A 95,678-nucleotide genomic window follows, 5' to 3' on the forward strand; every position below is an offset into this window, starting at 1 on the left:
TGTAGTGGCAGAATAAACCCGTACACCTTTTTAAGTGGTAGCATTACACTTATAGAAGAGGTGTTCAATGGAAAAGAGAAAGCGCCGGTCATTCAGCCCGGAATTTAAAAACGATGCAGCTTGCTTGGTTTTAGATCAAGATTACTCATTTGCTGAAGCAAGTCGAGCGATAGAAGTTCACGAAAACACGCTGCGGATTTGGGTGAAACAACTTGAATCAGAGCGTATTGGTGTAACACCTAAATCGAAAGCCTTGTCAGTTGAACAACAGCGGATTCAAGAGCTAGAAGCTAAGGTTAATCGCTTAGAACGAGAGAAGTCGATATTAAAAAAGGCTACAGCTCTCTTAATGTCAGACGATCTGAACTCCACGCGCTAGTCGATCGATTGAGGGAGCATGAATCGACAGAGCTAGTGTGCTCGGCGTTAGGCTTGGGTGTGACGAGCTACTACGAGCGTAAAAAGCGCCGAAGATTGATAGATGCAAAGCGCCGTATTTTAAGAGCAAGAGTAAAGCGCTTGTTTGATAAAAGTCGCCAGTCAGCCGGTACGCGAACGATTGTTGGTATGCTGAGAGATGAAGGCATTGAGATGGGTCGCTACAAGGCCGCACGCTTGATGCAGGAGCAAGGGCTAACAAGTAAGCAGCCTGGTAAGCATGCTTATAAGCGAGTTAAAGTTGAGAGACCGGATATTCCGAACTTATTGAATCGACAGTTTGTACCAGAGCAGCCCAATCAAGCGTGGTGTGGTGATATTACTTATTTATGGACGGGCGATGCTTGGCATTATGCAGCGGTTGTCATCGACCTTTATGCACGTCGAGTAATTGGTTGGAGTCTATCAAAACGGCCGGATGCTGAACTGGCGGTAAGAGCGCTAGATATGGCCTATGAGCAGCGAGGCAAGCCACAGAGCGTGCTGTTTCACAGCGACCAAGGCTCACAATATGGTGCTCGTAAATTTAGACAGCGCTTGTGGCGATATCGCATGACACAAAGTATGAGTCGACGCGGTAACTGTTGGGATAATAGCCCAATGGAGCGAGTATTTAGAAGCCTAAAATCTGAATGGATGCCAACTATCGGCTATCAATCAGCAAATGAGGCAAAACGAGATGTGGGTTATTACCTGATGAACTATTATAACTGGGAGCGACCGCATCAATTTAACGATGGTCTACCGCCAGCGAAAGCTGAGAAATTAGCTAAATCGGTGTACGGATTTTGTTGACCACTACATTTACCCTAAATCTAGCAAATATCTTTTTTTCTTTGACGAAGAAATGAGCTGATATATTTCGTGTAGAAAATAGGTAGTCAGGGCAAAATAATGAAAAAAATCGCAGTGATCACTGGTGCAGGGTCTGGAATTGGTTTGGCGTTAACTAATGAATTGCTATTTGAATACTCACAATTATTGGTCATCGCATTTTGCAGAAACAAAGACAATCTACTACCCCTTAAAAACAGGTATAAAGACAGGTTGCTCATTAGACAAGTCGACTTTAATCACAATGCAGCATTTGCTTCTGTTAAGCGTTTTCTTGAAAACTATCAGCAAGTCGATTATTTGGTGCATTGCGCTGGATTAGTTTCACCCATTGTTAAACTATCTTCATTAAATTTAGATGATTGGCGAAAAAATCATAAGGTCAACCTTGAAATGCCCTTGCTAATTACTCAATTGTGTATTATTAAATTTAATCGTAGCCGAGTACTTTTTTTAACAAGCGACCACCCTATCACTCCAGTGACTGGGGCATCCGCATATTGCATTAGTAAAGCTGGCATCAATACGCTAACAGACTGCTTCCGACAAGAAGTCACTGCAAATATCGCAGTATTTACAAGCGTTGCTCCTGGAAACGTAGATACTCCCATGCAGGCTGAAATACGCCAAGCATCAAGTGATGTGTTACCTTTATCGGACGTTTTGCGCGAAATGCACGGTGAAAATAAGCTTCTCACAACTGCACTCGTGGCTAAATATTTAAAAGAACTGTTAATGTCCGTCAGCCGAACATCATTTGGAACAAGATCATGGAATTTGTTGAAAGACATCAATGAACCATATCATTTCACTCACATAAGTGAAACTAGAGAGCCTATAGTGCAAACTGACAGCGCACTTTTGTTACAACGAAAAATGAGTGGCGAAGTCAGTACCTTCGGCAGTGTGCAATATGAAAAACGCAGGCAAGTTTTCAATAAGGCTGTTTCTAAATACCCAATTATGATTGTTACACCGAAGTCAGTACATGACATTATAGAAGTGATCAAATTTGCTAATAAAGTTTCTTTGCCTATATCAATAAAGGGTGGCGGACACGGAATAAAAGGAGCCGCTATAGTCGATGGTGGCGTCGTTCTTGATATGGCAAACTTCCAAGATATATCACTCAGCGCCGATGGGCGGCATGTGAGTGTTGGTGCGGGTGTTAAGAATAAACATTTAGACCACTTTTTATCTCGCATAAACAAAGTAGTACCGTTAGGTACTTGCCCTGATGTAGGTGTCATTGGTGCAACACTAGGCGGCGGAATTGGCTTCCTCTCGCGCAAGCACGGACTAAGTTGCGACAATGTCACACGATTCGATATCATCATGGCTGATGGAAAGTTATTAAAAGTGACGCCTCATAAACATCCAGATCTTTATTGGGCACTGCGTGGCTGTGGCGGCGGTCAATTTGGTGTCGTTGTCACTATAGAATTTGCACTGCACCCTGCTCCTGAGTTTGTTGAGGGAGGAACCATAGCGTGGCCAATTAGTGAGGCGAAAAATATCTTAAAAGCCTATAGTCATGCAGTTTTAGAGGGACCAAAGTCACAGTTTTTATATGCCTATATTGCCCATTCTGTGCCTCACAAAGCTAATATTTCTATTATGGGGTTTAGTGAATCGAGGTCACATGGTTTAAAGACAGTATCTTCATGGCGGGAAGGTGCGACAGTATCAATTGACCGGAAACAGTATATCGAATGTCAATCAAACAACTACGAAAGTGGTTTGGGTTTATATTGGCAACATGGAATTATTCAGGGTGAATTAACGGATAAGTTTATTGACATACTATTAGCGTGTTATAAGGAATGCCCTGATGATTCTGGTGGTATAATGCTAGATCCTCTTTGCGGTGCGATACAAGACAAAGGTACTAATGAAACAGCATTTATTCACAGAAATGCGTCCTTCATCTGCAGCATTACCGGACTTACTAAGCAAAATCAAGGTAAGGAACTTGTAGCTGCCTGGGTACAAGATACCTACAAGCGACTTACCCCCTTCTTTAATGGTTACGCGTACCAAAACTATGATATGGGGGAAGAGTCTGCCGTAATCGAATATTTTGGTCAGCACACCGAAAAATTGATAGCAATGAAGAAACGCTATGACCCGAATCTTCGTTTTGTTGGATCACTTCAAGCACATATATCCCCAGTACTTTGAAAAGCTAACAGCACCACTACCTCTTTTTTTCAATAATGCGAAAGGCCTCTGAACGTTCAAAAATCGATAAACGAACAAGTTTATCTTTACTTCCGACTCCCTGGCGGCAGTTTGTGACAACTCCAAGGTTTGTGTTTTGCATTGTCTCGGATATTTTCATCCACAAATTGGTAGTACCCTTCTTTAAAGTTTGACCACCAATCATGCGATATATCTGCGCCATGGGTTTTAATAATATTTTCAATCCCATCGAGCTCGCAATGAGTAGCATCGTAGCCAACGTGTAGTGTCTGCTTTTTCGATTCGAAACTGACTGCGTCAACACCAAACGTCGCATCGATGTCACTGATGATGGCTACTATTTTAGCATCATCAGTATTCGTTAACTTTAAGTGACGAAGCACTAAGTTAACTTCGCTTACGCCTACTCTGTGTTCTAAATCACTCATAATTTAAACCTCCTAAGGTATTTTTATGCTAAAAATATTACTGTAAGACTAAATTCATTAGTTTGTGCCAGCCTGACTGCTTGTAAATAAGTTAATCGCAAAAGTAAATATACATTATGGTAGCGTCCACTGCAGATGGCTAAGCATTAAGTTCACTTCTACCACCCTACTCTTTGCTCTAAGTCATCCAAAAAATATTTTCTTCTTTATTGAGGCTACCTAAAACAAACGGCTACATTTGGGTTTGCTTAACAAAAGACTTCCATTGCACTATGCGCGGAATAAACATTGGCACTTGTGCTTTGTAGGCCAAATATTCCTCCTCAAATTCAGCAATCACTTTTTTCTCTTCACGTAAAGACAAACCATAGTAAATAAAGATAATCACTGGAAAAAGACCGACTGAAAATACAGTAGGCCAATGCACAATCCCCTCGCCAAATAGCGCAATAAACAAACCGGTGTATTGAGGATGCCTCGCCAATGCATATAAGCCATCTGTCACTAATCTGTTCTCTTGTCGCGCTTTATATACTTGTCGCCAACCTTGAAAAAAAAGTCCAATACCCAAGAATAATAAAATGTATCCCAAGACCATTGCTATCATCATGCCCGTCTCTCCTATCCCCAAAAGAGACGACCATAAATTTGCATTAAGCTCGGTTCTATCTAGGCCTCCAAAGCGTGCCAATAGATATATTGTTAAAGGAAAGCCATACATTTCGGCATACAAGGCGATAATAAACGCTTGCACAACTCCCGCACCAGCCCACTCGTGCCACGATGTAGGAGCCATATATTTATAAAGATACCAAGACGCCACTACTATCATAATAAGCGCTAGGATCCATACACCTGAGTGTGCTACCGGTTCGTTCATAAACTCATCTCTATATAGTAAACAACCAAGTCACGAAAAGCCGCTATTTCGCTTGGCTTCCAAAAAAATTATAAAGTGGTACCCAAATTAGCGCGATAAACCAGCCATACATATAGCTTTCAAGGAGTCCCAAGAAAAAACTCTGCCAACTTATCCATTCAAACCCCGGTAATAACTTTAACCACACTTCGTACATAGCGTGCTCTGGAAAAATTAGGTCGAATACAACACATAGTGTGAAACTGATACTTATGAATAAGCTAGTTGCGTGCCCAAATGCGCTTAATGATAGTTTGTGGGTCATTTTAGCGCTCCAGTGGCGTCCGTTTTCGTCACGTATTTAACTGGGTCTACATCAAACTTATCTAGACATTCTTTTGAACAAAAGCGATATAACTCACCGTCGTGCAGTTTCCCGTAACCTTCATCTACTTCCACTACCTTGTTGCACACAGGATCAATGATGGCTTTAGGTTGTTCAGATGTTTGTTCTTTGCGGTGGCCGTGGGCCACATGCGCGCCGCAACCATATCTCATCATGAGATAAAAAAGCCCCGCGAATATTACGAATGAAAAAACCCCATCCATAAAATGCCTCCTTTTAGTTTCTGTTTAATATGTATCTGCTCTGCAATGTGCTTGTATATTGAAGAACGGATACAGCATCAAAAATCAGTCTATGATCAGTTCACCCGTGTACATTTTCATCTGACAATGAAATGCATGTCGACCTGGTTGCATCGCTGGGATTGATATATCTACTTTTTTATTCAACCTCAGTGTTGCGGCAATCTCTAAATCAGGTATATGCAATGATTCAGAGCATGGTGAAGAATCAGCTCTAAAAAATGTAATCGTTGATTCTTGATTGGCGGGTACTTTGATAACTGCCGGTTGATACACCCCATCCTTCACCAATACTTCTATCACTCCATCACTCATGTCAACCGATGATGATTTGTAAAGCCAAAACCACCATATAATCAAACCGATAACTCCCATGCCTGCAATATTTACCCACAACATAATTTTCTCCTTTTAATGATTTTTAGCTTTAAACAGGCGTAGACGGTTTGCATTGGTAACCACGGTCAATGATGAAAAGGCCATAGCCGCACCTGCAATAACGGGATTTAATAGCAAACCAAAAAATGGAAACAATACGCCTGCGGCAATGGGCACTCCTGCGACGTTGTAGATGAAAGCCCCGAATAGGTTCTGTTTTATATTCGCTAGCGTAGCTTTGCTTACTGCGATAGCATCTGCCAAACCATGTAGCGAGCCGCGCATGAGCGTTATGTCGGCACTTTCTATTGCCACATCGGTACCAGTGCCAATTGCGAAACCAACATTGGCGTGGGCTAAGGCCGGCGCATCATTAATACCGTCGCCAGTCATACCCACAATTTCACCTTCTTCTTGCAGCTCTGCTACTTTATTCGCTTTATCTTCTGGCATAACTTCAGCCACGAATTCCTTGATACCTACCTTTTGTGCAATCGCTTGAGCCGTTAATCGATTATCTCCAGTGAGCATGACAATACGAATGCCATTTTTCTGAAGTCGCGCAATCGCAGCAATGGAATCGCTCTTTATTGGATCGGCAACCGATATGATCGCGGCCAAAGTATTGTTTATGGCAAAGTACATTGGTGTTTTGGCTTCTTGTGCAAACTCTTGCGCTTTTTCTATATATTGCTCAATGACAATACCTTTATCTTTCATCAGCTTTTCATTGCCAAATAATAGGGCTTTCCCTTCACATGATGCCTGCACACCTTTACCTGCAATTGAACGAAAGCCATCTACTTTCTTGGTATCAATTCCTTGCGCTTTGGCACTGTCGACAATCGCCATCGCCAAAGGGTGTTCAGAGCCAGCCTCAAGACTCGCGGCTAGCATCAAGACTTCTTTACGCGAGTAATTTTTTGTTAGTAACACGTCGGTAACCTTTGGCTCTCCCTCTGTGATGGTACCCGTTTTATCTAAAATCATCGTCGTGATCTTCGAGGCTGTTTGCAGCGCCTCGCCATTTCTAATTAATACACCGGCTTCGGCAGCTTTTCCCACGCCTACCATTACCGACATTGGCGTCGCTAGACCCAGAGCACAAGGACAAGCGATTATCAAAACCGTAGTCGCCGATACGATGGCAAAAACCAGAGCCGGTGATGGACCGAAATTCAGCCACGCCAGTGCACTAAGCACCGCAATAATCATAATAACGGGAACAAAATAGGCAGAAATAGCATCCGCTAAACGACCTATCGGGGGTTTAGAGTTTTGTGCTTTTTTTACCATATTGATAATTTGCGCTAAGGCAGTGTCTTTGCCTACACGAGTGGCTTGAAATACGATTGAACCTGATTTATTAATGGTGCCCGCTACAACCTTATCCCCTGCTTGTTTTTCTACAGGCATAGGCTCACCAGTTAACATAGACTCATCTATTGCAGTGTGACCTTCGACCACTTCACCGTCGACAGAAATTTTTTCGCCTGGTCTAACCCGGATAAAATCTTTTAGCATTACATTTTCTATCGGTATATCGACATCATTTCCTCCTCGAACGACACGCGCTGTTTTGGCTTGAAGACCAATCAACCGTTTAATTGCCTCAGATGTTTTGCCTCTCGCCTTTATTTCTAGCGCTAAGCCAAGGTTGATTAACCCTATTATCATTGCAGTTGCTTCAAAGTAAACATGACGCGCCATTGTTGGCAATAACTCCGGAACGGCCACTACCACCATAGAATATAGCCACGCTGTGCCGGTACCTAAAGCGATGAGAGTATCCATATTCGCTGAATGATTCTTTAGCGAGTTGTAAGCCCCCACATAAAAGTGTTTACCAGAAAAATACATGACGGCTAACGTTGCCAGACCAATAGTAAACCAAACTAGGCGTTCACTATTTGTGTTGACCGTCATTTCTCCTATTACCAGCCCATAGATCATAAGCGGTACACCTAATAAAAGCGCGATTGTCATATCTCGCATGAGCTTTTTGTAATAGGCCCAATCAGCCTTATCCTTTTCATCAAGGGCTTCTTGCTCTGAGTCGCTGGTATCCACTTTTGCTCGATAACCCGCTATTTCAATCGCCGTAATAAGCGCAGCGCCCTGTACACTTCCTGTAACACTGACCGTTCGTTGTGCAAAATTCATTTCTGCTTTTGTCACGCCATTAACCGCGCGCAACGCCTTTTCAATTTTACTAACACAACTGGCGCAACTCGCTCCTTCAATCATTAGATGATGTATGGTTGTCTCTTGAGCTGTATAGATGTCGCTTGACGAATGTATGTTTTTATTTATTTTTGGCTCATTGGGTGTATTGTTTCGATTATGACAACACGACTTCGTGACTTCGTTTTCTCTATTTATTTGTTCATCACTCATAGCGTTTCCCCATTAAAAAGTCATTTTCTGCTTGTTCGTTATCGATATTTGATAACTCGACATCTTCAATTAAATGGCAAATCACGTTATTACATGGCACCTTGTCTGGTTTTTGATCCCATGTATCTATCGCTTTTCGCATCTTGTCTCGTAACTTAGCCATTTCTATAAACCGTTGTTCAGTTTCTGCTAGTCTTTTCTCAATCAACACCCTGACTGTTGGGCAGGGCGTTTTACCTTTATCGGATTCGGAAAATATCTGTTTGATATCCTCGATAGAAAAACCTAAATCGCGAGCACTTAGTATGAATCTAAGACGATTTTGTTGCTCTAGAGGGTAAAACCTGTAGCCATTTTCACTTGACCTAGATGGTCGCAACAGGTTAATTCGGGTGTAATACATGACCGTATTCTTGTTAACCCCAAATGCGTCGGCTAATTGTTTTACTTGCATAGTCATTGTTCAAACACTCCAGTTCTCCAGTTGGCAATAAAGGTATTCGTAACTCGGTAATAAAGCATAGACCTATGAGTCGCTCACAGGTCAAGTGATATTTTAGCTATGAGGTGCCGGCATAGACCAAACAATGACCAACGCCAATAGCACAGACAATATAATTGTCCCCGCTAACGTTAACCAATCACGCCGTGTTTTATGCTTTCGTCCTGACAACAGACAGGTCGCAAGCACCGTTTGCGATAAGTAATAGAGCGCAAAGCCTTTGCTTGCTAAGTTGATAATTTCAAACACATTGCTGGTCCAAACAAGTACAATAGCGATGCCAATAATTAACATGTAATACACGTTTGTTGTAAGACGGGCTTTTATAAGCTCTTTAAGTAAGCCACCGCCGCCAATTGTGTCTGCTAAAGCCGCACTAATTTGACTGGTGGTTGCTGCAATAAGAAGTAAAAACGGTAGGATCCATATCGCTTGTCCGAGCGTCTGACTAATGGTCGTTTCACTTAATTCAACGATGGGGTATACATTGAATAAGGGGCAAGTTAATCCAATAAACACTAGGTAAATGACGGTCGCAATGCCTTGAGCATATTTTACTGCCATTATGCGCTGGTAAGCCGAATATTCAGCGCCCATAAATCTTGCCGTTTCAAAACCTTGAGTGACCATCAACATACCCGCCAAGATACTTAAGGTTTCAACAGGACCGATAGCATTGAGCGCTTCATGCTGAAACCATGTCGCGCCACTTGACATGTCAAATGTCAGCAATGCAACAAGTACTCCCACTATAATCGCTAACTTGATTGTGACCGCATAGAGCTCTATTACTTCAAGCCCTTTAGCTCCTCTTAGCCACGCAATAAACATTATAAATAGTAAGGCTAGACTGGTGGCTACCTTTATCACGGTATCATCAGTAACGCTTATTCTTTCAAACACAAATGATGCGAATAGACTAATATAAAAGGCGACTGAAATCGCATACGCCGCCCCTAAAAACCACTGTCCAATATATTCTAATTTAGCAATGCCTCCATTAGGATAGTCTTCCAAATGCGGCTCAGCGTGAGCGATGTTAAACCGAATGACACCACCTAAACAATATGCAAGAGCAGATAACAACACGATCCCCAGTAATGCCCACTTCCCCATAACAGAATGAAGCAGCGGTGCAACAATTAAAAAGCCACTGCCAATGATGGAGGCAAGAGGTGTCACAGTTGCTCGCCACTGTGGCGACAACCTGACGCGGTTGTTAAATAAGCCCCAACCAACAATCAACGTCGATATGATCGCAACACTGTTTAAGAGCATGCCGTTTTCCACTAGATATACTGCCTCTGCGTGCTTATTTAGCGTTGAACTCTACAATGTCATTTGGCATGACTTGACCGCTCACAATCGTTGCATTGGCAAAATGTTCATCCTTCGTATTCCCCAAACGCACTTTACCCACATATTCTCTGGAATAGCCTGATTCACCTTCGGTGATCACATTGTCATCGTATACCGCTCGGTACACGTCATATACTTTGTTTTGCTCTAGATTGCTGGTATCTGCGACACACACAACAAGTTCGCTTCCTTTGGCTGTGACGACTTGTCCACTCATGATGTAATCGTGATACAACTGGCTAGCACACCCGCCTAGCAAAAATAAAGATACGGTTAATACCGTGAGTAGCTTAGTGATGTTTTTCATAGTTTTTTCCTTGTTAATATGCTGACAACTAACGTTGCGATTGAATTGTAAACAGGCTTACAATTCGTATGGTAATCTTACGATTGCATTGACATCTCAACATGATCTTGATCAATAAAAAACGGCTAATGCATTACCGCTTGATTACAATTTTGTAATAGAAACAATGCCATATAAATCTGATTGCGTTAAAAAGGGGGCGTATTGCACACTTAATTAGACCAATGAATGTGTGAAATTTTCCATTGACTATCTCGATTAATAAGCGTGATTGTTTCATTACTCGTTCTATCAATGCTTTTCCCCTTGTACATGCCAGTCATTTGGCTTCTTGAAAAAGACGTTGCTATCCCATCGTACTGAAGAACATGATGTTCAATCCGGTCAATTTTCATGGCTTGTAAGTACTTCATGTCTGACAACATATGATGACTTGCATATTCTTTCGCGCTTCGTTCCACACCTTGCCCCTCAAAAATCAGCACATTATCAGCCAGTAGACTTCGTGCAGTCTCAACATCACCGGTTTCGAGGGCTTTGTGAAAGGCAAGCACAGTTTTTGCAGCTGTTGTTTCAGTCCCAGTGAACATAGACGCTTTAGCTTCTTTATGCGGATCACCGTCATGCGAAAAAGCGAACGAACTTAACGCAGCAATGGCGACAAATGCCAAAAGGCCCTTATGTATCGTGTTTGTCATTTTTGTTTCCTCTTCGATAAATATTGTTTTATTAAATAAGTTGACTCGCTAACAGCGGCGGGCCCATCACTGTTGTGACCACGCTAGTAACGAATAAAATAAGAAATCCCACAAACGTTTCAACCATGATGGAACGGCGTAATGCGACGGCGCCATCTTCTCGACTCAATATGCGTGGCACCAATACGAACTTATGAGTCACAGCAAACAGGAGAAGCAATAACACCAAAGCTATTTTTAATATGAAAACTTGTCCATAGCGGCTTGTGTATAGGCTTTCTAATGTAGGTACAAACTGAATGAGCATAGATACGGCGGCAATCACTAAAATAGCAACACCCCAACCCGCAAATCGGCCAAAACGTTCCATGACAAAATGCAATGTTTCCCCTTCAAATATATAAGTCGCGCGCACTAATGGTATTAGCGCACCTAACCATGCAAACGACATAGCTACATGGAAAGTGATAAGCGAGACGCTGCCAAATACGAGTGCATTAGTGTGTCCAGATAACGTAAATGAGGTGCTCAATCCAATAATGACGAGCAATGTTAGTGTGCCAAATATCCATTGGTTTAACCTGCTCGTCAGAAATAATGGACGAATTAATATCAGAGTCAAAAGTGCAAAAGAAAGACCGAACGCGATTGCTCTAGTCATCGTCAATGTACCAACAGAACTAGCCCACATCATGTTGAGAATGATGGGTTCGAACATGCCTTTTACACCATTTTCTGCAAAGTTGCCTGTTTGTACAAAAAAATCGACAACATTAGCAATGAAACCAATAATGACCAATACCATTGCGACTTTGCATATAGTATGTCGCCAACGCATTGCAACTTTGTCGACATTCTCAAGCGAAGCCGCCGGGATATACAGATATACACAAATAATGCTAAATGCTGCGCTTACCCCCAAGTACACCAGAAACTTGTTGAGTACTAGCAGTCCTATCCAAATTCCTGATGTCATGAAAGTTCCTATTTAATGATCGCTATGATCCATCTTTTTATGTTTCATCTCTTTCATATTACCAGCAGCATGAACCATAAATGAAAAGTCTCCTTTCATCTTATGACCGTCTACTCCCATGATTGTCCATGAGGCTTTATAAGTGCTAGGCATTAACTGGGGTAAGTCGAAGCTAAACGTATTACTCGCCTCCATTGAGGGGGTGAATTCAAAGTCAACCTTCTCGTTTTTGCTATTTAAAATAGATAAGTTAACCAAACGAACTTCGTCACCAAATGTGACTGCAATGGTTTCTGGGCTCTTCATCAACATAGCATTGTCTTTGGGTATTGTTGACGTGATCCCAGTATGCGCGAACACTGACAGGCTGGTCATTGTAATAAGAAGCGTTATGATAAATTTTTTCATGAATTAATCTCTCTTTTATAAAGTTACGGGTTAAATGTTATTAGCTAATTGGTGTATCTGCCTTTTTTTCCACAATAGATAAATGGCGGGTAAAACAAGCAACGTGAGTAGCACGGCACTCATCATTCCGCCTACCATTGGCGCGGCAATTCGACTCATGACCTCAGCCCCAGTGCCTGTTCCATATAAAATAGGTAGTAATCCAAGAATGATGGCTAAAGCCGTCATCATGACAGGCCTAACGCGCAGTCCTGCGCCGTGCAATATAGCTTCTGTTAATTGCTCATCGCTCGGTATGACATTTTGTTCTTTGCAGCGTGTGATTAGCGCGTTGTATTCTTGGTTCAGGTAGACCAACATGATCACACCTATTTCAACTGCAACGCCAGCGAGTGCAATAAAACCGACTCCTACTGCTACCGAAAAGTTGAATCCCTCTAGATACATTAACCAGATGCTACCAACCATCGCCAAAGGCAAAGTGCCCATGATAATGGCTACTTCAGTAATGTTTCTAAAGTTGAGGTACAACAGAATAATAATAATGGACAGTGTCAGTGGCACAACGTAGGTGAGTTTTTCTTTGGCGCGTTGCATATACTCATATTGACCAGACCAGGTAATGGAGTAGCCAGCAGGCAATACTAACTGTTCACTCACGGCTTGCTGAGCTGACACCACATAACTACCAATATCCACGCCATCAATATCCACAAATACCCAGCCATTTAGGCGTGCATTTTCACTTTTGATCCCCGGAGGGCCATCCTCTATGTACACATCTGCTACATCTGCAAGCGCAATACGCTTTCCTTTCGGTGTCACAATCGGCAATAAAGATAACGCTTGTGGGGATGAGCGATATGATTGAGGATAACGCACGTTGACCGGATATCTCTCGAGCCCTTCAACACTTTGTGTGACATTCATACCGCCAATGGCACTGGATACAACTGACTGAATATCCGCTATGTTAAGGCCATAACGCGCGGCTTTATCTCGCTGTATGTCAACCTTTACGTAGCGCCCGCCTGCCACTCGTTCCGAATAAACAGAGGCCGTCCCATCTACTTGTGCAAGAATTGTTTCGATTTGTTGGCCAATGCTCTGTATTTCGCCAAGCTCTGGTCCTCCTATCTTGATACCTACCGGTGTTTTGATCCCGGTAGCCAACATATCAATCCTGGTTTTAATGGGCATGACCCAAGCATTTGTGAGCCCTGGGAAGTCAATCAGGTTATCAAGCTCTTTTATCAAATCTTCAGTCGTTAAACCCTCACGCCATTCATTGTGGGGTTTTAACTGAATGAATGTTTCAATCATTGTTAAGGGCGCGGGATCGGTGGCAGTTTCTGCACGCCCCACTTTACCAAATACCGTTTCTACTTCGGGCACCGTATATATTAGCTTATTAGTTTGTTGAAGCAATTCTCTTGCTTTACCGATGGATATGCCAGCATATGTCGTGGGCATATACATTAAATCACCTTCGTCAAGTGGAGGAATAAACTCGCTGCCAATTTTATTGACCGGCCAAAAACCAATGACTAGGACAACTAATGCGCCAACAAGTGTCAGCTTTGGAAAGCGCAGCACGGTTTTTAACGATGGTATGTACAACCAAGACAAGCCCTTATTGACGGGGTTTTTATGCTCTGGCAGCACTTTTCCTCTAATAAAATACCCCATTAATACTGGTACTAGTGTTATGGCAAGTGCTGCGGATGCAGCCATTGCATAGGTTTTTGTGTACGCTAAGGGGGAAAACATCCGGCCTTCTTGCGCTTCCAGCGTAAACACTGGGACAAAGCTGACTGTAATAATAAGAAGGCTAAAAAATAACGCTGGGCCAACCTCCACAGCCGAGTCAACGACAATTTGCCATCGGTTTTCTTTAGTAAGTGGCGTTCGCTCCATGTGTTTGTGCATGTTTTCAATCATAACTATGGCACCGTCAATCATCGCGCCAATAGCAATGGCAATCCCCCCTAGCGACATGATGTTGGCATTGATCCCTTGAAAATACATGACGATGAATGCCACGAGAATACCAACCGGTAGACTCACAATTGCTACTAGCGATGAACGAACATGAAACAAGAAGGCGATACACACGACGGCAACCACGCCAAACTCTTCCAATAACTTGAAACCAAGATTATTAACTGCACGTTCAATCAAAGCAGATCTGTCATAAACTGTCACTACTTCAACACCGTCTGGTAAACCTTTTTTAAGTTCCTCGAGCTTAGCTTTCACCCCGTCAATTGTTTTTTGCGCATTTTCGCCGTAGCGCATCACAACTATTCCACCAACCGTTTCACCTTCTCCATTTAACTCAGCAATGCCGCGGCGCATTTGTGGCCCTAATTGGACGTCAGCAATATCTTTAATCAACAATGGCGTACCATTATTATTTACGCCCAAGGGAATAAGTTCTATGTCTCGTTTATTTTCAATATAGCCCGTAGCTCGAACCATATATTCGGCTTCAGCCATCTCAATAACCGATGCGCCAACCTCTTGATTACCGCGCTTAATAGCCATTTGAATATGAGAAAGGGGTATGCCATAGGCTCTGAGCTTCTCTGGATCCACTCTAACCTGATACTGCTTAACCATCCCGCCTATCGACGATACTTCTGATACCCCAGAAACTGTCTGTAACTCGAATTTTAAAAACCAGTCTTGTAAACTGCGCAACTGACTAATATCGTGTTGGCCCGTTCTATCGACTAAGGCATAAAGATACACCCAACCCACACCCGTTGCGTCTGGTCCTAATTGAGGCCTAGCATTTTCAGGTAAATTGGGAGCAACTTGGGATAAGTATTCGAGTACGCGGCTTCTCGCCCAATACAAATCCGTATCGTCATCAAAAATGATGTAGACATAAGAGTCACCAAAAAATGAGTAACCTCTCACGGTTCTGGCACCAGGCACCGATAGCATCGCGGTAGTAAGAGGATAAGTTACTTGATCCTCAACAACTTGAGGTGCCTGCCCAGGGTAACTTGTTTTAATAATCACTTGCACATCTGACAAATCAGGTAGTGCATCTACTGGTGTGTTTTTTACAGCGACCAAGCCTCCACCAACAATGATTATGGTGATAAGCAATACAAAAAATCGATTGGTGACAGACCACCTAATAATGGCTGCAATCATTAGTACTGTCCTCCGTGACCTGAATGATCCATCTCTTTATCTGCATTGTCTGTGCCCATCGAGTGACCAGAATGATCCATACTCTCCATATTTTCCATAGACTCTGTATCATCCATATCATCCATATCGTCCATACCTTCCATGTGCATCATGTTGCCGTCTTCATCCACAATATGGATTTGTGTAATTAAGTAATCACCTGAATCTGTCTTTGTAATTTGTAAATGCAATGACATGCCAGGCATTAACTTGGTAATGTCCAAATCTTGGTCAACAAAAAAATCCATTGTCATTTCAGGCCAATCCCATTCGTCAATTGCCGCATGATCAAGATTCACCATATTATGCTCTGCCATCACACTGTTGACAGTTGCGGTAGTCCATACCTTAGATGGCATGGATTCGGCCTCTTCCATTCGTTTAAAATCAGACGAAATGCTGCTTTCAGAATCTAATAAGAATTGAGCAGAAGTGACGACTACATCATCGTCTCTTAGACCGCTTAAAATCTCCGTGTATTCATTGACGATATTGCCAACCTTGACTTCGATAGATTTAAAGCGCCCCTCACCTAAAGCAAGTACCACTCGGTCTTGCTTTCCAGTGCGAATAACCGCTTCAGTGGGCACCAAAAGGTTTTCATCATCCAGATCGGAATGGATGGTGACTTGTGCAAACATGTTGGGTTTCAAGAAATACTCGGGATTGTCAAAACGTAATCTCGCTTTTAGCGTTCTTGTGTCTTTGTCTAATGATGGGTAAACATAATCAACTTCGCCCTCCCACACTTTTTCTGGCAAATACTCAAGCGTCATGGTGACCGCTAAGCCTTTCTCAATCTGGTTCGACTGACGTTCAAATACCTCCGCATCCACCCATACTTCATCTAACGCGCCAATAGATAATATCGTCACACCAGGTTTAACATAAAAGCCTTGTCTGATATTCAGATTATCGACAAAGCCTGTTTGAGGGGCGGTAAACGTGATGGTTTGTTGAACTTTACCGGTTTGCTTGAGTTGCTTAACCGCTTGAGCTGGCATTTGAAGGGCTTCAAGCCGAGAGGTAGCAGCCTGCAGTAGATTGGCGTTATTGCGGTTTCGAGCAAGCAGAAATTCCTCCTGCGCATTTACTAACTCGGGTGAATAGAGCGCGTATAAAGGCTCACCTTTTTTAACGTATTCACCAGCTGCTTTTACATATAATTCGTCTATCCAACCTTCAACACGTGGGTGAATATGCACAAGTGTGTCTTCATTGTATTGCACATAACCCACCGTTTTAATTGGCACATGTAAGCTTTTTCTCTCCACAGACGCCGTTCGTACACCTAAGTTATTCTCTACATTTGGATGTATTGTGACAGTGCCGGGACTCTCATCCGTGCCCCCATCATCATATACCGGCACAAGATCCATCCCCATTGGCGATTTACCAGGTGCGTCTCTTCTATAGTTCGGATCCATAGGGGCGACCCAATATAAGGGTGCATTGCTATCGGCATTGTCGGCATTTGATGCGCTATCGACGGAATGGGGCATGATAAACGTATAAGTCAATGCTGTTAGCACCGCTCCAGCGATGAGTCCAATGGCCAGTGTGCTTGTATTTTTCATTAATTTTCTCCAATGCGATGAGTAACGTCTTGACCATCGCTAAAAAAGTAGTTGAGTTGTGATCGCGACTTGAGTAAGTCAATTTCAATGTTCAATGCGTCAATTCTGGCATTCAGATCGGCTATTCTTGCTCTTACTACTTCAGCAAAATCACCATCATCATTGGTATATGCCGTTAAAGAAGCCTCAGCTTGCTCGCTCATTTGAACCAAAATATCAGTTTGATAAAGTGTTTCGCGCTGCAAAAGCCTTAGGTGAGAAGCATATGCAGATTGCAGTTGAGATAGTAGCGATCTAATGGCTAGTCTTTTTTCTGTCTTTATCGCCTCGGTTTGACTAATCGCTGCGGATACGTCTTGATCTTGTTTGTTGCTGGTAAATACGGGCACGTCAAATGAGACACCCACCGAGATAAAATCAGCTCGGCTACGATCTAACTGATCGTCGGCTCTATACGCATAACTTGCGTTCACCCCCCATTGTGGCTTGTATTGCTGCTTGGCTAATTCAATACCTGTTTTACTGGCTCTTATTTTTTGCTCAATTGCCAAAACATACGGGTGCGAAACCAAAACATGGGCTAAGCGTTGCGTGTCGCGACTGTTTAGCGCTTGTTCAGCATCTGCATATAAAGGTTTAATTGATGGCGTTGCAGCAGGTAGGGAAACCATTTGTTTATATCGCATTTGATTAGATGTCCAAGTCGTATCATCTGATAACCATTCAAGCAATTCAGCAAGCGCTTGCTCTTTTTGGGAATGCAGTTTAGTCAAACGATCATCAAGCCTTGTTAGCTCGAGCTGAGCGCGAACGATATCTTGTTGCCTTACTTTGCCAACCGCTGACGAGTAACTCGCTTGCGCGACGTCGCCGAGCTGTTCAAATAAAGCACGGTCTTGTTCAATGAGTGATATTGTCTGTTGGGCCCGAAAAATCTCAAGCCACTTAACAGAAACCGCTAATGTTGTTTTCGCGACTCGATCTTTGCGCATGATTGGATGTTGCTTAGCGAGTTCTTCAAGTTGTTTGCGTTTTATATCCAAACTATCACCGCGCGGAAACATCTGCGACACGCCTGCTTTCAGTTGTGTCATTGGTTCTTGATCAAATGCAAAACCATCGGTTGGTAGGTTCGCCAGTCCAATCGATACCACAGGATCAGGAAGCGAAGATGCGGACACACTACTCGCGAGTAACGCGTCTTCTCGGTATTGACTTCCCGTCAACCATGGATCTTGTTTAATTGCTGCTGCAATTGCGTCTTCTAGTGTGAGAAAGTCAGCTTTATTGGCAATGGCGTTGTGACTTAGCATCAGCATGATTAATATTGATAAAAAGGCGATACGATATCTCATTAAAACTGCTCCTCATAACTAGCGATTTCCGCATATACCGATGAGCTTCCGTCTTCTTTTAATAGCAATATTTGGTATGGCATAAAGCGGTCGTCGACCTCCATGCCGGGCGTACCGATGGGCATGGCTGGGACAGATAGTCCTATGCTATCTTTTGGCACATCGGCCAAGAACTGTTTGATGTACTTTGCCGGCACATGCCCTTCAAACACAAAACCATTACTCGACTCTGCCGTGTGACAAGACCGATAATTTGGTGCTATGCCTCTGTCCTCTTTAATGTCCGACATAAACGTAACGTTTCTCGCATTCACATCAAACCCATGGTCTTCGGCATGATTAATCCATTTTTGGCAACAGTTGCAGGTTCTGCTTTTGTATACGGTTAGCTCGATGACGGCAGGTTTGGAAATCTTTTCACCTTGTTCAGTCGCCTTGTTGTTAGCTGCATCTGAACAGGCCGTTGTTAGCAAAACAGCTGCGATTAATAATACCTTCACGGGCAACATTGTTGAAAATTTCATATATCTTTCCTCTCAAAAAAGAAAAAGTGTGTTTAATAATTTGAATTTAGCTATTTATCTTCACGATAAGCGAATGCAATTCACTATATTTGTCGCGACTGCAAGTTATGATATGTAGAGAGGTGTTTTTGGAGGACGCTGTATCGGATGGAGAAACGCTTTTTCAATTGATGGCTCAATTGATTTAAACGGTATCGTGGTTAAGTCAGGCAATCCGTCTAATCTGCTGTCTACTAACACGGCGACAGTAAGAACGCCCATTGGGCAACAACAGTCTTCCGGACAGCAACTTTCACTATTTTCATCCATTGCCATGCTGTCAGAATGAGTGCCACTCATAGAGATTTCTGACATCATATTATGTTCCTGCATACATGGCATTTCAGAAGACACAGCCAATGCTTCTAACCCTTGCGATAGTAGCAATATGATAACTACACTAATGTGGACGAAACGAATAAACAATTTACACCTTTATTATAGCGTAAGGACACATAATACAAATACACACTTTTTAACAAAAAAAAGTGTTATTCAAACGACTACCAGATAATATCAACTCAACCTGACAAGATGATTACACATAGATTACATTTCTGTCATCTGATGTTTATTCAACAAATTAGTCCTTTATACTATCGGTATGAGCCGCTTTTAAGATAAGTTGTGCATTCGCTCGACATTTTCCAAAGAGTTGCAAAAAATAACGGATACAAATGGAGCGAGAATGAAAATACTAGTGGTAGAAGACGAAGTGAAAACCGGCGACTATATCAAACAAGGCTTGTCAGAGGGGGGGTTTGTTGTTGAGTTAGTAAGAAATGGACTTGATGGTCATCACAAAGCAGTGACGGGAAACTTTGAGCTCGTGATACTGGACGTAATGTTACCTGATATAGATGGTTGGAAGATAATGAGTTCATTGAGGGAGGCCGGTAACCATACGCCAGTACTGTTTTTAACCGCTAGAGACAGTGTTAAGGATAAAGTAAAGGGATTAGAATTAGGCGCAGACGACTATTTGGTCAAACCCTTTGCATTTGCTGAACTGCTTGCAAGGGTGCGCTCTTTAGTGAGGCGCACGATAGCAGCCCCTACAAATATACTCGCAATTGCTGACTTACAGCTAGATATTCCTTCTCGTATTGCCACGCGAGCGGGCAGAACCATCAACCTAACCACTAAAGAATTTACATTGTTAGAGCTTATGGTGAGACGACAAGGTGAAGTATTACCCCGTTCTCTCATTGCTTCACAAGTCTGGGATATCAATTTTGATAGTGATACAAATGTTATTGATGTTGCAATTCGACGCTTGCGCGCCAAAATCGATGATGACTTTTCAGTGAAGCTTATACAAACCATCCGTGGTATGGGCTATAAAATTTCAGCGGCTGACAATGAATAAGATGTTTCGCATTCCCAATTCACTCGCATTTCGCTCAACTATACTTGTAGGTTTTGCTGTAATAGTCTGTTTATCAATCATGCATGAGATTGTTGTACATTCGATAGAACAACATTTTACTGAGCAAGATGCCGGTGAACTGAACGAAGTATTTGTTGCTGTTAATAAGCAACTCGCGGAATCAGGCTTACAAAAATTATCTCCAGTGGACACACTGAAAGATGCAGTATCAGGACATCATGGAGTTTATTATCATGTTGAGAGCGCAGCGGGAGAAGTGCTTTATACCAGCACAAAAGTGGATTTTAGTTTCTACCCAGAACATGCGCCGATATATAAGTCTGTGCAACCAGAGCATCTACTTCTATTTAAAGATGCTCAGCATATGTTCAGAGGGACAAAGCTAAATACAAACGTTTTTATAGACAATGTCGAAACCAATTTTAGTGTAATAGTTGCGTCTAACATGGAATTCCATATGACGTATATGGATGAATTTAAGAAAACGCTGTGGTTAATTACCATATGTGCAGCCGTGATCACTATTTTAGCCGCTAGGTTCGCCATATACAGAGGTCACTCCCCCTTACGAAAGCTAACCCGGAAAATAGAAACTATATCAGCTGATCATCTAGATGAACGGGTCAGTTCAGAAGCTGTGCCAACCGAGCTACTCGCTTTAGTTAATTCGTTCAATGTTATGCTACAAAAACTCGAAGATGGTTTTGTACGCTTATCTTTTTTCTCAGCCGACATAGCCCATGAACTGCGCACGCCCATTACTAATTTGACTACACAAACTCAGGTGATGTTAAGCAGACCTAGAAGTAACGAACAATATACAGAAATGCTCTACTCTAATCTTGAAGAATTCGACCGTATGACGAAAATGGTCAGCGACATGTTACTACTTGCGCAAACTGAGCATGGCTTAATAAAACCAAACAAAGAAAACATTGATGTTAATAGTGAAATTAAAGACTTGCTAGAATACTTCGAACTCATTGCTGATGAAAAAAATATAAGCCTACAGTTAGTTGGCCCAACCGTTACAGTTAATTGTGATAGGACTATGCTTCGACAAGCGTTAAGTAACCTAATATCCAATGCTGTCAGATATTCGCCAGTTGATAACGACATTGTGATTGAAACCAAAAAAACAACAGAACGGATATTGATATCGGTTAGTAACCATGGTGAAACGATTTCTGAAAAACATTTAACTAGGTTATTTGACCGATTTTACAGAGCTGACCCTTCTCGCAAAAGAGATGAGGAAGGTGCTGGGCTAGGGTTAACAATTGCAAAAGCGGTAATTGAAATTAATGGCGGACAAATAGAGGCCGAATCTTCAAATGATCAAACAATTTTTAAGATAGTATTTGAAAACGCGTAAAAACTTATTTTACTCTTTAACATACTCCACTAAATCACCGACCTCGCATTCAAAATAAGCACACAACTTATCTATATTGTCAGTCACAGTGCTATATCCTCTTTTATTCGCGATTTTTGAAAGTGTCATACGGTTTATTCCCGTTGCCTTTGCTACATCAGTAATTGTTACGACTTGACCGTCATTGAATTCTTTTTCTGCTAAAAGTTGCTTAAATTTAAATTTCAACATGATTTTATGATTGTATTTATTATCACATGATAAATTTTATGTGATTTAGGGGTTGACTTTATGACTTTGTGATAATATATTTAATCACATGATAATATATTTAATCACATGATAATATATTTAATCACATGATAATATATTTAATCACTAAGAGGTTATATTATGAGTTTAACATACTTAACAACAGATCAACTAGCAAAGCGAATTCAATATCACCCCCGTACGATTCGCCACGAACTAATCGACAGTTGTTTATTTGAGGGAAAACACTATATTCGCGCATTTGGTCGCAAGAAATTTCTCTTTATTTGGGAAGAAGTGGAGAAAACAATGTACCTCCAAAGCGACATTGCGTTCCGAATGCCAACAGCGGGAGGAGCTTAGTATGAATCGCCACTAGTAACCTAGACACTTCTCAGTTGTTCTTGGTACTGGTTCTCGAAGTTTACTGGCGATAACAAATTATTGGAACCATGTTTTCGTTTTACGTTATAAAACATCTCAATATAATTGAATATGTCCGCTCTCGCTTGACCTCTTGTTGAGTAGATCCTTTTCTTGATGCGCTCACGTTTAAGGAGTTGGAAAAAGCTTTCTGCAACGGCATTATCATGGCAATTACCGCGACGGCTCATACTTCCTGCTAGTCCATGCTCTTTTAAAAACGACTGCCATTCGTAGCTTGTATATTGACTTCCCTGATCCGAGTGCACCATTACTTGGTTAGTTGGTTTTCGCCTCCAAACTGCCATCAGTAAGGCGTCTAACACAATCTGTTTAGTCATTAATGACTGCATTGACCATCCGACAATTTTCCTTGAGAACAAGTCCAGAACTACCGCTAGATAAAGCCACCCTTCATGTGTTTTGATGTAGGTAATATCTGTCACCCAAGCGTTATCAGGGGCATCAGGATTGAATTCACGCTGCAAGCGATTAGGCACCACAACATGCTGGTTGCCACCACGATGTCTGGGCTTTCGGTAACCGACCTGGGCTTTGATTCCTTCTTGCTTCATTAGCTTGTGAACACGGTTGATACCGCACTTTTCTCCGATATCTTGTAAATCAGAGTGAAGCTTACGATAGCCATACACATTGCCTGATTCGAGCCAGAACTGCTTGATTAAACCAGTTAGCTTAGTATCTCGACGTGAGCGCCTTGATGTAGGTTGTTTGCGCCACGCATAAAATCCACTTGGATGAACGTTAAGTATGCCGCACAGGCGTCTTGTTGGCGCTAAACCCAGATTGTCCTTAATAAAGGCATACCTCAGTTGGACTGACTCGCGAAGTATACCGCCGCTTTTTTTAAGATGTCGCGCTCTTCAGTGACTCGCTTCAACTCTTTCTCTAACGCCCTAACTCTTTCATTATCATCAGACTTAGCCTTATGCTCAGCTGCATTCGGGCCATATTTTCTCATCCAATTATAGATGCTGTGGCTTGTTACACCCAATCGTTCAGCAACATCTGCAACCGAGTGACCGCGATCAGTAACTTGCTTAACAGCTTCTATTTTAAATTCTTCAGGATAGCGTTGTCCGCTCATATACTTTCACCTTATTTTTAGTTAGTTTATCTAACTAAGAGGTGTCTAGTAAACTAGTGGCGATTCATTTGGATGTTTTGTATCACTCATTTAAATATAAAAAACCACAAAACTCAGCTTAACCTGCCATCTTTTGCAAGGTAAAGACCTTCGTAAATTCGCCAAAATAAGCTACGAAGGAGCAAATAGCCAAATGTTATTTGTCTCACTTTAACAACTTAACATTATCAGTTGAAAGGCCAGTACGCTAATATTCCCATGTTCACATGAATTTATATCTAATCTAAGCGTCAGAGAGTCTAACTTCATATTAATTCACTCGTACGATTGAAAAATCCTTTCCTTATAGCTATTGTATGGTATTTTAATGGATATTCATTTGTTCGTAGGAAATAATATGAGCTCAGATTTAATGTTGATTGGAACAAAAATCAGACAAGAGCGCAAAGCTCAATCTATGACACAAACCGAACTAGCAAACCTCAGCGGCGTTAGCTTAAATTTTTTAAGCCAACTTGAACAAGGTAAGCCAAGCGTACAAATGGACAAGGTATTAATGGTTTTAGATACCCTAGGTTTGCGCATAGAACTTGCGTACTCGAAATGATAAACAAAGCAGGTAAATCAAATTGCGCTTAGACGAAGCAAAAGATCTAGAACAGTTAGATGTTTATAAAGGCACAAAACTCGCCGGCAAACTCATGCGCACTCTCAAAGGAGTGGTGTTTTCTTTTGATGACGCGTTCTTAGCTGAAGAGAATAAAGGTATCTCTTTCCATCTAAGGACTGAAAACCCGACATATACATACTACGGCGACTCACTTCCACCATTTTTTGCCGGCCTCCTTCCAGAAGGATTGCGGCTTAAAGCACTCATCAGCAAGATTAAAACATCTGAGGACGATCTTTTTAGTATCTTAGCGACGGTAGGCTCGCAGTGCATTGGAGATATCAATGTGTTCGCCCCAGGACACACCTTCCAAGCAAGACCTAACAATCCCACAAGCTTTGACCAGCTCGATTTTTATAAGCTGTTCGAAGAAAGCCTAGAAGATGTAAACTACAACGAATATAACCAAGCGCTATCTGGGGTTCAGGAAAAAATATCTGCCTCCATGATCAGCTTTCCAATTAATCATGCACAAAAAGACAAATTCTATATCCTAAAGTTAAACCCCAAAGATAAGCCACATTTAGTTGAAAACAAACACCTATCCCTCAAGCTTGCGAAGAAGTGCGGGTTGAGCGTAAACGCAAGCAAAATAATTTATGATAAAAAAGGGCAACATGGCCTGCTGGTGGAGCGATTTGATCGCTTTATCGTTACACAAAGCGACAAAAAAAGTATGACCATCTGCATGCATCATCAAGAAGACGGTTGTCAGTTCTTAGACCGATACCCAGCAGATAAATACCGCATAAGCTTTAAGGATGTTTTACAGGGGATAGCGCAATATACAACAGCACCCAAAATAGAAATACTAAAAGCAATTCAGCTCTATGCATATTCTTATTTAATAGGAAATGGCGACCTCCATGCAAAAAATATCAGCATACAAACTTTGTCAGCATCTGGAAGAACAGTGCTCAGCCCATGTTATGACTTGATTACAACTTATATATACCAAGACCATAAAATGGCGTTAAAGGTAAATGGACGAGATGATAATATAACTAGACAAGACTTTATCACCTTAGGTGCATCTTTCTCTATTCCTGAAAAATCAATATCCTCTATGCTTGATAAGCTTATAACTTTGTGTGAAAAGCACCACCCGATGCTCTTTGCGGTCATGAATGCAAAGCAACAAACACTGTGGATAACGATGTTTAATAAAAGGCTTATTGATTTAAAAGCTTGACTCAATAAGAGTGATTCACGAATCCACTATCAACAATATTTGATGCACTATAAGATGATCCTGGGAAACAAAGCCTTACAAGGCGAGGGTCACTGGTTCAATCACATCGTGACGAACCACAGTAGCGTCCACCACTCTCTACCCTCTTGTTTTTCAACATCTATTTATTGTGACCTCGTTGTCACTCTATCGATTTGGCCTATGAATTTACAAAACATGTGCCGAAAATGTGGCAAATCCGTAACTCGGTTTCTTTGTAGCCATCTATTTACAAGGCCTACAGCGAAATTAAATTTGTTCGCTTTTTTACACGCGAATTGGATTGACGGAGTAATTATCAGTGGCTTTGTCAACGACATAGAGAGATCCAGAGCGGTCATAGAAGGTGGCCCGCTAGACGCTCAAAGTCAAACATGCTCAGAAAGCTATACTCAATACGAGCTAAAAAAGCAGTCTATCGTTTGTTTTTCGCAAAAAAAACTTGGAGCTAATACTAGCGTACATTTGTCAAACGTTACCTAAGCTTATTAATACATTAACGCTCAAAATACCATTTATCGATTGCATCTGCGATTTGAGCACTGTCTATTGACACATTGCTGCACATAACAAGATTCATAAACTGCTTTTCAGGATATCTACGATACATTATGTATGCACCTAACCATCCTCCTGAGTGGGCAGCTCGAAATCCGTAGTCTGTGTTGGAAAGCATTTGGCCGTTTGCATAAAGCGTTTCTGCTCCGTCACTTGGGTTAATCGTAAGAGGACTGTTCGCCAACATAAATGTTTGCATTAGTGCTTTTGGGTTGCTACCCAATTTTGGATTATAAAACTGAGCATCCCATTTCTGCATGTCGCTTATAGTAGTATGCAAACCGCCATCCCCTACCCAAAACAGATTAGTCATGTTGTTTTCATACTCACCATTATCGTTTTTCACATAACCATAGGCCCTGTTCTTTACTATCTCTGTAGGGTGATCTGCAAAGAAAGTATCGCTCATACCCAAGGGTGTAAAGATGTGTTTGTCAGAGAATTCGCGCAGCGTTAAGCCGCTTACCTCCTCCACTAATATGGCGAGCATGACATAGCCCATGTTGCTATATCGCCATTCTGTGTTGGGCTCTAATACCAATGGCAGCGTTTTTACCAAGGCATGAAACTCAGCAACACTTAAATAATCTTCATTCCCTATTCTAAAAGGATGACCAGATACCGCGTTAAGGTTTAACGCACCTTTTGGCGCAACATAGCCATCAGGCGCACCAAAGCTTGAAATCATATCGTAGTCACCCATACCTGCCACGTGCCCTATTATGCTCTCAATAGACACGCGTTTTCCATAATCAGGCAAACCAGGCACATAAGCTTTGATATCATCTTCTAGATTTATTTTGCCTTGATCTGCCAACAGGTGAACCGCCATTGCGACAAATTGCTTTGATACAGAAGCCATTCGGTGGACGTTGTTATCTGACATGGGCACATTTAGTTCGGCATTAGCCAGCCCAAAGCCCTTTTTGATAAGTGGTCTTCCGTTTTCAAAGACACCCACAGAGCATCCTGGTTCTTGCGCTGGAATAAGATCGGAGAGTGTTTTATTGAGTTCAGAAGTGTCTGGCGTACTTGCAAAGATACAACTATGGAATACTACAATAAACGTTAAAGCAGTTAATTTGCATAATGTTTTCATTAGTGTACATATCCTTAAGAAATAATGGAGTCAGACAATTTAACACTTTAAGTATGACATTGCGCGATTTCTATGACCTGTTTTGGGCAAACGGTGGCTAAGATTATTATCAATTTTTTATTGTGAAAAATAGGAGTCCACAAAGCTTATATAAAAAGCCACTTGGATCTTAGTTGATGTTATGTACCAATACCTCATTGGCAATAAGTGTCAGTAAGAAATACAAACACCTCCATACCAAAAAAATTATGGGATAAATAACCTTGAATATGGGTAGTACTTAGTAACATCCAGTTGGACTGACTCACAAAAATGTTCAATGCATCTTAGTATCCAGCATATGTCTTTGAATCTATCACCAATATTACTAGCAAAGTCACTAATCAAGCGTTACTGGCGATACAAACCCTTCAGGTTTTACCGCAAACAAAGAACAAGTGATTAATTGCAGGATGTTTTCGGCAGTGTTGCCAATAATAAAGCCGGCAATGCCCGTTCTGGCAACCGTGCCCATTATCACCAAATCGATGTTATTTTCTGCAACAAATTCTGGTACTTTTACAAAAGCAAAGCCTTCCAATTGATTAATTTTCAGCTGTGGCGCGTCTGTCGCTTCTTCAATGATTTTCTTTAGGGCATGTAAGTGCCGATTTTTCACCACTTCTCTTTCAGCTGTCAATTCACTACTACTCATGCTCAACCAAGTTTCATTATTCAGATTATATTCAAGGGTAAAGTCCCAACATGAAACCACATCGATGGGGTGCTGAGATGCCTCCGTAACAGTTGCGGATATGCTTAAAAGTTGTTTTGATAATGACTCCCCAACCTCGTCTTCGGCAATAGGATCGATGGCAACCGCTACCTTGCCATTATTGATTTGGTGCTGCGGGCGGCATAGCAATACGGGGCAAGGACATTTACGCAATAAATCCATGTCGAGTGATTTAAATCCTCTGTCATGATTCTTTGACTCTACCTGTTTTACAATCAAGTCATAATCGTGCAACAAGACTTTTTTTATAATGGCTAAAGCGGCACGTTTGCTTTGTAAATGCGTAATATTTATTGAAGCCTTGTAAGACATCTTTGCGCACACACTGTTAATCATCTGCTGACAAGATTGAGTAAAACTTTCGGTGAACTTTTCTGCATAAGTGTCAAAGTTTGCAGGCAAGTGGGGTAATAAAACAATGGTGTCTATTACGCAGTCAGTATCCTTTGCAAGGGTTATCGCGCTGGACAATGCATCCTCATCTTCACCAAAGCCATCACTGACAAAAAGTATACGTTTAAAGTACATATTACGCTCCTGCACACTCAAATGGAAAAGTTAACCTCAAACTAATTTGAGTGTAAATATCTGTTGTGACGCTTTTATGATCCATCTCAACTCGTATCGTTTTTTCGGGCACTAGTTGCTGTTTGCAACACCAATACAATACTGATCGCTCCCCCCTAGTGCTTGGTTAAATGGAGAACTATTGTTCATAACAACGCTCAGTTTGGCATAAATATCGAGTGATTTTTTAAATCAAGTGGATGCTTGTAAAAACGATTTGAGCAAAAGCGCTGTCTACATATTTTTGGGGAGATCAGTATTGAGCCCCGTCATAAAAATGTAAATAGAATGTCTTTAAACCGCCACAGATTTTTCACGAATCCGTCAGTAATTTGTCATTTTGCAAAAGCATACTTATCACTCGCATGGATTGCAGTGAGTATTCATGTAGGTAAACAAAACTATAAATTTAATTGACTATGGTAACTAGCAATGCTTAAACATGATGATACCCCCATTGAGAATGCGCAGATTCACGATGACAAAGAAGATATTGCATCAAACGATTCTGGCAACCGTCCTTTTGTAGATGTACTGCAATCTAATTTATCACGACGTAAAGTACTAGCGGGTGGCGCTGTGGCTGCCGCTGCTGGATTCTTTACACCTGCAGCTAGTGCAAGCCTGAGAGGTCTAGGGCGCACTGAGAATATTGGTAGAGGAAACGATAGAATTAACCGTGAAATGGTAGGTTTTAAGCCTGTCGCTATCGAAGATGTTTTAGATACGCGTATGCCTACTATATCTGAAGACTATGAATACCAGGTTTTGATCCCTTGGGGTACGCCTATTCAGCCTGGAGTTACTAACGAGTACGCTGGCGACCCAAGCACACGACCAACATCTGAAGAGGCCGCCTTACAAGTAGGTATTGGCCACGACGGTATGTGGTTTTTCCCAATCGATCTACCAAGTGCCCAGCGTTACGGCCGTCGCTATCGTGCGCGCAGTGACGAAGGTATGCTATGTATCAACCATGAGTTTGGTGGCAATTTCCACGTATTAGGGAAAGGCTCGCCAGAAAGTCTTGAAGATGTGCGTTTGTCTCAGCACGTACATGGTGTATCGGTCGTGCGTATTAAAGAGCATTTTGATGGCTGGAAAGTCGAAGTAAGTGACGCTGCTAGACGCATTACTGTTAACACACCGGTGCAATTCTCTGGTCCGGCTGCTAGCTCACCATTACTACAAAACCCAGCGGGTAATATGCCGCAAGGCACCGTGAACAACTGCGGTTCTGGCCCTACGCCTTGGGGAACGTACTTAACCTGTGAAGAAAACTTCAACGGTTATTTTGGTTCGTCTACCTTAGATTCGGACGGATTTAACGCTATTAGAACAGAAGAACAAAGCAGATACGGTTTTGACTTTGATGGTTTTGGCTACGGCTGGTATTTCTTCGACGAGCGCTTTGATCTAACTAATCCTGACTATGTCAACGAACAAAACCGTTTTGGTTGGATTGTAGAGATTGACCCATTTGATGGTTCACAAACACCTACAAAACGCACTGCATTGGGCAGATTTAAGCACGAAGCTATTGCCATTGCTGAAAGCAGCAACGGTCGTATAGCTGCATATATGGGTGATGATCAGCGTTTTGATTACTGCTACAAATATGTATCAACTAATCCTTGGCAAGAATCTATTGAACTTGGTCTAAGCCCATTAGATGACGGAAAGCTTTATGTTGCTCGTTACAACGACGATGGCACTGGTGAATGGTTAGAACTTACCATAGAAAACCCATTACTTGCTGAACGTTTTGCAGACCAAGCTGAGCTATTAATTTATGCGCGCGTTGCCGCTGATTTACTTGGGGCAACTCCAATGGATCGCCCCGAGTGGACGACTATCGGCAAAGACGGCGAAGTATATTGGACGCTTACCAACAACTCTCAAAGAACAGTAGCAAATGCTGCTAACCCACAAGCGCCAAATAGTGATGGTCATATCATCAAAACTGTAGATGCCGACGACCATCTAGGTACGACGTTTAGCTGGGAAATATACCTATTAGCGGCTGAAACTCGCGGTACCGAAGGTGTATTTACTGACCCAGATTTAGCTTGGGCTGACGGCGAAAGTCGTTTGTTTATAGGTACAGATGGTGGTCAGCCTGATGGCCTGCAAGACCAATTAACTGTTATTGATACATCAAAAGATGTACCAGAGCCTAAGCGTTTATTAGTAGGTGTGAATAGTGATGAAGTAACGGGCTTCACCTGTACGCCGGATAGACGCACAGCTTTTGTAAACTTGCAGCACCCAGGGAACGGCAACCCAGCGTCAACCAACTTCCCAGCTTTACCTGACGGCTTTACCGTACCACGGGACGCAACACTCGTATTGCGACGTAAAAATGGTGCCATTATCGGTTCGTAAAGTAGGGCAATAAATACCACACCAAACAAGGACGTTTGGTGTGACTTTACAAAAAACTATTAGCAGATGAAATACTAAAGAGGCATAAAAAATGGGCATTAGCGCATGGCAAATATTAATTGTTCTACTCATTGTTGTTTTACTTTTTGGCACTAAAAAACTCAAGAATGTAGGCGGTGACTTAGGCGAGGCAATCAAAGGCTTTAAGTCGGGTATGAAAGACGATAAAGAAGACGAGCTACTTAAATCTCTCGAGCAGACAACTACCAATAAAGATGAAGTTCTCGACTCAGATTTTGTAGAAAAAACCAGAACAAGTAACTAAACAACTTCAGGTAAACAGTATGCCATTTGATATTGGATTTATTGAACTTTGCATTTTATTAGTGGTAGGGCTAATGGTGCTAGGGCCAGACAAATTGCCAGTTGCTGCAAGGCAACTTAGCAAATGGTTTGCGGGCATACGTCGCCACGTTAACTCATTCTCTTCAGAAATGAATCGAGAACTTGAAATGGATGAGTTAAGGCGCGAATTCGAAGCTCAAAAGAGCCGAATCAACGAAGTGACAAATGCTACTCAGTTCAATAAAGACGGGGTAAATCAAAATCATCAAACTCAAAGCAAAGAACCGCTGGTTGATCTTGTTAGCACTGAAACCGAGAAAGTCGCTTCAAGCTCAAAACCAGTGACACGAACCAGTTAGCATAAATGCTTACTAAATAAGGCAAACACATATGTCGAGTAACACTGAAAACCCCTACAAAAAAGACGAAATGCCATTGCTTTCGCACTTAATTGAACTTAGAACACGCCTCATAAAAGCCGTGTTGACTATTATTGTATTGTTTGTATCACTTATTTCTTTTGCTAACGAAATATACCTTATCTTGGTTCAACCCTTGATGAATCAGCTACCCGAAAATAGTGAAATGGTTGCTACAGGTTTAATAGACCCATTTTTTACTCCGTTTAAGCTGGTCTTAATTTTATCATTTTTTTTAGCAGTGCCTGTTGTTCTTCACCAAGTATGGTCTTTTGTCGCTCCAGGTCTTTATACAGGCGAACGTAAATATGGGCGAGCTATCTTGACCAGCAGTATTGTTTTATTTTATGCCGGCATGGTGTTTTGTTATTTCATTGTTTTCCCACTAATGTTCCAGTTTTTCCCTTCGGTAGTGCCTGACGGTATTCGCTACATACCCGACATGACAAATAGCTTAAACATTATGATCAAGCTGTTCTTTGCGTTTGGCTTAGCCTTCGAGGTTCCTATTTTCACTGTGGTTGCAGTATGGAGCGGGGCAACAACTGTGGAGAAATTAAGACAAGGCCGCTCATACATTATTGTGGCTGCCTTTGCAATTGGCATGCTGCTTACTCCGCCCGATATGATTTCTCAGACCTTATTGGCTATTCCAATGTGGTTACTATTTGAACTGGGTTTGCTATTTGCCATTTGGTTTAAACCCAAGGTCGCTGAACTAAACACTCAAACGGCTGTGAGTAAACAGTCATGAAAGCGTTAATTTTGGCAGTTTGCCGCTATAAAAAGAATCATTTTAAAACGTTATATTTGCGCAAAGCTGTAGCGCAAATAAACGCTTTAATCTGTAAAAACGGTTGTTGCTTTCTAAGCACTGATTGTTCTGTTTCTTCTATCTGCAATTTTTGGGAAAGAGCAAAACAACAAGTATTAGCAAGTACAACTAACAACATCCTTAACATTACATATTTAAAATGGAACTGATATGAAAAAACAAAGTTTTATTGCGGCAGTATTACTATTGCTCTCTATCCAAGCAAACGCAGTGGTCATTTCACTTGATGACCAAGAAACAGATGGCGCAGCGTTTAACATTTTACCTTTTAATAATACTGATACACGCGAGGTATTAGGCATCAGTTTTAGCTTCTTCTTTGAAGCACTATCACCTTCATGGGCTAGCGATTTAGTAGTTGAAATTGCACACTTAGATAGTAATAACTTTTATCAAATTGGTACCCAAGAATTTGGTTGTACTGACTTTGGCGTTGAGTGTGAATTTGATCTAGGATGGTTGGACGACTCTGGCGTATTTGAAGCGTCTGGTACACTTTCTTTAGACCCTGGCACCATCGCAGATGGCTCAGGCGAATGGGAAATTCTAATTGCTGAAAGCTTTGACGATGATGGCGTTGACGGTGTGTTTTTAGATGGCTCGTTTGTTGAAGTGATTCAAGGTGAAAGAGCTATTCCAGCTTCAGCTCCAGCGACCGCATTATTATTTATGTTTGCAGGTTTATCGTTAGTAGCGCGTAAAAGGTTGTCATAGTATTGTTGGAATTATTTATAAAAAGATGATGAAACTACTACTGTGACTGTAAACAAATTTCATCATCTTTTCTTATCCATTTGCAACAATCAATATTAATCTAAATCAAATATTGCACGCTTTTCAACAGCTCAACCTAGTTTGACTTGTTATATAGATAAAAGAATATTTGCGCCATCGCGGCAATACCACATAATCCTACTTGATATATAACCTCATTCAGTAACCATCATCCTGCAGTGAGCCTAGGGCAACAGCCCTTTGTTATTCACCAGGGTGATATTTACGGACCGTATTTTTCTCTATATCTTCTGGGTAAAAGTAAACGTCGCGTAATTTACCCGCTGCATACAATGGCGCCTGATCGTTGAAATGCGGACTGGCTGGGTCACCGCTCTGCCCGCCTGCAGTAATAGCCTTTGCTTTGACTTTGTCACCAAACTCAACCACCGCAACAAAGCTATTACCTCGCGTGCCATAAATACGTTTAGTGCCGTTGAATGTGCGCTGACCATAGGCAGCCAGTGAGCCCCAGCGGGCAGAGGCAAAGCCAACGGGAATGCTTGGTTCATCGTCATCAAAAGGCTGCACAATATCACCGGTTAAACGCTGGAATCGGTTTATCTCGCCCCAAGGAGTTTCTGCGCTACCAAAATCAGCAATTAGCTGCTCTTTAGCCTCTTGCAAGGTTGCCACCCCTATTTCAGCGGTATATTCGGCAATGTATTGGTCAAAGCTAAGTCCTTTTTCCTCAGCCTCGCTGCGCCGGGCTTGATTATCGGCAGCTTTGCTACGCAATTTTTGACCCCATATAATCGCCAACGACGTTGCTGTAGAGTCAACACTAGAACGGTGATCCCAGCCTTTGAGTAAAGCAATTTGAGGCGCAAGCTCAGCAACTGGCTCAGCTTCATAAGCTTGGTATAAAACCGGTAATAATACATCAAACGCGGTTAGTCGCGGGCTATATGCCGCGGCGGCTAAACTGTCTATCGTGAAGTCTTTCTTCCCATCTAACACTTCAATGGCATGAATACCGCGATAGTTCTCCGGAAAGTTCTCCATATACGGCGGGTAATCCTCCGCCTTAGGGCTGTACTTAGGCCCCGCCATCATCCATGGCCAGTTGTTTGTATTATTCAAATAACCGCTTTTAGGGTTGTAGCCATGCACGGTTTCTTCGAGTGTGTGAAGCCCTTGCCAGTCGGTAGCAGGGTTGCTGCCGTCTACTGGTTTTTTCCAATCAAATGACGGGTCACGCCGTGGAATAAAATTACTGTGGAAGTAAGCAATATTGCCCTCAGAATCAGCAAACAACGTGTTGTTTGATGAATTAGTATGCAAGCGCATATTCTCGCGGTAATCGTCATAATTGGTGGTTTTTGTGCGACCGTATGACTGTTTTAATGCATCAATTGGGTTTTGCATCAACGCTACGCTTATCCACTTTCCATCGAGCTCTCGCACAATGGGGCCACGATGGCTGTAATATACCGTAAAGGTTCTCGTCTTTTGTCCTTGGTCTGTTTTATAAGCTAAGCTAATCTCTCTTTGGCGCAGTGGCTTCCATACGTCACCATGCTTGTAGTAATAAGCATCTTTGCGCTTCTCAACGGTCTCTAAAAACTCATCAATAAAATCGGCGCCGCTTGAAGTATGCATCCAACCAGTATTTTCATTAAAACCCTGGTAAATAAAGAACTGGCCCCACGTAACGGCGCCATACGCATTTAAGCCCTCGTCACTACGCATGTGCATTTCTGCTCGAAAGTAGAAGGAGGTGTGCGGATTGATCAGCAATAATGCGTTACCATTTTTGGTATTCTGCGGGGCAATAGCAAAACCGTTAGATCCCCGTGGCTCAGCATTAGGGTCTTGGGTTAAAGCCACTAGTTGTTCACTAGATTTGTCGTTGCCATAAAAGCTTTCAAGCCCGTTTATACTAATGCTCTCAATGTCGCCGCCAATACTTCCTTCCGTGAAGGTTAGCGCCATCCACGGCTCAAACTTGGTAATCACTCTTGGCTGAACTTCTGGGTGAGTATGAAGGTAATAATTTAGGCCGTCGGCCCAAGCTCTCATGAGCGTTTGCAAATATGCTGGGCTTTGTGAAAACTTTTGCTTCATATCGACAGGGTCAATATAAATCTGCATGCGCAAGTCACGATATAGCTCGCTCTCACCTTCAGCTTCAGCTAAACGCCCCATTGCGTTTAAATAATTGACTTCAATACGATTGAAATCATCTTCAGCTTGCGCGTAAATCATGCCAAATACAGCATTTGCGTCTGTTTTGCCATACACATGAGGAATTCCCCAAGTATCGCGCGTTATAGTGACTTCACTGGCTTGCTTTTGCCAACGCGCAATATCTGAATCGTTTGCCAGTGTTAAAAAGCTAGAGCATATGAGGGCTAAAAAAAGAACAAACGATTTCATAAATATTTACCTTTGTAGAGTCTTTAGCAAATATATCGGTAGGGCTGATGCGTGTAAAGCGTTGATATTTTTAAACTACCGCTCATCAAAAATAAACGCATCTTGATGCCGGTTCTCGAAGTTTACTGGCGACAGCAAACTGCTAGAGCCATGTGTTACTTTTACGTTGTGAGATAGTCAATGTTGATATCAGCTTCGGACAAAGCTAATATTTGCATGATTAACCGCCCTATCTTTGTGAACATATGCCTTGCAAAAGCAGGCAATAGGATAGCGGTTCGACTACTAACGCATAAACAACAATACCGCTGCGCCTCCCAATGCTACCCCACTGATAAAAGTAACCACCAATACAAGGCTCTTTTTACCTAAAACAGGTATTTGACTCGTTTGTTCTAGGCTGGGTACTTCAAAGAAGGTTTCGCGCTTGGTATCAAAGGCAACGCAGAGTGCCATCAGGGTTTCAAGTGAGGCTGTGCCTTTATTTTCAACTCGTTGGATGGTCCGCATGTTTACCCCGCATACATCTGCCAAATGTTGCTGCGTCCAGTTATTCGCAAGACGCATATCTTTTACTATGTCACCACGCAGTTCCATAATCTAACTAACTACCTAGTAGAGAAACTATAAAGGATACAACAAAGTAGCCAAAAGCGGCGCCGGCCACAAAAAATGCGGCAATAAACGCAAGCACTTTATACCAAGGCTCTTTTTTCGCCCCTTTCTTTGTAATGGCTAACGTTTCTTTACCTATGCTTTCACCATTGGCAAACACTTCTGTTTCAACGGCTCCTTTTAGCACGCTTACCAAGTGAATATTAACTGTATAATTAACGCCTTCCGCTTCAAACTCATGGGTAGTTTTGAAACTAGTAACATTTCGCTTCATAGACACAGGATGATTATTAAAATATACCACCTCTTTACCCGACCAAGATGAACCATGCACAGATATATCGTTATTATTATGTTTAAAGTAAAACCAATACCCTTTTAACATGCTGACTTGACTCATATCTGGTTTATCCTGTAGATGAATGTTTGTAGAATGATCTGCGTTGTTTGCTGCGACACTTTTTGTTGTATTTAACATCTTTGTTTCCTCGTTTAAGTTGACGAGATAAACTTACCCTTAAACACATAAGGTGATATACGTCATAAAGACGACACAGCAACTTCATAATAATACGACAGTCCTGTCATACGATACGACACTTGTGTGACAGTTGCAGGTAACCAACTGTATTTATTCAATATCACAATACCTCACAGCGACAGGGAATCAATAGAGTTAATATGAGATTACTCTTTAGATATTTAATTATTTTAGTTTGGGCTTGCGCTAGCGTTAACGCAGCAGCATTACAAGCCCCATCATTTTCTAGCAAGCCTAAGCTCGACCACCAAGACAACTTTCAGGCACTTATGGAAAGTGTTGGCAAACTCGCCATTTTTATTCGTATTAATCAGGCGGTTTATGAAAAATGTAATATACAAGCGAATTTGACTAAACAAGAGGCAAAAGCTGATTTTTTGTCTAGAAAAAAACTCGCATTCCAATTTAATGATTTATTGGCCGATTCGAACTTAGAACCCAAAGACGTGATGGGAGACGAGTTCACCGAACTGGTTGATGAATTTTGTGCTAGCAATAACTCTAGCATAGAAGTAGATATGAAAATTAGGCCGCTTGTTAATGCTCAACTTGAAGTGATGGAAAAATTAGATAGGTCACTCTTACTGAGTAGGCAACAAGACAAAACGTATTCTAAAGAGCATATGCAGAGTGAGCTTGCTCACAAAATTGAGAATACAAATATTTTACCTCTTGATGAGAAAAGAGAAATTGCTAGCGCTATGTATAGCGGGGTATATGTTTATGCTGGTGTTAACTATATAGAAAATAACGAAGACCTAAGCACGGCTATCAATATTCAAGAAGCGGTATATAAAGAAACGCTCTCAAACAGTGACGCCTTCATACTGGGCAAAGTGAAATTGGCCAATGGCGATAAAAGCAGCTTAGATTTAATCATTGGTGCTGCGAGCGAGCAAATGGTCAGCGCCCAAGAATGGCTCGGTAATTACTACGCATGTAACTCCAACAAAGCAAAGGGAACTTATTGGCTAGAAAAGGCGGATAAAAATGGAAGTGAAACGGCTATTGACTCTATCTTGGAAATAAGAGATTTAGGGCGTCCAACTGTTTGCAGTTATTTGTTATAGTGTTATAAGTAACCAACCATAATCAAATGCCGGACTTACATATGATGTTCTTTGCTTTTTTTGTGATACCCGTTTTATTACTCATAACAGCTGTGGGAGCCAAAGCAATTATCGAATCACGGGAAGAAGACAAAGAGATTCATCGACTTGCTGAAGAGGCAAGACGCAATAACGTTAAGCCGCTAGACGATTATTAAATTCAAAAGCGTTACCTCTAAGGTCGAGCGAATGAATACGAGCCATCCGCAACCTCTATAATAGTATCTTTCATAGCAAGCTTTTTAACCCATCTGCTGGGAATGGCATCAATACCATAGACTGCGCCTGATATTTGCCCACAAATCGCAGCTGTAGTATCTGTATCGTGTCCGATATTTGCTGCAACCCAAATACTCTCTTCAAATGACGAGCTATTCACAAAGCACGATAAAGCCGACTCTAAACTTTCAATTACATAACCACTGCCCGTGAGTTCATTGTAATGTTTTTCTAAAAATTGATGTTCATCTATTGTTAGCACACTGCTGCATGATGAGTGTTAGGTAATACCTCTAAAAATATCCATCTTATCTTCAGTTTTGAAAAGGCTACGCACTCACATGTTCAGCACATGCCCCATCAATAATAAATAATGATCAAAAACTGCGCATAAAGTCCCAATAATGTTTTCTTCTTAAGCTAAATTTAAGTTTCGCGCATTACACTTGCTACAAAATTGAGTATAGGAAGCCGTAATGCAAACAATTTTACGCAATATTTCAGATAGTCAGAGCACTGAACAGTATGCGGCTAGTTGCGTTCATCAGCACTCAAAAAAATATGCATTTGATATAGACCTTTTTGCGTTGAATGACGATGGTCGTCATGAAGCACAACACTTTATCAAAAGCGGTTATTTGAAGGCATACAATGCCAATATAGAGGTCACCAGTCCTTGGTTACTTGCTATCAATAATGGCCAGTACAAAGCAGCACTGGGTATACGACCAGCAATAGAAACGTTATTTTTGGAACAATACCTTAGCCTTCCAGTTGAACAGGTTCTTTCTCTCCACAATAAAGTAGCCATGCGCTCCGAGATAGCCGAAATTTCAAATCTATATAGCAACGCAAACAAATTTACCATTCCTCTATTTTTAACAACGGCAGTGTCACTTTATTGTAATCAATACACATATATGGTGTTTTCAGCAACAGAACATGTCCTTACTCTGATTTCTAAAACCGGTATTTCTCACACACTACTGGGTAAAGCTGATGAGTCATTACTCCTTCATTCAACAAATGATTGGGGGACATATTATTCGACAAATCCAAAAGTAGTATCACTAAATCTTTTAGAAGTGATGTCGGTGATCTCATCAAGCAAGCTTTTTATGAATATGTTTAGCGGGCTTGAGCCACGCATTGCTTTGGCAGCAACAAAAATTGGAACGACGCCAGTATGATTACGTTGATTGACTTACTTAACCATAATCCTTCACACATAGCCCTTGAATCCTCTAATGAATCGCTAACTTATGCACAACTACAAACGAAAGTAGATAGCGTTGCACAATGGCTAGTGAAAAATAATGTTCGAAGTCTGGCGCTTTTAGCACAAAACAGCATGGCTTGGGTGGTGACAGATTTGGCGTGCCAGAGCTTGGGTATCGTAATCACTCCACTGCCGCTATTTTTCAGCCAAAGCCAGCTTCATACTATCTTAAAAGATATCGACGCTGACCTTATTTTGAGCGATACCGATATCCCCTATGATTTCAATTTATACTGCGAAAGTATAAATCTACATGGGGCCAAGTTAACTCAGTCAATACTTTGTTCTGCACCTTCAGGCACGGTAAAGATCACTTTCACCTCAGGAACAACGGGGCAACCTAAAGGCGTTTGCTTGAGTGCTTCTAATCAACTGACGGTTGCTCACTCATTAGTCGAATCGATAGGACTTGAGCAACTACGCCACCTTTGCTTGTTGCCACTACCAACCTTACTAGAAAATATCGCTGGCGTGTATGCTCCACTGCTGTCCAATGGCACCGTGATACTTGCTAGCGATACCGAAAGGGGTTTTGAAGGAAGCAAATTGGTTAATCCAGCGCAATTGCTTTCATGCATATCTAAACATTGCCCCAATTCATTGATACTCGTATCAGAGCTATTGCATGTGCTAATCGCTGCAGCAAAAAATGGCTGGGTGCCACCTACTTCACTTAGGTTTATTGCCGTTGGCGGCAGTCGAGTCTCTCCAAAAAGCATTATCGAGGCCAGAGCGCTCGGCTTGCCTGTTTGTCAAGGTTATGGCTTATCTGAATGCGGCTCAGTGGTGAGCCTATGCTCACTAGAAGATGATGTTACAAGCACCGGAAAGCTGCTTCCTCACATTCAAGCATCAATAATAGACAATGAGCTGGTAGTACAAAGCAATTGTTTTTTAGGATATTTAAATACACCAGATTCTTGGAACCCATCTGCTATTCAAACTGGGGATATAGCGACAATTAAAAACAACAGTCTTTATTTAACCGGCAGAATAAAAAATACCATTATTAATTCATATGGCCGAAATATTTCGCCTGAGTGGGTCGAATCTGAATTAATGGCTACAGGCTTATTCGCACAGACCGTTGTACTAGGGGACGCTCGCCCCTTCTGCACAGCCTTGCTTGTTCCTGTCAACGAACGTGTAAATGCTGCACAAATCGAAAAACGACTCACTGACATAAACCAAGCCTTGCCAGACTATGCGCAAATATTCAATCCGATTGTATTGGCTGCGCCAATGCGCTTTGAAGATGGGCTATACACTCAAAATATGAGACCCCGTAGAGCCGCAATTCTAGATTATTTTTCTGATCAAATAGAGCAAGTCTATTCACTATCAACTGCTTTGGAGGCATAAAGCATGAATTTATATCAACGACTATTAACAGAAACGACTCAAGAGCGTGAATACTTATTGTCGGCACCTATCATTAAAAGATGTTTTGACGCAGATGTGCAAACGTCTGACTACGTCGCTTTCTTAACACAGGCCTATCATCACGTAAAACACACTGTTCCACTTTTAATGGCGGTGGGGGCGCGTCTCCCTGAGAATAAGGAATGGCTCAGAGAGGCAGTTGCAGAATATATTGAAGAGGAGCTTGGGCATCAAGAGTGGGTGCTCAACGACATTGAAGCTTGTGGCTATGATAAAGAAAAAGCGCGCGGCAGCCAGCCAAACCTTGCAACGGAGCTTATGGTCTCGTATGCATATGATTCCATTAATAGAAACAGTCCACTTGCGTTTTTTGGGATGGTTCATGTCCTCGAAGGAACCAGTATTGCTATGGCGGACAATGCTGCAAGTAACATTCAAAAGGCCATTGGCTTGCCCAAAAAAGCATTTAGCTATTTGCGTTCACATGGCTCACTAGATATTGAACATGTGAAGTTTTTTGAGGACTTAATGACTAAAATCGATGACATCGACGAGCAAAACATTATTGTACTGAGTGCCAAAAAATTCTTTATTTTATATGGCAACATGTTCAGGTCGCTTGATACAAGCGAAGCTAAACTGGCCGTTGCCTAGAGTCGCTGTCATGAGCATTAATAAACTATGTGTAGTCACAGGCGCTTCTGGTGGCATTGGCAGCGAAATAGCCATTGCACTTGATCTCGCCGGGCATCGAGTCATTATTCAGGGGCGCAATGAACAAAAGCTATTGCAGTTACAGAAAAAAATGCGTGACTCTACTGAAATTGTTGTGGGTGATCTCACTGATACTGAACAGCGTTCGGCTGCGATAAAACAGATTTTCAAAATTGGCAGTCCAGACTTGTTAGTCAATGCCGCCGGTGTTTCTGATTTTAAAAGTTTTGACATTCAGACACATGAAGAGATTGAAGCTATGATTGCAACCAATTTGCTCGCCCCTATTTTGTTAATTCATGGGTTTTTAAACGAAGCGAAACAAAGGTCTTTTAACAACAGCACAAAACCTATCGATATTATCAATATAGGCTCTGCGTTTGGCTACATTGGCTATCCAGGGTTCAGTAGCTATTGCGCCACTAAATCTGGCCTTAGGGGTTTTACTGAATCACTTGCCCGAGAATATTCTGACAGTTCGTTTACCTTTAAATACTTTGCACCACGAGCGACAAAAACTGACATTAATTCAACTCGTGTTGATCAACTGAATGTCCAGCTGGGTAACGCGATAGATTTACCCACGGTGGTTGCCCAAGAATTCATGTCGTTTTACCAGTGTAATCAACGTGAACGAGTCGTTGGTTGGCCTGAAAAATTATTTGTTCGCATTAATGCGCTCTTTCCATCAATTATAGATAAGGCAATTAAAAGTAAACTCGCAACCATTAACCAATATTTGAAAGCTTAAACGCTTATTGAAATAAGAGAATTAATCATGAAAATAAACAATCACATACAACTGAGCGCATTGCTCCTATCATTGATAATATCTACCAACGTTTTGAGTTCGACACAACCTACAAGCGATTTACTCGCCTTGCAGCAACAATGGGCAAAGGTCAATTATACGATGGAAAACAAAGCCCAAGCGAAGGGGTTTGAAGACCTAGTCTTACAGGCAAACAATTTGGTTGAGAGTAATCCTAAAAGTGCAGATGCGCTAATATGGCTTGGTATTGTAAAATCAAGCTATGCGGGAGCAAAAGGCGGGCTTGGCGCCCTTGGGTTAGTGAAAGAAGCAAAAAACGCCTTTGAGCAAGCTCTAGCAATTGATGATACAGCATTAGATGGTTCTGCATACACGAGTCTTGGTACGCTCTATCATAAAGTGCCAGGCTGGCCCATTGGCTTTGGTGATGACGATGATGCTAAGATGTTGTTAGAAAAAGCCCTAATGATTAACCCGACGGGGATCGACACGAATTATTTTTATGGCGAATTCCTATTTGATGAAAAAGACTATGTCGGTGCCAAAAAGTACTTATCACTTGCTTTAGCTGCACCAAACAGGCCGCATAGATCATTAGCAGATGAATCCCGTCGGGCGGAAATAGCAAATTTGATGGCAAAAGTAGACAAAAAGTTAACCAAAAAAAATAGCTGATGAGAATATTACTGGTCGAAGATGACATCCCGCTCGCTGAGGGCCTAAAACAATCACTGCATAGAGAAAATTATGCCGTGGACTGGGTTGAAACGGGTAGCTACGCTTTAAATGCAGTTCGGGGGGGCGATGTCGAATTAATGATTCTCGATTTGGGCCTCCCTGATATGGATGGCCTAGATGTACTAAAAAAAGCGAAGGAATACAAAGCTGATTTACCCGTTCTTGTTCTTACCGCTCGCGATGGTATCGACAGTAAAGTAATGGGTTTGGATCTAGGAGCAGAAGATTATTTAGCGAAGCCGTTTGATATTGCAGAGCTTTTGGCGCGTATGCGCGTCATTGAACGTCGCCTTGGTACCGGTAAATCTTCACTGATATTTGTTGGGGATATCCGCTTAGATCTCAAAGCAAATTTGATCTTTGATAATAATGAAGAGATCAATCTATCTCGTAAAGAATACATGATAGCGAAAGCGCTGATAGAAAACGCGGGCAGAATTCAGTCAAAAACTCAGCTAGAAACTAAACTCTATGAGTGGGGCGAAGAAATTAGTAGTAATGCAATTGAAGTCCATGTGCATAATATTCGTAAGAAATTCCCGAAAGATTTCGTGCAAACCGTAAGAGGCGTAGGTTACATAGTTCGTCCCACCCTTAAAACTTAAACTTTATGTTAATGCTTTAAAGAGAACAATTGAGTGTCTATAAAACGGCGACTGATCATACTAATTATCTCCACTGTCGTGTTAGCGTCGTTTTTTGCCGCGTTGCATGGGTATCGTAATAGCCTCGAGCAACTAGATGATGTATTTGACGAAGAGTTAATTACGGTGTCGGCATTTCTGTCAGGGTTTGTTAATCAATCAAATGGACTTCCTGAGAAGGTTGACAGCGAAATAACGTATCAGATATTTGTCAACAATCAACTCATTAGCAGCAGTATGGCCTCACCCAACGCAAAAATGACACTCGTAAACCAAGGTTTTGATGAAGTCTCGTTTCATGGAAAACGATGGCGGACGTATTCCTCGACCTCCGTTAATGAGGGCAGCAATGTCACAATAATGGTCGCTCACCCTATTCAAAAACGAATTGATGCGGCTGAGTCTATTTTATTTGCCACAATCACCCCGATTGTGATTTCGATACCGTTAATTGCATTTCTTATTATTTATATTATTAATCGAAGCTTATCCACGTTAATTACGCTCTCCAATGAAATAAAGGATAAAAACACTGACGATTTAACCGAAATAGTAATTCATCAGCCGCCAGAGGAGTTAGCGCCTGTAATAAGGAGAATGAATAATCTATTCCTGCGTTTAGCGAACGCCTTTGATAGAGAAAAGCAACTTGCTGCAAATGCCGCGCATGAACTCAGAACACCGATCAGTGTTTTAAAATTAACGGCGCACAATATACAAAGTGAATTCGCGCAACAATCACTCACACCGGCGTTGATAAGCGAGCTAAACGACAATGTTTCTCGTATGGCGCACGTGATTGAACAAATGATTTCGTTATATAAATATACTCCTGACCAGTTTATCGGGAAAAAAACAAATGAGAACCTGCGAGATATTGTGCAGGAAGTAATAAGCAAAAATTACGAAATGATCGCACAAAATGGCCAGACAATATCATTAGAAGGCGACGATGCATGGGTAAGTGGCGAACATTTTGCGCTCTCAACCCTATTTGAGAATATTCTAAAAAACGCAATCAAATACAGTGGTCATAGCACAGAAATAAAGGTAACGCTTGCGCAAGATAGCTTAGCAACTACCTTAACCGTGGAAGATTCTGGGGCGGGTATAGATGAAGCTGACTACCTCAAGATTTTTGAGCGTTTTTATCGCGTTCAAAATGCAGTAACACGCGAAAAAGGGTCCGGTCTTGGCCTGTCTATTGTAAAACATATTTGTGATTTACATTCAGCTAACATTGAAGCGAGCAAATCATCCCTAGGCGGTTTAAAAATCTCAATTTTGTTCCATCGCATCAAAGAAGTATCGGAAGGTGTGATGTAACATGCAATGGACCACCCGTATTGTGATTGCAGCAAGTATAACGTTAGCATCAGGCTTGATGCCCGTGATAGCTGAAGAAACTAAAGTATTCGCGCTTGTTCTGAAAAATCACACGTTTATGCCAGCAACGCTGACAATCCCAGCGAATGAAAAAGTGAAGATCATAATAGAAAATAAAGACGACACCGCAGAAGAGTTTGACAGTTTCGACCTAAATCGAGAGAGAGTGATTTTTGCTGGTAAAAGTGCCACTATTTACGTTGGACCGTTGCCCCCTGGGACATACGAATATTTTGGTGAATATCACCCTAACAGCGCGCGCGGCCAAGTGATCGTCAGCGAGGAAAGACCATGATAATCACTAGCGTTATCTTATTTCTAAAAGACCTACTGCCGATTTTTGTCTTGTTTTGCTATTTATCTGTGTTTTTCGAAAAACAAAAAATCACATTAGCTTTCATGTCTTTGATAGCCCTTGGCGGAATACTCTCAACGTTTGCGCTGTTCACGATGGCCGAAGTCATAAGTGACTTGTTTGAAGGTGTAGGCCTAGAGTTGACCTTTGTTATCTTGCTGTTTTTATTTTATGTTTCTGGAGTATATATTTCGCTGCGAGAAACGTCTCCAATAGCTCGGAATAAGGTAATGCTATTTATCTGCATAACTACCTTCATTGCAATTGAAGGAGCAGGATTCTTAGTGTTTTTTAGCGTCACTGAACAACACACAGGTAGCCTTCAAAATGTTCTATTAGGCTGCATTGTTGGATTAGGTATATGCAGCAGTTTTAGCGCACTATTTCGCTTCTTACTTAGTGAATTAAAACAAAGTCGCTATGAATGGGTATTTACACTCCTGTGGAGTGCTTTTTTGGCCGGTCAAGCTAGCAAAATTACATCGCTATTATCTCAAGTCGACATAATCTCGACTGGGGCACCATTGTTTGATGCAAGCAGATGGGTAGAAGACAGTTCAGAATATGGGCACATACTAAACGCCCTATTTGGATATGAATCTTCACCGACACTTGCCATGTCAATCACTTACGTAATTGCTTTTGTGATCCCCATCACTATTCGTTCAATTGTCAAAATCAAACTTTCAGCACGTGAGGTGGCTCATGCTTAAGTGGAGCTCTATCATCTTATTGGTAATATCATGTCAAAGCCTTGCAGATGGCATGGTTGTAGACAAGGTTTATCACCCATATGTAACCGTTAACGAGCGTGAATTTGAATGGCGTTTTATGTCGAGTCAAACAGACCAGAGCAATGTATTGGCGCAGCGCTTTGGCTATGGCCACTCCTTTTACGAAAATGTCGCATTTGAAGTTTACCTTGTCGGTGAGCGTGATGAAACAGGCGATTTTCAGCTATCGGCCTACGAATTTGAAACCCGCTGGATGATAACTGAACAGGGAAAATATTGGGCAGACTGGGGGGCTGTATTTGAGATTGAAAAGCAAAAATCAGTCAATAATTATGAGGCTTCGGTAGGTGTGATTTTCGAAAAAGAAATCGGTATAACAAGCTTAACTATGAACTTGTTTGCGATTCGTGAGTGGGGACAAACCATCGAAAGCGAATGGGAAACAGAGTTTAGGTTACAGTATCGCTACCGCTACATTCCAGAGCTACAACCTTCTATTGAGCTGTATTCTGGAGAAGATTTTGTAGGTATTGGACCAGGTTTTATGGGCGTATATCGTATCGAAGGTCAAAAGCAAATTAAATGGGAGGCCGGCTTTATTACAGAAGTCGCGAATAGTGGCAAAAATCACACTCTCCGATTTGCCATAGAATACGAATTCTAAAAATATAGAAAACCACTTTTTATTTAAAAAATTTTAGAAAAGTTAAGCTTTCTTTTGACAAGTCACCTTTGGTTGTAATCTTTTACCACCTATAAATGCTATGGGTCTGAGAGCCCATATAAGTAGCTATCAAAAAGTCACAGATGTTTGCATAAACGCTTACCCCTTAGCTAGCCTTGCTCTTTGAAAGAGCTCTATTGCAAGGAGCAGGCAGAGTGTTTATGCTCTGCGTCATTCTTGTATACTCGCCACTGTTGTTATTCTTTATGAAACTTGTAACTTTAATCCTCTTTTTCAGCCTATATTGCACCAACTTATTAGCCGCTACGCAGACCAAGTCACCACCCTCTAATAACCCTGAAGTTATCAATCGCTTTGCCCAGTTAGCCCTAGAATGTATTCACAAAGAATATCCAAACATTATAAAACACATGCTCACGGGTGAGGATGATGTTAAATCTCCAAAACAACTTTACCCTGCTTTTTATGGGTGTTTTGATTGGCATTCATCAGTACACGGCCATTGGCTACTGACTCGTTTAGCCAGCGAATACCCTGACATAGTGGATTACCAGACAATTATCGACAGCTTAAACATCAGTTTTACTCAAACCAATATTGATGCTGAGCTAGCGTATTTTAATCGTCCAAATACCGGTACCAGTTTTGAGCGCCCTTATGGCTTAGCTTGGTTTTTACAGCTGACCACGGAGTTGCGTGAATGGGATGAGCCTAAAGCGAAGGAATGGCTTAATGTGTTAATGCCATTGGAAGAAAAGATTGTTGCAAATTTGAGCGACTGGTTACCGAAGCTTTCTTTTCCAATTCGCGCAGGTGAACATAGTCAAACTGCGTTCGCATTTGGGTTAATGTTAGATTGGAGCAAAACTGCCAACCACCAAGCATTTCAAACCTTGCTCACAAATACCATTAAACGTTTATATGCAAAAGACGAAAATTGCCCTCTGGCATATGAGCCTTCTGGACAAGACTTTTTATCACCTTGCATCGCCCAAGCAGATATGATGCGTCGCGTTTTGTCTGAGGCTGATTTTTCAATTTGGCTATCAACTTTTTTGCCCAGTATTCCGCACAATGGCAACGGCAGTTGGTTGAGCGTAGCAACCGTATTAGATAAAACAGACGGCAAACTCGCACATTTAGACGGGTTAAATTTGAGTCGAGCATGGATGCTAGAGGGCATCGCTTCGGCACTGGCGCAAGACGATCCTCGAAAAGCCGCCATCATAGCTGCGGCCAATGATCATAAACAGGCCGGCATTAATTCTGTTGTGAATGACATGCACTACATGGGTAGCCATTGGCTTGGTAGTTTTGCTGCTTATTTGCAAACTCAGCGCGGCATCAATTAAAAAATAAAGGCTTGCCGATGATTGGCCCTTGATAGCATTTTGGCAATAAAAGAATCTTGGGTAAATACAACGTTGGTTGATGACAATTAATGAGTTAGCGGTTTTATCAAAAAAACCGCTTTTAAACTCTAAGCCAAATAGCCGCCAGTCAGTCGTATCAAGCTGACTGAAGCCAACTTACCACTTGGTCTTTGCTTGGCACTCCCCCCTTAAAAACCACGTTTTCATCCATGACCACCGCAGGTGTGGACATGACCGAATAGGCCATAATTTGCGCAGGGTCTTGCACCTTCTCGACACTAACGTCAACCCCAAGCGCTTGGGCATTGTCTTCAATCAGCTGCGCGGTGCTTTTACATTTTGTACAACCACTACCTAACACTTTAAACTTAAGCATAATTCACTCCAAATTCAGATTACATTAAAAAAGATACGCTATTGAATATCCACCCAACAAGGGTGAACGACAGCAATAGCATCGCAAACAAAATGGCCAGTAAGCGCCACTGCATGACTTGCTTAAGCAACACAAATTCAGGAAAGCTCGCCGCCACTGTACTCATACAAAACGCCAGCGCAGTGCCTATGGGCAAGCCGTTCACAATCAAACTTTCCATAACGGGTATCACGCCAGTGGCATTGGAATAAAGTGGAATACCGACCAACACTGCGGCTGGCACCGACCACCACTGCCCTGCGCCCAAGTGCTGTTCAATCCAGCCATCTGGCACAAAGCCATGCAGAGCCGCTCCTAAACCGACGCCAATAATCACCCACTTCCAGACGCGAGAAAATATTTCTAGCGTTTCTGATTTGGCAAATTGATGACGCTCTTTATAGCTCATGCTTGGGACTGACTCATCAAGGCTTTGTACTTGTTGGGCTTGCCCTTTTTCTAAGGCTTTAGCTGCAAAAGACTGCAGCCAACGCTCAGCGCGAATGGTATCTAGAAAGAGTCCACCAAGAATGCCCACACTGATGCCAACTAATATATAGAGCAATGTGAACTTCCAGCCTAGTAAGCTAAGCAATAGGAGGACCGCAACCTCATTGATAAGGGGTGATGTAAGCAGAAATGCCATAGTAATGCCGACTGGTATCCCAGCAGAAGTAAAACCAAGAAATACCGGTATGCTTGAACAGGAGCAAAAAGGCGTTATTGCACCAAAACCAGACGCCAAGAAATAGCCCAGCCCCTTGTTTTTCCCCGCTAAGAAATCTCTGACTTTTTCCACATTTAGCGAAGCGCGTAACAAGGCAATAAGGTAAATCATACCCAGCAACAGCACGAAGATTTTCGTCACGTCTTCAACGAAAAAATGCAGGGCATCGCCCAGCTTTGTATCCGCGGTTAAGCCAAGCAAGTCATACACAAGCCAGCTTGCTAAGTCTGTGAATATTTCAAACATGTTGAATTCTTTTTAACGGGTGCTTGAAGCATTGTTTATTTGATTGGCAATGAGCGCAAAAAATAACGCTCCCAAGGGCATTTTCCAGCGCCAGTGATTATGGGTTTTCTCGAACGTACCAGGTACTTTTGCATGATACTTTTTTGGCGGAATGTTTTGCATTTTATGATGCCTCCACTCAAAGGTTTGTAGCGTAAGAAACTCTGTTCATATTAGACAGCAATTGGTACTTGGAATATTAGGGCTTTCCGCCACAAGATGTGGCTACCACTAATTGTAAAACATGAATCAAAGGGTAAGTATGTTGAAGTAAAATGAACCCAAAGGAATATCTATGACCGACCACAACGATAGTAGTAAGCGCCGCGATAACAAAACCTTAAACCTGCAAGATATAGAAAACGCAATCATCGAAGGCAAAAAGGAACGCCTTAAAGCCCTAATTGCGAATGATCTGTTCGACGAATTGCAAAAGAGTTATTTAATTAAGTTAGCTAAAGAGCATAAACAACCAGACATCGAATCCTTGCTTAAAGAACTGCCAGCAACGCCCTAATAAAATGTCTGCGGCTCACGTTTAGAATCTAATAACGTAAGCCGCATTTAATTTTCAGACTACGCCTATTTTGCCACCGGGATGATTTTAAGTTCTACGCGACGGTTCAATTCACGCGTACTCTCTGTGGCATTGCTTGCAATTGGCATAGACTCACCCATACCAAGAGTACGCAACCTTCCTTCATCGATATTTTTTTGCTCCAAATATAGGGCAACGCTATTGGCGCGCTGTACCGAAAGCGTTTGGTTATACAGTTCATCTCCAACCGAATCAGTATGGCCTTCAATGCTCAAGCGCGTTTTGTCGTATTCACCTAAAATCAGTGCAACATCATCCAAAATAGGATAGAAATTGGGTTTCAGTGAAGCACTTGCGGTATCAAACGTGAGCCTGCCTGGCATAATAAGTTTTAGTTGGTCGCCCTCTCGAACGATGTCAATGCCGGTATCAGAAAGCTGTTCACGCAATGCCGCCTCTTGTTGGTCCATGTAGTTGCCTATGGCAGCACCGGCAAGTGCACCGAGCGCAGCGCCCCATACATACCTACTTTTGTCATTGTCGCCAGTGCCTTTGCCGGCAATGGCGCCAACAACCGCACCAATACCCACGCCTTTTTGGGTGTTGGTCATATTCGCACACCCAGCAAGCCCTATGACACTCAGGGCAACAATTGTTAATTTGAATTTTTGTGCAATTGACATGTTACTTCCTTAATAATTATCTGTTGGTCTATCATACCAAATTTGAGATGCTGATTAGCCGCATTTTAAAGGTTTACGTTATCGTTTGAGCTTGTTTGCAGGCAAAGGTTCGCCAGTTGTTTAATTAAACGTTCGATCAAATTAATACCGTCGATATTTATTAAGCGCCACGCTTTGCTTTGAACCTATGGGCCTTTAAACAATTCAAATATGCTCTATTGATAACAAGCCCCTAAGCCTCAAGCACCACTTTAGCAAAATCGACGATCGTCTCTTGCCATTTGGCTCTAGGCAATTTTGCAAATGCATCCCCGATTGATATCTCACTTATGAGGCGATTTTTATTAACCTTATAGGGGGTACGAATCAAGCAAATGCCGTTGCCTTGCATCCAATCAATAGAACGCTTTAAAAAGGCTGATGCCTCAGCATTGATGACAATGTGAAACATACTACTATGCGGAGTATGGGGCCAAGTACTGATGCCCGATAGCTGATTGAACTGGCCTGCTAACCATAGTGCGTCGTCTCTGCGCTGACGCATTTGCGGCAAGTGCATTTTGAGCCCCTCTCGGGCGGCCACTACATATGGGTAGAGCGCAAATAAGTTGCCTCCAGCACGGCGTTGCCACACGCGCGCCTTTTCAATAAATGCATGACTTCCCAGCAGACAAGCGCCTGATATACCGCCCAAATCTTTATAAAAGCTCACGTAAATAGAATCGAATAAAGCGCAGATTTGTTGCAGGCTTTTGTTATACGCTTCAGGGCATTGCCAAAGCCTAGCACCATCCATGTGAAAGGGGATATTTTGAGCATGTAGCCATTCACTTTGCGATACTAACGCCTCCCAAGTGGGCAATTGACCACCAATCTCTCGCATCGGCAACTCTAACAATACTGCTGCAAGTGGAACCTCGGTCGCTGCTTTAATTTCATCTAAGTGAGGTAACTGATCTGCTTGTCCTACTATAACTGGCTTTAATTGGTAAAGAGCCTCAACCGCGTTTTCCTCGTGCAGCAACAAGTGACTTGTAGGATGCAGAGCGACGCGATCAGATTGTTGTTCATCGGCCCAAATCTTTAATGCGATGTTTTGCGCCATTGTGCCGCTAGGTAAAAATAATGCGCTTTGCTTACCCAACAAAGCGGCTACTTCCTGCTCAAAACGCTCAATTAGAACGCCTTTGCCATATTGGTCGCTTAGCTCATCGTCGGTCACACTGTCAGCAAGTTGTTGCAATATTTGCTTTGGTGAAACGCGACGATGACCAAAGACATTGGTTTGGCACAATTCGGCATATTGTCGATAGGTTTGAATTAATGTTTCGTGCATATGTGGGCCTGTGCAGCTTAGTGACTTACCAGAATTTCAACTCAATAGGGTTATGCCTGAGAGAAAGCGACATTTTTGTGTGGCTATTATCAGCAGAGCGGTGAGGCTACGCGCAGTAATTAACCACTAAAAAATGTGACTAACATCTCTTAGCCACAAATATCCACGGCCTAAACCAGTCAAGTAGCGCTCAAAAAATCCTCTAAAAACCACGCCGAAAACTCATGGCGACCAACCAAATTGCTTTTTGAATAAACAACAGATGCCTGCTGTCTTACGGTAGGCTCTTTGGTATTTCTAACTACCGCAATTTCTTTCAGACTTAGGCCCTTTAGGAGCAACAAAGCTACTTGCTGCTCAGTTTCAGTGAGCTGCCACTGCTCAAATTGTGCTTTAATCACACCGGCAAATCGTTTTCTTTCAACGGCAATACTGCTATTCAAGGTTTCGATCTGCTTTTTTGCATCTGACAAATCAGACGACAAATGTTTTAAGTTTTGTGATTTGTGGCGCATATGACGCACTAACAAAACGGCGCCAAATGCAGATAAAACAACTAGCGAAGCTTCTTGTACAATATGCCAGACAGGCACGCCTAACCCAATATCAAAAAATACATCAACACCGTTGAGTATCATTACTATTATCAATATGAGCGTAATTACTCTATCTCTCATCAAAACACCTTGTAACCGTATAAATAATCAGCAATTTCGGGCCTATCGAACATATGTTCGTTATCCCATTATACACATGTCTAATGTTCTAACGTCAAAATCAAAATATCATTAGTTAAATAGAAAACAAACCTGAGAAAAACGTGAAAAAGTTACTCGCCACTATGGGTCAAGCGGCCGCTTTGCTTGTGCTTTCAATGAGCGTCAATGCCGAGCAAGGAAGTATTCAATTGCATGAGGTTCTAGACGCCACGCTAGAACATCAACTGGAAAATGTATCAGCATTAATGGAAGAAGCAGCCCCTGCGGACCAGCGTCTCTCATGGATGGATGGAGTGCCATCGGTTTCAGTTTTATATTTGCATGACCAAACAACAGACGGCACCCGCGAAGGGGAAATCAACTTCTCTGTACCCATAAAGTCTGCCATCAAGAAACAAGCTGAACAAAACTTGATGAGCAATAGTGCCGTCATTAAAGCCTCGGCACAGCGCCAGCTTGCCCTTTATTACTCAGGGTTAATCAGAGACCTGATTTGGGACTTACAAACACAAATGGCATTGCGCGGGGCAGAAAAACGCAAAAATGCAGTGTTAGTGAATTTGGTAGAACAATATTCAAAATTGACAGAGCTCAATGCAATGCCTAAATACGCATTATATTTACTCCAAAAAGAATTAAGCGGCAGCAACATCTTAGCACTGCAATACGAACGCCAAACGCAACAGCTGATGAGTCAGTACTATGCCCTCACAGGGCTGCGCGTATTGCCCACGGTAAATGAAGAAGACCTTCCAGAGCTTAAAAATAACGCATTGGCGCAACATCCAGATATTCAAGCCTTAGATGCAGCTTGGGCCGCGTATGACCTCGCGCTAAACGGTCAACGTAAGTCAGCCCAGCCTTGGTCTATTCAACTTACGGCCAGACGCATAGAAGCATTTGATTTTTCAGAAAACCAAATAGGTGTAGGTGTGGACGTTCCTATCTCTATGGGTAATGAACTCTCAGCAACTCAGCGAAGCGAGTACATGCACCAACGAATGCAGTACGAAATTGAACGAAACAAGCTTTTAGTGCAAATACTTGCATCAACCACGGCCAGTCAAACGGAATATGATTTTCTATTAGAAAAACAAACAATGCTTGATGAAAGCATCGTTATCCTCAACGCCTTAGAAAAAAGCATCAATGAATTACTTTCGTCAAACACGCAAGACCAAGCCATTGTCTTGCGAAACCTAATTGATTTAATTGATGCTAAAAATGAAATTGAATTAAATCGAATCGCCATCAAACGTCAAATTGCTAATATAAGACAGACATCAGGACTATCACTATGAAGCTAGCACTCCCATTCTTTATCGTTGCGTTGTTATGGAGTCAGCTAGCTTTGTCGCAAGACATGCTAGTGAACGGTGAACAATTAGGCCAGCTAAAGCAAGAAACTGCACCAATAACAGCGATTAAAACGTTTTCTGGAAGCCCCGTTATTGCTGAAGTAATCAGTCTCCCAGGCCAAGCTTACGTGCTGACATCCCCTATGAATGTGCAACAAATACAATATCTTGCAGGCATTGGGCAAGCGCTCAAAAAGGGAGAGAAGTTTGCTGTACTAAGAGGCCCTGAAGTGCATCATTACCACTCTCAATATCAAATTTATAAACGCCTACACACGCAGAGCAAAGCCCTTTATGAAAATAACCAAAAACTGTTCAACAGCAAAGCAATAAACGAAGGCGCATGGCTTCAAATAAGCCAGCAATACTACGATGTGAAACTTGCTTACGATGAGTACGTACACTTTTTTGAATACGTGAGTAATTTTGATGACGACACTGAATCGTTAACCCTTGTCGCGCCTATAAACGGCATTGTTTCTTATGAAGCAACCCAATCGACTGAGATGGGTCATATATTGGCGCGTTTCATTCCTCGCCAATCGCTAGTATTTAAGCTTCGCATTCCCTTTAACGACACCAGAGAAATTGCATCCATTGATGCTCCTCAATGCAAGTTGACGATTAGCTCGGTTAATCAACAGCTTGACGGCTATTATCAAACCGCGTGGTCCGAGCCGCTCAAAAACAACTGCAAAGCATCTTTAGGTGCTAGTGTAAGCGTCACGCCACATTATAAAACAGACGCCTACCTAACCAATAAACAAAGCGTTTTTAACTGGCAAGGCGACAATTACATATTCCTTAAAAACGGTGACGCATATCGTGCAGTCAAAATCACAATCCTGGGCACACAACAGCAACAATATGTGATCCAATCAGACTCCCCTCTTACAGATAAGAGCGCCCTAGTGAGCTCTGTTAGTGCTGCCCAAGGGATTTTAATGGGCTTAGGTGAATAAGATGTTAGAAGCCATTATTCGCTTTTCCCTTGTACAGCGCATTTTTATCATTATTGTCTCGCTGTTTTTGCTCCTCGCTGGCATTTCGGCATGGTTCTCACTGCCTATCGACGCTTTTCCAGATATTTCACCAACACAAGTGAAAGTCATCCTAAAAGCGCCCGGCATGACAGCAGAAGAAATTGAAGCACAAGTCACGCTGCCGATTGAAACGGAGCTGTTAGGCATTCCCAATCAGCAAATTTTACGCTCGATGACAAAATACGCTATCACCGACATCACCTTAGACTTTGTTGATGGCACCGATATCTATTGGGCAAGACAGCAAGTCGCTGAAAGGTTAAGCAATGTCATGTCGTCATTGCCTTCAGGACTTGAAGGTGGCGTGGCGCCTATGAGTACGCCACTCAGCGAGATGTTCATGTTCTCAATTGAGAACCCAAACATGACCTTGTTACAACGTCGCCAAATCCTCGAATGGGAAATCAGGCCACTGCTTCGAAGCATAGATGGTGTGGCTGACGTCAATGTATTAGGCGGTTATGCCAAGACCTATCAAATTAGTCCAGACCCTATAAAACTAGCAAGTATTGGCATGTCACTGCCTGAGCTAGCCAGTAAAATAAATGAAGCGAATCGAAACGGTAATTTAGGAAGGATTAATATCGGCAACGACACGTTAATCGTGCGAAGCGAAGGTCGCGTTGATGATATTGAGCAGCTCAGCGAATTGACTATTTCCACCGCAAACGATGTCGTTTTAAAACTAAAAGATGTGGCAGACATTTCAGTGGGCCATCTGGCTCGCTACGGGTCTGTAACGCGCAATGGTGAAGAAACAACAGAAGCGATTGTCATTGCGTTAAAAGATACCAACACCGCTCAGCTGATTGAGCAGGTATCGTTAAAACTAAGCGAGCTAGAATCGACGCTACCACAGGGCACGGTCCTTAATGTCTTTTACAACCGCAAAAATCTCATTGATAAAGCCATTGGCACGATCAAGGAGGCGCTGTTTGTCGCAATCGTGCTCGTCATTCTTATCCTTTCGTTGTTTTTAGGAAATTTACGCGCTGCAATTGCCGTATCGCTCGTTCTCCCCTTCTCTGCCGCTTGTACATTTTTACTGATGAGCCAATTTGGCTTCTCCGCCAACTTGATGAGCCTAGGAGGTTTGGTGATCGCGATAGGTATGCTGGTAGATGCATCTGTTGTGGTGGTCGAAAATACCGTCAATTCTCTAAATCGAAATGCATCTTTGCCAAGGCTGCATGTTATCTACCGGGCATGTAAAGACGTTTCAACCCCCGTTGTATCAGGCACGATTATTGTCATTATTGTTTTTTCGCCTTTGCTCACGCTCACCGGACTGGAAGGTAAACTCTTTACGCCTGTTGCTGTGACGATAGTTTTCGCCATGATTTCATCGCTTATTCTTTCACTTACCGTAATCCCTGCATTCACTTCATTTCTATTAAAAGGCAAGCAAACCAGTGAGCCTAAATTTGTTGCATGGCTTAAATTACGATACCAAACCCTACTCTCAAACACCCTTGCCAAACCTCAGTTTGTCATTATCGGCTCTTTAGTATTTTTAGTTGCCAGCGGCGCTCTGTTTTCCACATTAGGGAAAACCTTTATGCCTGTACTCGATGAAGGAGACATTATTGTACAGTTAGAAAAGTCACCGAGTATTTCATTGGCATCGTCTACCGAACTTGATATTCAAATTGAAAATGCACTGCTTGCGAACATCCCCGAAATTAAACAAATTGTGGCTAGGGTTGGCTCAGACGAAATTGGACTCGACCCAATGAGCTTAAATGAAACAGACATATTTATGGAGCTTATGCCTATGGACGAATGGCGCTTCAGTAATAAAGAAGAGCTTATTGAAGCCATTCGAGAGGTTCTCGCTGAGTTTCCGGGCATCAATTTTGGATTCACCCAACCGATTCAGATGCGAGTCTCTGAAATGCTCACTGGCAGCACAGGTGCGGTGACTGTGAAGGTCTTTGGTAATGACATTTCTGAGCTTGCTGCCTTAGCGGCGCAGATTTCAGCGCTAACAAAAACCATCGATGGCAGTGTTGATGTAAATTCATCGGTCATTGAGGGTGGCGATTTACTCAACATATCTCTAAAACCCGAAATAGCCTCTCGCTACAATATGAATATCGATACGCTTTCGTACTACATCAAAAGTCAATTAGAGTCGGTTCAAGTCTCAACATTGATAGATGGAAAGAAAAAAACACCCATTGTATTTAGTCTCAGTGATGCCAACGATAGCAAACCAAGCAATATTGCTGATATTGAAAACATGAACATTTTAATGCCCGATGCATCGGTTTTACCCCTCAATAAAATAGCGAACATATTTTATAAGCAAGGTCCGATCATGATTGAACGGGAAAATGGCAGTCGCTTCGCCGTTGTGGCAACCAATGTGCAAGGCACCGACATGGTGAGTTTCGTCAATGCGTTACAAGCATCCGTTGCCAGTAATATTCAATTACCGGTTGGATACACGGTGTCATTTGGTGGAGAGTTTGAAAATCAGCAGCGAGCAACTAATAACCTTCTTGTTGTTGTGCCGATTGCTTTGGGTCTGATTCTTGTCATTTTATTTACGACATTTGGCTCTTTGCAAAAAGCGGGGCTGATTCTTGCGAATATCCCATTTGCCATTATGGGTGGAATTATGGCGCTGTTTTTAACCGGCGAGTTTTTATCGGTTCCTGCATCGGTAGGCTTCATTGCTTTGCTTGGCGTAGCGGTACTAAACGGGGTGGTGATGATAAGCTATTTTGAGCAAACAAAGGCACAAGTCCGCCAGCTTACCGAGCGAGTTGTCAGTGGCGCATGTCAACGCTTGCGACCAGTGTTAATGACAGCATTGACAGCGATGTTTGGTTTGATGCCCCTAGTCACAGCCACAGGCCCAGGTGCTGAAATCCAAAAGCCTCTTGCGATAGTGGTTATTGGCGGATTGTTTACCTCAACCTTCACCACGTTGTTCATGATCCCCGTATTATATATTTGGTTGGAGAAAAGACATGCCAAAAAGTGAAACCGATACTCTGTTAATCATGATCGCCCCTACCTCTTTAAAAGAAGACCTCGTCGATCAATTAATGGAAATGCCCTATACGAGTGGTTTTAGCCTGTCTAAAATTCAAGGATTTAGTAGTGAGCATAGTCACTACAACATTAATGAGCAGGTAGCGGGTCATCAAGACTTTTATCGGTTTGAGATAGCCCATATAAGTGCTGATTCACAGGCAGTATTAGCTCACCTTCGCGAGGCCTGCCCAGAGAATACCATTCGATATTGGATGGTGCCGATACAATCCTCTGGATTTGTTTAGCATCATCAAGGCATAGTCGCCAATTGTTTTAACCTAGTTTAAGCCCTGAACAATATTGCTGAACTTTTCCCGAAGATACCTAAGCAATCAACAGCGCAACGCTTAGGTTACTTCATCCGCTTTTCTTGCCATGGCAAGCACATAGCTGTAACGTAGCTATATCAACGGGCCAAATTCTGCTCAATAAATCAAACGCAGTATTGGCCATGGTCTAACATCAAAGAGGAATTGAACATGCTAGGTCGGCTACTGATCATTACCGCGTTTCTTATATCTGGGTGCACAAGCCAAATATCCCCTTCAACAGCAGATGCAAAGTTACAAAACCAAAACAATACCGCGGCAGCAGAATTTAGCATAAGCGTTGCACCACCGTTGCATGACGCCATGGCTTCTGAGGGAAGGATATTTCTCTTTTTAAGTAAAAATGATACAAGTGAGCCTCGTCAACAACTTTGGCCTTTGAGCGAAAATCCCAACTTCATTTTTGCTAAAAATTTTACGTTTGGGTCAGCCACCTCAACCATTACGCTAAACCAAGCTTCTGATTTAATGACCACCGCTTCATTTGATCTTAGCGAAATCCCAAAAGGCCAATATTCAATGCAGGTTTTGTGGCATCAGAATCCGTCACTTCCATACATAAATGCAGAGGGGAATTTATATAGCGAAGTCGCCGTTATCGATATCGATTCGGATTTTACCGAAATCGTAGAGCTTTCAAAACGAGTACCTGCTACATCACTTGTTAACCACCCGCTAGTAAAAAAGGTGACCTTTAAAAGCGAATTATTGAGTGAGTTTTGGCAAGAACCATTTTATATAAGTGCCTCGGTTTTATTACCCAACACATATGAGCAAAATAGTCAGCAAACCTACCCTATTAGATATAACGTTGCAGGCTATGGTGGCAGGTATACGAGAGTTGAAAGATTAATCAATTCCGAAGATTTTATGCAATGGTGGCAAAGCGATGAAGCGCCACAAATTATCACCGTTTACCTAGATAGTTTGGGGCCTTTTGGTGACAACTATCAGCTAGACTCGGCAAATAATGGGCCGTTCGGTCAATCTTTAGTGAGCGAGCTCATCCCAACTGTTGAAGCTCAATTTCGCACCAAAAACAGCGCGACATACCGTTTTACAGATGGATGCTCCACTGGCGGTTGGGTGTCGTTGGCTCTTCAACTGTTTTATCCAGACACATTTAACGGCGCATTTTCATATAGCCCAGACTCCATCGACTTTTCAGCCTATCAACTGGCCAACATTTATGAAGATGCCAACGTATTTTACAATAGATGGGGCAATCTACGACCTGTTGCCAGAACGGTTTATGGCGACCCAATCATTACTTTGAAAAATTTCATTCAGTATGAAAATGTACAAGGCGTATCAAACGACTATCGAACCTCTGGTGGCCAGTTTAGCGCGCATACAGCCTTATATAGTCCAAAGGGCGAAGACGGGCTACCCATGCCAATGTTTGACCCACAAACAGGCGCCATAGACCGAGAAGTTGCAGAGGCTTGGAAGAAATATGATTTAAAGCTATTTACCGAACAAAATTGGTCTGAGCTTGGGCCTAAGTTACAAGACAAAATTTACATCTGGATGGGCGACATGGACCACTTCTTTCTTAACCCCGCCACAAGAAAGTTTGCGCAGTATCTGGAAGGTACAACAAACCCAACGTCCAATGCTGTGATAGATTTTACGCCGATGGCTGGACACTGTTCGAAATTCAGTGACAAACTCGTTTTAGAGCAAATACAGACGCGCTTGCTAGCGATTGACAAGTAGCTTAAGTGACACTTTTGAAAAGGCAGAAAATATAGATGAAATTACTATCAGTTTTACTTTATGTGCTTGTGGGCTGGATAATGTTTAGTTCATTTAACCTGGCGGCACAAACTAATCAAACTGACTCTGATATATATACCATCTATATGTTACGCCATGCTGAAAAAGCTACCGACACGGCTGATAAGCGAAACCCGCCATTATCTGAGTGCGGTTTACAACGCGCACAATCGCTGAGCACAATGTTTCAAGCCGTCGATATAGATACTATTTACAGCACTGACTATTTAAGAACGCAGATGACCGCTAAACCGGTATCGCAAGACAAAGGCTTAAAAGTGGTTAGTTACAACCCAAGAGAACTAGCCTCTTTTGCAAAGCAACTGATTCAAAACAAACAAAACACTCTAGTAGTAGGGCACAGCAACACAACGAATGTGCTAGCGGGCTATTTGACTGGGAAAGCGTTAGCGCAAATTGATGAAACAATCTACGACAGAGTGTATCAAGTAACCTTAGTTGACGGTACAAAACCAAAAGCTAAGCTACAATTGTTGCATCAAACCTTTAGCTGTTATCAGCCCTTGTGAATACTACGGTCAATGCCTCACTTTTACACCTTTTATTACTTAAGTGAGATCAGCAGGCGTCAGTGTCGACTTACTCGGGCCTAGCGATTCAAGATAACTAGACTGCCATCTAGGTGATCATATACAGAAATGCCTCGGGGTAATAGGCTGACCGTCTACGTGCTTGTCAATGCATTAAAATAAGCGTATAAAAAACATACAAGAAACTGGATTGTCTCTATCCATCGCTTAGGAAGGCTCACTTGGAAAACGCTAAACAATCAAAACATAGGCAACCGCTTTACTTCATTGCCGGTATAGTTCTGCTCTTATTAATAGGCTCGGTAATGTATGTCAGCGCTGCAATTCCGCCTTTTCCCGCACTAGATGTAAGCGGTGATTTAGCCGCAGTTATGAATTCTCTTAACGACGCATACAGTCAATCGAGTACGCACCTTGCCCAATATCGAGACTTTTGGGGCGCAGCCAGCATCTCTATAGGCGCAATCATAGCGGTTATGACCACTTTACGCGCACCTCACGCTTTCATCATCGCTGGGGGTGCATTACTCGCTGTAATACTCGGAAATTTGCAGTTAAACGTACCTCAGCGAAAAATTGAAATTCTCGCTACCGCACAACAGTCTTTAACATGTTTGCGCGAGCCCTATCAACAACTTCAATCGGCAAAAACGGCGTATTTACCCAGTGTGGACCAACTATCTACTAGTCTTGATTACTATCAACAGCGTGTTCGAGATTTTGCGTCTACAGCATCTGTTGAACTAGACGCCTTAGATGCTTGGTTAGCTAAAGCAAGTATACCAGAGTTAGCCATGGCCCAAGATAAGGTGAGTATGGGTATATTGATGCCAATTCCCGATTTTGAGAGAGAGACGCAAGCGATACAGAAGTTAGTAGACAAACAAACTAGGCAACTGCAACCGTTCGATTCGTTTATTTGGTCGTTACCACCTGAGTATAAAAACACAATAATCGATCAAACTCAGACTTTGAAAGGCACGCTCCAGAGCGCCATCGATGAGCTTGAAGCTCCTTATATACGACACACTGAGTTTATTGATGACTATAAAAAAATACAAAACGGGCTATTAAGAGCAAAAGCAACGTCACGTGACGGACGTATGTATTATTCAGAGTTAGTGACACTAGCGGAAGCTATTCCAAAAACGACCGCGCTACTTTCCACTTGGGAACAAAACGTAAACGCTGCAGACGCAAGCATTAGAGGGAGTGTAGCGCTAGTGCACTCACGCTTGCTAGCTGACTTGGCGCGAACGGGGGCCACTGCCGATGAAATTGCTGAACTGCTTAGCCCTCCAAAAGCAGTAGAGCCAAATTATCCGTCGGACCTGTCATCTGTACCTTCTTCGCCATCAACTTCTTATCAAGCCCCGTATGAGCCTGACCAACAGGCAGGGCTGAATGACCAGCAACAAGAAAAATACAATCAACTTCTTAAACTCATAGACGAGCAAGGCAGCGAAACACGCGATTTACTTCAGTCGCTGTCTTTTGCAATAAAAAAGGCGCAAATACTCACAGATTCCCTGTATGCCTTAAGAGACGAGTCACTCAATGTGTTAATTCAGTACGACGATTTATTGCAACAGTATGTCTCGGCTTTTGTTACCACTCAGACAAATTCAGACGATGAGTTTAAACAAGCATCAGCTGGCTTGGTATTTGGGCAAAAAATTGTTAACTCGGTTAACTTTGAAGGCTTACACATTCGCTTGGAAAGTTGCATGATTTAGAGATAGCTTCCCATCATCTAACGTCCGGCGTGTATTGTGTTTTTTCTTGCCACAGTCTGCATGCTGTCTATTGCGCTGATGATTTGCTCATAAAATCGCCCGCATCAATTGGAGCAAGTGACAAGTAACGTCATGTAGAGCTGGCAGGGCGCAACGCCGCCTTGCTCGGGTCCAATGACTCAAGATAATTCCATCTAGTACATGAAGCAAGGGCCCTTGCAATTTCATCGGTCCCCTCTTCAAGTTCGTTTTTAATTTCTTTGTTGATTCGTCTATCGACATACTCAAGGGAAAAGGTCAGCGATAAAATATTATCGATGTGGTACTCGAACGATTCGTTTTTTACCACGTATTCATTGGATTTCTTGTCAACGATATCTGTAAATTCTATGGGCGCTGGAAGACGATTAAAGTCGTTAAACGTGAGGTGTATTTTACGAGCGCCGCTGAGAACTAACAATTTTTGCCCTACTTGCTCAACAAAGGTTTCAAGTTTCTGCGTTTCTGCTAACACCAAAATATCTTTACTCAAAAAGCGTTTGAGTAAGTGCAAGTCTTTATTGAAAAACGCATCACATGAGCGTGATACAAAGTTATATGCTGGGATGGCAAACAATGAACTAATCACGGCAGCTAAAAACGCGGTGACTGTATTGTTACTTAACCCAATCGTTTGATTCAAAAGCGCTTGCATGCCTTGGTCAAGGCCCGCCCAAAGCGAAAACGCCACGACCGACAACAAACTCAATGTTGCCGATTTTGAAATAATAGAGTCGACCTGCCAGAGACCATAACGCATAAGCGCAATAAAGACGCCCACACCAACGCTCAAACCTAATAAGTAGCGCCCTACTAATGTACCGTAGCCCGATAAGCTAAAAAGAGGAAGGTACAATACTAAAGCAATGAGCACACAAAACAGCATGGTAATTGTTTGTTTGCGCTCTTGGGTGTTGAGTACCATGCGGTACTTTAATACAAACTGAACAACCGTCACCAATAAGGTAAATGACACGGCATACAAAAAATATGACCATGCATTTGCAACTGTTGTAAAAGTCTGGCTGTAGGTGATAAAGAGCAACAGACTAGAGAATGCAACTAGGGAAAGCTGAATGCGTTTCCATACTTTGTTGTCGAACGTTTTGGGGAAATAATAAAGCCCAAGCGGGCCAAAGATAAATGCTAAGCTCAAGCGAAGCGTTTCGATATCTGTCGCACCAAACATACTTGAGCCGATATAAAAAAAACGGCTTTCGCACACAGTGATTAACAGTAACAAACTAATTAGGTATCCAGATACAAAACGCCTGCCTTTGGCAAAAAGCAATAGAGAAAAGCCTAAAGAGAGCAATAACAAAACAGAATCCACAAGCATGTATTTAATGTCTGGTTTAAATGGTGTGGCGGTTTCCCCTTTTACAACTTCAAAGCTTTGTATGTCTCCCCAAACATCCAACACAACGGTCACCGACTCAGCCTGGCCAACATTGGCACAAGCAAAGAATTCATCCATAGTGCTAAACTTCGAAGCTTCGCAATTATCAATGGCATGCAAGCGAGTAAACCATGGGCCGTTAGAACGCATTGCATCAGACAGCGGTGAATCGTCAGTTTTTGCAAGCACATAGCGGTTTACTAAGGGATATTTATGAATGGCTGCGCCGTACTGCAAAAATGCCGAGGTTTCTTTCGAATTAAAGTTGAAGTTTGCCCATAGACCAAACAAGAGCGTGATGAGACATAGCGCAACACACATGGCATAAAAGGCATTAGCACCAATGCGGATACCCTTTTTTACCACAGGAGATAATGTATTCAATAGACTAACCCTATATGCCTGCTACTTTGCGTCATTGCATTAATTGTATACTACATGTAAGTTATCGAACATAGGAGCTAAACATCCTATGAAAATAATACTTTTATGACTTCGTTAGGAGAAGGAAATGTCAAAAGAAAGAAATATCTCTCAAAGAGACGTGGGCAATGAAGACGGCGCAGATACAAGTCAGAGCACGCCTGAAGCAGCTCCCGCTGCAACAAATACTACAAGTAATCCAGCACCTGCACCCGAAAGCGCAGATGAGACTACTCCGCAAACACCGAATACAAACGACTAAACGTTTGCATTTGGCTTACATAAGCAGTTACTAAGGCATCGCTGATAAATTCAGTGATGCCTTCGCCCCATGTAACATAGACAAAACTGCCAACAGTCTTATCAGCAAGTTTTGTAAGAGCTAACAGGGTTTCAAATGACAGAACTTAATCCAAGTTATGTGCTTGCGGTCGCCGAACAATTGTCATTTGTCAGCGCTTTTTTAGGCGGTATTTCAGCTACCTTGCTCGTTACAATCGTGGTGTTCACTTCTGAAAAAAAGTCGGTCAGCTGGATAGTGTCATCGTCAGCACTAGCTGCGTGCAGTTTATTAGTTGCTGTGGTTGCATCATGGCGGTTAACCATTCTTCTGCACCCCACCATGCCCATAATAGTAGACCAGACTCTGCTCAAAACTCTATGGGCAGGTATGTTAAGTGGATACAGCCTCGGATTTCTTAGTCTACTTGTGAGTGTAGGCCTATCAGGGTGGCTTCGGTCTAGAAAGACAGGTCTTATTACCAGTATCATAGCATCCATCGCAGTGCTCTTTTTTATACTAGCCACCCCATTTGGATTTTAAATTAAAATAATACCGTGATTAAAAATGATAATTGAAATAGCAAAAACGCAAATGCTCAAACGTTTCAAATTACCGAGTGCGCTACCGCTACACATCGCTAAAAATTTATCCAACTATGAACACCGTGGAGCTCTATCATGATCCTACGTCGACTTACCAAGCACATAAAAGACCAAAACTGGTTCGCCGTCGCGCTAGACTTTGTAATCGTTATTGTTGGTGTTTTTATTGGCATTCAAGTTTCGAATTGGAATGACGCTCAGCAATCGCAAATGCGTGAAACTGCTGTTCTTGCTCAGCTCAAAGAAGAGTTCGTCGAAATCGAAAAAACACTTACTTCGCAAATTCAATTTCGCGAAGTTTACATGCAAAATTTAGCCGCCCTCATTACAACCTTGGAAGGCAGTAGTCCAGCTGCAGACGACAAAACAATCCGGCAAGCACTGGCAGACAGCACAGCAGCAGGGCGTCGCCCCCCAAATCGGCGGCCTATATACAAATAACCGCGAATGGCCAGCTAGCGACATTAAACAATACCGACCTTGAAAGAGCGCTCATCGAATACCATACGCGCTTAGAGCGCGACAACTTCGTTCATCAGGCGCTAGTGGACCTTGTTCTAGAAGAATTGTCTGCAAACACTTCTGTAGACCGTGATGTCGTTAATAAGGGAAATTTGGGCGCCGCGGTAGATACTGCTCAAATCGATGGGACTGAGTATATAAGATCTTATGACCTATCTTTAATGAAAGCATATGAAACTCGCTATGAGACAATGTATAGTTTGCATGGGGTTATGTGGGATTCGGAAAGACGACAGCTAGGTTTCGCTCGCGAAGTTATAGCGCTGATTGACGCTGAAGACTCTAACTAAAGCATGCCAACTAACGCTTATCAGTCTGCCTATCAATTACGAAAGACCTCATCATGGCTGGGCACAAAATCGGCATATTTGAATATACAATGGTAGAACGATATATATACTAAGCAATAGAGATACCTACGTTGTTTTCGCAGGTGTCGATGCAATTACTAGGGAAAGAATACTATGCAAACAACGCTGTCTGTTTTTGGCAAAGCCTCACTTATCATCTTCTTACTTTTTCTTTTCAACAAATCAGCCCTCGCCGATAATTCAAAACTTAATTTTACCGAAGCGACTATCAATGATTTCAATAAGGCCATAGATAACGGCGATTTAACTTCTGAGGAATTGGTGAATCTGTTTCTAAAACGTATAGCAGAGTATGACCAAAAGGGCCCTTCCCTAAATACGATTATCCACATTAATCCACTTGCCCTTGAGCAGGCCAAAGCATTAGACAAAGAGCGGCAAGAGTCTGGTAGACGCTCTCGACTTCACGGCATACCAATATTGGTTAAAGACAATATCGACACCCAAGATATGCCCACAACCGCTGGCTCGTTTATGCTCAAAGACAGTTTCCCGCCTGACGACGCACGTGTAATTGCTCAGTTAAAAGACGCCGGCGCTATTGTTTTGGGTAAGTTAAATATGAGCGAATTTGCATCGGGCGGGCCATGGAGTTCACTGGCAGGCCCAATCATTAATCCTCATAATCTCGCAAAGACTCCTGCAGGTTCTTCAGGTGGAACGGGGGCTGCAATAGCCGCTAGGTTTGCCAGCATAGGCTTGGGTACCGATACCGGTGGTTCTGTGCGCGGGCCTTCGTCAGCAAATGGCATAGTAGGGTTAAAAACAACCCACGGACTTGTCAGTACAGATGGCGTGATACCCCTTGCGTTATCTTTTGACACAATAGGGCCTATGGCAAATAATGTGACCGACCTTGCCATTTTGTTAAACGTAATTGTAGACGGTAACGTTACTCAAGTATCTGAAATGGACGACTACACAAAGTCATTGAAAAAGGACGGCCTGAAAAATAAAAAGATCGGCGTGATTCGCAAATTCACCGGCGATGATTATGAAGTAGATTGGTTATTTGATACGGCTTTGCATGCAATGGAAAAATCTGGGGCAGAAGTGGTCGAAATAACCCTCCCTGCGTGGTTGTTAGAGTCTAGAGGTCATTTTTACCGAGCGATTCGCTTTCCAGAATTTAAATCACAAATTGAAACCTATTTGGCAACCCTTGACGAAGGCTATCCAAAAACCTTAGATGACTTAATCACGCAGTCGATGGAAGTGACTTCTAAGCAACCTGATGGCGTGATCCCCAACCCAGCTAGATGGTCATTGATGAAAGTCGAAAACGAAGCTACAAGTCTTGATGGTTACGAGTATAAGGCCGTTAAAGAGTTTGCCCTACCGCTGATAAGAGAGTTTTTAAAAGGCCTTATGCAACACAAAGGCTTAGATGCATTGGTATATCCAACCACAAGTATGCCGGCAGAGCTGGTGGATTTTCCATACACTGGAGATGGGCTTCCTGGCTCCGGTGGTTCTAATTTCAATTTAGCGAACCTGTCAGGTTTCCCAGACTTATCTATGCCTATTGGGTTTACGTCTTTAGGCATGCCCGTCAATCTGTCGATTATGGGCGAAGCTTATAGTGAACCCACGCTTATCGAGATCGCTTATTCGCTTGAGCAGCAAATAATGGCTTCTCGCGTTCCAGTTAACACACCTTCTTTATAAGCAACCATGCTGGCTGCGAAGGTCTCAGTTCTTATATACCCATTATATCTACATAATAGGTATAATATGAAACACGATCCATTTTGAGATAATACCTATCAGACCGCTTTAATAATCTATTATGTAGGTATTAGAGATTGGCGACGGGGCTAAAATGAATAAACAACAATACTTAGGTGAATTTGAGCATGCGGTTTTGCTCACAATAATTGCCTTAAAAGATAACGCATATGGCGTGACAATTAAGTCTCATCTAAAAGACTGCGTGGGGCGCGACGTGTCAATTGGTGCCTTGTATTCAACCACCGAACGTTTAGAAAAAAAAGGCTTGCTGGAATCGAGAAAGTCAGGCGCTACTGCCGCTAGAGGCGGAAAGGCTAAGCGATTTTTTAACGTCACTGCTTCTGGCTTACAAGCCATTAAAATAACGAAATCTCAAATAGAAAAATTGTGGGCAAGCGCATCTCTTCAAAATGTGGTGAGCTTATGAAAACTAACAATAAAAAGCCACCAACGCTTGGCATCGCATTACTAGAGCATACTCTACCAGAATCAATCAAAGACGATGTTATCGGGGATTTACACGAACAATACTACGAATCAAAAGACACGCTCCTAATAAAGCAATGGGAGTTCTACAAACAAGTTTTATTGATAATTTTGAGGTATGTGATGATTACTAAACAAGCGCTCTCATTGGTTTGTGCAATACTTGCGCTAAGCGTCTTTTTTGTTGTTACTGCCGGTATACTTTTCTTATCGAACAACAACGACGCCGAAGCATTTACCAAGCCTTACTGGACCGACGGTAATTTTTACCAATTCTTTTTAGATCCGATGTTATATCAATCAATATCGTTGGAGCTCTTCACAGGCGTAAGTCCCCAACTGTTTATCAATATTCCAGCTATATTGTGGGTCCTATTGGGAGCAGGTGCGGTATTCTTAATGAGCAGAGCGTCTAAGTTGAACCTACAATCCATTGCAGCACTCTCTGTCATCTTATTAGCGGGGCCGTATATTTGGGGGATGATTAGCTTTAAAACAAATCATATTCCACTGGTAGAATCAGGGCCGATTATCGCTTTTTCGTTAATTACTGTCTCGTACCTCGTCATACCCCTAACGGTTTTGTTCATTAAAGAGTTACTGCGATAAGAGGATGTAAAGAGGTAGTATTAGTTTTGGTGCTGATATTAAATGACATGAGCAATGTAAGTGCGAGTCAACGAAATTTGGGCAACGTCACCTTAACCACCAAGCCGTTGTTTGCATAAGCACCGCTCTCGCTATCATGAGTCGAGCTCTCTGTATTACCAGAGGGTGGTTGAGCCGCGCTGCGGTTATACAACGCAATTTGCCCATGATGCGCATCTATAATTTCACGACACAGGGCCAAGCCAAGTCCTGTTCCATTAGATTTTGTCGAATAAAACGGTATCAACACGCTATTGAGGGAGTCATCCGCTATTCCTTTACCACGGTCTTTTACTTTGATTACGGTGGAGACTTCTGTTTGTGCTAGTTCAACACTTACATCTTCTGGTCGTGAGCCCGATTCATGGGCATTTTTGAGCAGATTTATCATCAGCTGTTCAAACTGCGCAGCATCGGCATGGAGCGTCAAATCATCAGGTGAACTTTCCGGTAACCGCAGGTTAAATTGCCACTGCTGTGCTAATTGCTCAAACACGTCAGATACCTTAAGCGGATGCACTTTAGGCTCTGGGATTTTTGCAAACTTCCCATATCCCTGCACAAAATCGCTCAAATGCTTTATGCGTTCATCTATTGTGGAAAATACTCTGGCTAAACGGTCTTCATCTACCTGTAAACTGAGTATTCGACCGCTATGCAACATTGACGATATTGGCCCTAAGCTATTGTTTAATTCGTGGCTAATCACACGTATGACTTTCTTCCAAACTGCTACTTCTTGACGACTTAATTCGCGTGTCATTTGTTTTAGGATATACAGCGTGTGAGATTGATTGTTTAAACTGAAACTCCCCAAAGACATGTGCCAGGTTTCAGGCTCTTTGTCTTTATGATTGAGACTAAACAACCCTTCTTTGTTGGCAGTTATAGCATCCGCAGCCCCCTGCGGAGCGTTATTAAGTAATGCGCTTAGTTGCCGTCCAGAAATACCGTCAAAGGTAGAGAAAAAATGGCGGGCAGCGATATTACTAAAAATCACCACGCCTTGGTCGTTTACCAAGAGCAATACATCAGGAGAGCTTTGCGTAATTTTATCGAGCAGAAGCTCACGCTGGTATAGCCAATGCTTTTCTTCGCGCAGTTTATCTATGGTTTGGTTATAAAGCCCACACAGTTGGCCTAACTGATCGCTTTTTTGATATGACAAAGAGCTAGAAAACTCGCCATCTTTCATATTTAGCAAACCAATTTCTAGTGCCGACAGGCCCTCTTTTATGTCTTTGAGCATAAAGCGTGCAGCGCCAACACTTAACGATAACACCAAAAACGTGAATACTAGCTTTTGCACTAACGTCCAATCTACAAGCCAATAGACCGGCAAAAGCCCAATTAAGCTGCATAGCAGGCAAATTATCCAAACTCGAGTGGTCACCGACATGATCATGCTAGTAATCTATGCCGAATTTATTGAGGCGTCGGTACAGCGCTTGGCGGCTCATCCCAAACTGCCTAGCTACACGCGCGATTACACCTTGATGCTCTCGCATAGCATTCTCTAAAGCACTTTTGTCTGGCTCTTGCGTCATTTGATTTTGCGCGTCAACCGATGCACTATTTTGAATAACATCTTCCCTAAAGGCAAAGTCTTCAGTTTCAATAATCCCTTGTGGTTTTAACACGGCAACGCGTTTACAGGCATTCTCTAGTTCACGCACGTTGCCGGGCCAAGACTGTGTTAATAAAGCTTGCTCAGCTGACAAGCTTAATTCCCTGGCCGGTAAAAAGTATTGCACTAATGGCATAATATCTTCAGGCCTTTTTGCCAACGCTGGCAACTGTAGCTCAATCACATTTAAGCGGTAGTACAAGTCTTCTCTAAACTCTCCGTTGGCAATCTGTTCCAATAAATTTGCGTTAGTTGCGGAGATGACTCGCACATCCACCTGCATTGTCTTAGTTGAACCAAGGCGTTCAAACTGCCCAGTTTGCAGCACACGGAGCAATTTGGTTTGTCCTGAATACGACAAATTGCCAATTTCATCTAAAAATAAAGTACCGCCGTCAGCGGCTTCAAATCTGCCGATACGGGCTTTAGTTGCACCTGTGTATGCGCCAGCCTCTGCACCAAAAAGCTCTGCCTCAATCAAGTCTGGCGGGAGTGCTCCACAGTTCACTTTTATAAAAGGTTTGTTCGCTAATGAAGACTGCGCCTGAACAAGCTCGGCAATTTTCTCTTTTCCGGCACCGTTTGCACCTGTAATGAGTACCGAGATATCCGATTTTGCTACTTGAATAGCCATATCAACGACTCGCTGCATAGCGGTGCTTGAATAAATCAGTCCAACTTGCTCGGCAGCAGTCTGTGAGGGCTTTTGCGCTGCTTTGTGTCTTTCAAGCTGTTCGGTTTGTTGACGTGACTTACCTACCTCAATTAAGTTGCCAACGCTGGTGAGCAATTTTTGGTCGTCCCAAGGTTTGGCTATATAGTCAGCGGCACCGGCTTTCACTAATTCAATCGCCTGCTCTAAATCCGTCCATGCAGTAATAAGGATAATGGGCAAATTCGGATTAAGCGCTCTGAGCGATTCAAACAGCGCTTTGCCCTCTTCTCCAGAGGTTGTATCCCGCGTAAAGTTCATGTCTTGAATCACCAACGAAACACGCAGTTGATTGACGATACTTATTGCTTGCTCAGGAGAATTGGTTGTAACAACATCGTAGCCATGAATTTCGAGTAGCAACGACAGTGCTTGAAGCACCGCCGTTGTATCATCAACGATCAAGACTTTTTCAACTGTTTTTTTATTCACGTATTACTTCTCTGCCGTTGTTTCATTTTCTTGTTATATTGAGCGAGTGGCGATGCTCGGCGAGATATTGGCCGCTCTGTTCGCTGGCACCAAAACAGACATTAGACTAATCAAAAATACAAAGCCCGCCGTGTATAGAATGAATGCGTTATCTAATGCTGGCAAGGAATATTCTTGTAACAATAGCGTTCCTAAATAAACCGCACCCGCTGAGCCAACCACCAGCCCAACGATACAGACCATGGCATTTTCTACCAAAAAGTATTTAACAATATCAGATTTGCGGGCGCCAAGGGCCCTGCGCGTGCCAATTTGTTTAGTACGCTTGCTGATATTGAACAAGGTTAGACCAAATATACCCACAATGGTTATCATAATCAGCACGACAATAATTACCATCAGCATGCGTGCCATCAATATGTCACCGGCATTGTACTGCGCCTTTGCCTCATCAAAACCAATCGCGGGGTTGATCACGCGTTTATCATAGTTAGCTAGCATCAATTCTTCAATTTGGCGTTTTATAGCGGTGCGCTCTTCAGGATTAGTGCGCACTACATAATGGTCAAAACTTCTTACTTCGACATAAGGAAATATAACCATGTTGTCTGCTCGTGAATCCTGTAACCAAGGTCCTTTCATTTCCTCTACAATCCCAATAATTTTAATAGGCGCCGGTCCAAAATAGACCGTTTGACCTAATCCATCGCCTTCAGGAAACATCTCATCTACGAAGGCTTTGCTAGCGATTATTACCGTAGGGGGGTTCTCCATCGACAAACCGTACTTTATTTCATCTGGATTAAAATCGCGGCCTGCAATCAGATTTACGCCAAGCGTATCAATCATGTTTTCATCACCTGCAGTGTACGCCGCCCGAACACTTTTATTGTTTTCGATTTCGGGATCGGGTTGTGAATTAAAGCTAGATGCGGAGCCACTGCCAGAGAGGGGAACATCTTGCATGAACACCGCGTTTTCAACGTCCGGAATGTTGCGTAGCATCTGTTCGTCTAACTCTATTTGCTGCATGCGATCAACATCTCCAAACGTTAACACGCTAAAGTGCAGGAGGGATTCCTCAGGATAGCCTGTTTCTTGTTGTAGATAGTTAACTCGGTCAACAATGACGAAGGCAGCCACACTTACAATAGCCACGGTAATCGCTATTTCAACTAAAAGTAAAAACGTACTCACTTTGGAGCGCAGTAAGGCATTAAATATTGGTTTAATCTCTAACATGATATCTGTCCTTTAAAAGTGAGCTTATTGGGTTTTTAAGTAAATGGCAGGTTGTGTTTTGCATACCAACCACGCTGGAATAGCACCGGCAATCAAACAAGAAACAATAGCGATGCTTGGGGCAGCAAGCAACATGCTTATATCCATGGTGGCCAGCGCACTAAAGTAACTATAAGTAGAACGCACTCCCCATAAACCAAGCTGGGCAATGCCAATGCCAACTATTCCGCCGAAGAACCCCAACATCGATACTTCAACTAAATGCTGAGCAAATACCTGTGACTTGCTTGCACCCAACGCTCTGCGCACGCCAATTTCAGGCGCTCTGCGTAAAAATTTAGCTAACAACAAAGCAAGGATATTGACTAAACATACGGTTAAAAATAAGAAGCTTAGCCCTACTAATAAACGATTATCTTCTGACACGACATTGTTATATGCCATCCATTCATTTACATCACGTAATGCAAATTTAGGGCTTTCTCGCTCAAATCGTCCAAGCGTTGCTTGCTCGCTTAAGTAGTTATTGAGGTAGTCACCAAATGCTTGTTTATCTTGCGCATTATTAAGTTCGACCCAAAACTGCATCCACAGCAATTCGGAGTTAAGTCTTTCTTGAAAAGTGTTAATCTCTTCAAACTTCCAGCCGTTCGTGTTGCCCCAGGTCGCCAGTTCATTAGCCTCAATTAAAGACAGCGGTATAAACAAATTTTCAGTTGAGTTGAAAGCCCCATTGTTCAGGTCATAGTACTTAGTATGGATATCCCACTCTTTGATGACTCCAACTATCTGGAAAACCTGATCATCCAAATAAACCTGTTTGCCCACTGAGTTCTCACCGCCAAATAGCTTTTCATTAATGCTTTGACTAATCACGACTACAGGTGAGGCACTTTGATATTGTTGCTCAGTCCATGCACCCCCATACAAGAATGGCAAATCGAACATAGGAAAGAACTCACTACTAGTAACACGTGCGCTCTCCAAGAACGGCTTCACATCGCTAGAGTTCATGTGCACCGTAAAGCCTGTGCGTGTTGACGCTGTTTTACGAAACGGCAAGTCAACATCATTGAGAAACATCGCATCTTTGTAGGTGATTTGCGTAGGAATATTATCTTCTGTCCACCACTCTTCCCCATCGTCCATCGCCTTTAGCTGCACAGCATGCAACTTGTCACTTTTATGAGGGATAGGGTCCATCGCCATCATGTGATACACCGAAAGGCTTGTCATGGTAATACCAATGCCGATTGCAATGGCAATTACCATCAATACTGATACCAGCGGCGTGCGCTTAAAGCTGCGCCAAGCTAAATCTAAGTAATGAACAAACATCTTAGGCCTCCGCAGGGTTAGAGCTTGGGTTAAGTTGAGGATTTGGCGTGAGTATATCTTTTTCACGAGACTGATAGAGTGTGAAATCAGCTAACTGGCCATCAACGACTTGAATATTGCGAGGCGCTCGACGAGCAAGCTCTGGATCATGAGTGACCATCACAATGGTGGCACCGTCGCGGTTAATCTCTTCAAGAAGTTCCATTACTTGGCGCGCCATTAAGCTATCCAAGTTACCGGTAGGTTCATCGGCTAATAGAAACCGAGGTTGTCCAGCTAACGCTCTTGCGATTGCAACACGCTGCTGCTGACCACCTGATAGCTGCTGGGGTAGATGTTTTGCTCGGCTACCTAACCCTACTTTTTCTAAGCACTCTTCAATACGACGCTTACGTTCTGCCGATTTAATACCTCGGTAACGCAACGGTACTTCAACGTTTTCATATAAATTAAGATCAGGAATTAAGTTGAAGCCCTGAAAGATAAAACCAATCTTTTGATTACGTAAATCGGCACGTTGATTGTCCGACAACTGACCTACATTGACATCATCTAACAGGTACTCGCCACTACTATATCCTTCCAACATGCCGGCAATGTTTAAAAAAGTGGTCTTTCCTGAACCTGATGGGCCCGTCACGGCAATAAATTCCCCTTCGTTCACTTGCAAATCAAAATCACGAAGTGCGTGTGTTCTTACTTTTTCTGTTTGGTAAACTTTGCTGATATTTTTCATAGATAACATAGTGATGTCCTTAATAATTCGCGCTGATGTATTTGTTTTAATGTTTGTTATGGAGGCGGGTCTGCTTTAGTTAAGCAGCACCGATTCGCTCTCAATAAATTCGTCGTAATTTGAAATAATGATTTGGTCGTTAGCCGAAAGACCACTTAACACCTCAACTTCGCGCATGCTTCTAGCACCTAGTTGAATATCGATTTTGGTGGCTACATCGCCTTCTAGTTTATAAGCGACAAACCCGCCAGCTTGAACAAAGCTCCCTCTGCGCACTTTTAACACATCGGTTTTGTTCTCAAGTAAAATGCGCGCTGACAGCTGCTGATTTTGACGGATGCCCGCAATATCCTGCTGGTCAAAGCGCACACGGGTAGTGACCTCGCGATTAGTGACCTCAGGAGAAATGCCTGATAATTGCCCTACAATCTTCTGCCCGCCAATGCTAATTTCTACGGGCATACCTAGGCTCAACTCATTCGCATAGCTTTCTGCTACATTTAATTCAGCTTCGTAAGCACTTAAGTCAACTAAAGTCATAAGAGGCGCATTTTGGGAAACCAATGAACGCTGTTGAGATAACAGGTTGCCCACCACACCATCTACCGTAGCGCGAATTTCCAAGTCAGTTGTTTTGCGCACTAACTCGTCTATTACCAGTGCTTGGCGTGCAACAGTGCTGCGTGCGCTGTCTAACTCAAAAGCGAGGGTGTCAGTAGCCAACGCCACTTCTTGTTGAGCATGCTTGAAAGATAATTTGGCACGAGCTAAGTCATCCACCGCTTTTTCTAAATCAATTTGAGAAATTAAGTTATTTACAATAGAAGCTTGCGCCCGGCGCTCCTCGCGCATGGCCGCCTGTAAATCAACTTCAGCCAAATCAAGGGTTTTGGTCAACTGTAAAGTTTGACGACGCGCATCGAGCTCTTGTCTAGCAAGCTCGCCTTCTAATCGTTGCATTTCAGAGCGCTCTTGCTTTAGCTGATTTTGCAATTGTGGGCTTTCTACGATTGCGACAACCTGACCAATAGTAACGGTATCTCCCGCCTGCACTTTTAATTCTACGTAACCTTGTTCAGGGCTATAAAGTTGTGGAGCATTAGCGGCGACTATGCGACCAGTGGCGGCTACATCGCGCACTAAATCCCCCATTTCGAGGGTGGCTATTTGCACGGATGCTCTATCGATTGAACGATTAGCAGAAGGTGCACTAAACAACATTTTTGCCCCGATAAAAACAAGGCAAATAACCGCTATGACACTAAAGATAACTTTTTTGACATTCGACTTTGAGTCAATTTCGATGTCTTGTGCACTGGTATCCTGGATCATGATATTCCCTTAATTAGTCGGTGATGCGCGTTTCGATCAACGCAATGAGGCCAGCAGACACAAGCACGGTGAGTGGAGCAAGAAGAAAGTAAGTAGCAATCATGTTTGAGTCCTGTTTAAGCTAAGCCGCATTAGAGCATTTACATTGTAATTACGAAATATGATAGCGAGTTTCATGCCAAACTATAAACTATTGTTTTTTAATGTTTTATTTGAATTAAAGGAAGGATTTTAAGTGTCCGCGGACAGAAAAAGTGTCCGCAGCGGACACTTTTAAAATAGGAGAATAAATACCTGTTGTGAGCCCACGCTTATTGGACTAACACTTTGACGCGCCAGCAGCATTTAACAGAGGAAATTAGAAAGAAATTGCGACTGCGATACACATCGCCACTACTGCAACCGCAATCAATAGTAAAAAGAAACGCCATACAAACTTAAACCAAACGCTCCAATCTATTCGGGCAACGCCTAAACATCCTATTAAAGACGCAGAGGTGGGAATAATTATATTGCTCAGCCCATCGCCTAATTGAAATGCCAGCACTGCTGTTTGACGCGTAATGCCAACTAGATCAGCAAGTGGGGCCATTAGCGGCATAGTGATAGCAGCTTGACCAGAGCCCGAAGCAACAAAGAAATTAAACACGGCTTGAAACATTAGCATTGCTGTAGCATTCACGTATGAACTGGTCTCGCCAATCGCGTTGCTAGAATAAAATAAAATAGTGTTCAGTACGCTAGGTGAGGTCACTTCGTCTCCACCTAGCACCAGTACAATTCCCTTGGCCATCCCAACAATCAGAGCCGCTGGCAAGAGGTCTTTCGCGCCTTGTTGAAAGGCATTGGATACCTCATTTGCCGACATCCGCTTGCCTATCCAAGCAACAAACCCAGCTACAACACCAATCGTAAAAAATTGACTCGCAATTTCTGGAATGTAATAAGCATGCTGGGTCACGCCCCAAATAACCCAAATAATACCGCTGAAGAACACAAGCAATATGAGAGCGTCTAATTTATCGAACTGACTTTCTATTTGCTGTTGCTGCTTTTTAAAGAAATGATTGCTACTAATGCTATAGGAACGCTCGGGATTGGCCTTAACGCCGTACGCATACCAAAGCGTAAAGCCTAAGCCAATTGCGGTAAATACGCACCATAGTGCCACCCTAAAGCCTTGCCCTGATAATAATGGCACGTCTGCTATCCCTTGGGCTATGGCTACCGAAAACGGGTTCATCCAGCTTGTGGCAAATCCGATTTGCGTCGCAACATAGGTTATTAGTACGCCTGTAACAGCGTCGTATCCGAGTGCCACCATCAGGGGTACTAAAATAATGCAAAAGGCGATTGCCTCCTCGCCCATGCCAAAAATTGCGCCACCGAGGGAAAAGAGCACAAAAAATAGCGGGATCATGACCATGTCTGCGCTTTTTGTCTTGTCGATTAAAGCCAAAATGCCGTTGTTGATAGCGCCCGTCTGCATGACAATGCCAAACGCCCCGCCCACCACTAAAATAAAGGCAACCACCCCAACAGCAGAGCCATATTTATTGCCCGAGACCAATCCTTCAAAGGCGTAATTAAACGTACCTACCTTGTCCCCGGTCGCAAACAAAGGGGCTTGGCTGGCGCTAGCGTTTGCGTCATCAACGAATTGAAAGCTATCTTGTTTAATCAGCGTACGCGTGACTTGCTCGCCATTGACTTGTTTAACGACTTGCTCGGTTTGAAAATACCCAGCCGGAAGCACGTAAGTGAGCACCGTTGCCAGTACAATGACCATAAATAAAATAACAAATGCGTCGGGCATGCTAGAAAACGCGCTTTTCTTTTCTGCGGTTAGCTCCGTTTCTGTCGAAGTCTGTTTCATAATGCGTCCGTCATTTGTTTTGCTGCGATTGGTTAGATGATACTTATAAAAAAGGCGGCAACCTATGCCGCCTTCAGGTTATCAGAAGCGATAGTTCACAGATACTGTAAATCGTCTTCCAAATGGGTCATGGTTAAAGCTGTCGTACCCTCTAGAAGATCCATAAGCTACAGGAGCATCTTCATCGAGTAGATTTTCAATGCGCAGTCTGACATCCATTTTGTCAAAATAGTAGCCAGCGCTGAAATCGACAGTTGTCCACGAAGCAACGTCTCGCATTTCATTCTCATCAAGCTGGCCAAGATCTAACAACTCATCAATCTCTCTGCCTCTAAGCCCCTGTACATCATCTTCATAACTACTAGTATAAAAAATAGTAATACCGGCAAACCAATCATCTTGCACCCAGAATATTTCTGCGTTACCTACATTCTCAGGGTATTGATAAGTGCCTGCAAGCTCTTCAATGGCATCAGACCCTGGAATATTGCGCTCAAAGCTAATGTAATGTGTTCCGCGCAACGAGAGTTCTAGCTGCCCTTGGTCAAAAACAAGCGCATGGAAAACAGAAAAGTCCAGCCCGCTGATTTCTTGAGTACCGGTGTTATCGAGCAACAACACGTGATCTCTAAACAACGGTAGCTCTTCAAAGCGCGGGTTTTCAAAAGTAATCCACTCGTCAAGGATTTGGCTTAAATTTGCACCGTCATCTTCAATGGTGTTACCCGCTGCATCCGTATAATCACAAAGGAACGGGTCATAGCTGATCCCTCTTTCGCCTTCAGGCACCAAACCACAATGGCGTAACGATGCATCGGTTAGTGCGGCCGCCAATACACCGGTCATATTGGTATCAACTAGGTCTTGGTGATCAAACGACCAATAGTCGATGGTCAGGTCAGTATTTTTCGTTGGGCTGTAGGCAAAACCTACACTGAACGACTCAGACTCTTCAGGCAACAGGTTTGGATTGCCCAGCTCTAGCACATTGTTTCCACGAAGCGAGCCCGCACCTTCACAGTATAAATTTGCAATCGTTTGATTTGCGCCACAGTCAAAATCAGCAGTTGTCGTGCGCAGTTGCACACCCGCTTGGGTCAGTGACGGCGCTCTAAAGGCTGTAGACCATGATGCACGTAACACCACCGACTCAATAGGCCTATAGGCAAAGCTTACCTTTGGATTAAAGCTGCTACCAAAATCGTTATAATCGTCAAAACGACCGGCAAGATTTAACTCTAGCGTGTCTGAAAGCGGCACTAAGAATTCGGCAAATGCTCCCCATTGCGTTCTATCTGCTTGAGACAAGCTAGAACCAAAGCCAAAAACATCCACCAAGTAGTCGTTATCGGCTCGCGCTCTGGCATTAAGTGACGGTATATCTGATATTTCTTCTCTTCGAATTTCTGCACCAAACGCAGCGCTCACTAAATAGCCGTTAAGTTCAAACAACTCACCGCTAATAGTGGCATCCCACCCATACAAGGTACTTTCGCCGTCGCGAGTCGGTCGCTCTTGGGCTAAATCTAAGATTGCACGATTGTCAGAGGTATTAGGAAAAAACGGATTGTACATACCAAGCAATGACCCACTTGAACAGCTCAGGCTATCGGTATCCTCATCGTAGTTCGCAATATTGCCATTTGAGCAGAGCTCTCCTGCAATAGCAGCATGGTATTTGAAGCGATTATAAATGCCCTGCGTTGCCACTTGTTCAGAGTCTGAGCGAGACAACGTGATACCGCTTCGCCAGTCCCAATTGTCAAAATTACCGCTTAACTCAGATACTAAACGCATGGCCTTGGTATCAATCTCAATAGTACGCGGGTCTGAAAACCTCGCGTCGAAGCTAAAGCCAAATAGCTCTCGACCAGCGGGTGTATCAAATGGGTCGATAAATAAGTCATCGACCGTGATAAAGTCTGGCGAAAGGGTGTCCAACACGGACTCATCCACAAACGGACCCTCTCTATCATCCACCTGGTTGATAGGCGCAGGCGTTGAAAATGAAGTAGACGAAGTATCGGTATAAATAAAATTAGTGGTCCAATCTATGTCGCCAAGGGCAAGCGCATAGTTAAAGCCAATCGATGCACTTTGCAGCGGGGTTTCTAAATAATCATCCTCATTGGAGTAGTAGGCACAAATTTCTTCGCCAAATTCGGTAGTCACAAACGGTGTGGCGCAATCTGGATTGCCTATTTCATTACCCGAACGTACTGAATTGAAGTAAATGTTAGGCGTATTCTTAGGCAAATATGAATAATTGCTTGTCAATACTGGCGTTGCAGTGCTGTTACGGCTGGTTGCTTTTACTGCTTTGCGGTCAAAATAATCCGCAAACACAGACAAGTTACCCCCTCCTAGAGCAGTACCATAGAATGCTTGAAAGCCAATTTCACTTTCATCAGCCGAGACTTCTGACTGGCCATACTGTGCGCTTAATTCAAAGCCTTCAAAATCATCTTTCAAAATATAGTTGATAACGCCTGCGACAGCATCAGCACCATAGATTGCGGATGCGCCTGTGGCGAGTATTTCAATTCGCTCAATCGCCGCAAGAGGGATGCTGTTGATATCGACAAAGTTCTCTGTGCCTGAAGCAAAGGAACTCGCAGCAATGCGTCGACCGTTTATTAAAGTTAGGGTGGAAGATGGTCCCATGCCACGCAAGGCTGCAGCAGCCTGACCAGCGGGTGTACTGGTGGAGGTCGCGCCGCTTTGAGCGGTATTAAACGTGCCGGTTCCGCCGCGGGTTTGATTAACGGTACGCAGTAACTCTGTAAGGTTTAGCGCACCTGAACGTTCAATATCTTGTGCGCTGATTACAGTGAGGGGTTGCGAGCCTTCAAGGTCGACACCGCGGATGTTTGAACCCGTGACCTGTATCACTTCTACGGCTTCTTGTTCGCTAGGCTCAGTCGGTTCTTCTTGTGCGTTTACAACGATGCTGTGGCTTAAATATAAACCGCATGCAATGGCGATAGGGTGCAATTTCATAAAGTTGTCCTTTGATCTTCATGCGCAACAGACTCACCAGAGCGTGCGCAATAAAACGATTATTAAGTTGGATAGAACTAGGGCGGCGCGCAGGGGCACCTTATGAAATGCTGGGGTTACTCGTCGAACCACTCCGACAAGTAAAAGTTTTGATATAGATACGCGCTCAAATTAGCGGCTTTTTTTATCATAATGTCTCTTTGAGAATCATTTTATGTTCACGCCACTTACTGTGACTTTCATTTGAAAGATATCACAATACATTTGCGTAAGCGTGTTTGCTTGTAGCCTTCCCGTTTTGGTTCAAACGCCAATCCAATGCGTTATGCATTTGTTGTATTGCGCGCCGAATTAAAGCGGTTGACATATTTAAAGAATTAACACTACTGTAAAAATAAGTCAACTTTCTCGAAAGCTAAAATTTGTAGACTATGCTAGTTTCAAGTGTGTTTGGTCGCGCAAAAAGAAGAAAATAAACGATTAGGAATTATAATCCAAATGCAAATACATCTGCTTAAATATGTAAAACAACGATTAGCCGTTTTCTCTTGCGACCAACGCGTCACCACGCGACGATCACGTTGCTTGTCGAAATGCTTATTGCTCACCGCAACGCTTATCACATATACGTCATCAGCGATGGCAAATTCGCCCACAGAGCAATTGCATATTGAGCAAGACAAGCCTTACCAATTACTTTTGGCAGGAGGGTCCTTAAGCACCTGCTCAAGCTATTCCACACGAAATTGTCGTGGGCATAATTTTGATGATTCTGCCAAAACCAGCATCTTATATGAGGTTAACAAAGCCTCACTAGATAGATTAGAAATATTTTTGCAAAATTCAGCTTTCGAAGATGTTTCACTTACGCTCACTCCAATTATCAAATTGCTACGGAAAGAGCCGAAAGAAGACGCTCTAACACGTCGAGAATTATTTGCTCTGTTTGAAGAAATCGACATTATTGAGCAGGTAGATGCACTTTCTGATAAACCATATTTTGCTTTGCTTGACCATTTGGAGAAAGCACAAATTAATCAAAATGGGCAACGCAAAAAAGAGGTCGCCGATGTGCTTAGCACTGAAAACCAATATTCAGTGCAGATTTATCAGCGCTTTGTGGATGAGGTAAAGGCGCTAGCAAAAGCGGCAAATCAACCTCCGCATATTCTCGTTGCAACGTCTTCGTCTAGAGACGCATTTGAGGTTGCAGATTTTTATGAGTCAGCGTTTACGTCTTTAGGCGTAAAAACGACTTGGTTGCCCATCGACCAAGCGCTTATTACCGCGCTATCATCCGGCACTGAAACCGCTTGTCAACATTTGTCTCAGGTTCGCGCGCAGTTTGATTTGTTTGACCGAGAGCGTGTTTATCCGCAGCGAACCGCTTTGCAAACACAAGTATGTGACAACCCAGATATGCTGATGCAATGGGTACAAAACAGTCAGGGAATATTTTTTAACGGTGGTGACCAGAGTAAAACACTTGCCAGTTTATTTAGCCCCGATGGCCATGCAATGCCATTTTGGCAGGCAATTACCAATAAAGTCGGTGCGTTTGAGATGATAGTGGGGGGCACTAGCGCAGGCACAGCAGTGCAAGCAGGCAGGCACTTTGCGCAAAAACCCATTCCTATGATATCGAATGGTACTAGTGAGTTCGCAGTGAAGCGCGGCGTATTCCCAGCTCTGGCCCCAAGCACACGATGTAATGACACAAGTTGCGATTCAGCACTGTTTGCAGATGATGTTACTTTTATGCCAACCGGCGGTTCAGGCTTATTTCAACTTGGTACTTTAGATACACACTTTTCTGAGCGCGACCGTGAGGGCCGCCTCATTGCGTTAGCCTTATCGACGCAAACACCACTGGCTGCAGGCGTAGATGAAACAACCGCCCTTCTCTATTCGTTTAACGATGGTATTGCCAACTTTGAAGTAATTGGAGAGCAAGGTGTATTTTTTGTAGATGGCAACAATCATGCTCGCCAGCAAAATCTTAATCAAGGTAAATTAGCCTCTACCTACGCAGGCTATAGTCATTATTTGTTTTCGGGTAGCAGAGCACGTTTTGAATTAGCCACGCAAGCTTGGCAGGTTACAAAAGGGGCTAACGCAATTGAGAGTCGCAAAAAACTAGGTGAAGCCGCAGCGGGCATATGGCGCAACAGCACAAGGCGATACTGCGGCAGCAAAGAGATGACAAGTTGGCAAATTGATGGCGTTGATTATGTCATTGCTCCCGAGCCTGCCACGCAGTTTTTTATTGACGCTGATCGTAAGCACTGTGGTTATTTGTATTTACCGTTTGTGGTGAGTGCGAGTAACGATATTGATTTATAAGCTGCGATGAATAGTGGGCGATGCTCGTATCTATTTTACTAAATGACGGAGATGCAGATGAAAAATCAAGTGACTAATGTCTGTCAGCTTTTTTTACAAAGCACCGTTTGATAGGTCGCCTTATAAACATAACCCATTGAATTAAAGAGATAATAAATGACGGCGTGTTTTTTGCTTAACTTGATGCAAAATACAAACACAGGTTACAAGTAAATGAAAAACAAGTTCATGCAAGTATTATGTTCTGCCGTATTATTAGGCCTAAGCTTTACATCAAGCGCCGCTTTAGTGCTTCAAGGTGGTACAGGTACTACCGGCGTAGGTAATATAGACTTAGTATCAGGAACCGTCGTCGACGTTGCGAACGGTGCGTATTTTAGCGGTGCAACCTCTCCTGCATCAGGTTGGGTATGGGCAGAGAATGCTGACCAGTTTGATGATTTGCAATTTACGTTTACGTTCGACTTAACTGGATATGATGCCGCAACAGCCGACCTCTCTGGCCTTTGGGGAATCGACAACGTAGGTACTGTCGCTTTGAACGGCACAGTGCTGTCGTCGTTGCCAGATGTTATTACAGCTAACTTTAACTACCTTACGGCCTTCTCGGCAGATTCGACGAGTGGATTGTTTTTGGCCGGCGTAAACGTGCTTAGTTTCGATGTGGGCAATCGAGGCGGTCCAGGAGGTTTTCGTGCCTCAGTTGAAGTAAATGCTCAAGCGGTTAGTGAACCATCCGTTCTGGTTTTGCTTGGCTTATCATTTTTAGCTATTCGAAGGTTATCTAGAAAATAGTCTTTTTCAAAGGAGCTTCGGCTCCTTTTTCTTTGTTCGCAACGTTGCGAACCAAAATGCTCCCTCCAATAGCACCCCAGCAACAATTAATAGGAAGATGCCCGTACTTGCGCCAATCATGTAGCAGCCAATGGCCAGCATCAATATGGTCGCTAGTATTGCCCATCTCGCTATTGTTTTCATTTTATTAATACCCTCATTGAACTGCTAAGCACACACTTTAGTCGACTGCCTAAATCAATACAATAGCAATGAGTATAGGTAGTGATGACGGGTATTCAACACACTGATTGTAAGAAAGTGTAAATCCGCTTAACACTTTGCATCGGTTTATACTCGGCGAAAATGGCCGCCCTAACCGACAATTGATAGTAACTAATATATTTATTTTGCTCTCAAATGTTTAGCTTCCCCCATACAAGATCAACTTACAAACTACGACTATGGTAGCAAGAACACCAGCCACACAACACAATGCATGTAAACAGGTATATATTCAATTCAATATGCTTCTCAAATACGCAAGTATTAAAGGATTAACTTATGTCATTCAAATTTAGTATCAGCCTATCAGTGATCTTCCTATTACTCGCCCAGAGCGCTGTGGCGCAAATAATAGTAGTAAAAGCAAACAACATGCTGGATGTAAGAAGTGGGAAAATAGTCTCGCCGGCGGTAATTTTGGTCAAAGATGGCGTGATTGAATCAGTCAACCCATCTAGCCTGCCTTCAGGTGCTCAAATAATCGATTTAGGTAACCAAACGCTCTTACCCGGCCTGATAGATATGCACACGCATATCACCGGTGATTATTTTACCGGTGATGAGTGGACCACAGCGGCAGTTCGTCAAACGGCGCCCGACTGGGCGCTGCAAGGTGTCAGATTTGCGCGAGAAATTCTAGAGAATGGCTTTACCACAGTACGTGATGTTGGCGCACAGCCTGGCTTTCCTGATGTGGCTTTGATGCGAGCCATAGAAGCCGGTCATATGCCAGGCCCAGATATTTGGCCCGCGGGACATGCGATATCGATTACCGGTGGACATTGCGATTGGACAGGCTTTGCACCTGGTGTAATGGAGTTAGGGCCTGAGGCAGGTATTGCCGATGGCGTTGATGAGGCGATGAAAGCTGTTCGCTATCAGGCCAAACATGGTGTGCGCGTGATTAAGATCTGCGCGACCGGCGGCGTGTTTTCATTTTCACAAAACGCTGAAATAGGCGCTCAGCAATACACACTTGAAGAGCTTGAAGCAATTGTGCATGAGGCCCATAAACTAGGCTTAAAAGTAGCCGCTCATGCCCACGGCACAGATGGCATCAATGCAGCTATTAGAGCGGGTGTAGACTCAATTGAACACGGGTCAATTTTATCTGACGAGTCAATCGATTTGATGAAAGAGCGTGGCACGTTTTTAGTACCTCAAGCCTATTTAAACGAATTTGAACTTGCACCCGACACGCCACCCGCCACTGTCGCAAAAAATGAGTATCTGAAGCCGTTGGTCACCAGAAGCTTCAAGCTAGCGTATGAGGCAGGTGTTAACATGGCATTTGGATCAGACAATGGTGTATTTCCACACAGAGATACACCGCTTGAATTTGAGGCCCTGATACGTATGGGTATTTCCGAAATAGACGCTTTGAGAATGGCCACTATTCACGCAACAAAGCTCCTTGGCGTAGACGATAGAGGGGAGCTTTCGGCTGGAAAGCGAGCCGATATTATCGCCATACCGGGTAACCCGCTAAATGATATTAGTGAGATGCGGTCAGTTTCGTTTGTTATGAAACAGGGTGTTATCTATAAGCAATTATGAAGAGCTCGTTGATTTCTTATACTTGTTTATACGCTCGCGTCATCTGCTTAATAGTGTTCAGCAAATGACACCTATGCTTTAGACCCAATCTGCTTTTTGATGGTTTTTAAAAACGCTTTGGTTAGTAACCTCTCATATAGCGATGGGATAAAGCGTTTTAAACGCCACAGGCGGCGTTCTGTTTTATGCGTCAGCAACATTAGCTTATTGCTTTGGATTTGCTTATCAATCATTGCCGCAACATCTGCAGCAGTGATGGTAGATTTTGCCATTTCTCGGTCTACAAAGGCTTTTGCTTTGGGATTGCCTTGCATAGAGTCAGTCAAGTTGGTTTTAAAAAACGCAGGGCACACTGCATGCACGCTCACGTTGTAGGCACATAATTCAAAACGAACCGTTTCACTTAGTGCAATCACTGCTGCCTTCGATGCATTATAAGCGCCAGAATTGGGTGGTGTGAGTATTCCTGCCATAGAAGCAATGTTTACAATGGCCCCAGATTGCTGATGCTTAAACAACTGAGCAAACACCTTGCAACCTCTCACAACGCCCATTAAATTCACGTCTAACACCTTATGCCATGCGTCTAATTCAACACTGCCGATATCGCCATAAGTGCCCGCCACTCCGGCGTTGTTTACCAATATGTCGACACCACCAAATTGCTCTTCCAAGCTTTTGCGGGCTTCGACTAAGCTCTCTTCTGAGGTTGTATCGCACACAAGCGCAAGCACATCGGATGTTAACTCACGTAACTCACTCTCGGTGGCATTGAGGTTTGGCTGCGAAATATCACCAATGGCAACGGCATATCCTTGCTTCGCGTAGTGTATCGCGATGGCCTTACCTAAACCGCTTGCGCCACCTGTAATAAAAATACGTTTATTAATCGTCATCTGTACTGCCCTTACCTAAATTACATGCCTTTGACATTTGATTTTAATATATATGCTTGCAGGAATTTTTGTAGTGCTCTCACTGGCACTGGCGAACAGCATACACGTCAGCATATTGTCCTAAATGATAATACAGGGAGGCTATTACCTCGTCGCAAGCAACTTGCGTAATGACTACGCACAGATCATGATCTGGTATCAAACTAAATACACCATCCGCCAACAAACTATTTTCAGCTCAATGAATAAACACTAGCTTTCTGATTGAAAAGTAAACAAAATGTAAGAGCGATGGAATATAGCGCGGATAAAAAGTAACTTTCTACTCAATATACCTACGAAGGATTGACCATGCTAAAGAGTGAGAGCAGACCCGAAACATCGCGCCATGACGTACTCGATGCGTTAAGAGGCTTCGCATTATTTGGGATCTTCTTTGCGAATATCCCCTTTTTCGCAGGCTGGCTGTTTGTTGATAATGATGCAAAGCTAAACATTGCGGGTGCAGAACTTTACGATTCGTTTATGTTATTTTTCATCGACGGACGCTTTTACACGATTTTTTCATTTCTGTTTGGCTTGGGATTTGCTCTGCAGCTCTCAAGGCTTCAAGCCAAAGCAAGTGATCACGCAAACTATATTTACCTTAGACGGTTGGGTATTTTATTAATCATCGGCTTGCTGCATCATTTCGTTTTTTGGGCGGGTGATATTCTCACTTTATACGCCGTATTAGGCTTTGCATTATTCTTCGTACGTCATCTAAGTGATACCAAGATACTCTATTTGGCGGCGGCGTTCTTTTTAGTGCCAGTGATTGGCTATTGGGCTTTTTGGACGCTAGATATTAACCCATCACTTGGTTTGTATGAGCTGACAGGGCAATTTGTGAGTGGTCAAGCAAATGCTGGCAGTTTTCTCGCGGGCTTTTATGAGGTGGTGTATACGACCGACTTGTTAAGGTTTTTTGAATTAAATACCCAACTCGGCACAGGCAGAATAGGCTATTACTTCGATACCTGGAGGATTCCTAAAGTATTTGCCGTCATGTTACTGGGCATGTGGGCAGGCCGTCGTTTAGTGACTAATCATTTGTTTAACGATGAAAAGTTGATCAACAGAACCATTGTGATTGGACTAATTATTGGGCTGCCTTCTAGTATCGCGTATAGTACCTTGTCTGGTTTAAATTCGTTTCAGCCCCATTCAACCGAAGGGTATATCTCTGTTATAGCCTATACACTAGCAGTATTCCCGCTGGGATTTGCCTACATCGCTTTGTTTGTAAAGCTTTGGAACAACAACAGCGGTCTACTAAAGATGTTCGCTTCTCCAGGGCGAATGGCACTCACCAATTATCTGATGCAAACCGTTTTGGGGATTAGCATTTTCTATGGGATAGGCTTTGGCTTAGCAATTCAGTATGGCCCCGCTTCGTTTGTTTTGATTGCGATATTGATTTTCGTTTTACAAGTTATTCTCTCAAATATATGGCTCAAGCATTTCCAATTTGGGCCCGTTGAATGGCTTTGGAGGGTCCTCACTTATGGTCAATGGTTCAAATTGAAGCGTTGAGTCACCCCTTGCACGCGCGCTTATTAAATGCAGCGCATAAACACATGATTGTAAAAGAAGAAGAGCACAACACCTGTTCGTAAATTTTGGCTTAATTTTTGTATTAGAGCATTTAACTGATATAAAAAAGCTAACAAATATGAAGCAAATAACGGAACATCTTGTACATTTTTGTACGCAAAAACCTAAATTGGTATATGCCATATTATTGGTTTTAGCGGTCGCATTTACGGCTCAAATTCCGCGCATACAAATCGACACAGACCCAGAGAATATGCTGGATGCAGCCCATCCAGCTAGGGTGTTTCACAACCAAGTAAAAGCTGACTTTGCAATGCATGATGCGATCGTAGTCGGTGTAGTAGATGATGCGAGTAAACAAGGTGTTTTTACCCCTGCCCTGCTGACTGACATTTATGACATAACTGAGTCAATATTGTCAATTGATGGCGTTGTATCGGCTGATCTGATGTCCATTTCGACGGTTGATAATATTACGCAATCTGCCCCAGGCACCATCCGTTTTGAATGGATGATGGACAAACCACCTGAAACCATAGCGCAAAGCGAAGCAATTCAAGCGTCTTTGGCTAGGCTACCGTTATTGCAAGACACCCTAGCCTCTACAAACGGAAAGGCCGCTGCGATTTATGTACCTATCATTGATAAGAATCAGAGTTATCAAATTGCTGAACAGATTCGAGTTGAAATCAATCGGCTGGAAGATACTGCAGACTGGTACATTACAGGTTTACCTGTGGCTGAAGATCAATTTGGCTTTGAGATGTTTATTCAAATGGGGATCTCAGCTCCTCTAGCCGGACTCACAATCTTTGTCTTATTGTTTGTGTTTTTTAGAAATATTCCTTTGATTATTGCACCAATGATTGTCGCAATGGCGACCGTCATGATCACCATGGGAGCGCTTATTGGGCTTGGATACACGGTGCACATCATGTCCTCTATGATTGCAATATTTTTAATGCCAATCGCAGTGGTCGATTCGGTGCATATTTTGTCTGAATTTAGTGATCGCTATAAGCCAGGAGAAGATTTACAAGCAACCATTGAAGAGGTCATTGGGCATCTGTTTACGCCGATGCTTTATACCTCAATCACATCATCGGTAGGTTTCTATTCACTAATGTTAACGCCTATTCCGCCGGTACAGATTTTTGGTGCCTTTGTGGGTAGCGGCATCTTATTAGCGTTTGTGATCACCATCACATTTATGCCCGCCTACCTTAGCCGCATGAATACAGCGTCATTGAACAAGCTCCAAGAGGTCATGCATGACAGCCAAGGCGGCAGTAAAATTGCTCAGTTTGCGAAGTCTTTAGGCCGCGTAGCAATGCGATTCAAAGGGTTATTGATTGTAGGCTTTGCTAGCGTATTCGTAGTATCTGCTTGGGGCATTACGCAAATACAGATTAACGACAACCCCGTACGTTGGTTTAAACAAGATCACGAAATTCGTGTGGCCGATAAAGTGCTAAATGAAAATTTTGCAGGAACGTACGATGCCTATATTGTTTTGAATACTGAAAATAGGCTTGTGCCCATAACAGACATTATGCAGCAGGAATTGCCGAGTAGTCTAATAGCATGGTCAGCGGAGCAAAACGCGATACTTTCAGACCAGCCACTTAGCGAACAATATCAACAATTGATTATCAATATAGAAGATAAGCTTTTTAATGATGTGACCAATGAAGAAGATGATTACTTAAATGCACTTATTGGCCGAGTAGAAACCAGCTTAAGTAAGTCAAAAGCTTTTCAATCGCCAAACTTACTGAGCTATATCTCTGAATTGCAGGCATATCTGCAAGCATCTGGTTTGGTCGGCAAATCTAACTCGTTAGCAGATGTAACCAAAGTCGTGAATCGAGAGCTTCGCTCTGGTGAACAAAAAGACTACCAAATTCCCAATTCGCCGCAAGCTGTGGCGCAAACCCTTTTGCAATATCAATCCTCACATCGTCCTGACGATTTATGGCACTTTGTTACGCCAGACTACCAACAATCCTTAATTTGGTTGCAATTAACCTCTGGTGATAACCAAGACATGACCAAAATCATAAGCTTGGTAGATGATTATCTTGTGCAAAATCCTCTACCCGACGGCGTTAATTTGGGTTGGGCAGGTAAGGCCTATATCAACGTGATATGGCAAGACAACATGGTGGCAGGCATGCTCAGTAGCTTGATCAGTGCCTTTGTTATTGTGTTTATTATGATGACGCTGCTGTTTCGTTCTATCATATTTGGCTTGCTGGCAATGCTGCCGCTTACCATTACCATCACTTTTATCTACGGGCTAATAGGCATTATCGGCAAAGACTACGATATGCCAATAGCGGTGCTATCGGCCCTGACGTTGGGCTTGTCAGTAGACTTTGCCATCCACTTTTTAGAGCGTGCACGAGAAGTATTTAAACAAACACAAAACGTTAAACACACCTTTGCTTTGATGTTTGATGAGCCCGCTACCGCAATTACGCGCAACGCTTTGGTCATTGCGCTTGGGTTCACCCCTTTGTTGTTTGCTCCTTTAGTGCCTTACATCACCGTGGGTGTTTTCTTAGCGAGCATCATGGCGATTTCAGCCTTAGTCACCCTACTCATTTTGCCTGCGGTAATGACCATAAGTAAAAGCATCGTATTTAAGCCTCAAACGAAAGGAGTTTGATCATGTTAAAAAGTATTTTGAGCGTAATTGCCCTTAGCGTCACAATGCAGGTTGGCGCGGTTGATGTGGATGCAATTATTCAGCAATCTGAAAAAGTCGCATACTACAGCGGACAAGATGGGCGTTCGGATGCGCGGATGATGATTGTAGATTCACAAGGACGCAAGCAGATGCGTCAGTTTACGATTTTACGCCGCGATATTGAAGATAATGGCGACCAGCAAATGATGGTCTTTTTCTCCCGCCCATCGGATGTAAAAGACACCGTATTTAGAGTTGAGAAAAAGGCAAACCTCGACACCGATGATGACCGTTGGCTTTACCTACCTGCACTGGACTTAGTCAAACGTATTTCAGCGGGTGACAAACGTACTTCTTTTGTAGGGTCACACTTTTTCTATGAAGACGTGTCGGGCCGAGCCATTCTAGAAGACAACTTTAGCCTTCAAGAAGAAACCGATAGTGCTTACGTGTTAAAGGCCACGCCAAAAGCGCCTGACAGTGTTGAATTTGATCATTACGTGGTCACCATCGATAAAAATACCATGCTACCGATGCTGATTGATTTTTTTAAGAATGATAACAACTACAGACGTGTCGAAGCGGTGTCAGTTGAGAATATCCAAGGCTTTCCTACTGTGGTGCGCTCTAAAGTGAGTGATCTTAGTAGCGGTGCATATACCTTGATGGAGTTTCGCAACATATCCTACGACATAGGGTTAACTGACGACATCTTTAGTGAGCGCAGTTTACGCAACCCGCCAAGAGAGTGGCTTAATTAATATGCAGCGTCGTATGTTGGCATTGATGCCTTTACTAATGCTTTTTTACAGTTCGGCTCACTCGCAAGATGACGAATGGGCCATGGATGACTGGGGCGAAGAGATATCAGAAGAAAGTGCTTTTACAGGCTTTTTTGAAGTCGCTTTAGGCGCTCGCCTATCCTCTGACCCCGTGATCAGCAGTGATAAAACCCTCGCAGATTTGCGCGCCCAAGTGCAATGGGATAAAGACTTTAGCCGCTCAAGTATCGAGTTTACTGGCGATATCTATTACGACGGTGTACTTGATCAAACGCGCGTGCAAATACGCGAGCTTGCATGGCAAGGCAACCTCGGTGCTCTTGGAGACTGGGGCAGTAAATTTGATCTCAAAGTCGGCCAGCAAATTCTCACTTGGGGCACCGGCGATTACGTTTTTTTAAACGATTTGTTTCCAAAGGATTTTCAATCATTCTTTGCAGGACGAGACGATGATTACCTCAAAGCCCCATCACTTTCAGCCAAAGTATCAGGCTTTTTTGATTGGGCAAATATCGACTTTGTTGTTACCCCCGAGTTTACCCCAGACAACTACATCAACGGCGACTACTTCTCATTTTTCTCGCCCATTTTTGGCAATAATATCGCGCCTGGCTTTAATGTAAAGCAAGCAAAATCACCAGAATATGCGCTGCGAATCTATAAGAGCATAAATGCCGTCGATTATGCCTTTTATGCATACAAAGGCTTCCACAAATCCCCATCTGCTTTTAACGAACTGGGTGAACCAAGCTTCAGCGAACTCGAAGTTTATGGTGCCAGTGCTATCACTACATTTGCCAGTGGTTTGTTAAACGTAGAGATAGCCTATTATGACTCCCTTGAAGATCAACAAGGCATTAACCCGCTCATATCTAATAGTCAAACACGCTACTTAGTGGGTTATGAACAAGAACTGGTAAAAAATCTAACCGGCTCGCTGCAGTGGTACGTAGAGCGAACAAGTGATTACGGTCGCTTGCAAGATAATTCATTCAACCCAATTTTTGAACCTAATGAAAATCGAACGGTATTGACGCAACGCCTTAACTATAGAGCTTTGCAGCAAACCCTTACGCTGAATCTGTTTAATTTTTATTCAACAAGTGATGATGATGGATATCTGAAGTTCAATGTCGATTATAGCCCCGTTGATCAGTGGAAACTGTCGGCGGGCTTCAATGTGTTTTACGGAGAAGAGCCTTATACGTTCTTCAATCAGTTTGAAGATGCGAGCAATCTGTTTGCTCGGTTTAAGTACTACTATTAACAAGAGAGGAAATTATGTCTGCAGAACGCGCGTTAACCGCCTTTGCTGGGTTTATGATCTTATTATCGCTTGCCCTTACCGTTTGGGTACACCCTAATTTTATTTGGTTTACCGCTTTTATTGGGGCCAATTTATTCCAACAAAGCTTTACTGGGTTTTGCCCAGCAACCATTATATTGCGCAAAGTGTTTGGGTTTAAAACCGAAAAAGAGTTGGCGATTGGCAAATCATAACAATCGTGATTAGAGGTGATATAACGAGTGTATTTGTAATCACCAAATACACTCGCCTTTAACTTACATGTTGGTATGACTCCCTTTGTCAAGTTTGACAAAACAATCCTGTGACATTCTTTCGGTCCATAAGATATTTAAAAATTAAGCTAACGCATCAGATGAGGCAGTATTGTCGTCGGTTTACATGCTGGTATCCGTAGGTTACTTATTTTTCAATAAGCAGAGCTGACCTTACTTTTTCCGCCGCAGTGCCTTCTCATCACTCTATGTTCGTGGGTCAAAAACGTGTTGTTTATTGCCTTCCTAACACCCTCGGAGGTTGCACCACATCCGCGGCCTGATCTAAATGCGCTAGCTTAAAACTCTTTATCATGCTGGCACTCTACTAGTGCGCAATTTTGGATTGACCGGTGTGAGTACCACTTCTTTGGTAATCGCCCATATGTAAGCCGCCATCTCCCTGGCAATCGCTGCAATGATTAAATTGTAGTGTTTGCCCTGCTTACTCATGCGTTGATAGCGCTTGCACAATCGTAGTTGCGCCTTCCAAGCAATGTCCAAAATATCTTTGGGTAAGCACTCTTGTCGCTTTTGTAACTCGGTAGAGATATTAGCGGCGAATCGGTAACTATGAGCGCCTTCGATAAGTAATCGTCGTGCACGGCCATTACCTGTTTTGGTAATGGCCCCAATACGGCGTTTACCACCAGAGGAATGTTCTGAGGGCACCAGACCTAAATAACTCATTAGCTTTCTTGGGTGGTCAAAGCGGGTTAAATCACCCAGCTCAGCCACTACACCAACAGCAACCAATAGTCTTACTCCTCGCATAGATTGAATCGCCTTGACCACAGGATAATAGCGCCACTGACGTACTTGATGTTCAAGTTCATTATCGAGTCGCTCTAAGCGCTGTATTCGTTCAGTGATGGTTTGAATGTATTCTTGTAACACGATGTGCTGTGCAGGATGCGGCAGTACCATTTCAGTGAGCCAACGAAGGTGTTTCTTAGACCAGTTAGCCACTCCGTCGTAGTGAATATTGTTTCGCAGCAAAAGTGCCTTTAATTGGTACTTTGCATCCTTTAAATCTTTCATGGCTGTTTCACGGCCACGAGATAAATCACGTACAGCCTCATCTTCCGGCTCGGGGACATAGATGGGGGATAGATCTTCAGATTTTAGTAATTTCACGAGCTTAAGTGCATCGCGTCTATCGGTCTTTATTTTATCACCAGGCTTTTTAGGAATGAGTGACGGCGCTACCACATAACAACAATGACCTAAGCTGGTGATAAACCGATAAATCCAATAGCCACAAGGGCCTGCTTCGTAAACAAAGTGCAGAGTTGCGTTTGGGTATTTGGATTCAAACTGACGCACAAGCTTTTTCACGCTTACTTTTGAAGAGGCTATGCGTCCCATATGAACCGGTGCTTTCCCTCTACCATCTTCGCAATACGCCACTTCGTGAAATTCTTTATGAGTATCCAATCCAATAAAAATTATGCTATGTTTATTCATGCTAGTCTCCAAATTTATATAATGTTTAATCGACAATTATTTATGGCACTGGCTATTGTAGCTAACCCACGAAAATGCGGAGACTAGCACTTTTGAAGGGAGTCATAATGTCTAT

Annotated in this window: 88 protein-coding genes; 46 read left to right on the forward strand and 42 right to left on the reverse strand. The window is 42.8% G+C overall.

Annotated elements, in window-relative coordinates:
* The first annotated feature begins 67 nt into the window (after positions 1-67).
* A protein-coding gene (locus tag KJ365_RS00065; RefSeq protein WP_214449580.1) for an IS3 family transposase occupies positions 68-1,233 on the forward strand; the annotation gives its coding sequence in 2 pieces (ribosomal slippage) (positions 68-326 and positions 326-1,233; 1,167 coding nt in all).
* Between the two features lie 99 nt (positions 1,234-1,332).
* Positions 1,333-3,453: an SDR family NAD(P)-dependent oxidoreductase gene (locus KJ365_RS00070; RefSeq protein WP_214449581.1), complete on the forward strand. Its 2,121-nt coding sequence runs from the start codon at positions 1,333-1,335 to the stop codon at positions 3,451-3,453.
* An 86-nt stretch (positions 3,454-3,539) separates the two neighbouring features.
* On the opposite strand, the gene KJ365_RS00075 is transcribed toward KJ365_RS00070, so the two are convergent.
* The 17 genes from KJ365_RS00075 to KJ365_RS00150 form a co-directional block, all read right to left on the reverse strand.
* On the reverse strand, positions 3,540-3,902 hold the full coding sequence (locus KJ365_RS00075) for a cation transporter (RefSeq protein ID WP_214449582.1): 363 nt from the start codon (positions 3,900-3,902) through the stop codon (positions 3,540-3,542).
* A gap of 232 nt (positions 3,903-4,134) precedes the next feature.
* Entirely contained in the window at positions 4,135-4,782 is a 648-nt protein-coding gene (locus tag KJ365_RS00080) for a methyltransferase family protein (protein ID WP_214449583.1), read from the reverse strand.
* 43 nt (positions 4,783-4,825) lie between these two features.
* A complete protein-coding gene (locus tag KJ365_RS16715; RefSeq protein ID WP_250883948.1) occupies positions 4,826-5,086 on the reverse strand; it encodes a DUF5676 family membrane protein in 261 nt (86 codons plus the stop codon).
* Positions 5,083-5,370: a YHS domain-containing protein gene (locus KJ365_RS00085; protein WP_214449584.1), complete on the reverse strand. Its 288-nt coding sequence runs from the start codon at positions 5,368-5,370 to the stop codon at positions 5,083-5,085. The genes KJ365_RS16715 and KJ365_RS00085 overlap by 4 nt, the downstream gene beginning before the upstream one ends.
* Positions 5,371-5,454: 84 nt before the next feature.
* A complete protein-coding gene (locus tag KJ365_RS00090) occupies positions 5,455-5,808 on the reverse strand; it encodes a cupredoxin domain-containing protein (protein ID WP_214449585.1) in 354 nt (117 codons plus the stop codon).
* Positions 5,809-5,820: 12 nt separating this feature from the next.
* Positions 5,821-8,034 carry a heavy metal translocating P-type ATPase gene (locus tag KJ365_RS00095; protein WP_250883952.1) on the reverse strand — a complete coding sequence of 738 codons (2,214 nt, stop codon included), beginning with the start codon at positions 8,032-8,034 and terminating at the stop codon, positions 5,821-5,823.
* Positions 8,035-8,176: 142 nt separating this feature from the next.
* Positions 8,177-8,644, reverse strand: coding sequence for a MerR family transcriptional regulator (locus KJ365_RS00100; protein ID WP_502793475.1), 468 nt, complete (start codon positions 8,642-8,644; stop codon positions 8,177-8,179).
* Positions 8,645-8,740: 96 nt separating this feature from the next.
* Positions 8,741-9,964, reverse strand: coding sequence for an Aq_097 family APC-type transporter (locus tag KJ365_RS00105; RefSeq protein WP_214449587.1), 1,224 nt, complete (start codon positions 9,962-9,964; stop codon positions 8,741-8,743).
* A gap of 34 nt (positions 9,965-9,998) precedes the next feature.
* Entirely contained in the window at positions 9,999-10,352 is a 354-nt protein-coding gene (locus KJ365_RS00110; protein WP_214449588.1) for a hypothetical protein, read from the reverse strand.
* A gap of 212 nt (positions 10,353-10,564) precedes the next feature.
* Positions 10,565-11,050 (reverse strand): YybH family protein, encoded by a 486-nt coding sequence (locus tag KJ365_RS00115; RefSeq protein ID WP_214449589.1) that lies wholly within the window; start codon positions 11,048-11,050, stop codon positions 10,565-10,567.
* Positions 11,051-11,081: 31 nt separating this feature from the next.
* Positions 11,082-12,026, reverse strand: a complete 945-nt coding sequence (locus KJ365_RS00120) for a CopD family protein (protein ID WP_214449590.1) — start codon at positions 12,024-12,026, stop codon at positions 11,082-11,084.
* A gap of 12 nt (positions 12,027-12,038) precedes the next feature.
* Positions 12,039-12,434, reverse strand: coding sequence for a copper resistance CopC family protein (locus KJ365_RS00125; protein ID WP_214449591.1), 396 nt, complete (start codon positions 12,432-12,434; stop codon positions 12,039-12,041).
* 30 nt (positions 12,435-12,464) lie between these two features.
* Positions 12,465-15,602 carry an efflux RND transporter permease subunit gene (locus KJ365_RS00130; RefSeq protein ID WP_214449592.1) on the reverse strand — a complete coding sequence of 1,046 codons (3,138 nt, stop codon included), beginning with the start codon at positions 15,600-15,602 and terminating at the stop codon, positions 12,465-12,467.
* On the reverse strand, positions 15,602-17,218 hold the full coding sequence (locus KJ365_RS00135) for an efflux RND transporter periplasmic adaptor subunit (protein ID WP_214449593.1): 1,617 nt from the start codon (positions 17,216-17,218) through the stop codon (positions 15,602-15,604). The genes KJ365_RS00130 and KJ365_RS00135 overlap by 1 nt, the downstream gene beginning before the upstream one ends.
* The gene (locus KJ365_RS00140; RefSeq protein WP_214449594.1) at positions 17,218-18,573 is read right to left on the reverse strand and encodes a TolC family protein; all 1,356 of its coding nucleotides are present in this window, start codon (positions 18,571-18,573) and stop codon (positions 17,218-17,220) included. The genes KJ365_RS00135 and KJ365_RS00140 overlap by 1 nt, the downstream gene beginning before the upstream one ends.
* Positions 18,573-19,097 carry a DUF411 domain-containing protein gene (locus tag KJ365_RS00145; RefSeq protein WP_214449595.1) on the reverse strand — a complete coding sequence of 175 codons (525 nt, stop codon included), beginning with the start codon at positions 19,095-19,097 and terminating at the stop codon, positions 18,573-18,575. Before KJ365_RS00145 ends, KJ365_RS00140 begins: the two co-directional genes overlap by 1 nt.
* Positions 19,098-19,202: 105 nt before the next feature.
* Positions 19,203-19,454 (reverse strand): hypothetical protein, encoded by a 252-nt coding sequence (locus tag KJ365_RS00150; protein WP_214449596.1) that lies wholly within the window; start codon positions 19,452-19,454, stop codon positions 19,203-19,205.
* A gap of 370 nt (positions 19,455-19,824) precedes the next feature.
* On the opposite strand from KJ365_RS00150, the gene KJ365_RS00155 reads away from it, so the two are divergent.
* Together KJ365_RS00155 and KJ365_RS00160 are read left to right on the forward strand one after the other, a co-directional pair.
* Positions 19,825-20,505, forward strand: a complete 681-nt coding sequence (locus KJ365_RS00155; protein ID WP_214449597.1) for a heavy metal response regulator transcription factor — start codon at positions 19,825-19,827, stop codon at positions 20,503-20,505.
* Positions 20,498-21,901 carry a heavy metal sensor histidine kinase gene (locus tag KJ365_RS00160; protein ID WP_250883949.1) on the forward strand — a complete coding sequence of 468 codons (1,404 nt, stop codon included), beginning with the start codon at positions 20,498-20,500 and terminating at the stop codon, positions 21,899-21,901. The genes KJ365_RS00155 and KJ365_RS00160 overlap by 8 nt, the downstream gene beginning before the upstream one ends.
* Positions 21,902-21,910: 9 nt before the next feature.
* On the opposite strand, the gene KJ365_RS00165 is transcribed toward KJ365_RS00160, so the two are convergent.
* Both KJ365_RS00165 and KJ365_RS00170 read right to left on the reverse strand, forming a co-directional pair.
* Positions 21,911-22,132 carry a helix-turn-helix domain-containing protein gene (locus KJ365_RS00165; protein ID WP_214449598.1) on the reverse strand — a complete coding sequence of 74 codons (222 nt, stop codon included), beginning with the start codon at positions 22,130-22,132 and terminating at the stop codon, positions 21,911-21,913.
* Between the two features lie 404 nt (positions 22,133-22,536).
* A protein-coding gene (locus KJ365_RS00170; protein WP_214449599.1) for an IS3 family transposase occupies positions 22,537-23,684 on the reverse strand; the annotation gives its coding sequence in 2 pieces (ribosomal slippage) (positions 22,537-23,435 and positions 23,435-23,684; 1,149 coding nt in all).
* Positions 23,685-24,081: 397 nt separating this feature from the next.
* On the opposite strand from KJ365_RS00170, the gene KJ365_RS00175 reads away from it, so the two are divergent.
* Both KJ365_RS00175 and KJ365_RS00180 read left to right on the forward strand, forming a co-directional pair.
* Complete coding sequence (locus tag KJ365_RS00175) at positions 24,082-24,291, forward strand: type II toxin-antitoxin system Y4mF family antitoxin (protein ID WP_214449600.1); 210 nt, start codon at positions 24,082-24,084, stop codon at positions 24,289-24,291.
* Positions 24,292-24,313: 22 nt separating this feature from the next.
* Entirely contained in the window at positions 24,314-25,546 is a 1,233-nt protein-coding gene (locus tag KJ365_RS00180; RefSeq protein WP_214449601.1) for a type II toxin-antitoxin system HipA family toxin, read from the forward strand.
* A 535-nt stretch (positions 25,547-26,081) separates the two neighbouring features.
* Here the strand turns inward: KJ365_RS00180 and KJ365_RS00185 are convergent.
* Together KJ365_RS00185 and KJ365_RS00190 are read right to left on the reverse strand one after the other, a co-directional pair.
* Entirely contained in the window at positions 26,082-27,242 is a 1,161-nt protein-coding gene (locus tag KJ365_RS00185; protein ID WP_214449602.1) for a serine hydrolase domain-containing protein, read from the reverse strand.
* Between the two features lie 379 nt (positions 27,243-27,621).
* Positions 27,622-28,545, reverse strand: a complete 924-nt coding sequence (locus KJ365_RS00190; protein ID WP_214449603.1) for a universal stress protein — start codon at positions 28,543-28,545, stop codon at positions 27,622-27,624.
* A gap of 471 nt (positions 28,546-29,016) precedes the next feature.
* Between KJ365_RS00190 and KJ365_RS00195 the strand changes: the two genes are divergently transcribed.
* The 5 genes from KJ365_RS00195 (at position 29,017) to KJ365_RS00215 (ending at position 33,282) form a co-directional block, all read left to right on the forward strand.
* Positions 29,017-30,969: a PhoX family protein gene (locus KJ365_RS00195; protein WP_214449604.1), complete on the forward strand. Its 1,953-nt coding sequence runs from the start codon at positions 29,017-29,019 to the stop codon at positions 30,967-30,969.
* 91 nt (positions 30,970-31,060) lie between these two features.
* Positions 31,061-31,294, forward strand: a complete 234-nt coding sequence (gene tatA, locus KJ365_RS00200; RefSeq protein ID WP_214449605.1) for a Sec-independent protein translocase subunit TatA — start codon at positions 31,061-31,063, stop codon at positions 31,292-31,294.
* Between the two features lie 19 nt (positions 31,295-31,313).
* A complete protein-coding gene (gene tatB, locus KJ365_RS00205; protein WP_214449606.1) occupies positions 31,314-31,673 on the forward strand; it encodes a Sec-independent protein translocase protein TatB in 360 nt (119 codons plus the stop codon).
* A gap of 31 nt (positions 31,674-31,704) precedes the next feature.
* Positions 31,705-32,487, forward strand: coding sequence for a twin-arginine translocase subunit TatC (gene tatC, locus KJ365_RS00210; RefSeq protein WP_214449607.1), 783 nt, complete (start codon positions 31,705-31,707; stop codon positions 32,485-32,487).
* A 231-nt stretch (positions 32,488-32,718) separates the two neighbouring features.
* Positions 32,719-33,282 (forward strand): hypothetical protein, encoded by a 564-nt coding sequence (locus KJ365_RS00215; RefSeq protein ID WP_214449608.1) that lies wholly within the window; start codon positions 32,719-32,721, stop codon positions 33,280-33,282.
* 264 nt (positions 33,283-33,546) lie between these two features.
* On the opposite strand, the gene KJ365_RS00220 is transcribed toward KJ365_RS00215, so the two are convergent.
* The 3 genes from KJ365_RS00220 to KJ365_RS00230 all read right to left on the reverse strand — a co-directional run bounded on the left by KJ365_RS00220 (position 33,547) and on the right by KJ365_RS00230 (position 36,814).
* A complete protein-coding gene (locus KJ365_RS00220; protein WP_214449609.1) occupies positions 33,547-35,721 on the reverse strand; it encodes a penicillin acylase family protein in 2,175 nt (724 codons plus the stop codon).
* Positions 35,722-36,006: 285 nt separating this feature from the next.
* Positions 36,007-36,318, reverse strand: a complete 312-nt coding sequence (locus KJ365_RS00225; RefSeq protein WP_214449610.1) for a helix-turn-helix transcriptional regulator — start codon at positions 36,316-36,318, stop codon at positions 36,007-36,009.
* Between the two features lie 7 nt (positions 36,319-36,325).
* Complete coding sequence (locus tag KJ365_RS00230; RefSeq protein WP_214449611.1) at positions 36,326-36,814, reverse strand: hypothetical protein; 489 nt, start codon at positions 36,812-36,814, stop codon at positions 36,326-36,328.
* A gap of 203 nt (positions 36,815-37,017) precedes the next feature.
* On the opposite strand from KJ365_RS00230, the gene KJ365_RS00235 reads away from it, so the two are divergent.
* Both KJ365_RS00235 and KJ365_RS00240 read left to right on the forward strand, forming a co-directional pair.
* Positions 37,018-37,947 carry a hypothetical protein gene (locus tag KJ365_RS00235; RefSeq protein ID WP_214449612.1) on the forward strand — a complete coding sequence of 310 codons (930 nt, stop codon included), beginning with the start codon at positions 37,018-37,020 and terminating at the stop codon, positions 37,945-37,947.
* 41 nt (positions 37,948-37,988) lie between these two features.
* Entirely contained in the window at positions 37,989-38,144 is a 156-nt protein-coding gene (locus tag KJ365_RS00240; RefSeq protein WP_214449613.1) for a hypothetical protein, read from the forward strand.
* A gap of 17 nt (positions 38,145-38,161) precedes the next feature.
* On the opposite strand, the gene KJ365_RS00245 is transcribed toward KJ365_RS00240, so the two are convergent.
* On the reverse strand, positions 38,162-38,467 hold the full coding sequence (locus tag KJ365_RS00245) for an ADP-ribosylglycohydrolase family protein (RefSeq protein ID WP_214449614.1): 306 nt from the start codon (positions 38,465-38,467) through the stop codon (positions 38,162-38,164).
* Between the two features lie 214 nt (positions 38,468-38,681).
* On the opposite strand from KJ365_RS00245, the gene KJ365_RS00250 reads away from it, so the two are divergent.
* From KJ365_RS00250 to KJ365_RS00300, 11 genes are all read left to right on the forward strand, one after another.
* Positions 38,682-39,395: a thermostable hemolysin gene (locus KJ365_RS00250; protein ID WP_214449615.1), complete on the forward strand. Its 714-nt coding sequence runs from the start codon at positions 38,682-38,684 to the stop codon at positions 39,393-39,395.
* Complete coding sequence (locus KJ365_RS00255; RefSeq protein ID WP_214449616.1) at positions 39,392-40,846, forward strand: AMP-binding protein; 1,455 nt, start codon at positions 39,392-39,394, stop codon at positions 40,844-40,846. Before KJ365_RS00250 ends, KJ365_RS00255 begins: the two co-directional genes overlap by 4 nt.
* A 3-nt stretch (positions 40,847-40,849) precedes the next feature.
* Positions 40,850-41,521 carry an iron-containing redox enzyme family protein gene (locus KJ365_RS00260; protein WP_214449617.1) on the forward strand — a complete coding sequence of 224 codons (672 nt, stop codon included), beginning with the start codon at positions 40,850-40,852 and terminating at the stop codon, positions 41,519-41,521.
* A 10-nt stretch (positions 41,522-41,531) separates the two neighbouring features.
* Positions 41,532-42,332, forward strand: a complete 801-nt coding sequence (locus KJ365_RS00265) for an SDR family oxidoreductase (RefSeq protein WP_214449618.1) — start codon at positions 41,532-41,534, stop codon at positions 42,330-42,332.
* Positions 42,333-42,359: 27 nt separating this feature from the next.
* Positions 42,360-43,028 carry a tetratricopeptide repeat protein gene (locus KJ365_RS00270; protein WP_214449619.1) on the forward strand — a complete coding sequence of 223 codons (669 nt, stop codon included), beginning with the start codon at positions 42,360-42,362 and terminating at the stop codon, positions 43,026-43,028.
* Positions 43,028-43,696: a response regulator gene (locus KJ365_RS00275; protein ID WP_214449620.1), complete on the forward strand. Its 669-nt coding sequence runs from the start codon at positions 43,028-43,030 to the stop codon at positions 43,694-43,696. Before KJ365_RS00270 ends, KJ365_RS00275 begins: the two co-directional genes overlap by 1 nt.
* A 33-nt stretch (positions 43,697-43,729) precedes the next feature.
* Positions 43,730-45,061 carry a sensor histidine kinase gene (locus KJ365_RS16980; RefSeq protein ID WP_214449621.1) on the forward strand — a complete coding sequence of 444 codons (1,332 nt, stop codon included), beginning with the start codon at positions 43,730-43,732 and terminating at the stop codon, positions 45,059-45,061.
* 1 nt (position 45,062) lies between these two features.
* The gene (locus KJ365_RS00285; protein WP_214449622.1) at positions 45,063-45,416 is read left to right on the forward strand and encodes a cupredoxin domain-containing protein; all 354 of its coding nucleotides are present in this window, start codon (positions 45,063-45,065) and stop codon (positions 45,414-45,416) included.
* Entirely contained in the window at positions 45,413-46,189 is a 777-nt protein-coding gene (locus KJ365_RS00290; protein WP_214449623.1) for a hypothetical protein, read from the forward strand. The genes KJ365_RS00285 and KJ365_RS00290 overlap by 4 nt, the downstream gene beginning before the upstream one ends.
* The gene (locus KJ365_RS00295) at positions 46,182-46,874 is read left to right on the forward strand and encodes a hypothetical protein (RefSeq protein WP_214449624.1); all 693 of its coding nucleotides are present in this window, start codon (positions 46,182-46,184) and stop codon (positions 46,872-46,874) included. Before KJ365_RS00290 ends, KJ365_RS00295 begins: the two co-directional genes overlap by 8 nt.
* A 266-nt stretch (positions 46,875-47,140) precedes the next feature.
* The gene (locus KJ365_RS00300; protein ID WP_214449625.1) at positions 47,141-48,247 is read left to right on the forward strand and encodes a DUF2891 domain-containing protein; all 1,107 of its coding nucleotides are present in this window, start codon (positions 47,141-47,143) and stop codon (positions 48,245-48,247) included.
* A gap of 157 nt (positions 48,248-48,404) precedes the next feature.
* Here KJ365_RS00300 and KJ365_RS00305 read toward each other — a convergent pair whose 3' ends face one another.
* Both KJ365_RS00305 and KJ365_RS00310 read right to left on the reverse strand, forming a co-directional pair.
* A complete protein-coding gene (locus KJ365_RS00305) occupies positions 48,405-48,644 on the reverse strand; it encodes a thioredoxin family protein (RefSeq protein WP_214449626.1) in 240 nt (79 codons plus the stop codon).
* A 19-nt stretch (positions 48,645-48,663) separates the two neighbouring features.
* Entirely contained in the window at positions 48,664-49,656 is a 993-nt protein-coding gene (locus KJ365_RS00310) for a permease (RefSeq protein WP_214449627.1), read from the reverse strand.
* A 334-nt stretch (positions 49,657-49,990) separates the two neighbouring features.
* Between KJ365_RS00310 and KJ365_RS00315 the strand changes: the two genes are divergently transcribed.
* Entirely contained in the window at positions 49,991-50,212 is a 222-nt protein-coding gene (locus KJ365_RS00315) for a hypothetical protein (RefSeq protein WP_214449628.1), read from the forward strand.
* 65 nt (positions 50,213-50,277) lie between these two features.
* Here KJ365_RS00315 and KJ365_RS00320 read toward each other — a convergent pair whose 3' ends face one another.
* The 3 genes from KJ365_RS00320 to KJ365_RS00330 form a co-directional block, all read right to left on the reverse strand.
* Positions 50,278-50,916, reverse strand: coding sequence for a YiaD family glycine zipper/OmpA-like lipoprotein (locus KJ365_RS00320; protein WP_214449629.1), 639 nt, complete (start codon positions 50,914-50,916; stop codon positions 50,278-50,280).
* 232 nt (positions 50,917-51,148) lie between these two features.
* A complete protein-coding gene (locus tag KJ365_RS00325; protein WP_214449630.1) occupies positions 51,149-52,252 on the reverse strand; it encodes a threonine aldolase family protein in 1,104 nt (367 codons plus the stop codon).
* 179 nt (positions 52,253-52,431) lie between these two features.
* Positions 52,432-52,929: a helix-turn-helix transcriptional regulator gene (locus KJ365_RS00330; protein WP_214449631.1), complete on the reverse strand. Its 498-nt coding sequence runs from the start codon at positions 52,927-52,929 to the stop codon at positions 52,432-52,434.
* A 143-nt stretch (positions 52,930-53,072) separates the two neighbouring features.
* Between KJ365_RS00330 and KJ365_RS16985 the strand changes: the two genes are divergently transcribed.
* From KJ365_RS16985 to KJ365_RS00365, 7 genes are all read left to right on the forward strand, one after another.
* Complete coding sequence (locus KJ365_RS16985; RefSeq protein ID WP_214449632.1) at positions 53,073-54,272, forward strand: TolC family protein; 1,200 nt, start codon at positions 53,073-53,075, stop codon at positions 54,270-54,272.
* Complete coding sequence (locus KJ365_RS00340) at positions 54,269-55,291, forward strand: hypothetical protein (protein ID WP_214449633.1); 1,023 nt, start codon at positions 54,269-54,271, stop codon at positions 55,289-55,291. The genes KJ365_RS16985 and KJ365_RS00340 overlap by 4 nt, the downstream gene beginning before the upstream one ends.
* 1 nt (position 55,292) lies before the next feature.
* On the forward strand, positions 55,293-58,364 hold the full coding sequence (locus KJ365_RS00345; protein ID WP_214449634.1) for an efflux RND transporter permease subunit: 3,072 nt from the start codon (positions 55,293-55,295) through the stop codon (positions 58,362-58,364).
* Complete coding sequence (locus KJ365_RS00350) at positions 58,351-58,662, forward strand: DUF3240 family protein (protein ID WP_214449635.1); 312 nt, start codon at positions 58,351-58,353, stop codon at positions 58,660-58,662. The genes KJ365_RS00345 and KJ365_RS00350 overlap by 14 nt, the downstream gene beginning before the upstream one ends.
* 234 nt (positions 58,663-58,896) lie before the next feature.
* The gene (locus tag KJ365_RS00355; RefSeq protein WP_214449636.1) at positions 58,897-60,465 is read left to right on the forward strand and encodes an alpha/beta hydrolase-fold protein; all 1,569 of its coding nucleotides are present in this window, start codon (positions 58,897-58,899) and stop codon (positions 60,463-60,465) included.
* Between the two features lie 35 nt (positions 60,466-60,500).
* Positions 60,501-61,055, forward strand: a complete 555-nt coding sequence (locus tag KJ365_RS00360; RefSeq protein WP_214449637.1) for a phosphoglycerate mutase family protein — start codon at positions 60,501-60,503, stop codon at positions 61,053-61,055.
* A gap of 242 nt (positions 61,056-61,297) precedes the next feature.
* Complete coding sequence (locus tag KJ365_RS00365) at positions 61,298-62,812, forward strand: hypothetical protein (protein WP_214449638.1); 1,515 nt, start codon at positions 61,298-61,300, stop codon at positions 62,810-62,812.
* Positions 62,813-62,942: 130 nt separating this feature from the next.
* Here the strand turns inward: KJ365_RS00365 and KJ365_RS00370 are convergent, their stop codons facing one another.
* Positions 62,943-64,634 carry a hypothetical protein gene (locus KJ365_RS00370; RefSeq protein ID WP_214449639.1) on the reverse strand — a complete coding sequence of 564 codons (1,692 nt, stop codon included), beginning with the start codon at positions 64,632-64,634 and terminating at the stop codon, positions 62,943-62,945.
* 127 nt (positions 64,635-64,761) lie between these two features.
* On the opposite strand from KJ365_RS00370, the gene KJ365_RS00375 reads away from it, so the two are divergent.
* The 6 genes from KJ365_RS00375 to KJ365_RS00400 all read left to right on the forward strand — a co-directional run bounded on the left by KJ365_RS00375 (position 64,762) and on the right by KJ365_RS00400 (position 69,277).
* A complete protein-coding gene (locus KJ365_RS00375) occupies positions 64,762-64,935 on the forward strand; it encodes a hypothetical protein (protein ID WP_214449640.1) in 174 nt (57 codons plus the stop codon).
* Between the two features lie 135 nt (positions 64,936-65,070).
* Positions 65,071-65,496, forward strand: a complete 426-nt coding sequence (locus KJ365_RS00380; protein WP_214449641.1) for a hypothetical protein — start codon at positions 65,071-65,073, stop codon at positions 65,494-65,496.
* Positions 65,497-65,633: 137 nt separating this feature from the next.
* Positions 65,634-65,999, forward strand: a complete 366-nt coding sequence (locus KJ365_RS00385; protein ID WP_214449642.1) for a hypothetical protein — start codon at positions 65,634-65,636, stop codon at positions 65,997-65,999.
* 545 nt (positions 66,000-66,544) lie between these two features.
* The gene (locus KJ365_RS00390; RefSeq protein ID WP_214449643.1) at positions 66,545-68,119 is read left to right on the forward strand and encodes an amidase; all 1,575 of its coding nucleotides are present in this window, start codon (positions 66,545-66,547) and stop codon (positions 68,117-68,119) included.
* Between the two features lie 154 nt (positions 68,120-68,273).
* On the forward strand, positions 68,274-68,609 hold the full coding sequence (locus KJ365_RS00395) for a PadR family transcriptional regulator (RefSeq protein WP_214449644.1): 336 nt from the start codon (positions 68,274-68,276) through the stop codon (positions 68,607-68,609).
* Positions 68,606-69,277 (forward strand): hypothetical protein, encoded by a 672-nt coding sequence (locus KJ365_RS00400; protein ID WP_214449645.1) that lies wholly within the window; start codon positions 68,606-68,608, stop codon positions 69,275-69,277. The genes KJ365_RS00395 and KJ365_RS00400 overlap by 4 nt, the downstream gene beginning before the upstream one ends.
* A gap of 67 nt (positions 69,278-69,344) precedes the next feature.
* On the opposite strand, the gene KJ365_RS00405 is transcribed toward KJ365_RS00400, so the two are convergent.
* The 8 genes from KJ365_RS00405 to KJ365_RS00440 all read right to left on the reverse strand — a co-directional run bounded on the left by KJ365_RS00405 (position 69,345) and on the right by KJ365_RS00440 (position 81,611).
* Positions 69,345-70,721, reverse strand: a complete 1,377-nt coding sequence (locus KJ365_RS00405; protein ID WP_214449646.1) for an ATP-binding protein — start codon at positions 70,719-70,721, stop codon at positions 69,345-69,347.
* A 1-nt stretch (position 70,722) separates the two neighbouring features.
* Entirely contained in the window at positions 70,723-72,087 is a 1,365-nt protein-coding gene (locus KJ365_RS00410) for a sigma-54-dependent transcriptional regulator (protein WP_214449647.1), read from the reverse strand.
* 33 nt (positions 72,088-72,120) lie between these two features.
* Positions 72,121-73,329, reverse strand: coding sequence for an ABC transporter permease (locus KJ365_RS00415; protein ID WP_214449648.1), 1,209 nt, complete (start codon positions 73,327-73,329; stop codon positions 72,121-72,123).
* Between the two features lie 24 nt (positions 73,330-73,353).
* Positions 73,354-74,667, reverse strand: a complete 1,314-nt coding sequence (locus KJ365_RS00420) for an ABC transporter permease (RefSeq protein ID WP_214449649.1) — start codon at positions 74,665-74,667, stop codon at positions 73,354-73,356.
* A gap of 1 nt (position 74,668) precedes the next feature.
* The gene (locus KJ365_RS00425; RefSeq protein ID WP_214449650.1) at positions 74,669-75,412 is read right to left on the reverse strand and encodes an ABC transporter ATP-binding protein; all 744 of its coding nucleotides are present in this window, start codon (positions 75,410-75,412) and stop codon (positions 74,669-74,671) included.
* 66 nt (positions 75,413-75,478) lie between these two features.
* Entirely contained in the window at positions 75,479-76,735 is a 1,257-nt protein-coding gene (locus KJ365_RS00430) for an efflux RND transporter periplasmic adaptor subunit (protein WP_214449651.1), read from the reverse strand.
* A 358-nt stretch (positions 76,736-77,093) separates the two neighbouring features.
* Entirely contained in the window at positions 77,094-78,611 is a 1,518-nt protein-coding gene (yfcC, locus tag KJ365_RS00435; RefSeq protein WP_250883951.1) for a putative basic amino acid antiporter YfcC, read from the reverse strand.
* An 81-nt stretch (positions 78,612-78,692) separates the two neighbouring features.
* Positions 78,693-81,611, reverse strand: coding sequence for a TonB-dependent receptor domain-containing protein (locus KJ365_RS00440; protein ID WP_214449652.1), 2,919 nt, complete (start codon positions 81,609-81,611; stop codon positions 78,693-78,695).
* 498 nt (positions 81,612-82,109) lie between these two features.
* On the opposite strand from KJ365_RS00440, the gene KJ365_RS00445 reads away from it, so the two are divergent.
* Complete coding sequence (locus tag KJ365_RS00445; protein WP_214449653.1) at positions 82,110-83,954, forward strand: cyanophycinase; 1,845 nt, start codon at positions 82,110-82,112, stop codon at positions 83,952-83,954.
* 213 nt (positions 83,955-84,167) lie between these two features.
* The gene (locus tag KJ365_RS00450) at positions 84,168-84,749 is read left to right on the forward strand and encodes a hypothetical protein (protein WP_214449654.1); all 582 of its coding nucleotides are present in this window, start codon (positions 84,168-84,170) and stop codon (positions 84,747-84,749) included.
* A 6-nt stretch (positions 84,750-84,755) separates the two neighbouring features.
* Here KJ365_RS00450 and KJ365_RS00455 read toward each other — a convergent pair whose 3' ends face one another.
* Positions 84,756-84,932: a hypothetical protein gene (locus tag KJ365_RS00455; RefSeq protein ID WP_214449655.1), complete on the reverse strand. Its 177-nt coding sequence runs from the start codon at positions 84,930-84,932 to the stop codon at positions 84,756-84,758.
* Positions 84,933-85,292: 360 nt separating this feature from the next.
* On the opposite strand from KJ365_RS00455, the gene KJ365_RS00460 reads away from it, so the two are divergent.
* Positions 85,293-86,570, forward strand: a complete 1,278-nt coding sequence (locus tag KJ365_RS00460; RefSeq protein ID WP_214449656.1) for a metal-dependent hydrolase family protein — start codon at positions 85,293-85,295, stop codon at positions 86,568-86,570.
* A gap of 71 nt (positions 86,571-86,641) precedes the next feature.
* Here KJ365_RS00460 and KJ365_RS00465 read toward each other — a convergent pair whose 3' ends face one another.
* On the reverse strand, positions 86,642-87,466 hold the full coding sequence (locus KJ365_RS00465; protein ID WP_214449657.1) for an SDR family oxidoreductase: 825 nt from the start codon (positions 87,464-87,466) through the stop codon (positions 86,642-86,644).
* Between the two features lie 351 nt (positions 87,467-87,817).
* Between KJ365_RS00465 and KJ365_RS00470 the strand changes: the two genes are divergently transcribed.
* The 5 genes from KJ365_RS00470 (at position 87,818) to KJ365_RS00490 (ending at position 94,036) form a co-directional block, all read left to right on the forward strand.
* Positions 87,818-89,041, forward strand: coding sequence for a DUF418 domain-containing protein (locus tag KJ365_RS00470; RefSeq protein WP_214449658.1), 1,224 nt, complete (start codon positions 87,818-87,820; stop codon positions 89,039-89,041).
* 139 nt (positions 89,042-89,180) lie between these two features.
* Positions 89,181-91,733 carry an efflux RND transporter permease subunit gene (locus KJ365_RS00475; RefSeq protein WP_214449659.1) on the forward strand — a complete coding sequence of 851 codons (2,553 nt, stop codon included), beginning with the start codon at positions 89,181-89,183 and terminating at the stop codon, positions 91,731-91,733.
* A gap of 2 nt (positions 91,734-91,735) precedes the next feature.
* Positions 91,736-92,515 (forward strand): outer membrane lipoprotein-sorting protein, encoded by a 780-nt coding sequence (locus KJ365_RS00480; RefSeq protein ID WP_214449660.1) that lies wholly within the window; start codon positions 91,736-91,738, stop codon positions 92,513-92,515.
* Positions 92,472-93,803, forward strand: a complete 1,332-nt coding sequence (locus tag KJ365_RS00485) for a hypothetical protein (RefSeq protein WP_352109283.1) — start codon at positions 92,472-92,474, stop codon at positions 93,801-93,803. Before KJ365_RS00480 ends, KJ365_RS00485 begins: the two co-directional genes overlap by 44 nt.
* Before the next feature lie 14 nt (positions 93,804-93,817).
* Entirely contained in the window at positions 93,818-94,036 is a 219-nt protein-coding gene (locus tag KJ365_RS00490) for a YgaP family membrane protein (protein WP_214449661.1), read from the forward strand.
* A gap of 372 nt (positions 94,037-94,408) precedes the next feature.
* Here KJ365_RS00490 and KJ365_RS00495 read toward each other — a convergent pair whose 3' ends face one another.
* Positions 94,409-95,563 carry an IS110 family RNA-guided transposase gene (locus KJ365_RS00495; RefSeq protein ID WP_214449579.1) on the reverse strand — a complete coding sequence of 385 codons (1,155 nt, stop codon included), beginning with the start codon at positions 95,561-95,563 and terminating at the stop codon, positions 94,409-94,411.
* Between the last annotated feature and the right edge of the window lie 115 nt (positions 95,564-95,678).

Origin of the sequence: Glaciecola sp. XM2 (genome assembly GCF_018595715.1) — a bacterium.
Lineage (GTDB): Bacteria > Pseudomonadota > Gammaproteobacteria > Enterobacterales > Alteromonadaceae > Glaciecola.

Excerpts from the sequence above, each read along its gene's own strand:
- KJ365_RS00070 (WP_214449581.1), top strand. The coding sequence starts at position 1,333 with ATGAAAAAAATCGCAGTGATCACTGGTGCAGGGTCTGGAATTGGTTTG.
- KJ365_RS00075 (WP_214449582.1), bottom strand. The coding sequence starts at position 3,902 with ATGAGTGATTTAGAACACAGAGTAGGCGTAAGCGAAGTTAACTTAGTG.
- KJ365_RS00080 (WP_214449583.1), bottom strand. The coding sequence starts at position 4,782 with ATGAACGAACCGGTAGCACACTCAGGTGTATGGATCCTAGCGCTTATT.
- KJ365_RS16715 (WP_250883948.1), bottom strand. The coding sequence starts at position 5,086 with ATGACCCACAAACTATCATTAAGCGCATTTGGGCACGCAACTAGCTTA.
- KJ365_RS00085 (WP_214449584.1), bottom strand. The coding sequence starts at position 5,370 with ATGGATGGGGTTTTTTCATTCGTAATATTCGCGGGGCTTTTTTATCTC.
- KJ365_RS00090 (WP_214449585.1), bottom strand. The coding sequence starts at position 5,808 with ATGTTGTGGGTAAATATTGCAGGCATGGGAGTTATCGGTTTGATTATA.
- KJ365_RS00095 (WP_250883952.1), bottom strand. The coding sequence starts at position 8,034 with ATGATTGAAGGAGCGAGTTGCGCCAGTTGTGTTAGTAAAATTGAAAAG.
- KJ365_RS00100 (WP_502793475.1), bottom strand. The coding sequence starts at position 8,644 with ATGACTATGCAAGTAAAACAATTAGCCGACGCATTTGGGGTTAACAAG.
- KJ365_RS00105 (WP_214449587.1), bottom strand. The coding sequence starts at position 9,964 with ATGCTCTTAAACAGTGTTGCGATCATATCGACGTTGATTGTTGGTTGG.
- KJ365_RS00110 (WP_214449588.1), bottom strand. The coding sequence starts at position 10,352 with ATGAAAAACATCACTAAGCTACTCACGGTATTAACCGTATCTTTATTT.
- KJ365_RS00115 (WP_214449589.1), bottom strand. The coding sequence starts at position 11,050 with ATGACAAACACGATACATAAGGGCCTTTTGGCATTTGTCGCCATTGCT.
- KJ365_RS00120 (WP_214449590.1), bottom strand. The coding sequence starts at position 12,026 with ATGACATCAGGAATTTGGATAGGACTGCTAGTACTCAACAAGTTTCTG.
- KJ365_RS00125 (WP_214449591.1), bottom strand. The coding sequence starts at position 12,434 with ATGAAAAAATTTATCATAACGCTTCTTATTACAATGACCAGCCTGTCA.
- KJ365_RS00130 (WP_214449592.1), bottom strand. The coding sequence starts at position 15,602 with ATGATTGCAGCCATTATTAGGTGGTCTGTCACCAATCGATTTTTTGTA.
- KJ365_RS00135 (WP_214449593.1), bottom strand. The coding sequence starts at position 17,218 with ATGAAAAATACAAGCACACTGGCCATTGGACTCATCGCTGGAGCGGTG.
- KJ365_RS00140 (WP_214449594.1), bottom strand. The coding sequence starts at position 18,573 with ATGAGATATCGTATCGCCTTTTTATCAATATTAATCATGCTGATGCTA.
- KJ365_RS00145 (WP_214449595.1), bottom strand. The coding sequence starts at position 19,097 with ATGAAATTTTCAACAATGTTGCCCGTGAAGGTATTATTAATCGCAGCT.
- KJ365_RS00150 (WP_214449596.1), bottom strand. The coding sequence starts at position 19,454 with ATGATGTCAGAAATCTCTATGAGTGGCACTCATTCTGACAGCATGGCA.
- KJ365_RS00155 (WP_214449597.1), top strand. The coding sequence starts at position 19,825 with ATGAAAATACTAGTGGTAGAAGACGAAGTGAAAACCGGCGACTATATC.
- KJ365_RS00160 (WP_250883949.1), top strand. The coding sequence starts at position 20,498 with ATGAATAAGATGTTTCGCATTCCCAATTCACTCGCATTTCGCTCAACT.
- KJ365_RS00165 (WP_214449598.1), bottom strand. The coding sequence starts at position 22,132 with ATGTTGAAATTTAAATTTAAGCAACTTTTAGCAGAAAAAGAATTCAAT.
- KJ365_RS00175 (WP_214449600.1), top strand. The coding sequence starts at position 24,082 with ATGAGCTCAGATTTAATGTTGATTGGAACAAAAATCAGACAAGAGCGC.
- KJ365_RS00185 (WP_214449602.1), bottom strand. The coding sequence starts at position 27,242 with ATGAAAACATTATGCAAATTAACTGCTTTAACGTTTATTGTAGTATTC.
- KJ365_RS00190 (WP_214449603.1), bottom strand. The coding sequence starts at position 28,545 with ATGTACTTTAAACGTATACTTTTTGTCAGTGATGGCTTTGGTGAAGAT.
- KJ365_RS00195 (WP_214449604.1), top strand. The coding sequence starts at position 29,017 with ATGCTTAAACATGATGATACCCCCATTGAGAATGCGCAGATTCACGAT.
- tatA (WP_214449605.1), top strand. The coding sequence starts at position 31,061 with ATGGGCATTAGCGCATGGCAAATATTAATTGTTCTACTCATTGTTGTT.
- tatB (WP_214449606.1), top strand. The coding sequence starts at position 31,314 with ATGCCATTTGATATTGGATTTATTGAACTTTGCATTTTATTAGTGGTA.
- tatC (WP_214449607.1), top strand. The coding sequence starts at position 31,705 with ATGTCGAGTAACACTGAAAACCCCTACAAAAAAGACGAAATGCCATTG.
- KJ365_RS00215 (WP_214449608.1), top strand. The coding sequence starts at position 32,719 with ATGAAAAAACAAAGTTTTATTGCGGCAGTATTACTATTGCTCTCTATC.
- KJ365_RS00220 (WP_214449609.1), bottom strand. The coding sequence starts at position 35,721 with ATGAAATCGTTTGTTCTTTTTTTAGCCCTCATATGCTCTAGCTTTTTA.
- KJ365_RS00225 (WP_214449610.1), bottom strand. The coding sequence starts at position 36,318 with ATGGAACTGCGTGGTGACATAGTAAAAGATATGCGTCTTGCGAATAAC.
- KJ365_RS00230 (WP_214449611.1), bottom strand. The coding sequence starts at position 36,814 with ATGTTAAATACAACAAAAAGTGTCGCAGCAAACAACGCAGATCATTCT.
- KJ365_RS00235 (WP_214449612.1), top strand. The coding sequence starts at position 37,018 with ATGAGATTACTCTTTAGATATTTAATTATTTTAGTTTGGGCTTGCGCT.
- KJ365_RS00240 (WP_214449613.1), top strand. The coding sequence starts at position 37,989 with ATGATGTTCTTTGCTTTTTTTGTGATACCCGTTTTATTACTCATAACA.
- KJ365_RS00250 (WP_214449615.1), top strand. The coding sequence starts at position 38,682 with ATGCAAACAATTTTACGCAATATTTCAGATAGTCAGAGCACTGAACAG.
- KJ365_RS00255 (WP_214449616.1), top strand. The coding sequence starts at position 39,392 with ATGATTACGTTGATTGACTTACTTAACCATAATCCTTCACACATAGCC.
- KJ365_RS00260 (WP_214449617.1), top strand. The coding sequence starts at position 40,850 with ATGAATTTATATCAACGACTATTAACAGAAACGACTCAAGAGCGTGAA.
- KJ365_RS00265 (WP_214449618.1), top strand. The coding sequence starts at position 41,532 with ATGAGCATTAATAAACTATGTGTAGTCACAGGCGCTTCTGGTGGCATT.
- KJ365_RS00270 (WP_214449619.1), top strand. The coding sequence starts at position 42,360 with ATGAAAATAAACAATCACATACAACTGAGCGCATTGCTCCTATCATTG.
- KJ365_RS00275 (WP_214449620.1), top strand. The coding sequence starts at position 43,028 with ATGAGAATATTACTGGTCGAAGATGACATCCCGCTCGCTGAGGGCCTA.
- KJ365_RS00285 (WP_214449622.1), top strand. The coding sequence starts at position 45,063 with ATGCAATGGACCACCCGTATTGTGATTGCAGCAAGTATAACGTTAGCA.
- KJ365_RS00290 (WP_214449623.1), top strand. The coding sequence starts at position 45,413 with ATGATAATCACTAGCGTTATCTTATTTCTAAAAGACCTACTGCCGATT.
- KJ365_RS00295 (WP_214449624.1), top strand. The coding sequence starts at position 46,182 with ATGCTTAAGTGGAGCTCTATCATCTTATTGGTAATATCATGTCAAAGC.
- KJ365_RS00300 (WP_214449625.1), top strand. The coding sequence starts at position 47,141 with ATGAAACTTGTAACTTTAATCCTCTTTTTCAGCCTATATTGCACCAAC.
- KJ365_RS00305 (WP_214449626.1), bottom strand. The coding sequence starts at position 48,644 with ATGCTTAAGTTTAAAGTGTTAGGTAGTGGTTGTACAAAATGTAAAAGC.
- KJ365_RS00310 (WP_214449627.1), bottom strand. The coding sequence starts at position 49,656 with ATGTTTGAAATATTCACAGACTTAGCAAGCTGGCTTGTGTATGACTTG.
- KJ365_RS00315 (WP_214449628.1), top strand. The coding sequence starts at position 49,991 with ATGACCGACCACAACGATAGTAGTAAGCGCCGCGATAACAAAACCTTA.
- KJ365_RS00320 (WP_214449629.1), bottom strand. The coding sequence starts at position 50,916 with ATGTCAATTGCACAAAAATTCAAATTAACAATTGTTGCCCTGAGTGTC.
- KJ365_RS00325 (WP_214449630.1), bottom strand. The coding sequence starts at position 52,252 with ATGCACGAAACATTAATTCAAACCTATCGACAATATGCCGAATTGTGC.
- KJ365_RS00330 (WP_214449631.1), bottom strand. The coding sequence starts at position 52,929 with ATGAGAGATAGAGTAATTACGCTCATATTGATAATAGTAATGATACTC.
- KJ365_RS00340 (WP_214449633.1), top strand. The coding sequence starts at position 54,269 with ATGAAGCTAGCACTCCCATTCTTTATCGTTGCGTTGTTATGGAGTCAG.
- KJ365_RS00345 (WP_214449634.1), top strand. The coding sequence starts at position 55,293 with ATGTTAGAAGCCATTATTCGCTTTTCCCTTGTACAGCGCATTTTTATC.
- KJ365_RS00350 (WP_214449635.1), top strand. The coding sequence starts at position 58,351 with ATGCCAAAAAGTGAAACCGATACTCTGTTAATCATGATCGCCCCTACC.
- KJ365_RS00355 (WP_214449636.1), top strand. The coding sequence starts at position 58,897 with ATGCTAGGTCGGCTACTGATCATTACCGCGTTTCTTATATCTGGGTGC.
- KJ365_RS00360 (WP_214449637.1), top strand. The coding sequence starts at position 60,501 with ATGAAATTACTATCAGTTTTACTTTATGTGCTTGTGGGCTGGATAATG.
- KJ365_RS00375 (WP_214449640.1), top strand. The coding sequence starts at position 64,762 with ATGTCAAAAGAAAGAAATATCTCTCAAAGAGACGTGGGCAATGAAGAC.
- KJ365_RS00380 (WP_214449641.1), top strand. The coding sequence starts at position 65,071 with ATGACAGAACTTAATCCAAGTTATGTGCTTGCGGTCGCCGAACAATTG.
- KJ365_RS00385 (WP_214449642.1), top strand. The coding sequence starts at position 65,634 with ATGATCCTACGTCGACTTACCAAGCACATAAAAGACCAAAACTGGTTC.
- KJ365_RS00390 (WP_214449643.1), top strand. The coding sequence starts at position 66,545 with ATGCAAACAACGCTGTCTGTTTTTGGCAAAGCCTCACTTATCATCTTC.
- KJ365_RS00395 (WP_214449644.1), top strand. The coding sequence starts at position 68,274 with ATGAATAAACAACAATACTTAGGTGAATTTGAGCATGCGGTTTTGCTC.
- KJ365_RS00400 (WP_214449645.1), top strand. The coding sequence starts at position 68,606 with ATGAAAACTAACAATAAAAAGCCACCAACGCTTGGCATCGCATTACTA.
- KJ365_RS00405 (WP_214449646.1), bottom strand. The coding sequence starts at position 70,721 with ATGATCATGTCGGTGACCACTCGAGTTTGGATAATTTGCCTGCTATGC.
- KJ365_RS00415 (WP_214449648.1), bottom strand. The coding sequence starts at position 73,329 with ATGTTAGAGATTAAACCAATATTTAATGCCTTACTGCGCTCCAAAGTG.
- KJ365_RS00420 (WP_214449649.1), bottom strand. The coding sequence starts at position 74,667 with ATGTTTGTTCATTACTTAGATTTAGCTTGGCGCAGCTTTAAGCGCACG.
- KJ365_RS00425 (WP_214449650.1), bottom strand. The coding sequence starts at position 75,412 with ATGTTATCTATGAAAAATATCAGCAAAGTTTACCAAACAGAAAAAGTA.
- KJ365_RS00430 (WP_214449651.1), bottom strand. The coding sequence starts at position 76,735 with ATGATCCAGGATACCAGTGCACAAGACATCGAAATTGACTCAAAGTCG.
- yfcC (WP_250883951.1), bottom strand. The coding sequence starts at position 78,611 with ATGAAACAGACTTCGACAGAAACGGAGCTAACCGCAGAAAAGAAAAGC.
- KJ365_RS00440 (WP_214449652.1), bottom strand. The coding sequence starts at position 81,611 with ATGAAATTGCACCCTATCGCCATTGCATGCGGTTTATATTTAAGCCAC.
- KJ365_RS00445 (WP_214449653.1), top strand. The coding sequence starts at position 82,110 with ATGCAAATACATCTGCTTAAATATGTAAAACAACGATTAGCCGTTTTC.
- KJ365_RS00450 (WP_214449654.1), top strand. The coding sequence starts at position 84,168 with ATGAAAAACAAGTTCATGCAAGTATTATGTTCTGCCGTATTATTAGGC.
- KJ365_RS00455 (WP_214449655.1), bottom strand. The coding sequence starts at position 84,932 with ATGAAAACAATAGCGAGATGGGCAATACTAGCGACCATATTGATGCTG.
- KJ365_RS00460 (WP_214449656.1), top strand. The coding sequence starts at position 85,293 with ATGTCATTCAAATTTAGTATCAGCCTATCAGTGATCTTCCTATTACTC.
- KJ365_RS00465 (WP_214449657.1), bottom strand. The coding sequence starts at position 87,466 with ATGACGATTAATAAACGTATTTTTATTACAGGTGGCGCAAGCGGTTTA.
- KJ365_RS00470 (WP_214449658.1), top strand. The coding sequence starts at position 87,818 with ATGCTAAAGAGTGAGAGCAGACCCGAAACATCGCGCCATGACGTACTC.
- KJ365_RS00475 (WP_214449659.1), top strand. The coding sequence starts at position 89,181 with ATGAAGCAAATAACGGAACATCTTGTACATTTTTGTACGCAAAAACCT.
- KJ365_RS00480 (WP_214449660.1), top strand. The coding sequence starts at position 91,736 with ATGTTAAAAAGTATTTTGAGCGTAATTGCCCTTAGCGTCACAATGCAG.
- KJ365_RS00490 (WP_214449661.1), top strand. The coding sequence starts at position 93,818 with ATGTCTGCAGAACGCGCGTTAACCGCCTTTGCTGGGTTTATGATCTTA.
- KJ365_RS00495 (WP_214449579.1), bottom strand. The coding sequence starts at position 95,563 with ATGAATAAACATAGCATAATTTTTATTGGATTGGATACTCATAAAGAA.